A 113996-nucleotide genomic window follows, 5' to 3' on the forward strand; every position below is an offset into this window, starting at 1 on the left:
CGCAGATCACACCGCTGACTCCGCGTCATCACCGAGGGCCGAACTCCACGGGCAGTGCACGCAGGCCGCGCATGATGAGGCCACCGCGCCACCGCAACTCCCCCGGGTCCGCGGCCAGTCGGATATCGGGCAGGCGGCCGAGCAGCGTGGCGAGCGCCGTCCGCGCCTCGGCCCGCGCCAGCGGCGCGCCCAGACAGTAGTGAATGCCGTGCCCGTATCCCAGATGCGGGTTGTCCGCCCGCCCGAGGTCCAGCGTGTCCGGTGCCGCGAACCGCTCCGGGTCCCGGTCCGCCGCCGCCAGCACCACGAGCACCGGATCGCCCGTGGCCACCCGCTCCCCGCCGAGCGTCAGCGGCTCGGTCGCGAAACGCCACGTCGCCAACTCCACCGGCCCGTCGAACCGCAGCAGTTCCTCGGCCGCGGACGCGAGCAGCGCCTCGTCGCCCGCCGCGACCGCCCCGCGCAGCCGCGCCAGCTCCGCCGGGTTGCGCAGCAGGGACAGCATGCCGTTGCCGATGAGGTTGACCGTCGTCTCGAAGCCCGCGAACAGCAGGATGAACGCCATCGCCGCGGCCTCCTCCTCCGACAGCTGCTCGCCGTCGTCGGAGGCCCGGATCAGGCCCGAGATCAGGTCGTCGCCCAGATCCTCGCGCTTGCGGTGGATCAACTCCCCCAGATAAGCGCGCATCCGCTTCACCGCGCGCCCCACCCCGCCGCGCTTTCCCGCGGTGTGCAGCATCATCCCGGCCCAGTGCCGGAAGTCGTCCTGGTCCTCCGCGGGAACGCCGAGCATGTCGCAGATCGCGTAGATCGGCAGCGGGAACGCGAACTCGTCGATCAGATCGGCGCTGCCCCGTTCCGCGAAGCCGTCCACCAGTCGGTCCGCCAGCTCCCGCACCCGCGGCTCGAACGCGGCGACCCGCCGCGGGGTGAACGCCTGGGACACCAGCCGCCGCAGCCGCGTGTGGTCGGGCGGGTCGATGTTCAGCAGGTGCGTCATCACATTGGCGCGGCGCTCACCCGGGATGCCCACCCGGCCCGAGGCGTGCTCCGCCGCCCGGTGCCGCCGCGGGTCCTTGCTCAGCCGCGGATCGGCCAGCGCCCGCCGCGCGTCGGCGTACCGCGTCACGAGCCAGGCCGACACCCCGCTGGGCAGCACCGTCTTGTGCACCGGCGCGTTGGTGCGCAGCCACGCGTACGCCGGGTACGGATCGGCCGTGAACGCGGTGCCGAACAGTCCGGGGGCGGCCTCATCCATGGGCGGACCGCTGCTCCGGGACCGTTCCGCCCGGCACCGCCCTGTCCCGGGCCGCCCTGTCCCGGGCCGCCCGGTCCGCCGCCGTCCCGTCCGCAGCCGCCCCGTCGGCCGCCGCCCGGTCCGGGATCACCGCGGAGACCCGGAAGCCGCCCGCGTCCGTCGGGCCCGACACGAAGCCGCCGCCGAGCGCCGCCACCCGCTCCCGCATCCCGACCAGGCCGTTGCCCCCGCTCGGCAGGCTCGCCCCGCCGCCGCCCCGTGGCGCCTCGTTCTGCACCAGCACCGCGACCTCGCCCTCCCGGTACGCGAGCCGTACCCGCGCCGCCGCACCGGCCGCGTGCTTGTGCACGTTGGTCAGCGCCTCCTGCACCACCCGGTACGCCGTCGACTCCACCTGCTCCGCGTAGCCCCGCGGCTCGCCCTCCACCGCGAGGTCCACCGTCATGCCCGCGGCGCGCGACTGGTCGACCAGGGCGGCCAGCTCCGTCAGCGAAGGGCCCTGCTCCTCCGCCTCCTGCTGCCGCGTCTTCGCCGAGCCCGCGATCTCGGCCAGGCGGGCGGAGGCGTCCGGCCGCACCGCCGGCTCCCCGGCGCGCAGCACGCCCAGCATCGTGCGCAGCTCGGTCAGCGCCTGCCGTCCCATGTCACCGATGAGGGTGGCGTTGCGCGCGGCCTTGTCCGGGTCCTTGGCCGCCACCGCCTGGAGCGCCGCCGCGTGAACCACCATCAGGCTGACCCGGTGCGCGACGACGTCGTGCATCTCGCGCGCGATGCGCCGCCGTTCCTCCTCGCGCGCCCACTCCGCGCGCTCCTCGGCGCGGTCGGCGAGGAGCGACAGTTCGGCTTCCAGCCCCTGGGCGCGGTCGCGCAGCGTTTCGACCAGCCGCCGTCTGGCCCGCACGTACATGCCGAGCAGCACCGGGGGCAGCACGGCGGCCACCCCGAAGAGAACGGAGACGAGCGGCTGGAACCACGCGGGCAGCGCCTGTTCCCGCAGGGCGGGGTCCTGGTCGAGCAGCAGGTAGCTCACGATGACCACGCCACCGCCCTCCATGCAGGCGAGCGCGGCGATGATCCGCCGCGGCGCCTCGGTGGTGGCGAGGGTGTAGAGGCCGACCAGGGCCAGCATGCCGCCCATGTTCGCGGGCAGGACGGCGACCGAGACGAGGATCACGGCCAGCGGCCAGCGGCGCCGGACGATCAGCACCAGGCCGGCCATGGCTCCGGAGATCACCACGAGCCAGACGGGCAGTCCGGTGCGCTCGGCGAAGCCGATCCCGTGGACCGCGCACTCGGCCGCGGACGCCAGGGCGAGCGCGCCGTCGAGCGCGACGCTGCGCCGGCGCGTCCACCATCCCAGCTCGAAGCTCCCCTCCGCCGTGGCCGCCCCCGTAGCTGTCATGACGACCAGACTACGGGCGGAAGCCACCGCTTTTCCGGTCGGGGAAGCGGCCACGCACCGTGGCTCCGGCGGGCACGGACCGCCACCGCGGCGGCGCTTGGGCCGTTGCCGTGCCCATGACGCCCAGGGTGATGCCGTCGCACCGGGCCCCGGCGTGCTGGCATAGTGTGTCCTGTCGGGCGGGCAGTCCGATCAATGGGAACGACCGGCCCAATTCACCATCCCCTGTGGTGTAATCGGCAGCACTGCGGTTTTTGGTACCGTATGTCCAGGTTCGAGTCCTGGCGGGGGAGCCTGAATCACGGCGCGTGGCCGAGCTGTTGCAGGCACAGCTGTTCATCGGCCCGCAGTTGCCGCACCACCGCGTCGTGGGGCCCGTTCTCCAGCGTGAACTCGTGGGCGAGCCGCTGGATCTCGGGCAGCGCCTCCGCGTAGCGCCCGATGTCGAGCAGCGTCGCGGCGTACTGCTTGCGCAGGCTGCGCACCACCGCGGACCCCTCCCCGTACCGGCCCACCGCGACCGGCAGCGTACGGCTGAGCAGGCCGGCGACCTGCGGGTACTGGCCGAGGGCGAGCAGGTGCTTGATCTCCTCCAGCGCGGTGGACAGGTCCGGTTCACGGGGCCGCGGCGCGGGCCAGGGCGCCATCGGGTGGCGGAACGGGCGGGTCGGATCGAGCGGCGCGCCCCCCGCACCACCCCCCGCACCACCGTCCGCGCCCGGCGCGTGCCCCGCGGGCGGGGGCAGCAGCGGGGCGAGGACGGCGAACACCTGGTGCGCGTCGGCGGGGCGGTCCTGCGGGGCCCTGGCCAGCAGGTGGTGGATCAGCGCCGCGAGCTGCGGCGGGGCGTCCGGCCGCAGGCGGGCCACGGGCACCGGCTCCTCGTGCAGCTTCTTGTACAGCAGCCCGGCCGCGTTCGGGGCGGTGAACGGCACCCGGCCGGTCAGCAGCTCGTAGCCGATGGCGCCCAGCGCGTACAGGTCGGCGCCTGGGCCGACCGGAACGTCCCCCACGGCCTGCTCCGGCGCCATGTAGACGGGCGTGCCGAGCAGCGTTCCGGTGCGCGTCAGGCGGGTGTCCTCGCCGTCGCCGCGCACGGCGGCGATGCCGAGGTCGAGCACGGTGGCCCGGCCGTCCGGGCGGATCATGACGTTCCCCGGCTTGAGGTCGCGGTGAACGATCCGCACCGTGTGCACGGCGGCGAGCGCCGAGCAGAGCTGGGCCAGCACGGCCGCGGCCCACGGCCACGGGTAGGGATCGTGCTCGGCGAGGTGGTCGCCGAGTCCGCAGCCGTCGACGAGCTGCATGACGAGGAACAGCACCTCGCCCTCCTGCCCCGCGTCGTGCACCGCCACCAGGCCCGGGTGGTCGATGCGCGCGGTGACGCGGGCCTCGCGCAGGAAGCGGCGGCGCAGCTCCTCGGGGTCGCTGGTGCCGGACAGGGAGGCGAGCCGGTCGGCGTTCAGGAGCTTCACCGCGACGCGGCGCCCGCCGAGGGAACGGTCGTGCCCGGACCACACCTCCCCCATGCCGCCCTTGCCCAGCGGCTCGGCCAGCTCGTAGCGCCCGGCCAGCAGCCGGCCGGTCACCTGCCCTCCTGCCCGCGCAGCAGCGCGCCCAGTTCGTCCAGCTCCGAGGCGACCTGGCGCATGCGCGGGGACGTCGCCCGCGGCGCGGCGACGGCCCCCGGGTGCGGCCGCGGCGCGACCGGCCGGTGCGCGGGCGGCGGCGGAACGTGGCCGGGCGGAACGTGGCCGGGCGGAACGGCGGCCCGCCGCGGGAAGCGGTCGGCGCGCACGGCGTGGACGGTGGCCCCGACGAGGTAGGCGAGCGCGTAGAAACCGGCGAACGCGCTGAGGTTGCTCTCGTCGTCGGGAACGGCGCTGATCAGCACCACCTCGGCGACGGTGAGCGAGCAGAAGAGGCTGAAGACCGCCCAGTCGGTGCCGCGCCCGCGGAGCACGGCGAACCGGAGCGAGGGCACCCAGGCGAGCAGCCCGAGCGAGCCGATGGGGAAGAGGGCGAAAAGCCAGCGCACGACGAGGGCCCTGGCGCCGGTCCTGGGCCGCACGGGCGGCGGGCCGTACATCAGCAGACTCCCCCTCGGGCCCGTGTCGGTGCCCGTTCGATCCTCGGGTCGGGGTGCAGATGATATCCCCGCCGCGCGGCGGCGGTTCAGTCCCCGGGCGGCAGCGTTCCCCCGGTCAGGCCGTCCACGGTGCCCTGGATCAGCCGGCGGCCGAGGTCCGCCGCGTGGTCGAGGGCCGCCTCGAACGCGGCGAGGTCGCGGAACCGGCGGCCGTAGCGGCGCTGGGCGGCGAGCGGCAGCCGCGGCACCTTGAGCCGGCGCACGTCGACGCGGGTGGAGCTGGAGGCGTAGCTGCCGGCCTGCCGCGTGTTGGCGGTGGCGCGCAGGAAGCCGGCGAGGAACCACGGGTCCAGCGCCCCCGGATCGGGCCGCAGCAGGCAGGTGTGCCGGTCGGGCGCCGCGGGCGCCGGCTCCTCCGCGCCGATGACGCGGGTCGTGGCGCCCTGGAGCAGCAGCGGAACGAGCACGTCCCCCGCCGCGGGCGCGGGCGCGCCGGGCGGGGGGTGGATCTCCAGGGCGCCGGTGCGGGCGAGTTCGCCGATGGTGACGGTGGACCAGTGGGCCCCCTCGGCCGGGTCGGCGCGGCCCGGCCCGGGGGCCAGGTCGTGGGTGCGGCGCAGCGTGTCCCGCAGGTCCTCGCGCACGGCGGCGAGCCCCGCGGCGCCGGTGGCGGACGCGGGCGGCGGCAGGTGGCGGCCCGGGGCGAGATCGACCTCGTCGTCGAGCAGGTCGATCACGGGCAGGGCGCGGTGGATGCCGGGACGTTCCGCGACGTCGCCGTCCCGGTCGAACGCGAGCCAGGCGTCGAGCACGGTGCGGTGCAGCGCCGGCCAGTCGAGCGGGGCGCGGCCCGCCGCGCGGTGGGCCGTCGCCGTGTCGACCACCAGCAGCCGCGGATCGGCGGCCGGCTCGGCGCCGGGTCTGCGCAGCACCCAGAGGTGGAGCGCGAGGCTGTGCGGGGGCGCGGCCCCCGCGGGCAGCGCGACGACGGCGCGCAGCGCGCCGCGGCGCAGCAGTGCGGCGCGGACGCGCCGCCCGGTGCGCCGGGAGGCGGCGGCCGGGGGCATGAGCACGACGGCGGTGCCGCCGGGGCGGAGCCGCGCCAGGGCGTGCTGGACCCAGGCCAGCTCCGACTCGGTGCGGGCGGGCAGGCCGTACTCCCAGCGCGGGTCGTAGGTGAGCTGGTCGTGGCCCCAGTTGCGTTCGTTGAACGGGGGGTGGCAGAGCACGGCGTCGACGGCCAGGCCGGGGAAGGCGTCCGCGAGGAGCGTGTCGCCGCCGCGGACCTGGACGGTGGTCGTGCCGCGCAGGGCGAGCCGCAGGCTGCCGAGGCGGGCGAGGACGGGATCGGTCTCCTGGCCGTACAGCTCGCCGGGCGGCGCGCCCGCGGCGGTGCGCGCGGCGGCCAGCAGGGTGCAGGGGCCGCAGGCCGGGTCGAGCACCGACTCGGCGGGGCCGGCGAGCGCGGCCATCAGGGCGGCGGTCTCCGGCGGGGTCAGGGTGAGCTGGCGGGCGCCTGCGTCGAGGTGGCGGGCGAGGAGGAACTCGTACGCGGGGGCGGGGCCCTCCTCGGCCGCGAGGGCCGCCGCGGCGCGGGCGAGCGCGGGTCCCTCGGTCGCGGCGCTCTGGGCCAGGTACTGCTCGCCGGTGCGCGCCAGCGCGGCGGCGGCTCCGGCCGGGTCGTCGCCGACCAGCTGCCAGAGCCGCTCCCGCAGCGGCACTTCGGCGAGTTTGCCCTGCTCGCGCAGCCACTGCTCGACCTCGGGGAGCGAGAAGGTGGGGCTGGTCGCAGTGCCGCCGATGGGGCGGGGGAAGTGGTCGTAGCGCCTGCGCCAGTTGCTGACGGCGGCGCGGCCGACCCCGGCGAGACGGGCGATTCCGGCGGCGGTGACCTCGCTGTGCTGCCCGGGCACGTGGCGGCCTCCGTTCGTCGGGGTGTCCTCAAGCTGTGGCGATCTTCCGACCCTACCCGTGCCGGTGTCCACACCGATACACGGGAAGCACAACGGCACTCACCGAAGTGCGCGTTGACTCAATTCACAGCCTGTGCTCTGATTGACCGCGCCAGCCCAAAGGGGGCCGGTTGATTAAGAGTTGCTTTCAGGAGAGGGAATCCTCGTGTCCAAGACCGCCGCACCCCGTTTCGCCAGGCAGCGCATGCTCGCCCTCGCCGGCGCCGCCGCCGCGACGCTCGCCCTGGGCGGGCTCACCGCCTGTTCGAGCGAGGACGACCCGGAGAGCGCCACGGGCTCGGGCGGCGCGGAGGGCGAACAGGCCGAGGAGAACACCGAGGAGGACGGCGGGGAGAACGGCGGCACCGCCGAGGAAGAAGCGACGGAGGAAGGAACGGACGACGGCCTGTTCGCGGCCGAGGAGACCGCCGTCTACGACAGCGGCTTCGAGATCACCGTCTCGGCGGCCGAGCCCTACACGCCCACCGACTGGGCCGTCGGCCACACCGAGGGCAACGCGGCGTACTCGGTCACCGTCTCGCTGGCCAACAACGGCGAGGAATCCGTGGACACCACCTTCGTTCTGGCCAGCGCGCGGGCCGGGGCGGACGGCGTGACGGCCGAGACGATCTACGACGACACCGTCGGCACCGGCTTCAACGGCGAGCTGCTGCCCGGCAGGACGGCGAGCGCCGAATACGCCTTCGACGCCCCGCCGGACGCCGCCGCGCTCGAAGTCCAGATCGAGCAGGCCCTGGAGCTCGACTCCACCCCGGCCATCTGGGAGATCCCGCTCTGAGCCTCGGACGCCCCTCCCTCGGCTCCGTCCCGGCGGCCCGCGCCCCCGCCGGGACGGGACGCCCCTACGAGCCCGGAATCGTGGTCAGGAACTCGCCGGTCCAGGCGAGCAGGTCGCGGCCGGCCAGCGGCTTGCCGCCGATCCTGGCCGTGGCCGGGCGCGGCACCAGCACCTGCTTGGTGGCACGTTTGATCACCGAGCCCGGGTACACCCGGTTCAGCCGCAGCTCCTGCGACTCCCGCAGCTCCACCGGCGAGAACCTGATCCGGCTGCCCTGGAGCGTGACGTCCGTGACGCCGCAGGACCGGGCCAGCATCCGCAGGCCCGCGACGAGCAGCAGATTCTCCACCGGCTCGGGCAGCGGGCCGTAACGGTCGGCCAGCTCCTCGCGGACCGCGCGGATGTCGTCCTCCGTGTTCGCCGCAGCGATCGACCGGTACGCCTGGAGCCGCAGCCGCTCCCCCGGCGCGTAGTCGTGCGGCACGTGGGCATCGACCGGCAGCTCGATCTTCACCTCGAGCAGCGACTCCTCCGGCTCGCCGCCGCCCGCCTCCAGCGTGGCCCGGTAGTCCGCCACCGCCTCGCCGACCATCCGCACATACAGGTCGAACCCGACGCCCGCGATGTGCCCCGACTGCTCCCCGCCCAGCAGGTTCCCCGCGCCGCGGATCTCCAGGTCCTTCATCGCCACGTACATGCCCGCGCCCATCTCGGTGTGCTGAGCGATCGTGGCGAGCCGCTCGTGCGCGGTCTCCGTCAGCGGCTTCTCCGGCGGGTACAGGAAGTACGCGTACCCGCGCTCCCTGCCGCGCCCGACCCGCCCCCGCAGCTGGTGCAGCTGGGAGAGGCCGAACGTGTCGCCGCGCTCCACGATGAGGGTGTTCGCGTTCGAGATGTCGATGCCGGACTCCACGATCGTGGTGGAGACCAGCACGTCGGAACGCTTCTCCCAGAAGTCGACCACGACCCGTTCGAGCGCCGACTCGCCCATCTGCCCATGCGCCGTCGCGATCCGCGCCTCGGGCACGATCTGCCGCAGCCGCGCGGCGACCCGGTCGATCGACTCGACCCGGTTGTGGATGTAGAAGACCTGCCCCTCGCGCAGCAGCTCCCGCCGGATCGCCGCGCCGATCTGCCGCTCCTCGTACGGGCCGACGAACGTCAGCACCGGGTGCCGCTCCTCCGGCGGGGTGGTGATCGTCGACATCTCCCTGATGCCGGTCACGGCCATCTCCAGCGTGCGCGGGATCGGCGTGGCCGACATCGTCAGCACGTCGACGTTGGCCCGCAGCTTCTTCAGCTGCTCCTTGTGCTCGACGCCGAACCGCTGCTCCTCGTCGACGATGACCAGGCCGAGGTCCTTGAACTTCACCTCCGAGGAGAACAGCCGGTGGGTGCCGATCACGATGTCCACCGCACCGTCCCGCAGCCCCTCGGTCACCGCCCGCGCGTCGGCCTCCGACTGGAAGCGCGACAGCGGCCGCACGTTCACGGGGAACTGCGCGTACCGCTCGGAGAACGTCCCGTAGTGCTGCTGCACCAGCAGCGTCGTCGGCACGAGCACCGCGACCTGCTTGCCGTCCTGCACCGCCTTGAACGCGGCGCGCACCGCGATCTCCGTCTTGCCGTAGCCGACGTCACCGCAGACCAGCCGGTCCATCGGCACCGACTTCTCCATGTCCTCCTTGACCTCGCCGATGGTCGTCAGCTGGTCCGGCGTCTCCACATAGGGGAACGCGTCCTCCAGCTCCCGCTGCCACGGCGTGTCCGCCCCGAACGCGTGCCCGGGGGCCGCCATCCGCGCCGAGTACAGCTTGATCAGGTCCGCGGCGATCTCCTTGACCGCCTTCTTGGCGCGGGCCTTCGTCTTCGTCCAGTCCGCCCCGCCGAGCCGGTGCAGCGAGGGCGCCTCGCCGCCGACGTACTTGGTGACCAGGTCCAGCTGGTCGGTCGGCACGAACAGCCGGTCCCCCGGCTGCCCGCGCTTGGCCGGCGCGTACTCGACCAGCAGGTACTCGCGGGTGGCGCCCTGCACCGTGCGCTGCACCATCTCGACGTAGCGGCCCACCCCGTGCTGCTCGTGCACGATGTAGTCGCCCGGCTCCAGCGTGAGCGGGTCGAGCGTCTTGCGGCGCCGCGCGGGCATCCGCGCGCCCTCGCGGCCCGCCGCCTTCTGGCCGGTCAGGTCGGTCTCGGTGAGCACCGCGAGCTTCAGGCCCTGCGCGACGAAGCCGTGCTCGACCGCGCCGCACGCCACGTGCACGACCGACGGCGCGATCTCCCCGTTCAGCGGCGTGGTGAGCCGGGCCGCGATGCCCTCCCCGCCCAGCACCTCGGCGGTGCGGGCGGCCGGTCCCTGCCCCTCGGTGAGGTACACCACGCGCCAGCCCTCGGCCAGCCAGCCCTTCGTGTCGGCGAGGGCCCGGGCCGTATCGCCGCGGTAGGTCTCCGGCGCCCGCATGCCGAGCCGCAGGCTGTCCTCCTCCGACTCCTCCGCCAGATCGGGCGAGAACGGCGACACCGACCACCACGGCATCCCGAGCGCGGCGGCCCGCTCCCGCACCTCGGCCAGGCCGCGCAGCGAGGCCGCGCCGACGTCGATCGGCGCCTCGCCGGTGTCGGACATGGCGGCGGCGGCCCACGACGCCCGGAGGAACTCCTGGCTGGTGGCCACCAGGTCCGCGGCCCGGCCGCGCACCCGCTCCGGATCGCAGACGACCGCCATGCTGCCCGCCGGGAGCACGTCGAGCAGCAGCTCCATATCGTCGACGAGCGCGGGCGCCAGCGACTCCATGCCGTCCACCGCGATGCCCTCGGCGATCTTGCCGAGCAGCTCGTCCAGCTCCGGGTGGCTCTTGGCCAGCTCCGCGGCGCGCGCCCTGACCTCCTGCGTCAGCAGCAGCTCACGGCAGGGCGGCGCCCACAGACCGTGCTCCGCGACTTCCAGGGAACGCTGGTCGGCGACCTTGAAGTAACGGATCTCCTCGATGTCGTCGCCCCAGAACTCCACGCGCAGCGGATGCTCCTCGGTCGGCGGGAAGACATCGAGGATGCCGCCGCGGACGGCGAACTCACCGCGCTTCTCCACCAGTTCGACGCGCGTGTAGGCGGCGGCCGCCAGCCGTTCCGTCACGTCGGCCAGGTCGGCGCTCCCGCCGCCGCGCAGGCTGACGGGCTCCAGGTCGCCGAGCCCCGCCACCTGCGGCTGGAGCACGGACCTGACCGGCGCGACCACGACCGACACGGGCCCCGCGCCCGGATCGTCGGCGCTCGGGTGCGCCAGCCGCCGCAGCACGGCCAGCCGCCGGCCGACGGTGTCGGCACGCGGCGAGAGCCGCTCGTGGGGCAGCGTCTCCCACGCCGGGTACTCCGCGACGCCGTCCGGCGGCAGCAGCGAACGCAGCGCCGCCGCCAGATCCTCGGCCTCCCGCCCGGTCGCGGTGACGGCGAGGACCGGCCGCCCGGCCGAGCGCGCCAGCGCGGCCACCGCGAAGGGGCGGGCGGCGGGCGGGCCGACGAGATCGACATGGCGCCGGACGCCCTCGGCGGCGGCGCCGACCGCCTCGGCGAGTGCGGACTCTTCGGATACGGCGTCGAGCAGGCCGTACAGGCTCATGGGGTCATTCCATCCGGTGGCTTGCGGATTCTCGGCAACGGGTAACGGGCAACGGCGGAGGCGGGATGGGCGGGCCGCGGAGGGCCGCCGGGCAACCCGAAACACCCGGCACGCGCCGCAGGCCGGGGGTTTCAAGGGTACGCGCCCGCGCCCCGCGGCCGGGCCGTCACCCCGGGTGGCCGCCCGCCGCACCCGGCATCGGCCCGAGCCCGCCGAGTACCAGGGCGAGGCGCCTTCACACGTTCACACGCTCACACGCGGCGCGGCGAACGCCCCGTCCCGCGGGCCGGACGACTCAACCGCGGATCTCGCCCGCCTCGCCCGCCTCGCCCGCCTCGCCGATGAGGGCGTACCGCTCATCGCTCACCGCACCACCCCACAGGTCCTGGACATCGCTCAGTGGCTCGATCCGCAGCCCGGCCACCAAGGGGCGGACACAGGCCGCGAGGTCCGCCGCACCGACCCCGCCCTGCCAGGGCAGCCCGCCGGCACCGTCCGCATACGGCACCGAGCCCTCCCCGCTCCGGCCCCAGCGGCCCTCGACGAGCACCAGGCGGCCGCCCGGCCGCAGCCGTGCGACCCACTCCCGCAGCGCGGCCACCGGATCGGGCAGGGTCCATATCAGATGACGGCACAGCACCGCGTCGAACGACGTGCCGTCCGTCGGCGGCACGGCAGCGTCGCCCACCAGGAAGCGACCCTCGACAGAGCGGCCCTCGACCTGCGCGGCGGCGAACTTGGCACGGGCCCGCTCGATCATCTTCCGCGACAGATCGACCCCGACGACGCGGTGCCCGTCCTCGGCGAGCAGCAAGGACAGCGATCCCGTGCCACAGCCCGCGTCGAGCACCTCGGCGGGCGGAGCGGGCAGCCAGGAACGCAGCAGGGCCGCCCACGCCGCCCGGGTGGCATCCGCGCGCAGGCCGTGATCAGGCTCTTCGTCGAACGACGCGGCAGCGGCGTCCCAGTAGCCGGCGATCGCCGCGGAGTGGTCCCTCATGGCGGCGATCCTGCCAGCCGCCACTGACAAACCGGCTCAGCCGCCGGCGACGACGATCCGCGGGGCGTGGCGTACCGGGAAGTTGACCGAGTTGGCGATGAAGCAGATGCGGTGGGCGTCCTCGTGGAGGGCCGTCGCGGCCTCCACCATCGACTCCTCGGCGACCGTCACCACCGGGTTGAGCACGACTTCGGTGAAACGGCCGCCGCCGCCCGCCGTTTCCGACATCGCGCCGCGGGCCACGTCCTCGTAGGCCGTGACGACGACCTTCTTGAGCGAGCACACCGCGAGGTACGACAGCATGTGGCACTGCGAGAGCGAGGCGACCAGCAGCTCCTCGGGGTTCCACCGCTCCGGGTCGCCGACGAACGCCGGGTCCGCGCTCCCGGTCAACCGGGTCGCCTTGTCCGGCGCGGTCACGTCGTGGTCACGCGTGTATGCGCGGTAACCGGCCGTCCCTTCACCGGTGTTGCCCGTCCAGGTGACGGTGACGTCGTACGCGTGCTCACGGCTTCTCGGCATGGTGCCCCTCCTTCGGGTCGGCCGGCCCACGTTACCCGCCGTTCCCGCCCGCAACGGTCCGGCGCCGCCCGGAAATTCGGCGGTGACGTGGGCATGCCGCCAATCCGTTACCTGACGCACGCCTAGCAGAAACGTTTTTCCACGATGATGGCCAACGCACGACCACGCGGCTCTGCCGAGCCGAATCCACCCCCACCTCAAGGGAGTTCGCGTGATCCGCCTCCGCCGTACCCGCGCAACGCGCGGGATCTACGCGCGTCGACGCCTTGGTGTGCTCGCCGCCCTCACCGGTCTCATATCCCTGGCCGCGCTGTTCACCGGCCCCGCGGCCCAGGCCGCACTGCCCACCCCCGTCAGCGCGGCCACCGCCCGCTCCTACCTCGCCTCCCTCACGGTCACCTCCGAGGACCGCACCGGCTACGACCGCGACCTCTTCCCCCACTGGAGTTCCCAGGGCAGCAACTGCAACACCCGCGAGGTCGTGCTCCAGCGCGACGGCAGCAACGTCGAGACCGACTCCAGCTGCGCGGCCGTCAGCGGCAGTTGGTACTCCGTGTACGACGGCGCGACCTGGTCGGCCGCCTCGGACGTCGACATCGACCACCTCGTCCCGCTCGCCGAGGCGTGGGACTCCGGCGCCGACTCGTGGACCACCTCACGGCGCGAGGCGTTCGCCAACGACCTCTCCCGCCCGCAGCTGATCGCCGTCACCGACAACGTCAACCAGTCCAAGGGCGACCAGGACCCGGCCGAATGGCTGCCCCCGCGGGGCGGCTACCACTGCATCTACGCGCGCGCCTGGGTCCACGTGAAGCACCACTACGGCCTGTCCGTCGACTCCGCCGAGAAGAGCGCACTGACCGGCATCCTCAACGGCTGCTGAAACTGCTGCTGAAGCGGCTGCTGATCCCCCGGGGAATCACGCCCCGGCATCAGAACCCCCCTCCCCCGCCGCCCGTGTCGTGCTCACAACCCGACCGGCCGCGGGGGAGGGGCACGGCGGGCCCCCTGCGGGCCGGCGGCCGGTGGCCGGCGGCAGCCCTCGGGGAGCTTGCCGACGTACGTCGCTCTCCCGGAAAATGGCTACATGAACGATGAGGAAGGCACCGCGGGAGTGACCTCCGCCTGGTCCCACGCGGTCGAAGAGGCGCGTCAGCAGCTGGGCTTCCCCGATCCGGGCGTCACCCGCAGTGTGGCCGGGGTCGCTGCCGCGCTCCGCCCGGAACGGCGGACGGAGTTCAGGGCGGAGCTTGAGGCGCTCTCCGAGGGAGTCGCCTTCGAGGTCTTCCTCGACCACTGGTGGACGCAAGCGCTCGCCGACGCGGCTCCCGGCGAGGAGGCCCGGGAGGAGACACTGGCCTTCGCCGATCTGGCAGTGTCGCTGCGCATCGCCCGCGGCGACAGCACCTCCGCACCCGCGGCCCGGGGCGAGGAGCTGCTCGACACGGGTACCGGAGGCTCCCGTTGACGTACACCGTCATCTGGGAACGCGCCGCGGCCGAGGGGTTGAAGAGACCGCGCCGCCGGGACGGCGACCGGGTCCGGCCACTCGTCCAGGCGGTGAACGCGCTGGCGGCGCACCCGGAGCCGCCGCACAGCAGCAAGCTCGGCAGCACGCACATCAGGCGCTTGCGGGTCGGCCCCTACCGGGCGACGTATGAGATCGACGGGGACACCATCGCGATCAAGGTCCTCATGGTCGGCAGCACGCCCGTTCGCTGATCCCGGCCGTCACCCGAAGTGGTCGCGCTGGTCCGCCGGCAGGGACTCGCGGATCGAACGGATCGTCCGCGGTGGACGGGGCTCCCGCCCACTCGTGCCGGCGGGCGGGACGGCGTCCGGGCTCCTGGGCATCGGCATCCCCTTTTTCACCTGCCGGGGGCGGGACGGCGCCCCGCCCCCGGCAGACGCAGGTTGATCACCAGTCGTGGACCGTTCCGTCGGTCAGGCGGTTCACGGGGAGGTAGGCGGGCTCGTACGGGTGGGCCGCCGCCGCTTCGTCGTCGAGGTGGACCCCGAGGCCGGGGGTGTCGGACGGATGCAGCAGTCCGTTCTCGAAGGTGTAGCTGGTGCGGAAGACCTCCAGGGTGCGCGGGGAGTGGCGCATGTACTCCTGGATGCCGAAGTTGTGGATGGCCAGGTCCAGGTGCAGGGCGGCGGCCATGCCCACCGGCGAGATGTCGGTCGGCCCGTGCATGCCGGACTTCGCGCCGTAGTGGGCGGCCAGGTCCAGCAGCTTGCGCATCGCCGTGACGCCGCCGGTGTGGGTGACGGCCGAGCGCACGTAGTCGATCAGCCGCTCCCGCAGCAGCACCGTGTAGTCGTGCGCCGAGTTGAAGACCTCGCCGATCGCCAGCGGCGTCGTCGTGTGCTGCCGTATCAGCCGCAGCGCCGCCTGGTCCTCGCCCGGGGTGGCGTCCTCCAGCCAGAACAGGTCGTACGGTTCGAGCGCCTTGCCCAGCTTCGCCGCCTGGATCGGCGTCATCCGGTGGTGCCCGTCGTGCAGCAGCGGCAGTTCGGGCCCGAACTCGTTGCGCACCGCCTCGAACACGCCGGGGATGTGCCGCAGGTAGGCGCGGGTGTCCCAGGTTTCCTCGACCGGCAGCGCCGTGCGCCGCGCCGGCTCGTAGTCGTAGCGCTCCCCGCCCCCGGCGGCGGAGGCGGCCACGCCGTAGACGGAGTCGAGGCCGGGAACGCCGGTCTGGACCCGGATCGCGCGGTACCCGTCGGCCAGGTGCGCGCGGATGGAGTCGAGCAGCTCGGGAACGTCCCGGCCCGACGCGTGGCCGTAGGCGAGCGCGCCGGTGCGCGAGGCGCCGCCGAGCAGCTCGTACAGCGGCATGCCCGCGGCCTTGGCCTTGATGTCCCACAGCGCCATGTCGACGGCGGCTATCGCGGCCATCGTCACCGGGCCGCGCCGCCAGTACGCGCCGCGGTACAGGTACTGCCAGGTGTCCTCGATCCGCCCGGCGTCGCGGCCGGTGAGCAGCGGCGCCACGTGCTCGGTCAGGTAGGAGGCGGCGGCCAGTTCGCGGCCGTTCAGCGTGGCGTCGCCCAGGCCGGTGAGGCCGTCGGCGGTGGTGATCCGCAGGGTCACGAAATTGCGCCCGGGACTGGTGACGATCACCTCGGCTGACGCGATCTTCATGGCCTCGGTCTTCATCTTGGGTACCTCAGTCTCGGGTGAGTTCGGTGACTACGACACCGTAGGCGAACAGTTCGACGGCGGGGAACTGCTGTCCGGTCAGGTCCCTGAGGGTGCCGGCGGCGACCCGCGGCTTGACGGTCAGCGGCTCCGGGTGCTGGCTGACGAACCAGACGAACGTGCGCCCGTCCTCGTGCTCCATGCGCCCCACCAGCACGCGCGGGTCGTCCACGGTGACGTCGGGGGTGACGCCGGCCTCCGCCGCGAGCGCCGCGTACAGCCGCCAGGTCGGCTCGGGGTTGACGCGCGGGGTGACGGCGGCCATGTGCTCGACCGGGTAGGTGCACAGCACCAGCCGCCCCGCGCCGTACGTACGGGACAGCAGAACGGGCCGCCCGTGCGCGTCGGTGGCGATCACCTCGGCGCCGTTCGGCTCGACGGGCAGGTAGGTGCGTGAGTGCTCGTTGCCCGCGACGGGGAACACCAGCTCCTCGCCCGCGCGGATGTCGCCGAAGTCGCGCCGGAACGTCACGCGCAGCTCGTCGTCCTCGATCGGGTCGGTGAGCCCGTAGCGCAGCCGCTTCACCACGCCGAACGTCTCGTCCAGCTTCGGCCACCACGAGCCGCGCTGCACGTGGTGCTCGCCGACGTAGTACGACGCGTACACGGTCGCCCCGGCCTCGGCCCGCCCGAGCAGGTGGCGCCAGCCGGGCGCGGTGAGCTGCTTGGCGGAGGGCAGCAGGTACAGCGCGCAGTCGTCGGGCAGCCCGTCGGCCTCGCGGGCCACGCCCACCGGCAGATCGGCCTCGCGGGCCGCCACATACGCCTGCCGGGTGTGGGCGAAGACGCTGGTGTGGTCCTCGGGCTGGGTGAACGGGTAGGGCTTCTCCAGGAACGAGGAGACCACGAGGGCGACCTCGGTGTCCGCGCGGCGCAGCCGCGGCGCGTCGACGGCGCGCAGCACCTCGGTGAACCGCTTGACCTCGCGCAGCTGCTCCTTCGGCCGGCCCTTGTCGTCGGTGAGGCCGAAGTGCATTTCGAACGGGTGATGGCTGTAGGGCTCCTGCGCCCACAGCTCGTCGTAGTCGGTGTTGTTCCAGGGAATCCAGCCGGTGGCCCCGGCGAGCAGCGTGTTGTGCAGGATCTGCCGGTAGTAGTGGGCGGCGTTCTCCTCGGAGACGTAGTCAGAGGTGAGGCCGAACTCCTCCATGATCACCGGCTTCCCGCCGATGGGTCCGAGCAGCTCGCAGATGAACGCGGCGCCGAGGTGCTGGCGGACCTCGTCCGTCTCCATCCGGTAGACGTGCGGGCCGTGGAAGTCGATCAGGGGTTCGAGGTCGCGGATGCGGAAGCCGTTGTCCGCGCCGGTGATCTCGACGCCCCAGGCGCCGTCGCCGACCGAGACGGGCTGGTGGGCGCCCACCGCGCGCAGGGCGTCGATCAGGGTCTTCGCCCAGGTGGTGACGGCGTCGGCGTCGATGGTGCCGATGCCGCGGGACTGCCAGTGGCCGTAGATCGGGATCTCGTTGGTGAGCAGCCAGCCGGCGATGGCCGGGTGGTCCTTCCAGCGGGCGCCGAGCGTGCGGACGTACCACTCCTGCTGGGCGACGAACGACGGGTCGGCGAAGATGTCGCGCCCGTCGCGCCAGGCCGGGTCCCAGTTCTGCCCTGACATGTGGCCGACGATGAACGTCGGGATGGTGGTCATGCCGAGGGCCTGGTGGCGGTCGAGGAAGTCGTCGTAGTGGGCGACGAGTTGGGGATCGAGGGTGTTCTCGGCCGGCATGAAGTCCGGCCAGTAGAAGAACGAGCGGGTGAGCGTGATCCCGTGGTCACGCATGGTGCGCAGTTCCTCGTCGATGACGTCGGTCCGGTAGTCGCGCCACATCAGCGGGCCGCCGGTGCGGGACCAGTAGTTCACCCCCACCCAGAGCGTTCCGTCGCCGAGCTTCGCCGCGTTGCGCCTCATCGATTGGGTCCGTTCCCTTTCCGGCCGATGTCCGAGTCCCGCCGCCGTCCGTGCCGGGCGTTCCCTCCCGGACTCCCACGGACGCCCCGCACAGATATATCGTTTTACCTATCCCCTGTCGACCCGTTGATCCGACCGTTTCAGTGCGCTACCGTCCCTCCTCGTTCGGAGCGGTGCAACGTTTTACCTCAGAGGGTGCCGACGCGGACGCGGACGCGCACGGGTGCGGCACGGACCAACTCCCGCGCTCCCCGCCGCTGGTACGGTGGTGCCCCTCATTCCCGCCCATGTCGCACACGCGTTCCTCCGGCTCCGCAGGGAAGAAACCAAGGTCTGAGGGAGTGCTCACGTGACGGGACGGACGGGACGGACGGACCGGCGGCGTTCCGCCAAGCCCACCATCGCCGACGTGGCCGCGCTGGCCGGCGTATCGGTCTCCGCGGTGTCCAAGGTCATGAACGGACGCGACGGCATATCCGCGCCCACCCGGCAGCGCGTGCTCGAAGCCGCGGCCAAGCTGAGGTGGTCGCCCTCGGCCACGGCCGTCGCCCTGCGCGGGGCGCGCACGCGGGCGGTCGGCATGGTCGCCGCGCGCTCCCCCGACGTCCTGGCCACCGACCCGCACTTCACGCTGCTGATCTCCGGTATAGAGCGCGAACTCGCACCCGCCGACTACGGTCTGCTGCTGCACATCGTCGGCGAGGAGCCGGGGGCGGAGGAACGGGCCTACCGGCGGCTGGCCGAGGAGCGGCGCGTGGACGGCGTCATCCTCACCGAGAGCCGCATCGGCGACGCGCGCTTCGAGCTGCTGCGCCACCTGCGGCTGCCCGCGGTGCTGGTCGGCACGCCCTGGCAGGACGACCCGATCCCGGCCGTTCAGGCCGGCGGCCAGGACGCGGGCGTGCGCGCCGCGGTGGACCACCTCCTCGGCTTCGGCCACCGGCGGATCGCGTACGTGTCGGGGCCGCAGGACCGGGTGCACACCGTCTTCAGGCGGCAGGTCTTCGAAACCGCCCTGGCCGAACGCGGCCTGCGGCCCGGCCGCACCCTGAGTTCCGACTTCACCGCGCAGGGCGCGGTCGCCGCCATGGGCGAACTGCTCGCGGCGGACGCCGCGGAACGCCCGACGGCGGTCCTGTTCGCCAACGACACGATGGCGGTGGCCGGGATGAACGCCGCCCGCCGCCTCGGCTTCGACGTCCCGCGCGACCTGTCGGTGGTCGGCTACGACAACCTGCCGCTGGGCGAGCTGGTCTACCCGCGGCTGACGACGATCGCCCAGGACCTCGTCCAGCTGGGCCGCGCCGCGGCAGCCGCCATGTTCGGCCTGCTGAACATCCCCCACGCCCAGGCCCCCCCGACGATCCACCCCCCGCACCTGGTCCCCCGCGAATCCACCGGCCCGGTCCTCACCGGCCCGGCCCTCACCGGCGCGGGGTGAGCACGTCGACCTCGCCTTTGAGGAACGTGTCCCGGCACAGTTCGAAGTGGTCCACGCGCCGCAGGTCGAATACGCCGCGGATACCTTCCCGCCGGGCCAGCGCGACGACCTCGTTGAAATGCTCCTCGAAATGGGTGGAAAAGCGGACCTGCACCGTTCCGCACGCCGCCTGGAGCCGCTCGAAACGCTGGAAGAACAGGTCGTACTGTCCGGCGGGCTCCCAGTAGTTCCACAGATCGTGTGCGTAGCGCTGGACCTGGCGGAGGTCCTTACCGGTGATCTTGTGCAGGTATTCACAGACGTTCTGGAACTCGATGGTGGAGCGGGGTATTTCGGCGATGCGTTTCAGTTCGGCGAGCGGTTCGTCGGGATTGAGGTGCGCCACACTGCCCGTGATGATCATCGTGGAGTGATTGATGTTGGGATCGAGGAGTAGAGCGGAGGAAACATCCGGCTTCCGGCCGGGATGATCCGCCCAGAGTTCGGCGAGCCGGAACAGCATGTCGGCACCGACGGAAAATCCCACCAGCGTGAGCTTCTTGTGCGGGTACTGTCGGCACAGCTTGGTGATGGCACCGTTGATGAGAGCGGCATGGGTGGCCAGCCCGATGGCACGGTAACGGCCGTCCCTGGCCTCGTCGGTGTTGTGCCCGAACGCGGTGACGGCCACGGTGTGCTGGGACGCGACGTTCATGAAAGGGCGGAAGTCGCCCGAGTCGAGCCCGAGACCGTGGAGCAGGACGACCAGGTGCGGCGACGGGGTACGGCGTTCGATGTACCGCAATTCCCTGCCGATGACCGCGTGGTCGGACGGCAGCCCTTCGTCGAAGTCATCCGCATGGATGTCGAAGGACCTCGCCACCGTTTCCCGCTCGGATTCCCAGCGGCGCTCTATTTTCCCACGCCCCCACCACGCCGCCGAGAACACGCCCACGGCGGCAAGGCCGATCAGAGCGCCACCCGTCTTCATGTGGTCCCACATCCACTGGATCACGTTGCGGGCCTCGTCGCTGTAGATGCCTATGAGAATGCCGGCCAGGCCGCCGGCTCCGGCGATGAGGACCCGGTGCCGGGAAAAGAAGGAGACGAGCCGCCGGGTTCCGGTGAACGTCAGCAGCATCACGGAGCCCAATCCGCACCGGTCAGCTCCGCGAATCCCGGCCCGGTCGTCACGCGCCCGACGAAATGCGCGTCGGAGACGTCGGCGACGTGCAGCGCGTCGGCCCTGCCCGGCAGGTAGGCGCGCACGCGGGCGCCCATGCGCCGCAGCTCGTGGCCCGGCTCCATGCTGAGCAGGAGTCCGGGCCGTGCCAGGTTCCTCGTGATCGCGGCGATGACCTGCTCCCTGGTCGACCCGTCGTACTGGTAGAGCACGAAATTGCAGGTGGCCACGTTGATGTGGTGCGTGCGCAGGAACTGGCCGAGCGCCGGAAGGTTGAGGATGTCGAGCGGCAGGATGCGCAGATCGGCGGCGGTGGCTTCCGTCTGCGCCAGGGACCATTCGACTTCGGAAAGGCGTTCGTCGTAGTACGTGGACGGCCCGTGACAGCCGCGCACCCACTCCAGGGTCGGCAGCGGAGGGGCGTCGACGCCGAACCGTGCGGCCAGCGGAATGTTCCGGAAGGACGGCGCCCGCGGGTACCACTCCAGGTCGGGCGCGAACCGTTCGAATACCGTGCGGTTGTTCAGCTGGCGGGGCAGCAGTCCGATGCTGGTCCCGATGTCGAGCAGGCGCACGCTGCCGATCCGCTGATGCGCCGCGTAGGCCCCCAGGACGAGCTGCGGCACGAGAAAGCGGCGAGCTCCCGTGAAGGAGTTGGAGCGTTCGGCAATGACGGCGGTGATCTCCTCGCCATGACTCTCCAGGACCTCCGCGAGCAGGCGGGCGCGCTCCGCGGCCGGCCGTTCCGGTCGGAAGAGCGCCGCGGCCCGGGGCTGCTGTTCGGCGACGGTGCGCAGGGCAATGCCCAGGAGAGTGATCAGATGTGTCTCGCTCATCCGCGGCCTCGACTGCCATACGGAGCCGAGCACCGCGTCCATGGGCGAGCCGGAGCCCGCACCGGCCAGCAGTGCCATCGACTCGTGGAGCACCGCCCAGCCGTGATTGCCCTGCTGGTGGCGCTGCATATCGGTCAACGTCCGCAGCAGCACGTCCCTGCGGTCGAGCATCATCCGGTGCCCCTTTCGCGTGCGCGTGCTCGTGCTCGTGCCGTACCAGTCCCGTGCTCGTGCCGTGCTCGCGCCGTGCTCGTTCAAGCGGCGGAGGCGTCAGGCGACCGCCGCCGACCCGGCCGGGCGGCGGTCGGCGGGCGAGAGTCCACGCAAGGTGTAGTCGTCCGCGTAACGCTCGACGGCGTCCAGGGCCCAGGAGGGAACGCCGAGCCGCGGCAGTCCTTCCAGGGCGACGTGCATGACCGTTCTTGCCGCCATGGCCAGTGCGGGGTCGGACAGCCCGGTTTCCGCCGCCCGCCTCCAGCCCGTGCGCCCGGACGCCACCGTGGACGCACCCAGCAGGCGCCAGACGGCATCCGAGGACTGCGCGTCGTCGAGCAGCACGGCGACCACGGCGAGCGGCACGACCCAGTCGTCACCCCCCTGGGCGTCGATCATCCGCAGTTCGAGATGCCCGCAGGCACGGACCGGCGTGACCAGCGACTTGAGGTGGGCCCGCACATCGGACGCGTGAACGGGCCGCGGCCCGCCACCCCGCAGCCAGCGCCGCAGGGTGAGCCGGCCGCACGGCACCTCCCAGACTCCGTTCTCCGGCGACCGCACCGCGACCACACGGGTGCCGAGTGCGTGCTCCGCCCACAGGGACCTCGGGTCGTCACTCGGCGGCAAGGGGCCGCTGCGGGCCGGGTCGGTGGCGAGCCTCAGCACTTGCCGACCGGAACGGACCTGCCTGCCCCGGACGTTGGTGGGCGAGTTGGCGAACATCGCCATGAACACCGGGCCGAGGACGTTGACCAGGGCCCAGCGGCGGTTGCGGCCCCGCCAGCCGGACGAGTGGTCGCCCGCGTCCACATTGATCTGCACCGACGCCGTACTGCACAGCAAGGCGCGGCCCTGGCCGCCGACTTGACGGTAGTACTGGTCGAGCGCCAGGTACCGGGGGTGCGCGATCCGCAGACGCGGGGGCCGGTCGTCCAGGCCCGCTCCCCGCAGGACCAGTCCCTGTGCGGTGGCGAGCGCGCGCAGCGTCGCGAGGTCCGTGGCCGCCCGCTCGACGCACGCGCTCAGCGATCCGGCCGGCCGGGTACTCAGCTCCAACTGCCCACCGGGCTCCAGGGAGACGAGGCTGTCACCGGGCAGCCGCGCTCCGGCGCGGCGCGCCAGCAGCGACACCGACTCCGTCAGCCCCGCCCCTGAACGCTCTCCGGTGCCGCCGCCGTCCACATCGACCAGCCACTCGAGTTCCACCCCGACTCTTCCGGCGCAGTCGCGTGAGAAGGCGTGGGAAAAGATCAGGTCCCTGGCTTCCGACTCGTTCAAGGTGCTACCCAAGAAACACGCTCCCCCGCCCAGTCTCCCCGGTGTGGCCGGTGTGGCCGGAACCGAATGCTTCTGTTTCGACAAGGAGCTGATCGAACAGCTATCATCCGATTACAGCAGAAGATTCGCAGCGATGTCCAGTGCGGTCGTACGCCTCCGCGTTCGGCGACGTCTGATCGTGCCGATTCTGTTCTCTCCAGCGCATGCCGGGCGGCATTGCTCTAGAGTCGTTGGCCCACCTGCCGCACGCGTCTGCCGAGGGATGGCCTTGATGACTTCCGCGTTGGGCTCCGATCATGTGATCGACGAGCGAACGTTGCACGGGTTGAGCTGCCTGGAAAGAAAAGCCGACTCCGGAACGGTGACAATCTTCCTGCACGGTCTCGGACTCGACGCCACGGACTACCTCGATTATCTCAGGCGACACGACAGCCACAGCATCGCGCTCACCCTGCGCGGCTACGAGCCGGACGGCGTGCGCGGCCTCCCACCGGTGCCGCTCTCCTCGCACATCCGGATGGTCGCGGGCACCGTGGCGGAGATCCACCGGGAGAACGCCCGCAAACGGATCGTCATCGCCGGTTTCTCCCTCGGCGCCGACCTCGTCCTGCAACTGGCCGAGCACTGGCGGAGCGAACAGCGCACGGCACCGCCGGTCCACGCGGCTGTGCTGCTCGACCCCAACGTCAACCAGTCGACGATGAGCATTTCCCGCCTCTTCGCGGACGCGGACCCCCGCCACCCGCTCCCGGTTTTCAAGCAACTCATCGCCTCCGCGGCGGACGAGGGCGAGTTCCGCGCCCTATGCCGCTATCTGCCGAAACTCGCACCCAAGGATTTCGGCCAGATTTCCCAGTTGTCCCGGGACGTGCTCTCCTACTGGAATCCGTCCGGATACGAGCAGTTCACGGAACGCCTGGGCCACGTGGCCCGGGTGGCCGACCATGTGCGGATCGTTCTTTCCGCACCGTACGACGAACACCTGCCCGCCATCGAGGCGGCCATGCGGCAATACGGCGGCACGGACCGCATCTCGGCCGAACTCACCAAACTCGACCACTTCGGCCTGATCGGCGAAGAATCACTCGCCCGCACCCTGGCACCGTTCGCCGGCTGAGGGCTCCGTCCAACGGCCTTCGTATCTTCGCGTCTTCGCGTCTTCGCGTCTTCGCGTCTTCGCGTCTTCGCGTCTTCGCGTCTGATGGTGAGAGCGAGGCGCCACATCCGTGTCGACGGGTTCGTCAGATGCTCCGTCCCCTCCTCCGCAAGCGAACGGGCACGCCGGGCGGCAGCCCGCCACCGGTCACCGCCGTGGTCGCGCGCGACGGAGGACCCCGGCTTCCTGGTGACCTGGGCCAGCGAGAGCACGCCGCCCGAGATGAGCCGAGCGGTGAGGAGGGAGTGGAGGCCGGTGTCGTTCTCGTCCACGGCGTACGTACCGCCGCTTCGCAGCACTTCGAGATATTCGGTCGCGCGCCGCGGGGGGAGCCGTTAGCTTCCAGCGGAGCGATGAAGGGGGACGGACATGGAGACCGTAGATATAAGGACCGACCGTTTGGGCCTGCTGCTCGATCAGTTCGACAAGGCCAGGGAGATGGCCGAGGTGCGGCTGGCGGGGCTCGGGGACGAGGAGTACCTGTGGGAGCCGGTGCCCGGTTGCTGGTCGATCCGGCGCCGGGGCGAGGCGACGACGCCCAGGGCGTTCGGGCCCGGCGAGTGGGTGCTCGACCTCGGCGCACCCGACATCCCGTCGAACGAGTACGCGGAGGTCGCCCGGCAGGCCGCCGGTGGCATGAGCATCGCCAAGATCGCCGACGACTGGAGCGTGAGTGAGGAACGGGTCGAGGAGGTCCTCGCCCACACCGGTGAGCCGGAGCCTGACCAAACGGCGGTCACGACGATCGCGTGGCGGCTGGCGCACCTGCATTTCCACTTCGCGGGCGACTGGGAATGGACCTTCGGTGAACGGCGGCGGGAGCCGAAGCAGTTGGTCGACTTCACCCCCACCGCCGCCTTGGCACTCGAACGGTTCTGGCCGCTGATCGACCGCTGGCGCGACAGCGTCGGGGCGGTCACCGAGGAGCAGCTGGACACGGTCGGCTTCTCGCAGTACCCGTACAGCTCGGCCCCCGACGAACCGTTCATCAGCGTGGTGTGGGGAGCCAACCTCGAATTCATCCACCACATGGCCGAGATCGCGCTGCTCCGCGATCTGTGGCGGGCCCGGTAGCCGAGAGGGCCTGTAACTACAGACGCCGGGCGGCCCTGCGCGGGTCGGTGCGGCGGGCGGCCCACAGGACCGTGGCGGGATGGAGGGTGAAGGTCTCACCGGAGGTGAAGTGCAGGCGCTTCACGCCGCGCTGCATGCTGGTGAGATCACTGATGGTGTAGACCTGCCCGCCGATCATGAGCTGATCGCCACGGCGCACGGTGGCGGCGTTGACCTCCACTGCCACCTGCACGCCCGTGCCGCGTGTCATTTGGTCAATTTTGCTGTACATCTGCCTATCACCCTTTCAGGTGTTCGCGAATGGCCGCGGCAAGAGCCTCGGCTTCCCGGAGCAGCTCCGCGGTCCGCAGCGCCAGTTCATCGGGCGGCGGCGCAGGCAACTCCCCTGCGGGTACGGGCTCTTGCTCCACGCCGGGCTCGGGCTGGGTATCGGTCATGGGGTGCCACCTGCCGTTCGAAAGCCGTGAGTTATCCCCCTCCGGGCAGGCACCCCCTCCGTGCACTGTCCGCTACCAGGCAACACCGTTCAGCTATGGTGAGGCACCGTTGAGCAGGTAATGCTCAAGCTGAGTACCGGACAGGGAGGGCGATGTGGCAGGTGAAGGCGCAGACAAGGTAACCCCCGACCAGCAATTGAGCGCTTGCTCTTACTTCGGAGTCGAGGTCAGGGCTGCGCGGGAAGGGCGCAAGCTGGGCCAGCGACGACTCGCGGAGGGCACTGGATACTCCGTGGCCTACGTCAGCAAGGTCGAAAACGGTGTGCTGATGCCCTCGGAACGCTTCGCCGAGCGCTGCGACGTCGTGTTCGGCACAGGCGGGCTCTTCGCCCGCCTACGTCGCAGGATCAACGAGACTGAAGCACCGTCTTGGGCCGTCAATTACTTCAAGCTGGAGAAGAAGGCCGACCGTATCCTCGACTGGTCAGTGCATTGCCTCAACGGTCTCGTGCAGACCGCGGATTACGCGCGCGAGATTATTCGCGCAGGGAATCCACATGACGCCAACGAGACGATCGAAAGAATGACGAAGGGCAGAACGAACAGGCCAGAGTACGCCTTCAGCCGGGACCCCCAGCCCTGTTTCTGGACGGTGATTTACGAAGCGTGTCTCAGATCGTGCGTGGGCGGGCCTCGGGTGATGAAGAGCCAGCTCGACCATCTGGTCGAGCTGGCGCAGAGACCAAAAATCGACATTCAGGTGATGCCGTTCAGCACAGGATCGGCGGCAGCTCACTCGCCCGCGTTCACGCTGATGAGCTTTGCGGACGGAAGTCCGGGTGCCCTGTGGGCGGATGGCCCGACAGGTGGCCGTCTGTACCAGAACGCAGAGACAGTGAGCAGCGTGACCGACATGCATGAGCGGCTGCGTGCGCATGCATTATCTCCGGAAGATTCAACGGAATTCATCCGCACCGTGTCGAAGGAGCTTTGATGCGCCCTAACAGCCCCTTCGTCGTGTGGAGGGCGAGTTCCCACAGCGTCAACGGCGGGGCGTGCGTCGAGTGGGCACCCGAGGAGGCGGCGACCACCGGAACCGTCCCGGTGCGGGACAGTAAGAACCCCGACGGGCCCGTGCTGGCGTTCCCCGCCGCCGGCTGGCAAGCCTTCGTCGCGACACTTCACAAGCACGCCACACGATGAACGAGGACGGAGCACAGCCACATGCCCTGGACGAACAACGGAGAGAGCACTCCGCAGAAGTACCACCTGCTGGAAGGCACTACCCGCGGGCCCACAGCCTGGATCGCGAGTTCGTACAGCGGCAGCGGCGGGCAGTGCGTTGAATGGGCCCCCGCGGGCGCGGTCGTCGCCGGTGCTGTTCCGGTGCGGGACAGCAAGGACCCTGACGGGGCCGTGCTGGTGTTCCCCGCCGCGGGCTGGCAAGCCTTCGTCGCCGCGGTGGGGACTCGCGAACGCGCCCGGTGAGCGGGGCTGTTACACGTCCGGAGACGGCCGTTCTTGATCCGTTCGCCGTGGGCCCCCAGGATCGGGGGTTTGCACCGCAGAACGGAAGGTCGTTCCATGTCCCCGAGCGAGAAGGCGGGCGCGGGCCCGCTCGCCCCTGACGATCCCGAACGGGTCGGTCCCTACCGGCTGCTGGGGAGACTGGGCGCGGGCAGCGGCCTGGGGCAGGTGTACCTGGGGCGTTCCGGGGAGCGCGCCGCGGCCGTCCGGGTCGTGCCCGAACGGCTCGCCGGGGACGCCGCGTTCCTCGGTCGGCTCCGTGACGAGGTGGCGGTGACGCGCCGCCTGCGCGGTGATCTCGTCGTTCCGCTCGTCGACGCGGACCTCGACGCGTCGGTTCCGTGGCTCGCCACCGAGTATCTCGACGTTCCCTCGCTGGCGGAACGGGTCGCCGCCCAGGGCCCGTTGGCGCCCGGTGCGGTACGGGAGCTGGCGGCCGGGCTGCTGGCGGCGCTGGCGGCGGTGCACGCCGCGGGCGTGGTGCACGGGGCGCTGGAGCCGTCGGGGGTACTGCTGACCGCGGAGGGGCCGCGGCTGACCGATGCCGGACTCGTCCGCGCGCTGCGGCCGGTCGCGTCCGAACCGGATGACACGGTGCTGGGCGACCCGGACTACCTCTGCCCCGAGCGGCTTCTCGGCGAGGAGCCGGGCGAGGCGTCGGACGTCTACGCGCTGGGCGCGGTGCTGCACTTCGCGGCGAGCGGCCGGGCGCCGTTCGGCTTCGGCGGGGCCCAGGCGCGTGCCACGGCCTACCAGCGCGCCACGGCCTACCACCGCATCGTCCACGAACAGCCGGTCCTGGCGGACCTGCCGGAACCCGCGCTGCGCGCGCTGATCGCCGACTGCCTCGCCAAGAGTCCCGCGGCCCGGCCCACCCCCGAACAGCTGCTGCACCGCCTCGGCCAGCCGGCCCCGCCGCCGACCCCGCCGCCGGTGGCTCCGCCGGCTCCCGCCATGCCACCGCCGCCACCGCAGGCCGCCCCGCCCATATGGGCGCCGCCGCCGGGGAAGCCACCGAAGGGTGCGCGGGGCCGGCGGGCGTGGGTGGCCGCGGTGGCCGGCGTCGTCTGTGCCGCGGTCGTCGCCGCACTCGTCCTGGTGTCCCAGGACTCGGACGACTCCCCGTCCGAGGCGAACGCACCGGCGGGCACCGGCGAGGCGGACGACGCCGTTCCCAATGGGCAGCTCGGCTTCCACTGGGCTCTGACCGTCGCCGACGCCGTCGGAGAGCCGGAGGGGTTCGGCGGCCTGGTGGGCCTGTGGCAGGAGGGTTCCAGCGTGGTGCTTGGCACCTCCCACGGCGGCCTGACCGCGTACAACGCGGCGACCGGCGGGCAGTTGTGGTCCTGGCAGCCGCCGGACGGCGGCATGCTGTGCAACATGAGCCACACCACATCCGAAGGCGTCGGGGCGTTCACCTTCGGGCAGTACAACTCGGAGGCCGGCGGCATCGAGCAGTGTGACCGGCTCCAGACCATGTCCCTGTCCTCCGGCGAGACCGGCTGGGAGCAGCCGGTGAGTCTGACGGCCGAGGGGGCGACCGGCTTTCCGAACCTCCTCGGCGGCCAGTCCCTGTCCATCGGCGAGGGCGTGGTCACCGCCGCCTTCGCCGGAACGCGTACCGAGACGGAGCACGGCACCACGGACCTGCTCGCGGCCGACGTGGCCACCGGCGAGGTCCGCTGGACGACCGACTACGGCGGGGCGCAGATGGAGAACCGGTGCCGGCTCACCGGCATGGCGAAGGCGCTGGGGGAAACGGTCTACGCCATCGCCGATTGCGAGGGCAACCCCATCCCGGCGCTCGTCGCCTTCGAGGCCGTACTCGACTCGCCCTCGCCGCGGTGGGTGGGCTCGCTGGACGACTGCGGCCCGATCGAATACGAGTGGGTCACCGGAACGCTGACCGAGAGCGCCGACCACTTGCTGATCGCCTGCCAGCAATCCGTGGGCCTGGAAGCCGGGCTCTTCGCGCTCTCCGCCGAGTCGGAGGATCTGGTCCCGATGGACTTGACCGGAGTCGCGGACCGCACGCTGCGCGACGAGTTCAACGGGGCAACCGCCCCGCCGAACATCGTGACGCACGGCGACACCCTGTACCTCGTCAAAGGGGAGAACGGTGCCGGCGGTGCCGACGACGGCGTTGTCGCGCTGAATCTGAACGACGGCACCCAGCTGTGGAGCGCCGGCGTCCAGGGGGCCACCTCGGTGACGCTCCTCGCGCCGACCGACAGCGGGGTCGAGGTCCTGACGAGCAGCGAGGGCCAGCCGCCAGCGATACACAGCATGAGCGGGCCCGGGGCGCCCGCGGCCGGGCCCGCGCTCAGCGGGGGACAGCTCGGCGTTCTGGAGGACTGGGGCCACAGCCTGCTGGCCGTGCGCGCCGAAGGCCATCTCGCCCTGGGCATCACCGACTCGTTCCGCGCGGAGGAGCCGATCCTGGCCGTGCTGCCCGCGGCCGCGGGCGGCTGACGGCTGACGGCTGACGGCTGCCTCAGGGTTCGCAGGCGGCGAAGATCGTGTCGGAGACGGGCGGGCCCTCCGGGGCCACGCCCCACACCTCCATGCGGTAGGTGCCCCGGCAGCTGTCGGCCTGCGGGTAGTGGACGAAAAGCACGGAAGTCTCCCTGGCGGCGAGGGTGAACTCGTCGAAGTGCCAGTCCGTCACGCCGGGGCTCGGGGAGTCCTCCAGGGTGAATTCGCCGTCGAGGGTGACGGGCAGGTCGCCGTTGTTCACCACCCGAGCGGTGACGGACCAGCAGCCGCAGCCCTCGCCGTCTTTCTCCTCCACAGCCTCGAAGTCGACGGCCAGCTCGATGACCTCGTAGGCGGGCGGCAGGGTCTCCTCCGGCGAGGGCTCCTCCGGCGAGGGCTCCTCCGGCGGCGGTTCGGGGGTCTCCTCGGGGGTCTGCTCGGCGGACGGGGAGGGGTCGGTGGCGGCCCCGTTCCCTTCGTCGCCGTCTCCGGCGAGGAGCCAGGCGACGAGGGCGACGACCGTCACGGTGGCGAGGCCCGCGCCGAGCGCGATGGCCGCGGCCGGGCGCCGGGCGGGCGGCGGTGGCGGTGGCGGTGGCGGGGGCGGCAGCGGAGGCGAGGCCGCCGGGATGGTCGCCGACCGCGTCGGACTGTAGGGGGGCGGGGCGGCGGTGACGGCCGGGGGCAGCCAGCCGGCGCCGGGGAACGGGCCCGGCAGGCCGAGCCCGGCGCCGGCCTGCCGGCACAGCTCCACCACCTCGGCGGGAGTGGGCCGGGCCGCGGGGTCCTTCGCCAGGCAGCGTGCGATGACCGGCCGCAGGCTGTCCGGGCAGGCGGTGAGGTCGGGTTCCTCGCCGTCGATGCGGTAGAGAACGGCCGGGGCCGGCCCTTCGCCGAAAGGGTGGACTCCGGTGGCGGCGACGTGCACGGTCAGGCCGAGCGCGAAGATGTCGATGGCCGGGGTGGCGGGGGCGTGGCCCCTGATCTGCTCGGGGGCCATGAACGCGGGGGTGCCGATACGCGTGTCCGTACCGGTCAGCGGGGTGGCCTCGGCGGCCCGCGCAATACCGAAGTCGATGACGGCGGGGCCGTCCGTGGTCAGGAGGATGTTGGACGGTTTGAGGTCCCGGTGGACGATCTGCGCCGCGTGGATGTCGCCGAGCGCGTCCGCCACGCCCGCCATCAGCAGCAGGGACGTGCTGGGCAGGAGCGGTCCGTGCCGGGCCAGGGCCCGCGCGAGCGAGGGCCCTGGAACGTATTCGGTGGCCAGCCACGGCAGCGGGCCCTCGGTGTTGCTGTCCAGCACCGGCACGATGTACCGGCCCCGCACGCGCCGTGCGGCGCGCACCTCCTGCTGGAACCGCCGCCGGAACTTCGGGTCCTCGGCCAGCTCGTGGTGGATCGCCTTGACGGCGACCGGCTGCCCGCCGCGGGTCGCGGAGAGGTACACCGTTCCCATGCCACCCGCGCCCAGCCGCCCGTGCAGCACGTAGCCCGCGATCTCGCGCGGGTCTCCGGGTCCTAAGGGACGAACCTCCGCCATGTCGGCCTCTCCCCTTCGTGAATGCGTCCGCGACGCGATCTCCCGCGAACCAGCCTGCTGACCAACTGCCGATTAAACAAGTACGGTTCATCGGGCGCCGGGGGTGGCGCGGACGTTCGTCGCGACACTTCGCACCGGCTGACGCGGCCGGAGGCGTCGTGGGAGTGGTCGCCCTCCGTCCCGGTCGACATGATGGAGCGGATGCACTGCACCGCGCCGAGGTCAGCACCGCGTCAGGCACCGTTCGGCTGGGACAGCGACTACTCGCCTGGCTGACGGGCAATCGGCCCGACGGCACCGACGGGCTGGCGCGGGCCGTGACCGACCTGGCCGACGGTGGTGGTGAGGACGAGCAGGCGGCGCTGCGCCTTGAGCTGCGCAAGCTGCTGCGGGACGACGAGGATCTGCGGCGCGAGTTCGCCGCCCTGCTGCCGGAGCGCCAAGAGCGAGTTGGGCACGGCGCTGGTGGTCGCGCGTGATCTCGACGCAGGAATACGGGTGCTGGAAGAGGCCGTGACCGAGCAGACAGCGGCCCTGGGAGCCGAGGACGCGGACACCCTGGAGACCCGCGAGATGCTCGTCATGGCCCTTTCGCTGGCCTCCCGCACCGGCCCGGCGCGGGAGGCGGCCGCGTCTCTGGCCGCCGACTGCCTCCGGATTCTGGGGCCCGAGCATGAACGAACCCGCCGCGTGCGGGAGATGCTCGACCGGGCCCGCGCCGGCGGGTAAGCGCCCCGGACCCGTCCGCGGCTGCCGTTCCGCCCGTGCGCGGTCACGCCCGGGGGCCGTTCTCCTGCTGCGACAGCTGATGACGAGAGGCGAGCACTTCGTCGACCTGGCTGCGGATCTTTTCGTTCCCGATGGACTTCAGGTACTCGCCGAAGACCTGCCCCTGGAGTCCTTTCGCGCGATAGACGATCGAGACGGCATGATTCAGGGTGCGATAGTGTGAGTGGGTTTCTTCGGCGATTACCCGGGTGGCGAGATCAACAGCGGTCGGCCCGTCGACGGTCGCCACGGCAGCCGCGAGGTCCACGAGTTGAGTAGGCAGGTCAAAGCCGGGTCGCTCGCCTTCCGCGGACGATTGGATTCCTCGTTCCACCACTGACTTGATATCCTCGATGACCGATTCAGCAGTCGTCTCGTCAAGAACGTATTCGAGCTTCCCGTCGAAGTATTCGGTGTCCGCGATGCCGACCAGCGCACGCACTGCTTCAGTCCGCTTCGACTCCGTTTCCTTGCCCCTGGCAAGGTGCTCGCCATCGGAGATGGCCATGGCCAGATGGGCAAAGGTGCTGTCCACCGAGTACGTGCGATCGATCAACGTGTCGTACCACGACGTCTGCTTGCCGGCGGCCGCCGCGTCGATCACCTCGGAGTAGCCACCGGCTTCGGCCCACGCCGTCAGTGCGTAGCAGGCGAGGAAGCGATCCGTTGCCGGCGCGGTGCCGTCGGCCAGCAGTGCTGTCAGACCTGGCACACGCTCCCGGTGCCTGCGGTCCTCGATTCCCGCCTCGATCAGGTCATACGGGCTGGACAGCCGATCGCCGTCGAAACCGGTGCGAAGCAGTTCATCAGCGCCCACGAGGATTCTCCTCCCACAGGTCAATTGCCGAACGGCCCATCAACGTACTCGTTCGGTACGGTACCCCTGATGAGCCACTCTTCGTCTCGTTGTGTGTTCTTCATGTCGATGATGCGCTGCCGGATCTGACTGGTGGCATCTTCGCTCAAGCCGTAGGACCGGGCAAGCTCGTCGATCTCCGCTCGGGACGCGTGCGGAGACACGGTCACGTCCACAGGTCGCCCGGCGATGCTGTCGGCGCTCGCCTGAATCTCTGCCTGCACTTCTTCGGGCGAGTAGATTTCCACACCCTGCACTCGCCCGGCTGCGATGTCTTGTTCAAGCGCGGGCAGGTCCACCCTGATATAGCTGTTCCCGAAGTCTTTTGCGGCGGCGCCTTCTCTGCTGAGGGATGTGAAAGGGCTGTCCGACTTGATCGGGCCCTTGCCGACGACGTGATCGACGATTCCTGCCGCGCCGGTCGGATTGGCCGGAACGAGGTCTCCGTCGGCGTTCAGGTGGGACTTGCGCTGGCCCTTATGGTTTTGCTGGGCGTAGAAGTCGTTGTCCTGGCGGGTGAGGTCGGTGCGGCCTTCCCCGGGGCTGTTCCACAGCCCAAGCGGGCCTGCCGACACGTCGTGTCCGAGACGGCCGAGTTCGTCCGCCCGCTCCGTCAGACGCCGGCGGTACCTTTCGATCTCGGCCTCGATATCGTCCGCGGTGGCGGCGGCGTCGGTCGCCGCGAGCCGGAGATACTTGTCCCGGATCTGCCCGGCCAGGTCCTGAGGAAGCTCCCAGCCCGCCGAAGTCAGCGTCGCCAGCCTCGTCTCGTGGGTGACGGGATGAGTGAGGCTCAGCGGGACCGGCTCTCCGGTGAGCCAGATCCCGAACCCCTCCATCACGTCACTCTGCGCCGCTTGCGCTTCGTTCAGCGCCTGTACCCAGCCGTTCCACTCATCGGTCGCCGCCCTGAGGTGGTCCCCGTACCTGGTGTCGAGACCCTGGGGGTTGTGGATCAGCCCGCGGACGTCGTCCTCGGTCGCGAGCGCCAGGTTCATGGCGTAGACGAGGTGTCCGACCACGGCGTCGATGTCTGCGCCGCCGTCCTGCAGGCCGCCACGCGTCGCGTCGATGCGCGCCTCGCCGTCCACCAGCGCGGTCCCGTCCAGTTCCCCGCCCCGCGCGGCGAGTTCGGTGGCCCGCACCGCCAGATCCTGCGCCCCGCGGGCCTCCGCCGCCGCACGGCCGTAGGCGGCGGCCGCGGCGGCTATGTCCTCGGCGTTTATCTCGTTGGCGAACTCGGTCTGCCGAGTCCACGGCTTCTTGCCGCCCTCGGTCGCCGCCTCCACGTCGTCCCTGGTGAAATGCAGCAGTTCCGCTGGTTCCGGTGGCATGAGCGAACCCCCTCCCTTGAAGCCGGGTGACGAAGTCGCGGCCGAGGACCCGCGAGGCCGTCTTCCGGCGCCACTCTGTCCGATCGGCGCCGGGAGGGGTGCCGGGTCGGGACCGATGCCGGTGCCGGTGCCGTGCCCAACGGCATCAAGATCCACAAAAACCGAAAAGATTATCGCTCAACTACTTCTTGTTCAGGGGGTGTTGGGAGGGCGACACTCGTGAGCGGCCTCCCGGTCAGAGGAGTTGGCCCGAAGCCACCTGGCGCTCCCCACGCGTTCCCCACAGGAGGAATCGATGAACGCAACCCGTCGTGCGGCCGGAATACTCTCCGGCCTGCTCGCGGCATCCATGCTGACCCTGGTCGGCGCGACACCGGCCTCGGCGGCCGCCACCTGGACCCTGGTGGACTACCCGGGCCATCCGCAGCGGATATGCGTCCACCCGGAGCGCGGGTGGCCCCGCACCTACGTCGGCCTCCCGATATCCGGATACTGGGACACCAGGATTGACGGCGAGGTCCGGAACCTGCCGCCCGGCTCCTACAGCAACGGCGGCGCGGTGCACCCAGGGGACTGGGACGAGGACCGCCAGAAGTTCATCGGACTGGTCCACGTGTCGATCGCGCCGACGCCGGTCGGCGAATACGTCGCCGAACTGTGGGCCTCCGACGGCACGGACACCCAGACCGCTCCGGTAGTGATCTCGGTCAAAGAGGACTGCCTGGGCGACTGAACAACAGCGGCGGCAGCGCGTACCCCCGTCGCCGGCCTGGCCGGCGACGGGGGTACGCGCGGGGGTACCGCGTCACCGCCCGCCGCTCCCCGCCCGGCGGCCGAGGGCGACCGCGGACCGGGCCGGGAGAACGCACGCCGCCAGCCCCAGCAGGAGGCAGGCCGCCACCGCGCCCGCCACCCACGGCCACGCCACCGCCAGTTCCACCGGAAGTCCCAGGCCGTGGCGCAGCCCGTGGACCATGCCGAGCAGCGCGGGCGCGGCGACCGCGAGACCCAAGGCCGTGCCGAAAGCGACGACACAACACGTCTCGCCGGCGACGGCGAGCAGCACCTGGCGGGCCGTCGCGCCGGACAGGCGCAGGGTACGGAGGTCCCCGGCCCGGTCGGCGGTGGCCATGAGCAGGGTGGCGGCGACGGCGATCGCCGTGTAGCCCGCGGTCATCGCGACGAGGATCAGGGTGAAGATCCAGACCAGCCGGTCCTCCTCCGCGTCGGCCGCACGCACGTAGTCCGCCACCGGGACCTCCCGAGCGCCCAGTTCGGGGGCCGGCCGGTGCGGCGCCCCGCCGGTGCGGTAGGCGACGTCGGCCAGCGCGGACGGGTCGTGCGCGCGCACCAGGTCCCGCGGGAGGAGCACCTGGTACGGCAGGGAGTCGTCCACCACGGCCGCCACCCGCAACCGTTCCGTGCGGCCGTCCTCCAAGGTCAGAACGGCAGTGCCACCCGCCGACCAGCCGTGCGCGGCGGCGACGGCGGCCGTGCTGACCACCGTTCCCGCACCGGGCGCCGGTTCGTCGTACACCGCCTCGAAGTCCGGCGACACCCCGGCCGCGGACAGCGCCGTCCGGCCCTCGCCGCCGTACACGGTCGTCGACAGCGGCGCGGTGCCCGCCACTTCGGCGACGGCGGCCTCGGAGAGCCCCGGCGTGTCCCGGGGCACGACGGCCGCCTCGGCCCGCACGGCCGCCGTCCGTTCGGCGGTGCCGGCGTTCGCGGTCGTCTGCACGGTGCTCGTGATCAGCACGGTGAACGCCACGGTGGCCAGCACCGGCGCGACGGTGGCGGAGGTGCGCCGCACGGCGGTGAGCATGCTCTCGCGGACCAGCATCGCGGTGGCGCCCCGGCCGCGCGCCATCGGCCTGGTCAGCGCCCCGGCGACGGGCCGCAGCAGCGCCGGAACGAGGAGGGTGAGGCCGACGGTCAGGCCCATCGCCGTGCCAAGACCCAGCAGCACCATGCTGTCGGCCGACGCCCAGGCCGTCCCCACCGCACAGGCCAGGCCCGCCGCCGACGCCGAAAGACCGACGAGCCACCGGCGTCGCGTCACGGCAGGGCTGTCCACCACCGCCTCGCGCATCGCCTCAAGCGGCGCCACCCGCGCCGCCCGCCGGGACGCCGACCAGGCGCCGGCGAACGCCACGACCAGGCCGAGACCGAACGCCGCGGCCGGCACCCACGGACGCGGGTGCAGTTCGAATTCCGGCGGCTGGAAGCCCACCTCGATCAGCACTCCGGCCATCGCGGGCGCCAGCCCGATGCCGAGCAGCGCACCCGCCGCCGCGCCGACCGCGCCCACCGCCAGCGCCTCGCCGTGAACCATCCGGCGCACCTGCCGCGGCGTGGCGCCGATCATCCGCAGCAGACCGAACTCCCGTCGCCGCCGCGCCACGGTGAAGGCGAAGGTCGAGGACACGATGAAGACGGCGACGAACGCGGAGAGCGCCGTCATGGCGGTGAGCACCTGGCTGCCGATCCACCGGGTCATCGCGTCCGCCTTCGGGGTCAGCGCGTCGCGTGCGGCGCCGCTGAGCACCTGGCCTTCGCCGCCGACCACGGACCGCGCGGCGGCGGCCACCTCGGCGGCGTCGGCGCCGGGCCCCGGCACCAGGCCGATGACGCGTACCCCGCCCGCGAGTTCGGCCGCTCGCGCGTCGGTCACGTAGTACCCCGGCCCGTCCAGCAGCCCGGACACCGTGAACCGTTCGGGGCCGAGGGCGGTCAGCACCGTGACCGGCTCGCCCGGCGCGAAGCCGAGCGCCCGGTCCACGACGATGTCGTCCGCGTCCGCCGGGGGCGTTCCCGCGCTGAGCCCGTACGCGGCCAGCTCCGCTCCGGCCCACCCGTGCCCCTGGCGCTCCCCCTTCCGCTGCTCGGTGCCCACCGCCTGCGCGTAGAAGGAACGGTCCGCCACCGCCGCCGCCACCCCGGGCAGTCCGGCCAGTTCCCGCCGCAGCTCCTCGGCCCGCTCCGGCGCCCACGGCGGGTCCTCCCGGAACGTCCCGCCGACCTGCTCGCCGACCGCGCTCCGCACCAGCACCGGCGCCCCCGCCAGCCGTTCCGGCACGCCCGTGCCCCCCGACAGCAGAACCAGGCCACTGACCGTCACCACCGCGACGCCCAGCGCCACGGCCACGAAGGCCCCCAGGAAGGAGACCCAGCGGTCCCGCACCGCGGCCACGCCGATCACGACGCCGCCTCAAGCGCGGCCATCCGCCGCGCGATCGCCTCGGCGCCGTCGCCGCCCGGCAGTTCGTCCACGAGCCGCCCGTCGTTGAGCAGCACCACCCGGTCCGCGTGCGCCGCGGCGGCCGGCGCGTGCGTGACCATCACCACGGTCTGGCCGTTCCGGTCCACCAGCTCCCGCAGGAGCCGCAGCACCTCGCGGGAGGCGCCGGTGTCCAGCGCCCCGGTCGGCTCGTCCGCGAACAGGACGGCGGGCCGCGAGATCAGCGCCCGGGCGATCGCCACCCGCTGCTGCTGCCCGCCGGACAGCTGGCTCGGCCGGTGGCCGGCCCGGTCCGCGAGCCCCACCCGGTGCAGGGCCGCCGACACCTCGTCCGGCGCCGGTCCGCGGCCGGCCAGCCGCAGCGGCAGCTCGACGTTCTGCGCGGCGGTCAGCGCCGAGACGAGGTTGAACGCCTGGAAGACGAAGCCCATGCGCTCGCGGCGCAGCAGGGTGAGCGCATGCTCGTCCAGTCCGTCCAGCGCCGTCCCGCCGATCAGCACCTGCCCCGCCGTCGGGCGGTCGATGCCCGCCGCGCAGTGCAGCAGCGTCGACTTGCCGGAGCCCGACGGCCCCATGACGGCGGTCATCGTTCCGGCGTCGAAGCCGGTGGTCACGCCGTCCAGGGCGGTAACGGTCTGGCCGCCCACGGCATAGCGTCTGGTCACCGCGCGCAACTCGACGGGCCTGACCGCCCCGGCCGCTTCCGCGTTCCGTGTCGTTGTCATGCGGGAAATACAACGGGCCCCGTGCCGCCCGGCACACGGGCGCCGGCGCGAGAGTCGATACTCCACCTGGCACTACCGACGCCCCGCCGCGCGGCCGGATACGGTCGGCGGCGTGATCCCGCGTACCGTCCTGGAGGCCCTCGGCCGCAGCCCGCTGGGCTACCTCCGCACCGCGTGGCCGTGGCGAGCGGTGGCCTACCTCCTGTCCGGCGGAACGTTCGCCGCCGCGGTCGGCCTCGGCGTCGGCGGGCTGGTCGCGGCGCCGTTCGGCCGCGCCACAGTGGTGCTCTGCGGGCTCCTCGTCGTCGCCTTCGCCGTGGCCCTCGCCGGCCCTCTCGAACGCCGCCGACTCGCCCTCGTCGATCGCGACCGGGTGCCGCCCACGAGCCCCTGGCGGGCGGCCGGCTACGGCGCCGTCTCGGTCCTGGCCGTCGGCTGGGCGGATCTCGCCGTGGTCCTCGTCTCCCTCGGCATCCCCGGTTTCCTCCTGCTCGCCCCGCTCCAGCCCACCGCCGGCACCTGGCACGCGGTCGCGGGCCCGGTCGCGGGCGCCCTGCTCCTTCCCGTGGCCGCCTACCCCATCGGTGCCTGGGCCGGCGCACGGGGCGCCGTCGCCCGCGCCGTCCTCGTGCCACGGGACCGCGAACTGCGCGAGGTCACGCGCTCACGGGCGCGCCTCGTGGACGCGTTCGAGACCGAACGTCGCCGCATCGAGCACGACCTCCACGACGGGGCGCAACAGCGGCTCGTCGCGCTCCACATGAAACTCGGGCTCGCCGCCCTCGACCTGCCGCCCGGCAGCGCCGCGGCCAAGGAGGTCGGGGAGGCGCACACCCTCGCCAAGGAGGCGCTGGCCGAACTGCGGGAGCTGATCCGCGGCGTTCACCCGCAGGTGCTCACCGAACGCGGGCTGCCCGCCGCCCTGCGGGACATCGCCGGCCGCTCGCCGGTTCCGGCCGACCTGGACATCGATCTGCCGGACCGCCTGCCGCCCGCGGTGGAGTCGACGGCCTACTTCGTCGCCGCCGAGGCCCTGACCAACGTCGCCAAGCACAGCGGCGCCGAGCACTGCCGTGTCACCGCCCGCCGCCGCGGCGACCTGCTCCACCTGGAGATCGAGGACAACGGCACGGGCGGTGCCGACCCGGCGCGCGGCACGGGGCTCACCGGTCTCGCCGACCGGATCGCGGCGGCGGACGGCATGATGTTCCTGTCCAGCCCGCCCGGCGGGCGCACCCTCCTGAGAGCGGAGATCCCGTGCGACGGCCCTTGCGCATCGTGATCGCCGAGGACGCGGTCCTGCTCCGCGAAGGCATCGCCCAACTCCTTCGGCGCTTCGGCCACGAGGTCCTCGCCGCGGTCGGCGACGGCCCGGCGCTGCTGGCCGCCGCCCAGCAGCACCGGCCCGACCTCGTCATCGCCGATGTCCGGATGCCGCCCGGCCAGACCGACGAGGGGCTGCGGGCGGCCCGCACGCTCCAGTCCGGACAGCCGGACCTGGCCGTCCTCGTCCTCAGCCAGTACGTCGAGCAGACCTTCGCCGAGGAGCTTCTGGAGGACCGGCGCGCCGGCGCGGGACTTGGCTATCTCCTCAAGGAACGTGTCGGCGACGTCGAGGAGTTCAGCGACGCCGTCAGCCGGGTCGCCGCGGGCGCCACCGTCGTCGACCCCGAGGTGGTGCGCCAGCTCCTGGCCCGCCGCCGGGACCCCCTGCGACGCCTCACGCCCCGCGAGCGCGAGGTGCTCGCCGCCATGGCGGAGGGCCGGTCCAACGCCGCCATCGCCCGGCGGCTGGTCGTCACGGAGGCGGCGGTCACCAAGCACATCGCGAACATCCTGCTGAAGCTCGACCTCCCCCCGGCGGCACCCGACGACCACCGCCGCGTCCTCGCGGTGCTCGCGTATCTGCGCGCGTGAGCCCGGGAGCGCGGAACGGCGCGCGCCCCCGCCGCCGGCCTGGCCGGTGGCGGGGGCGCGTCGCGTGGTGCGGGTGCCCGGGTCGGGCTACTCGGTGGCGATGGCGTTCAGGACGTTCATGCGGCCGGCGCGGAATGCCGGGACCAGCGCGGCCAGGAGGCCGACCACCGCGGAGCCGATGAAGACACCGATGATCGTGCCCCACGGGATCTCCAGGACCGGCATGCCCTCCAGGGCCAGCAGCTGCTGGCCCGCCGCGCCCCACGCCATGCCGAGGCCGAGGCCGAGCAGGGCGCCGAACAGGGCGATCACGACCGACTCCAGGCGGATCATGCGCCGCAGCTGCCGCCGCGACAGGCCGATCGCGCGCATCAGGCCGATCTCCCGGGTCCGTTCCACCACGGCGAGCGCCAGGGTGTTCACGACGCCGAGGATGGCCACGATGATCGCCAGGGCCAGCAGGCCGTAGACCATGTTGAGCAGCTGGCCCACCTGGTCCTGGATCATCTCCTTGAACTCGGCCTGGTCACTGACGTCGACCTGCGGGTAGGCCTCCATCGCCGCGTCGAGCGCGACCCGGGCCTGCTCCTCGCCGCCGTCCTCGGCGGAGGCGAACAGCATCCACGGCAGCGGCCGGGCCTCGGCCGGGATGTACGTCTCCATCGTCTCGGTGCCGATGTACCAGGAGCCGACGAACGCGCTGCCCGGGGTGACGATCGCCCGCACTTCGAGCGTCGCGGTCTCGCCGCTCGCGTCGAACGCCACGGGGAGCTGGTCGCCGACGCCGACGCCCTGCTCCTCCGCCCAGTCGCCGTCGATCGCGATGCCGTCCTGTTCGAAGGCGGCGGCGAAGTCGCCCTCGGCAATGTCCATCTGCACTTCGTCGACGTAGCTGGCCGGCGACGCGGAGAGGCCGATCTCCTCGGTCCCCCCGTCCGGAAGGGTGATCTCGGTCTCGACCGGCAGCGACGGGGTGACGCTCGCCAGGCCCTCCGTGTCCTGGACGGCTTCCACGACCGCCGGCTGGAGCTGGGTGAAGTTGCTGGTCTGGACGATGTAGTCGGCGCCGAGGGAGCTGTCGATCTCGTCGGTGGCCGAGGCCACCATCGAGGAACCGACCACGGAAAGACCGGCGACCAGCGCCAGGCCGATCATCAGCGCGGACGCGGTCGCGCCGGTGCGGCGCGGGTTGCGCAGCGCGTTCCGCTCGGCGAGGCGGCCCACGGAGCCGAAGCCGCGCAGCAGCACCGCGCTGAGCGCGCGGACGACAAGGCCGACCAGCGCGGGGCCGACCAGGACCAGGCCGAGCAGGCTCAGCAGCACGCCGATCGCCAGGAAGCCGGCGCCGTCCGACGCCTTGTCGACCGAGGTGGTCGCGGCCAGCGCGCCGAGGCCGGCCACGGTGAGGAGCCCGCCGAGGGCCGCGCGCACCCGGCCCGCCCGGATGTCGCCCGGGGTGCCCGCGTCGCGAAGCGCGGCCATGGGGCTGATCTTTCCGGCCCTGCGGGCGGGTATGTAGGCCGCGAGCAGCGTGACGATGACGCCCAGGACGATGCCGATGACGGGCACGGACCAGCTGACGGTCAGGTCCTCGGTGCTGAGGTTCATCCCCAGCGAGCCCATCAGCCCCATCAGGCCGACCGCGAGGCCGACGCCGAGGCCGAAGCCGACGACGGAGCCGAACACGCCGAGGAGCAGCGCCTCGATCAGCACGGACCGGTTGACCTGGCGGCGGCTCGACCCGATGGCCCGCATCAGGCCGATCTCACGGGTGCGCTGGGCGACCAGCATGGAGAACGTGTTGACGATGAGGAAGATGCCGACCAGCAGCGCGATGCCGGCGAAGCCGAGCAGCACGTACTCCAGGATCGACAGCACCTCGCCGAACTCGTCGCGGTTCTCCTCGATGTACTCGTCGGCGGTCTGCAGTTTGTAGGTGTCGGCACCCAGGACCTGGGCGACGGACTGCTTCAGCGCCTCGTCGGTGACGTCGCCCGTCGAGTCCACGTAGATCTCGGTGAAGTCGTCGGCACCGCCGAGCAGCATCTCCTGCGCGGTGGGCAGGTCGGTGTAGACGATGGCCGCGCCGGGGTTGGTGACCATGAACTCGGCGATGCCGGTGATGCTGGCCGTGTAGTCGCCGAAGACGGTCACCAGGCGGATCTCGTCGCCGATCGCCAGATCGTTCTTGTCGGCGGTGTCGGCGTCGATCATGACCTCGCCGAGGCCGACGGGCTCCTGGCCCTCTGCCAGCTCCATCGTCCGGAGCTCGATCTCGGACCAGTTGGCGACCATGGTCGGCGCGCCCTCGGTCGGGTTGAGATTCTCGTTGTCGGCGTCGATCGCGGTGACATTGCTCGACAGGACGACGCCGGTGGCCTGCTCCACCCCGTCGACCGCGGCGACCTCGTCGACGACGGAGCCGGGCACGGAATCCGGAACACCGTTGGCCGGCCCTGTCCCCTCGAAGGAGGAGCCGCTGTCCTCGTCCTCGGCCGGGGCGATCATGACGTTGGACGCGCTTTCGGCGAACAGCTTGTCGAACGTGGTGTTCATCGTGGCGGTGAACACCAGCGTGCCGCACACGAACGCGACGGAGAGCACCACGGCCATCGCCGAGAGCACCATGCGCCACTTGTGCGCGAAGAAGCTGCGCAGGGAGGTCTTCAGTACGGTCACGACGTGCGCCCCTGGCCATCGAAGCCCCGCATGCGGTCCAGCACGCGGTCGGCGGTCGGGTTGCGCATCTCGTCGACGACGCGGCCGTCGGCGAGGAAGATGATCCGGTCGGCGTAGGCGGCGGCGACGGGGTCGTGGGTGACCATGACGATGGTCTGGCCCAGCTCGTCGACGGAGCGGCGCAGGAAGCCGAGGACTTCCGAGCCGGCGCGGGAGTCGAGGTTACCGGTGGGCTCGTCGCCGAAGATGATGTCGGGGCGGGCGGCGAGGGCGCGGGCGACGGCGACGCGCTGCTGCTGTCCGCCGGACAGCTCGTTCGGCCGGTGCTTGAGGCGCTCGCCGAGGCCGACGGTGGCCACGACGCGCTCCAGCCACTCCTTGTCGGGCTTGCGGCCGGCGATGTCCATGGGGAGCGTGATGTTCTCCAGGGCGCTGAGCGTGGGCAGCAGGTTGAACGCCTGGAAGATGAAGCCGATGTGGTCGCGGCGCAGCTGCGTCAGCTTCTTGTCCTTCAGCCCGGTGACCTCGGTGGGGCCCACCCAGATGCGGCCCGAGGAGACGGTGTCGAGCCCCGCCAGGCAGTGCATCAGCGTCGACTTCCCCGAGCCCGAGGGCCCCATGATCGCCGTGAACGCGCCCCGTTCGATGTCCACACTCACGTTGTCGAGGGCCAGGACCTGTGTCTCGCCCGCCCCGTACGCCTTCACGACGCTCTCGGCCCGCGCGGCAACCGCTGAGTGGCCTCCGCTGCCCCCGGTCGTCGGAACCTCTACAGCCGTTGTCACGTTGATCTCCTTCTGGAGCGTGTCGGAAATTCTGTGGGGATGTGCACGGAAAGCTGTGCACGGAAAAGTCTTGGTGCCAGCAGCCTAGGGACCCCGGGGGGGCCGACTCGTCGCCCCAGGGAAGGAGGCGCGAGTAGGCGCAAAGTCGGACGCCGCCCTTAGGGGACGCACCAAGAGGATGAGGCATGCCCTTGTTGACGCCGGTATCCGGGGTGCGCCCCGGCACCGCCCGAAGGCCGTCCGGCACGACAAACCGCAGGCAGGCGGTACTCTGGCCTCTCCGCGCGGGGCCGCCCCGTTCCCCCGATCAACCCCCAAGCGCAATCCGGGACATGCGGTCCCGTCGAGAGGATGCAGGCGATGGGAAGCGCCGTTCCCCGGGCCCTCGTGCTCGCGGATTCCGACAGCCGGTGGAAGTGGGCCGCCCTCGTCGCCAGGCAGCTCGCGCCCAAGCACGCCCTCGACGCGCGTTTCCTGCACACCTCGACCACGCCGACCGAGCGGCAGATCTCGGAAGTTGGGGTCGTCCCCGACACCAGCAAGGTCGTCACGTACGCGGAGCTGCTCGACGATCCGGCCGTCGCCGAGGCCGACTTGGTGGTCCTCGGGACCATCGGCGGCACCGTGCTCGCCCTTGTCCACAGCCTGGGGATGGCGTGGGACGGCGCGTCCCGCCGCCCCGTCGTCGTCTCCGGCTACGTCGGCGTCGTCTACGAGAACGTGGTGGACGGCCTGCTGCTGCGCGTCGGTTCCGACATCGTGCTGGCCAACAGCCCATACGACGCCAAGCGGTTCCGCGAGGTGTACCGCGGCGTCGGCGCCGACCCGTACAGCGTCGTCGAGGCCGGTCTGCCGTTCCTCGGCGGCGCGCGCCACGACCCGTCCGCCGCCGGCCGCGACCGGCCGTTCACCGTCTGCTTCGCGGTGCAGCCGACCGTGCCCGCCGGCCGCGCCGCCCGCTTCGGCCTGCTCGACAAGCTCCAGCGGCACGCCAGGCGCCACCCCGACCGCGAGGTGCTGCTGAAGCTGCGCGCCCGGGAGGGCGAGACCGCGACCCGCCTGGAACGGCACCCGTACCAGGTGCTGTTCGACGAACTGCCGGACCCGCCGCCCAACCTGAAGGCCGTCCACGGCGACATGGGCGAAGTCCTCGACCGCACCGACCTGCTGGTCACCATCAGCTCGACCGCCGCCATGGAGGCGATCCACCGCGGCATACCCACCGCGATCCTCACCGACTACGGCGTGCGCGAGGCGCACGGCAACCACTTCTTCGTCTCCTCCGGCGCCCTCGCCTCCTTCGCGCAGCTCGACGAGGGCCTGATCCCGCGCGCCGACCACAACTGGGCGGCCGAGCACGGCATCGGCCGCCGCGACCCGTTCGCCGCCGCGAAGACCAGATTCGACCAGCTGCGCGACCGCGTCACGCCGCTGCCGCGCATGCGCCCCTACTACACGCCGCAGAACGCCTCGGACTACCTGGAGGCGCTGCTCGGCCGCCACGGCCTCGGCCTGAGCGGGCGCCCGCTGCCGGCCGGCTCGCCCGCCAACCCCACCGCGGTGCGCAAGCTGATCCAGCGCGGCGCCGGCGGCCTCTACCGGGTGGGGCGCAAGCGCGTGGCCCCCGTCATCCGCCGCCTGGCCCAGGGCTGACAGGGCCGCGTGCGGCTGCATAAGATCGACCGACCTACCGGAACGCCCACGGGAGTGGCCCAGTGAAGCGCCGCCGCACGTCCGCACTGTCCGTCTCCGCCGCCCTCGCCGTGACCGCGGCCGCGCTGCTCACCGGCTGCTCCACCGACGCGCACCCTGGCGCGGCGGCCGTCGTCGGCGGCGAGAAGATCACCGTTTCCACCGTCCAGTCCCAGGTCGAGACCGTCCGCGACGCGCAGCGCGCGCAGCCGGAGGGCGACCAGCTGGTCTCGGCCACGCCGGGGCTCACCCGCGACACCGTCGAGTTCCTCGTCTACGCCCAGGTGCTCGAACACGCGGCGCGCGACGCCGGGGTCGAGGTGACGCGGCGCGACGTGCAGGCCGCGCGCGCCCAGACCGAGCAGAGCATCGGCGGCGCCGACGCGCTCGAACAGGCCGCGCTGATGCCGCAGGGCGGCACGCCGATGGCCGGGGACGAGCAGATCGACCGGATGCTGCGCATCCAGCTGCTGTTCCAGGGCCTGGCGCAGGCGCTCGGCGCCGCGCCGGACGCCTCGGGCGTGCAGCAGGTGGCCGCGACGCTGGCCGAGACCGCCGACGAGGTCGGCGTCGAGATCAACCCGCGGTACGGCACGTGGGACGCGGAGGCCGTCGTGCTGGCCGACGCGCCCGCGCCGTGGCTGAACGCGGGCGGCGAGGAGGCGCAGACGCAGCCGGTTACGCTCGACGGGTGACCGACGGCCGCATCGTTCTGCTGACCACCACCGACCGCGTGGCCCCCGGGCTGCTGTCCTTCGCCGCCTGGGACGCGCTGCGCGGCGCGGACCGCGTGCTGTGCCGCGACGCGGCGCACCCGCAGCTGCCGTATCTCGCCGACGCGGGCGTCTCCGTCGAGACCGGGGCGCCCGAGCTGACCGACGCGCCGGCGCTCGTGGCCGCGTGCGCGGGCGGGCGCACGGTCGTGGTGGTCGCCGCGTCGGACGGCGAGCCGCTGCTGACCGGCGGGCTCGCCGCGCTGGCCGGTTCCGGCCGGGCCGCCGCGCTGCCCGAGCTGGAGCTGCTGCCCGGCTCCTACGACCTGCCAGGCGCGCGGCTGATCGACCTGGTGCAGGTGATGGACCGCATCCGCGCCACCTGCCCGTGGGCCTCCACTCGCACCTCGCGGGACCTGGCGCGCTACGGCCTGGAGGAGATGTACGAGCTGGTCGAGGCCATCGAGGCGGGCGACCGCACGGAGCTGCGGGAGGAGCTGGGCGACGTCCTGCTCCAGGTCGTCTTCCACGCCGCGATCGCGCGGGACGACCCGGAAGCCCCGGACGAGGCGTTCGACATCGACGACGTGGCCGCCGCCATCGTGGCCAAGCTGATCCGCCGCCACCCGCACGTCTTCGGCGGGGAACGGGCCGAGACCGCGGACGACGTGAAGGCGCTGTGGCTGCGCGAGAAGGCGGCGGAGAAGCGGCGTGAGTCGGTGACGGACGGCGTTCCGCTGGGCCAGCCAGGCCTTGCCCTGGCCGCGAAGCTGGCCGCCCGCGCCCGCACCGCGGGCCTGGACGCGGCGCTGCCGGGCCCCGCGGACGGATTCGGCCACCGGCTGCTCGCGCTGGCCGCCGAGGCGGAGGCGGCGGGCGTCGACCCGGAGACCGCCCTGCGCGGCGCGGCCCGCGCCTACCGCGACGCCATCCGCGCCGCGGAGACCCGCACGGCGCCGGGCCGCACGGCCTGACGCGGCACGGCCTGCCGCCGCACGGCCTGCCGCCGCACGGCCTGCCGCCGCACGGCCTGCCGCCCGGGGCGCGTCCGCGCGGCGGACGCGCCCCGGGCAGCAGCGGTCAGATGCCCTCGGGCGGCAGCAGGCGGTGCGGGGCCGCGCCGGTCAGGAGGGTGGCCAGGCCGCTGAACACGTCCTGCCCGAGGTACCAGTCGCCGGTGTGGTCCACGCAGTACAACCGCCCCTCGCGGTCCACCGCGAGCAGCGCCGTGCCGCCGCCCTCCTCGCCCAGCGGGCAGAGCCGGGTGTCGAGCGCGCGGCCGAGGTCCCCGAGCGTTCGCGCCCAGTGCAGTCCTGCCAGCGGGTCGATGACCACCGGGGTGGCGGCGAACTCCCGCCCCGGGCCCACCGGGTGCAGGCGCAGCGCGCCCAGTTCGGCCCACGTCTCGAACGCCGCCGGAAACAGGCTGTGCGGATGGCCCTGCGGGGAACGGTGACCGCTGAGCGCGTCCGCCCAGCTCTCCGCCTGCGCGGTGTGCCGGCGGCCCGGCTCCCAGCCCGCCGCGGCCAGGGCCTGGTCGACGGTGCCGGCCGACCAGGGGCCGCCGGTGGCCAGGGTGTCCGCGCCCGCGGGCGCGCCGGGCACCGCACTGATGCTGCGCACGCCGAGCCGCGCCAGCAGCACGGTGCACGAGCGGCAGTGCGGCGCGTACGCGCCGTGCTGCGGGTCGCCGTCCTCGCGGATGTGCCGCGTGGTGATGCCCGCGTCGTGCAGCGCGGCACGGGCCTGGGGAAGCGTGTGTGCGTCCGCCTCCAGCAGGCAGCGCGAGAGCAGCGCGGGCTCGGGGCAGCGGCCCAGATGGCGTTCGCGCTGCGCGGCGCCGAGATCGCCGAGGATCTCGGCGACCAGCGGGTGCAGGTCGGGGACGGCGGGGGCGCGGCTGGCCGTGCCGGTCAGGGCCTGGGATCTGACCGGCAGGGACAGGGCGGCGGCGGTGGTCGGCAGGATGCCGTCGCGGCGGTGCAGAAGCACGGGGGGCGCCCCGGCGGGGCCCCGCTGCTGGCCGGGATCGCCCGGCGGCTGGCCGTGGGTATCCGATATCACGTGGACGATCGTGCCACCGTCATCCTCAGCCCATAGGCTGTGCGGCAACAGCGTGACGTAACAGCAGGGGGCGTACCGCCATGACGACAGGTCGGCTCGGGCAGCAGGCCGCGCCACCGAACAGGGCCTATGCCGGACAGGTCGTGCAATTCCCCGACCCGGTCCGGGCCGCCCGCTTTCCGCAGGGAATCCGGGTCGACGCGGACGGCTTCCCCGACTTCTCGCCCTACGCGAGAGCGGCGGCCGAGATCGCCGAGCCCCCCGAGGGCTTCGGCGTCGACGAGCTGCGGCTGACGGACTACGTGTCGGCGAACGCCGCGCTGCACGCGTCAGGACACGAGTTGTGGGCGGACCTGCCGCACGTGGCGACGCCGCACGGCTGGACGTGGCACCACGTGGCCAGATCCAGGCGCCTTGAGCTGGTGCCGGTCGAGGTGAAGGCGCTGTTGCGGCACCACGGCGGTCTCGCCACCACGCAGGTCGACCAGACCAAGCGCGGCACCCGGCCGCTGGCCGAGACCAAGCCGGTGCACTTCGCGGTGCCGCACACGGTCGCGGTGCCGGAGGACCGGGTCCTCGCGGCCGAGGAGCGCCTCGGCTGCCGGCTGCCCGAGGCGTACCGCTCGTTCCTCAAGGCGGGCGGCGGCTGCGCCCCGGTGGGCGTGGCGCTCGACGCGGACCTGGGGCTGCTGGTCGACCAGCCGTTCTTCACCCTGCGCGAGGAGGCCGCGGTCAATGACCTCGTCTACATCAACAAGTGCCTGCGCGACCACCTGACGAAGGACTATCTGGCCGTCGCCTTCGTGCAGGGCGGCATCCTGGCGGTGCGGGTGAAGGGCGAGGGGGCCGGCTCGGTGTGGCTGTGCGCCTACGACGACTTCAGGGACCGGGACGGGCTGACCGTCGCCCAGCGGGTCGCGGAGCTGCTGATGCCGTGCGGCGCGGACTTCGACGACTTCCTGCTGCGGCTCGCCGGCAGCCCGCCCGAGCTGACGACCGTGGCCGATCTGATGGTGGACGGCGGGTTCGCGAACGCCGTCCCGGTGGAGGGATGAGCCCGTGGTCACGTTCGCACAGGCACAGGAGCGCGCCGAGCGCTGGGTGAACGGTTCGGCGTCCGCGGAGCCGCGCCACGAGGTGCGCATCCGCGAGTTCGACCTCGGATTCGTCGCCTGGGCCGAGGACCCGGGCGGCGGCACGGCCGGCGGCGGGAAGCTGGTGATCGCCAGGGACAGCGGCGACACCACGCTGTGGCCCGCGCTCGCGGTCGGCGAGGTCATCCGCCGCTACGAGGAGGAGTACGGCTCGGCCGCCGCGGCCGAGCCGCCGCCCGCGCCCGCGCAGTCCGTCGACCTGAACGCCACGTCGTTCCTGCTGACGCCGCCGCAGTGGCTCCAGGAGGCCGCCGACCGGGCGGGCGTGCCCGGCGGCGCCCCGCCGCCCGCGGCGCCCGAGCCCGCGGCTCCCCCGGCCCCCGAGCCCGCCGCGCCTTCGGCTCCCGAGCCCGCGGCCGCCGCGCAGGCGCCGCCCGATGCCTCGCCGTGGGCCGGCAAGGACACCACGCCGCCCGCCAGCAGCCCGTGGGCGGGCAAGGACGTGCGGCCCGAGCCGAGCAGTTCGCCGTGGGCGGGCACCGACACCTCGGGCAGCGACACGGACGCCGAGTCCGTCGCGCCGCCCGCCACCGTCTTCTCGGCGCCCGTGGTGCTCGACGAGGACGAGAGCACGCCGCCGCCGGCCGCGCCCTCGTCGGAGGCGCGGACGGCCGTGATGCCGCAGGGCAGCGCGCTGCCGAGGACCCGCGTGCACGAGCCGACCCCGCCCGCGGCCGGGCCGCCCACGCCGCCGCCGTCACCCCCGCCGCCCTCGGCCCCGCCCGGCACCCCGCCCGGCACCCCGCTGGGCCCGCCGCCCACGCCGGGACCGCCGCCGTTCCCCGGACCGCACGGCGCCGCGGACCTCGCGACCGCCGACACCGACAGGTCGCTGCCCGGCCCGCCGCCGGGCCCCGGCGGCGGGCGCGGCGCGGGCGTGCCGCCGCCGCCCGGCGCCCCTGGCGCCCCCGGCGGGGGCCGCCCGGCGGGCGGCCCGCCGCCGGACGCGGCGGCGACGGACGGCGCGGGCCCCGCGTACGTGCCGACGCAGACCGTCGACCCCGAGGTGGTGGCCGCCCTGCGGAACCCGGGGCAGCAGCCCCCGCCGCCGCCCCCCGCCCCCGGGCCGCCCGCGGCGAGCGCGCCGCCGCCCGGCGGCATGCCGCCCCCGCCGGGGCCCGCGGCGGGGCCCCCGCCGCCGCCCGGCGCCGGGTACGGCTACCCGCAGCCCGGGCAGCCCGCGGTCGGCTCCGGCTACATGGCGGTACTGCGCTACCGCGCCCCCGACGGCTCCGAGCAGCAGCTGATCCGCCGCTCCGCGCCCGGCATGCCGCATCCGGAGTGGCAGATCCTGCACGAGCTGCACAGCATGAACGTGCCGCCGCAGCAGGTCATCGAGCTGCACACCGAGCTGCAGTCCTGCGAGCTGCCCGGCGGCTACTGCGCGCGCATGATCCGCGAGACGTGGCCGCAGGTACGGATCACCCACACCGCCGCGTACGGGCGCGACCTGGCGTCCCGGCAGACGGGGGTGCGGCATCTGGTGGAGCACCAGGACGAGTTGCAGCAGTTCGCCGACGGGCCGCCGCGTTCCGCGCCGGTGCGTGCGCCGCTGCCGCAGCAGCAGCCGGCGCCCGCCGTGGGGCTCGACGTGATCGGCCAGGAGCTGGCGCAGGCGTTCGGCCCGCAGGGCGTCTTCCGGTACACGCCGCAGACGGTGTCGCGGCAGGGCGTTCCCGAGATCGTGGCGCAGACGCTGGTGTGGTCGGGACTGCCGCTGGAGATCGGGCCGTTCTTCTGGGCGCAGGCGCAGGCCGGCCGGCCGGTGCCGACGCTGGGCGAGCTGGCGATGGAACGCGGCATCCAGCCGGCGCCGGACGCGGGCTCCTACCTGGTGATGGGCACCGACTTCGGGCGGCAGTTGTGCGTGCAGTACGGAACGGCCGCGATCGTCGCGGTGCCGCTGGAGGCGGGCCCCGGCGGCCAGGTGGTGCCGCCGCAGTTCGTCAACGCCTCGCTGCCGCAGTTCGCCCGCTGCATGGCGCTGCTGGGGCGGATGTGGCGGCTGCGCCTGGGGCTGAACTCGGAGCAGGCCGGGCGCTGGACGACGGACTTCCAGATGCAGCTGGCCTCGCTCGACCCGATGGCGGTGGCCGATCCGGAGAGCTGGTGGTCCGTCCTTCTGGAACAGATGTGGGACGGTCTGCTTTAGCGGGGACCCTTCCCCCATGACGGATTTCGGCATGGCGCGTGGCCGTGGATACCGGCCGGCGCAAGTGGACCGGGTGCTTGCGCAACTGACGGCGGACCGGGATCTGGCGTGGCGCCGGGTGGCCGAGCTGAGCGCGCGGGTCGAGGAGTTGACCGGCGAGGCCGCGCGGCTGGCGGCCGTGGTGGCGGCGCTGCCGCCGCCCGCGTTCGACACGCTGGGCAAGCGGGCCGCCGAGCTGCTCGCCGAGGTCGAGGCGGAGGCCGCGGAGTTGAGCCGCGCCGCGGACGCGGAGGCGTCGCGGCTGTTCGACGCGGCCGTGGCGACGGCCGCCGCCCTGCGCGACGCGGCGCGGGCCGACGCGGCGCGCCGCCGCGGCGAGGCGGACGCGGCGGCGGACGGCGTGGTGGCCGCGGCGCAGGCGGCGGCGTCACGGCTGGTCGGCGACGCGCGCGCGCAGGCGGACGCGCTGCGGGCGGAGGCCGAGGGCGTGCTCGCCGGGGTGCGGGAGCGCTGCACGCGGCTCGCGGAGCAGCAGCGGCGGGAACAGGCCGCGGCGCAGCGGGCGTTGGACGAACGGCTGGCGGCCGGTGAGCGCGTGGTCGAGGCGCGGGTCTCGGAGCTGACGGCGCGCGCGGAGCGCACGCTCGCCGAGGCGCGCCGCGGTCTTGAGGAGGCGGAGGCGGAGGCCCGCGCGCGGGAGGACGCGGCGGAGGCACGGCGCGCGGAGCTGCTGGCGGACGCCCGCGTGCGCAGGCAGCGCGTGGAGCGGGAGAGCGAACGGCTGGCGGAGGAGCTGGCCGAGGAGTCCGAGCGGGTGCGGGCGCACCTGGACCACATCCGCACCACGCTGGCGGCGCTGACCGGCAGGACCCCGCGCCGCCGCGCGCCGCGGGACCCGGAGTACCCGGAGGCCCCGGAGGACGGGACCTAGCAGGGCCGGCGGGCGGTGCGGTCCAGGTCAGGCGGGTGGGCCCGGGGGCGTCGGTATCCTCGGGAGTCCCGATCCCTGGACCGAAGGACGCGATCTTCGTGAGCTTCATCCGCCCGGCAGCCGTCATCGTTCTCGCAGCGGGTGAGGGGACCCGCATGAAGTCCGCGACGCCCAAGGTGCTGCACGACATCTGTGGCCGTTCGCTGCTGGGGCACGTGGTGGCCGCCTGCCGCGAACTGACGCCCGAGGAGCTGGTCGTGGTGGTGGGCCACGGCCGGGAGCAGGTGACCGCGCACCTGGCCCGGGCGGACCCCGGCGCGCGCGCCGCGGTGCAGCACGAGCAGCGCGGCACGGCGCACGCCGTGCGCGCCGGGCTCGAAGCGCTGAACGGCGCGGACGGCGTCGCCGGGACGGTTCTCGTGACGTGCGGGGACATCCCGATGCAGACCCCGGAGACGCTGCGGGCGCTGGCCGAGGCGCATCAGGCGCAGGGCAACGCGGTCACCGTGCTGACGATGGAGCTGCCCGACGCGGCCGGGTACGGCCGGGTGCTGCGCGGTCCGGACGGTTCGGTCACGGAGATCGTGGAGCACCGGGACGCCTCGGGCGCGCAGCTCGCGGTACGGGAGGTCAACTCGGGGGTCTTCGCGTTCGACGGGCGCCTGCTGGCCGAGGCGCTGGGCCGGGTGGGCACGGACAACAGCCAGGGCGAGGAGTATCTGCCGGACGTGCTGCGGATTCTGCGCGACGAGGGCCACCGGGTGGGCGCCGAACGGGCCGCGGACCACCGGGAGCTGGTGGGCATCAACAACCGGGTGCAGCTGGCGCAGGCCAGGCGGATGCTGAACGACCGGCTGCTTGAGCGGGCCATGCTGGCGGGGGCGACGATCGTCGATCCGGCGACGACGTGGATCGACGCGCAGGTCACGTTCGAGCCGGACGCGCTGGTGCACCCGGGCACGCAGCTGCTCGGCGCCACGCACCTGGCCGCGGGCGCGGAAGTGGGCCCCGGCTGCCGCCTCACGGACACGGTGGTGGGCGCGGGCGCGGTGGTGAGCAACACGGTGGCGGAGAGCGCCGAGATCGGGGCGGCGGCGCACGTCGGCCCCTTCGCCTATCTGCGGCCGGGTACGGTCCTCGGCCCGGCGGCGAAGGCGGGGACTTTCGTGGAGATGAAGAACTCCTCGATCGGCGAGGGCACGAAGGTGCCGCATCTCTCATACGTCGGCGACGCGACGATCGGCGATCACACGAACATCGGTGCGGCAAGCGTGTTCGTCAACTACGACGGCGAGGCGAAGCATCACACGACGATCGGTTCCTACTGCAAGACCGGCTCGGACAATATGTTCGTGGCACCGGTCACGGTTGGGGACGGTTCGTACACCGCGGCGGGCTCCGTGATCACCAAGGACGTGCCGCCGGGGTCACTCGCGGTAGCCAGGGGACAGCAGCGGAACATCGAGGGCTGGGTCGCGCGCAAGCGCCCGGGCACCGCGGCCGCACAGGCGGCCGATGCGGCTCTAGCTGCGACGGAGCACAAGGAGGAGCCGGAGTGAGAGGGGCGTACCGTAGAGGTGCCCCGGTGGGGTGAACGAGCGCGACCGCGGATGCCAAGGAGACGTACTGTGACCGGGATCAAGACGACCGGCGAGAAGAAACTCATGCTCTTTTCCGGCCGCGCCCACCCGGAGCTGGCGCAGGAAGTCGCCGGCGAATTGGGGGTGGGACTGGTCCCCACCAAGGCCCAGGACTTTGCGAACGGCGAGATTTACGTACGCTTTCAGGAGTCGGTGCGCGGTGCCGACTGTTTTCTGATGCAGAGTCACACGGCGCCGATCAATAAGTGGATCATGGAGCAGCTGATCATGATTGATGCGCTGAAGCGGGCGTCCGCGCGCAGCATCTCCGTGATCATTCCCTTCTACGGCTATGCGCGGCAGGACAAGAAACACCGCGGCCGTGAGCCGATTTCCGCGCGGCTGATGGCGGACATGCTGAAGACGGCGGGCGCCGACCGCATCATCACCATGGACCTGCACGCCGACCAGGTGCAGGGCTACTTCGACGGCCCGGTGGACCACCTGTTCGCGCTGCCCCTCCTCACCGAGTACATCGCGGGCCGGGTCGACCGGCAGAAGCTCACGGTGGTCTCGCCCGACGCCGGGCGGGTCCGGGTCGCGGACCGGTGGGCCGACCGGCTCGCGGCGCCGCTGGCGATCGTGCACAAGCGGCGCGACCCGGACGTCGCCAACCAGGTCACGGTGCACGAGGTCGTCGGCGACGTGCGCGGCCGGGTGTGCGTGCTGGTGGACGACATGATCGACACCGGCGGCACCATCTGCGCGGCGGCGGACGCGCTGTTCGCCAACGGCGCGGAGGACGTGATCGTCGCGGCCACGCACGGCGTGCTCTCCGGCCCGGCCGCCGACCGCCTGAAAAACTCGAAGGTGAGCGAGTTCATCTTCACCAATTCCCTGCCCACGCCCCGGCAGGTGGCGCTCGACAAGATCACCGTGCTGTCCATGGCCCCGACGATCGCCAGGGCGGTCCGCGAGGTCTTCGAGGACGGCTCGGTCACCAGCCTCTTCGAGGGCGACGCGTAGGGCCCGCGGCGGGCGGGCCCGCCGGCGCCCGCCGGCGCCCGCCCGCGCCGGCCGGGCCGGCCGGGCCGCCGCCGTTTTCCGTGGCGGCCCGGCCGGCGGGTACACTCGCCGGGTTGCTCGGCGAGGGAGGGCCCCGGTGGCTCATCCGTTATCGACGCGCTCCTTGTGGCAGGTCCTGTCCGGGCCGGGTGACGCTCAGAGCCGTTCCCGGCTTTCCGATCCGGCCCAGTTCCATCCGAGGAGTGCAGCAGCCATGGCTGATGTGAAGATCACCGCCGAGCCCCGCTCGGAGTTCGGCAAGGGCGCGTCGCGCCGTATCCGCGCCGTCGGCAAGGTGCCGGCCGTCGTCTACGGGCACGGCGCCGAGCCCGTGCACGTGACGCTGCCGGGCCACGAGCTGATGATGGCCCTCAAGACGTCGAACGTGCTGATCACCCTGGACGTCGAGGGCCGCCAGGAGCTGGTGATCCCCAAGGCCGTCCAGCGCGAGGCGATCCGCGGCTTCCTCGTCCACGTCGACCTGCTGACCGTCAAGCGCGGCGAGAAGGTCACCGTCGAGGTCCCGGTGCAGACCGAGGGCGAGCTGGCCCCGGGCGGCGGCCTGATCGAGCACGTGCTGAACGCGCTGCCGGTCGAGGCCGAGGCCACCCACATCCCCGAGTCCCTCACCGTGTCCATCCAGGGCCTGGAGACGGGCGCCTCCGTGCTCGCCAAGGACGTTCCGCTGCCGGCCGGCACCACGCTGGCCATCGACGGCGAGGACGTCGTGCTCCAGGTGCTGCAGCCGCAGGCCGAGGAGCCGGCGCCGGAAGGCGCGGCGGAGGGCGAGACGGGCGCCTGAGCCCGGTCCGGCGCAAGGCGGCGTGAGGGAAGGCTGTGATCGTGGACGAACCCTGGCTCATCGTGGGACTCGGCAACCCCGGGCCGCAGTACGCGGGCAACCGGCACAATGTCGGCTTCATGACCGCCGACCTGCTCGCCGACCGCATCGGCGGCACGTTCAAGTCCCACAAGGCGCGCGCGATGGTGCTCGAAGGGCGCCTGGGCGCGCCGGGCGCGGGCGGGCCGCGGGTCGTGGTGGCCAAGCCCCTCTCGTTCATGAACCTTTCCGGCGGCCCCGTCTCGGCGCTGTGCGCCTTCTACCGGGTGCCGCCCGACCGCCTCGTCGTGATCCACGACGAGCTGGACATCGGCTACGGCGTGCTGCGGCTGAAGCGGGGCGGCGGGGACAACGGGCACAACGGCCTGAAGTCCGTGACCGCCTCGCTCGGCCGCGACTACTTCCGCATCCGCTTCGGCGTCGGCCGGCCGCCGGGGCGCATGGACGTGGCGGCGTACGTGCTGCGGGACTTCGGCACGGCCGAGCGCAAGGAGCTGGACTACTTCGTGGACCGCGCGGCGGACGCGACCGAGGCGCTGGTCACCCAGGGGCTCGAACGGGCGCAGAGCACCTACAACAGCTGACGGGGCTTGACCGCGCGTACGCCCGTGGCCAAAGATCTGCGGCATGTCGTCCGCCGTTGCCAAGCGCAGCCGCGTCCGCCGGGCCGGGGAGCGCGCGTTCGGGGCGCTGCTGCTGGCACGGCTGGCCGTCATGTGGCTGCTGGCCCTGCTGCTCGTGGTCGCCGGCGCCTGGGCGTCCTTCGACACCGCGCGCCACTCCGTGGTCACCGACGGGCGGGAGCGCGGCACGATGCTCCTGGCGGACTGTGACCGCCAGGCGTGCCGCGGGCCGTTCGACGGGACCGGCGAGACAGTCGTGCTGGAGCAGACCGTGGCCCGGCAGGAGGGCGAGCACCTGGCGGTGGCGCTGATCCCGGGCGGCGACGAAGTGGTGCGCACCGGCTGGGCCGGTGCGCTGTACGGCAGCCTGCCGCTGTTCGGCGCGCTGCTGCTGGCCTCCCTCGTCATCGGCGGCGGCCTGCGCATGTACCGCACGGCCGTGTCGGCCGCCGCGACCGCACTCGCGCTGATCGCGGCGACGTTCGCCCTGTGGATCTGACCCAGCACACCTACGCGGCGGGGCGCGGGGGGCGGTGGACCGCCATGACCAGGATGGCCGCCGCCGCGCAGAGGCCGCCCGCCGTCGTCCAGGCCAGGTCGTAGGAGCCGGTGGCGTCGCGGACCAGGCCGGCGCCGAACGCAACGAGCGCGGCCCCGAGTTGGTGGGAGGCGAGCACCCAGCCGAAGACGACGCCGCCGTCCGCGCCGAAGTGCTCGCGGCACAGGGCGATGGTCGGCGGCACCGTGGCCACCCAGTCGAGGCCGTAGAAGACGACGAACAGCAGCATCGGCGGGTGCACGTTTCCGGCCATCAGCATCGGCAGGAACAGCAGCGAGAGGCCGCGCAGCCCGTAGTAGACGGCCAGCAGCCGCCGCGCGTCGTACCGGTCGGTCAGCCAGCCGGAGCAGACCGTGCCGACCAGGTCGAAGATCCCGATGAGCGCGAGCAGCGAGGCGGCCACCGGAACGGGCATCCCGTGGTCGTGGGCGCCGGGCACGAAGTGCGTGCCGATCAGCCCGTTGGTGGAGGCGCCGCAGATCGCGAACGAGGCCGCGAGCAGCCAGAACACGCGGGTGCGCGCGGCGCGGGCGAGCGCGCGCAGCGTCCGCCTGGCCGCGCCGGGCGGCGCGGGCGGCGGGGCGGTCCAGTCCGCGCCCGCGCCGTAGGGCCGCAGGCCGACGTCTTCGGGCCGATCGCGCAGCAGCCACACCACCAGCGGCACGACGGCCACCGCGCACGCGGCGATGGTGAGGGAGGCGAACCGCCAGCCGGGGCCTTCGGCGAGGAGGCCGACCAGCGGCAGGAAGACCAGGTTCCCCGCGGCGCCCCCGGCCGTCAGGATGCCCGTGACCAGGCCGCGCCGCGCGACGAACCAGCGCCCGGCGACGGTGCCCGCGAACGCCAGCGCCATGGAGCCGGCGCCGAGCCCGACGAGGACGCCCCAGCACAGCACGAGTTGCCACTGGCTGGTCATGAAGACGGTCAGCCCGCTGCCCGCCGCTATCAGCAGCAACGCGCCCGCGACGACACGGCGGATGCCGTACCGCTCCATCAGCGCGGTGGCGAAGGGCGCGGTGAAGCCGTACAGCAGCAGGTTGACGGAGACGGCGAACGAGATGCTGCCGCGCGACCAGCCGAACTCCTCGTGCAGCGGGTCGATGAGCACGCCGGTCGCGGCGCGGAAGCCGGCCGCGCCGATCAGCACGAGGAACGCGACGGCGGCCACCCACCAGGCCGGGTGCACGCGGGGCGGGGCCGTGCGATGACGTCGCGCGGCGGCGGCAGTGGGTTCTGCGGTCCTGGTCACCCGCCGATCGTGCGGCACGGGCCCGGCCGGAACGAGTGGCCCGATGGCCATCATGTGCAAGGATCGGGCCATGGGCGTTTTCGGGCCGACGGGCCGTCACCGGGTCGCCGTGCTGGTGCGGCACGGGCTGCTGCCGATCGAGCTGGGCATCCCGCACCGCATCATGGGCATGGCGAAGTCGGCCTCGGGCGCCCGGCTGTACGACGTGGTGACCTGCGCGGCCGCCCCGGGCCCCGTGCGCACGGACGCGGACTTCACCGTCGAGGTGCGGCACGGCCCCGAGGCGCTCGCGGAGGCCGACACCGTGATCGTGCCGGCCGCGCACGAGCGGGACGAGACGTACGGCACGGACCGGCTGCCGGCGCCGCTGGCCGCCGCCCTCGGCCGGATACGGCCGGGCGCGCGTATCGCCTCGATCTGCACCGGCGCGTTCGTGCTGGCCGCCGCCGGGCTGCTGGACGGCCGCCGCGCCACGACGCACTGGGCGGCGTGCGACCGGTTCCGCGCGCTGTTCCCGCGGGTGCGGCTGGACCCGGACATCCTCTACGCGGAGGACGGCCACGTCCTGACGTCGGCGGGCGTCGCCTCGGGGATCGACCTGTGCCTGCACATGGTGCGCACGGACTTCGGCGCGGCCGTGGCCAATGCGGTGGCCCGCCGTACCGTGGTCCCGCCGCACCGCGACGGCGGGCAGGCACAGTTCGTCGAACGTCCCGTGCCCGCCCCCCGGGTGCACTCCACCGGCCGGGCCCGCGCCTATGCGCTCGCGCACCTGGACCGGCCGCTGCCGCTGGCCGAGCTGGCCGCCCAGGAGGCGATGAGCGTGCGGACGTTCACCCGCAGGTTCCGCGAGGAGACCGGGGTGTCGCCGCAGCGCTGGCTGACCGGGCAGCGCATCGAACGGGCCAGGCAGCTGCTGGAGGACAGCGACCTGCCGGTGGACCGCATCGCGCACGCCTCTGGCTTCGGCACCGCGGCGTCGCTGCGCCAGCACCTCCAGGCCGTCCTCGGCGTCTCGCCCACCGCCTACCGCCGCACGTTCCGCACGTTCCGCGCGGGCGGCTGACGGCGGGCGAGCCGTGCGCCGGCCGCGGTGTCAGCCGGTGTTGCGCAGCCCGGCGGCGACGCCGTTGACCGTGAGCAGCAGCGCGCGGGACAGCAGCTGGTCGGGCTCCTCGCCGCGCGCGGCGGCCTCCCGCTGCCGGTGCAGCAGCGTCACCTGGAGGTAGGAGATCGGGTCCAGGTAGGCGTCGCGGATGCGCAGGGTGCGCTGGAGCGCGGGGTTGGCGTCCAGCAGCTCCTGTTCGCCGGTGATGCGCAGCACCTCGGCCACGGTCAGCGCGTGCTCGGTCTCGATGGTGTGGAAGACGTGCTTCAGCTCCTCGGGCACCAGCGTCTCCACGTAGTGCCTGGCGATGCGCAGGTCCGTCTTGGCCAGCGTCATCTCCACGTTCGCCAGGAAGTTGCGGAAGAAGTGCCAGTGCTCGAACGCCTCGGCGAGCACGTCGTCGAGCCCGGCCTCCCTGGCGGCCCGCAGCCCGGAGCCCACGCCGAACCAGCCGGGCACGATCTGCCGCGACTGCGTCCAGCCGAAGACCCACGGGATGGCCCGCAGCCCGTCGAGCCCCGCGCCGCTGTCGGGGCGGCGGGAGGGGCGGGAGCCGAGGTGCAGGTCGGCGAGCTGGTCCACGGGGGTGGAGGCGAAGAAGTACGCGGGCAGGTCCCGGTCCTCGACCAGCCCGCGGTAGGCGGTGTGCGCGGCCTCGGACACGGTGTCCATCGCCGCGTCCCAGCGGGCCAGCGCCTCCGTCGACTGGCGGGGCGCGGTGTGCAGCGCGGACGCCTGAAGGGTCGCGGACACCGTCAGCTCCAGATTCTCCCGGGCCAGGGACGGCACGAGGTACTTGTCGGAGATGACCTCGCCCTGCTCGGTGACCTTGATCTCACCCTCCAGGGTGCCCCAGGGCTGCGCGAGGATCGCGTCGTGCGTCGGGCCGCCGCCGCGGCCGACGGTGCCGCCGCGGCCGTGGAAGAGGCGCAGCCGCACCCCGTGCCGGTGCGCGACGTCGCGCAGCCGCCGCTGGGCGCGGTGGATCTCCCACTGCGAGGTCGTGATCCCGCCGAACTTCGATGAGTCGCTGTAGCCGAGCATGACCTCCTGCACGTCGTCGCGCAGGGACACCAGACGGCGGTAGGAGGGGTCGGAGAGCATCGCGTCGAGCAGCTCGTCGGCGATCCGCAGCTCGTCGGTGGTCTCCAGCAGCGGAACGATGCCGATGCGGGCCCAGCCCGCGTGCAGGTCGACGAGGCCGGCCTCGCGGGCCAGCACGGCCGCCGCGAACACGTCGTCCGCGCCCTGGCACATGGAAATGATGTACGACTCGATGACCTCGGGCCCGAAGGTGTCCAGCGCCCGGCGCACCGTCGAGAAGACCCCCAGCGTCTTGGCGCCCGCGGCGTCGAGCGGGGCCGGGGTGGGCGCGAGGGGGCGGCGCGAACGCAGCTCTCTGGCCAGCACCTTGAGGCGGTATTCGCGCGGCATGTCGGCGTACCGCCAGGACTCCTCGCCGAGCCGGTCGAAGAGCTGCCCGAGCGCGTGGTGGTGAGCGTCCGCGTGCTCGCGCACGTCCATCGTGGCCAGCTGGAGCCCGAACGCGGCCAGCGTCCGCATCAGCCGTTCGAGACGCCCGTCCGCGATCAGCCCGCCGCGGTGCTCGCGCAGCGAGGTCTGCACCAGCCGCAGGTCGTCCAGGAGGTCACCGGTGCCGCGGTAGTCGCGGCCCGGCACGTGCGGGCTGTCGTCCTTGAGCCTGGCCCTGGTGTTGACCAGCTTCTGCCGGACGCAGGTGACCTTCAGCCGGTACGGCTCCTCCGCGTTCAGCCGCTTGTACCGCGGGGTGATCTCCGGCAGCGCCGCCAGGTCGCGCTCCAGCGAGTCCAGCAGCTCCTGCCCGGCGCCGCTGTTGCGGATGGAGTTGGACAGCGCGCCGCGCAGCTCGTCGATGTGCGCGAGCGCGCTGGAGATGCCGTGCTCGTGCTGGAGCAGCAGCACATCCCAGGTCACGCCGGGCGTGACGTTCGGATTGCCGTCGCGGTCGCCGCCGATCCACGTGCCGAACGTCAGCGGCCTGCTGCCCGTGGGCAGCGGGGCGCCGGCCCGCTCCAGCTCGGCGCCCAGGTCCTCCAGCACGTCCCCGACGGCGCCGGCGTGCAGCTCGTCCAGGTAGTACACCGCGTTGCGCGCCTCGTCGGCGGGCTCGGGGCGGGCCACGCGCAGCTCGTCCGTCTGCCAGATGAGGTCGATGTTCTCGGCCAGCCGCAGGTCGGTGCGCCGCCGGTCGCCGCCGTGCTCGGACTCGGGGTGGTCGAGCAGCTCGGCGATCTTGCGGAGCTTGGTCAGGACGGACCGGCGGGCCGCCTCGGTGGGGTGCGCGGTGAACACCGGGCGCACGCCCAGGTTGGCCACGGTCTGCCGCAGGTGGCCGGGGTCGGCGTCCTTCAGCATGTCCGCGGTGCGCGACAGCTCCCCGCCCTCGGCGGCCCGCCGCTCCCGCAGCTCGCGGCCGCGGTGCACCTGCTCGGTGACGTTGGCGAGGTGGAAGTAGGTGGAGAACGCGCGGACCAGCTTGGCCGCGGTCGCCAGGTCGGTGTCGCCGAGCAGGGTGGCGGCGGCCTCGCCGTCACTGCGGGTCAGCGCCCTGACCTGCTCGACGAGATCGAGCAGGGCCTGCCCGTCCTGCCGGACCAGCGTTTCGCCGAGCAGGTCGCCGAGGCGGCGGATGTCGGCGCGCAGCGCGCTGCTGCTCTCCGGCGCCCCCTTGGCGTCCGGTACCTCGGCCTTGGTCGGCGGCTGCGGGTGGCTCTGGCTGTCGGGACTGCTCACGGCGGCTCCTCGTGGCGGACTCGGATGGCTGGTCGTTGGCACGTCGCGGACCGCGCTGTCCGACATGCACCATCGTAATGAGGCGGGGCTACGGCAGGGTCACATCGTGTCGCCTGGGAACAAGGACATGGTGACCACGAAGCGAAATGGCGATACTTACGTTGCCGTAGGTTACGGTCCCGTAGGTGGCTGAAGCCTTCCTTGACATGCCCTCCCCCGAGGAACCGCCCATGCCCGCATCCCCAGGTCCCGTACCCACCTCGCGACAGACGACGCCCGCGGCGGACGAGTTGCCGCCCTCCGGAACGCTGGGCGGCGAGCGGCGCCGCTCGGTTGAGCAGATCGCCCTGCTCCTCTTCATCACCGTCCCCTTCCTCGCCCTGATCGCGGCCGTGCCGCTGGCCTGGGGCCGGGGGGTGAGCCTGCTCGATCTCGCGCTGCTCACCGTCTTCTACTTCATCGGCTGCCACGGCATCACGGTCGGCTTCCACCGGTACTTCACGCACGGCGCGTTCAAGGCGAAGCGCCCGCTGAAGATCGCGCTGGCCATCGCCGGGTCGATGGCCGTGGAGGGCCCGCTCGTGCGCTGGGTCGCCGACCACCGCAAGCACCACAAGCACTCGGACGCCGAGGGCGATCCGCATTCGCCGTGGCGGTACGGGGAGACGGTGCCCGCGCTGATGAAGGGCCTGTGGTGGGCCCACATGGGGTGGATGTTCGATACCGAGCAGACCCCGCAGCACCGTTACGCGCCGGACCTGATCAAGGACCGGGATCTGCGGCGGGTCTCGCGGCAGTTCGTGCTGTGGACGACGGTCTCGCTCGGGGCGCCCGCGGTGATCGGCGGGCTTGTCACCTGGTCCTGGCAGGGGGCGGTGAGCGCGTTCTTCTGGGGCTCGCTGGTGCGCGTGGCGCTGCTGCACCACGTCACGTGGTCGATCAACTCCATCTGCCACGCCACCGGCAGGCAGCCGTTCAGGTCGCGCGACCGTTCGGGCAACGTGTGGTGGCTCGCGGTGCTGTCCTGCGGCGAGTCCTGGCACAACCTGCACCACGCCGATCCGACGTGCGCGCGCCACGGCGTGGACCGCGGGCAGCTGGATTCGAGCGCCCGGGTGATCCGCTGGTTCGAGAAGGCCGGCTGGGCCTACGACGTGCGCTGGCCGAAACAGTCACGTATCGATGCCAAGCGGAACACTCCTGACACAAAGCGGGGGGAAAACCGGAAAGAAACGTCGGGTGCCCACGCGGCATGATGGGGATGTGGCGACCGAGAACAGCATCAAGAACAGTGACAAGGAACGGCCGGCGCGCCCCGCGCGGCGGACCCGCCGACGGATGACCGGCACGGAGCGCCGGGAGCAGTTGCTGGACATCGGACGCACGCTGTTCGCCGAGCGCGGCTTCGAGGGCACGTCGGTGGAGGAGATCGCGGCCAAGGCGGGGGTCTCCAAACCCGTGGTCTACGAGCACTTCGGCGGCAAGGAGGGGCTTTACGCGGTCGTCGTGGACCGCGAGATGAGCCGGCTGCTGTCCATGGTGACCGGCGCGCTGACCGCGGGGCATCCGCGCGAGCTGCTCGAACAGGCGGCGTTCGCCCTGCTCGACTACATCGAGCAGTACACCGACGGCTTCCACATCCTGGTGCGGGACTCGCCGGTGGCGCAGTCGACCGGGACGTTCGCCTCGCTCATCGGGGACATCGCCACGCAGGTCGAGGACATCCTGGGGCAGGAGTTCAAGGCCCGCGGCTACGACCAGAAGATGGCGCCCATATACGCGCAGGCGCTGGTCGGGATGGTGGCGCTGACCGGCCAGTGGTGGCTGAGCGTGCGCAAACCGAAGAAGGCCGAGGTGGCGGCGCATCTGGTGAACCTGGCCTGGCACGGGCTCCAGGGGCTCGAACACCGCCCGACGCTGGTCGGCCGCCGCCGGACATGAGGCGACCCCCTCCCCGGCGGTGCCGGGGAAGGGGTCGTCGGGTGCGGACCACCGGTCAGAAGGCCGAAGAACCCGGCGTCCGCGGACCAGTCGGCCTCGCGGCCGGTCAGTGGCTGCTGGCGCCGTTCTCGGACAGGATCGGGATGTCCGACAGGACGTGCGACAGCGGGTCGTCGCCGTCGACCTGCGTCGAGTAGTCCGAGCAGTTCTGCGACGGCTCGCTGTTGAGCAGGTCCTGAACCGCGATGCCGATGATCGGCACCTGGACGTCGATCTGCTGGATCGGGATGCAGAACTTGTTGAACGAGCCGTTGATCAGGCCGATCTGCGGGCTCATGTAGCCACCGGTGGTGGTGTTGCCGTACGCCTGCACCGACCCGTTGCCGTTGGCGGAGTTGGCGGTGCCGTGCTCGTCGTCCCCGCCGACGGCCATGGCGGGGGCGGCGGCGATGCCCGTGGCGCCGAACACCGAGGCGGCGACGGCGACCGTGGCAAGCGACTTCTTGATCACTGGCTTGTCCTTCCGGGTACTTGGGATGCCCTGTTCATTGGAGCGACCTGCACAACGCGTCTGGGCGGATTCGGTTGCCGCCGTTCACCCGAATCGCCCAATCTTGTTGCTCATTCAGCCGGTGTTGACGAATGGGATCAGCGTCGCCCGCGGGCGACGGCGAACACCCGGCGAAAGGGGAAGAGGGTGCCGTGCGGGCCCGCGGGGTAGGCGGCGCGCAGCAGGTGCCGGTACTCGGCCAGGAAGGCGTCGCGCGCCTGGGGGTCGTCGTGCAGGGCGGTCAGCACCGGGCGCAGCCCCGTGCCGCTCATCCAGTCGAGGACCGGGTCCTCGCCCGGCAGCAGTTGCAGGTAGGTCGTCTCCCAGGCGTCGGGCGGGCAGCCGAGGGCGGCCAGCACCTCGAAGTACCCGGCCGGGGTCAGGACGGGCTCGGCGTCGCGGAGCACCCCGGCGAGGCGGGCGCGCCAGCGCGGCCCGGCGGCCAGCTCGCGCAGGAGCACGTGGCTGGGGGCCCCGTGGTTGCCCGGCACCTGGAAGGCGAGCACCCCGCCGGGGGCCAGGGCGTCGAGCCAGCCGGCGAACCGTTCCACATGCCCGGGCACCCACTGGAACGCGGAACTGGACACGATGAGGTCGAACGTTTCACCGGGCCGCCAGTCGGTGAGGTCGGCCCGCTGGAAGGCGAGCGTGCCGGTGCCGCCGGGCACGGGTCCGGCGTGGGCGGCGGCCTCGGCCAGCATGGCGGGCGAGCTGTCGTAGCCGGTGATGCGGGCGGCCGGCCAGCGCTCGGCGAGGAGCAGACTGGGGCGTCCCGGTCCGCAGCCGAGGTCGGCGATGCGCGGCGCCTCGGGCAGCGGGGGGATGCGGGCCATCAGGTCGTGCAGCGGCCGGGCCCGGTGGCCGCTGTGCCGCTCGTACTGGGCAGGGTCCCACGTGGGCGAAGGGGTCGTATGAGGCATGGCGATGATCCTGATACCGGCAATATCTTGATGTCAAGAGGCTCTATATCGTGAGACTTCATGTCGACACAACTACTAGACTGGGCGTATGGAGGACGAGGTTGACCGGCTGGTGGCTGCCTGGCGGCGCGAGCGCCCCGATCTCGACGTGGAGCCGCTGGAAGTGCTCAGCCGGGTCAGCCGGCTGGCCCGCCACCTCGACCGGGCTCGCCGGCTGGCCTTCGCCGAGCACGGGCTCGAGTCGTGGGAGTTCGACGTGCTCACCGCCCTGCGCCGGGCCGGCAGCCCGTACCAGCTGTCCCCCGGGCAGCTCCTCACCCAGACGCTCGTCACCTCCGGCACCATGACCAACCGCATCGACCGGCTGGCCAAGCGCGGCCTGGTCGAGCGGCAGCCCGACCCCAGCGACCGGCGCGGCGTCCTGGTCAGCCTCACCGACTCGGGGCGGCGCCACGCGGACGAGGCCCTGGCCGGGCTGCTGACCCAGGAGCGCGCGCTGCTCGGCGACCTCACCACGGCGCAGCGCCGCGAGCTGGCCGCCCTGCTGCGCGCGCTCACCGCCCCGTTCGACAACACCCCGGCCTGACCGGACATCCCGCGCGAGGCGGCCCGCCGCCGTTCGCTATTCCACGGGGGGAATGCCCGCGCGGCGGGCCAGGGCCACGGCCGCGAGGGTGGAGTGCACGCCGAGCTTGCCCAGCACGTTCTGCATGTGGGTGCGGACGGTGTGCGGGGAGAGGAACAGGCGCTCGGCGACGGCCTTGCGCCCCAGGCCCGCCAGCATGCAGCGCAGCACTTCGAGCTCCCGCGGGGTCAGCGACTCGACGAGGCGCTGGTGCTCGGTGCGGTGGTGGCGGTCGCGGTGCAGTTCGCGCAGGACGCCCGTGAGGAGCGCGGGCGGGACGTGGGTCTCCTCGCGGAGCACGCCGCGGACCACCTGGAGCAGGCGGGCGAGGGAGCTGTCCTTGGCGACCCAGCCGCAGGCGCCCGCGGTGAGGGTGCGAGCCGCCTGCCGGGCGTCATCATCTGCCGCGAGCATGACAGGGTGGAGGCCGGGAAAGCGTTCGCGCGCCGCGGTGAGCAGCGACTCCTCACCCGGCGCCGCACCGTCCAGATCGACGTCGAGCAGCAGCACGTCGAACGCCGGCTCGCCGTTCGGCCTGCCGCGCCCCAGCAGATGCAGGGCCGCGGGCACGCTGCCGACAGCAGTCGCCTCGACGTCCTGCTCCGCGGTGAGCGCGGTGGCGAGCGACTCGGCGAAGATCCGGTGCCCGTCCACGACCAGCACCCGAATACGGTCCACAGCAGCCCCTCGGCTTGGACGACGGGCTCGGCGGGCGCGGCGCCCGGGGCCGCGGCCCCGGGAGGGCCGCACGGCCGCCGCCGCGCGGCACGGTGCCTGGCCGTGGGCGCCGCACCCACCTGTCTCGCCCCCTGAACAGCACCGGCCCCCACCGGTGCTGCCCTTCAGACTACGGCCGAGGGGCTGAGGAGGAAGTGGTTTCGCCGAAGAGCCGATATCGAAGCGATCACAGTGGGAGCCGCTGGGCGCCCGGCGAGGGGATCGCCTCGAAGATGCGCGGGGGGCGGTGCCCCGCGGCGCCGAAGGCGTCCGTGACCGCCGCGCCGATCGCGTCCGCCGCGGCCTCGTCCACCAGCACGATGGCGGAGCCGCCGAACCCGCCGCCCGTCATCCGCGCCCCCAGCGCCCCAGCGGCGCCGGCCGCCGAAACCACCAGGTCCAGCTCGGGGCAGGAGACCTCGAAATCGTCGCGCAGCGAGGCGTGCCCCTCGGTCAGCACCGGGCCGATCTCCCGGGCCAGGCCCGCGTCCAGCAGCTCGATGACGCGCTCCACGCGCCGGTTCTCGGTGACGACGTGCCGAACGCGCCGCCGCACGACCGGGTCCTCGACCCGCTCCAGCGCTCGCCCGAGATCCTCGTGGGGCACGTCGCGCAGGAACGGCACGTCCAGCGCCTTCGCGCCCGCCTCGCACTCCGCGCGCCGCCGCGCGTAGGCGCCGTCGGCGTGCGCGTGCTTCACCCGGGTGTCCACCACCAGCAGGCGCAGCCCCTCAAGCGCCATAGCGAACGGGACCTGGCGGCGCTTCAGGCCGCGGGTGTCCAGGTACAGGACGTGCCCGGCGGAGCAGGAGGCCGAGGCCATCTGGTCGAGAATCCCGCAGGGCATGCCGACGAAGTCGTTCTCCGCCCGCTGCGACAGACGCGCCAGTTCCTCGGGGTCGAGGCCGAGGCCGTTCAGATCGCTCAGCGCCAGCGCCGTGACCACTTCGAGGGCCGCGGAGGACGAAAGGCCCGCGCCGGTCGGCACGTCGGAGTCGAAGAGGATGTCCGCGCCGCCGATCTCGTGCCCCGCCTCCGCCAGCGCCCAGGCGACGCCCGCCGGGTAGGCCGCCCAGCCGGGCACGCCGCCGGGCGCGAGACCGTCGAGGGCCACCTCGACGGTCTCGCCGTCCGTGCCGAGGGAGTGCACCCGCAGCGTGCGGTCCGCGCGGCGGGTCACCGTCGCGCGCGCGGTGTGCGGCAGCGCGAAGGGCATCACGAAGCCGTCGTTGTAGTCCGTGTGCTCGCCGATCAGGTTGACGCGGCCGGGTGCGGCCCACAGGCCGTCCGGCGCGGCGCCGAACAGCTCCTCGTGCGTGGTCATTCGTCGTTCCCTCCGGAGGCGTCGCGCCGGGCGAAGGCCCAGGCGTCGGCCACGATGTCGGCCAGGTCGGTGCGGGTGGGGCGCCAGCCGAGGCGCTCCCTGGCGCGGTCGGCCGAGGCGACGAGCGCGGCGGGGTCGCCCGCGCGGCGCGCGGCGGGCGTCTCGGGCACGGGGTGGCCGGTCACCCGGCGCACGGTCTCGATGACCTCGCGGACGGAGAAGCCGTTGCCGTTGCCGAGGTTGCACACGAGGTGCTCGCCCGGCCTGGCCGCGGTGAGGGCCAGCAGGTGGGCGTCGGCGAGGTCGTCGACGTGGATGTAGTCCCTGATGCAGGTGCCGTCGGGTGTGGGGTAGTCGGTGCCGAAGACGGAGACCGACTCCCTGGTGCCGAGGGCGACTTGGAGCACCAGCGGGATGAGGTGGCTCTCCGGGTCGTGCCGCTCGCCCTGGAAGCCGGCGGCCGAGGAGTGGGCGCCCGCGACGTTGAAGTAGCGCAGCGAGACGGCCGCCAGGCCGTGGGCGGCGCATTCGCCGCCGATCATGTGGTCGACGGCGAGCTTGGAGGCGCCGTACGGGTTGCCCGGCGCGGTCGCGGCGTCCTCGGTGATCGGCACGGCCGTGGGCTCGCCGTAGACGGCCGCGGTGGAGGAGAAGACGAGGGTGCGCACCCCGGCGTCGCGCATGGCCCGCAGCAGCTCGACCGTTCCGCCCACGTTGTTGCGCCAGTACTTCTCCGGGTCGTTAACGGACTCGCCGACCTGCGAGAAGGCGGCGAAGTGCAGCACTCCGTCGTAGGACGCGTCCAGGAGCTTGCCCGCATCCTGAACGCGCCCCTCGACGAACTCCGCGCCGGCCGGGACGCCGGCGCGGAAGCCGGTGGACAGGTCGTCGAGCACGGTCACCGCATGGCCCGCGGCCAGCAGGTGCGCGGCCACCACGCCGCCCACGTATCCCGCGCCGCCCGTCACCAGATACTTGCTCATCGGCTCGCCACCTCTCGCAGCCGGTCGGCCGCCGCCTCCGGCAGAACATCGTTCACGAAGGCACCCATGCCCGACTCGGAACCGGCCAGGTACTTCAGCTTGCCCGGACTGCGCCGGATGGTGAAAAGCTCCAGGTGGAGGGCGAAGTCCTCCCTGGCCTCGATGCCGAACGGGGCCTGGTGCCAGCCGGAAATATAGGGCGTCGGCGGGGCTTCGGGCCCGAAGATGCGGTCGAAGCGCCGCAGCAGCTCCAGATAGACCCCGGGGAACTCCGCCTGCTCCTCGGGCCCGAGCCCGATGAGGTCGGGCACCCGGCGCCGCGGGTACAGGTGGACCTCGTAGGGCCAGCGCGCGGCGTGCGGCACGAAGGCGGTCCAGTGCGCGGTCTCCAGCACGATCCGCCGGCCGTCGGCGCGCTCGGCGGCGAGCCGTTCGTCGTAGAGGTTGGCGCCGGTGCGGGCCTTGTGGTCCGCGACGCTGCGCAGCGCGCGCCGGGTGAACGGCGTCACGAACGGATAGCCGTAGATCTGGCCGTGCGGGTGGCCCAGGGTGACGCCGATCTCGGCGCCGCGGTTCTCGAAGCAGTACACCTGCGTGACGCCTGGCAGCCGGGACAGCTCCGCGGTGCGGTCGGTCCAGGCGTGGAGCACGAGGGCGGCCTGTTCCTCGGTGAGCGAGGCGAACGACGCGTCGTGTTCCGAGGTGAAGCAGACGACCTCGCAGCGCCCGGAGGTGCCGCTGAAGGAGGGGAAACGGTTCTCGAAGACGGCGACCTGGTAGCTGTCGGCGGGTATCTCGCTCAGCTGCTCGCCCCTGGAGGGGCACAGCGGGCACTGGTCGGCCGGCGGGTGGTAGGTGCGGGTCTGGCGGTGGGCCGCGTAGCCGACGCGCTCGTCGAGGAGCGGGTCGTGGCGGATCTCGGCCCCGGCGGCTCGGACGGTCGGGAGCGGGCGGCGGTCGGGGGAATCGCGGACGGCGTGGCCGGCATCGTCCGCGGCGTCGTAGTAGATCAGCTCGCGGCCGTCGGCCAGCCGGGTCGTGGTTCTCTTCATCACCCAATCCAGATCCAGCGCACTCCAACAGAAACCAACATAAGGAAGCATACCGTTGTTGTGCGCGTCAACGTCTTGGAGAGGAGCGGCCGCCCGGCCTCAGGTCCTGCGGGCGGCCGGCAGGTGTTCGATCAGACCCGTGCGGACCGCGAGCGCGGCGGCTTCGAGGCGGGAGGCCGTGCCCAGTTTGGTCAGCAGCCGCTGCACGTGGGTGCGCGCGGTGCTCGGCGCGACGCCGAGCCCGGCCGCGATGCGCCGGGTGTCCTCGCCCTCCACGATCCGCACCAGAACGTCGGCCTCGCGCTCGGTGAGCAGCGCCGCGAGCCGCGCGCCCTCGGCCTGCGCGCCGGAACTGGGGTTCAGCAGTTCGGCGAACGCCTCGCGCAGCAGTTGCGGCGCCACCGCGGCCTCGCCCGCCTTCGCCTTGACCATGGCGCGTTCCACGCCGTCGATGCGCTCGTCGTGCCGCACGTAGCCCCGCGCGCCCGCGGCGAACGCCGCCGCGACGCCGCGCGGGCGCGGCACGGGGCCGAGCACGACGACGGCCACGCGCGGGCACTCGCGCCGGATGCGCAGCACCGGGTCGAGCGCGCCGGGGGCGTCCGGTTCGAGCGAGCCGAGCAGCAGGACGTCCGGCTGCTTGCCCACCACGAGATCGGCCGCCCGGCCGATGGGCGCGCCGGCCCCGAGCACCCGGTGCCCGCGCACCCGCAGGGCCGAGGCGAGTGCCTCGGCGACCAGCCTTCTGTCGTCGACGACCACGACCCGTACGCTCACCACGTCTCCCGCCATCGCAGTCGCCGCCCGGCCTCGTTACCGGTAGACGAGGGCCGAACGGACCTCCGGTGCATCACTGCTGTAGAACGACCGGTTGGCCAACACAAGTGTGTTGTTCTGCCAGAGCAGATGCTGATCGTGCACGAAAATGCCCGCCATGAGCGCGTACTCCTGGGGGCGTGCCGCCCGGTCCAGCGCCATGATGGGCCTCGCCTCCTCCGTCTCCGGATCGATCGCCACCACCATGCCCTCCAGGGCGTCACTGGCTACCTGATACGCCAGGATCTGGCCGTCCTGCACGCCGAACGGCAGGATCTGGCCACCGTTGATGGCCGGCACCTCGTACAGCGGCCGACCCGTGCTCAGGTCGAACGCCTCCACCGCGTTGTCCCCGTAGGGCACGTTGCTGGGCAGGTAGAGGAAGCCCTCGTGCTCGACGCCGAGCCAGCAGTTGTCGAACGTGCCCGTTTCGCACGGTGTCAGGTGCCGGTTCGTGTCGAAATCCAGCTCCGTCACGATCTCCTGGTAGTTCTCGTCGACCACCAGCAGGCGCGTGGTGTCCGGCGCCATCAGGTCCTCGCCCACGGTCGCCTGGACCACGAGCGGATCGACCGAGACGACCGACTCGACCTCGAACGGCTCCTCCTCGTACGTCGCCTCGTACGTCCACTCCCACAGCTCATTACCGTCCGCGTCGGTGGCGCGGATGCTGCCGCCCTCGTCCCCGGCGAAACCGCAGGTGAGCTGCGAGACGAACATCTCGTCGACCACCGTGTACGCCGACTCGCGGCACTCCGCGGACGCCTGCGGCCGCCAGATCATCTTCTCCTGGCTGATGCTGAACCCGAGGCCCGCGACGCCCGTGCCCACCGCCACCGTGTCCCCCAGAATGGCGGGAACGGAGTCCGAGTAGGTCGGCCACTCCGACTCGATCGGGATCGTCATCACCTCGGTGCCCGCCACGATGTCGACGACCGTCAGCACCTCGCAGTCCCGGCCCTGGAGGAGCGCGATGCGGTTCTCCGAGACGTTCCGCGAGGGCAGGCAGTCCCCGCCGGAGAACTCGAACGGCAGGCTCCAGTTCTCCGCGCCCGACTCCAGGTCGTAGGACACCAGCGCGTCCGGCGTGACCCGGACGAACGCGTCATCCGTCAGCCAGGTGCCGCGCGCGTCGATGATGCTCTCCTCCTCGGAGACCTCGGGCGACGGCAGCTCCCAGGCCAGGCCCGCCGCGATCGGCTCGCTTGGCAGCGGCTCGCCGCCCTCCGCCGTATCGCCGCCCTCGCCTTCCTCGGCGTCGCCGCCCTCGCCGTCCCCGCCGTCCCCGCCCGCGTCGTCCTCCGCCGTGGTCTCCTTGTCGTCGCCGGACAGCAGCCAGACGGCGCCACCGCCGCCGACCAGCAGCGCGAACGCCGCGACCGCCGCGATGACGACGAGCCGCCGGTTCCCGCCCCGCCGCCCGCCGGAGCCCTTCGCGGGCCCGGGCGGCGGGGGTGGGCCGCCCGGGGCCCCGCCCTGCGGCGCCCCGGCCCAGCTGCCGGTCGCCGCGCCGTACGGCCCCGGCGGGGTCGGTGCGCCGAAACCGGCGCCTTCGGTGGGCGCCCCGGCCGGCTGGTACGGCGACTGGTAGGGGGAGGCGCCCGTGGGCTGCGGCTGCTGCGGATACCCGTAGCCCGGCTGGCCCGGCGCGCCGCCCGGCACCGCGGGCGGCGCGGACGGCGGCGTGCCGGGCGCCTGCCCGCCACCGGGCGGCGGTATCGGAACGCCGGCGCCGAGCGTCGGACTGTGCGCGCCGGGGGCGGGCGGCCCGGCCGGCGGGCCCGCGGGCGGCGGGCCGAACCCGCCGTTCGTTCCCTCGCCGCCGGGCTCGGGCGGCGGCGCGGAGGGCGGGTTCGGCGGTGGCGGCGGCTGTGACATGAATCCCCCTGGCCCGCCGGCCACGGCAGCAGCACCCCGTGGCCGGTGATCAATGGTCGGTGTTCTGTGGTCGGTGGTCGCGGCCCGCGCGTGTGCGGCCGCTACTCCTTTGGAGCGAAGCTCTTTCTACCATCGGACACCGGTGCGGTTCCTCCGGTTCCGCTTCCGCCCCCGCCGGACGCGGCGCGGAGTAGGCACGGAGTCGGCGCGGAGTAGGCACGGAGTCGGCGCGGAACGGAGGCGCCGCGGCGCCTTCTAGGCGCCGTCCGCCAGCTCCAGCCAGCGGGTCTCCAGGTCGTCCCGCTGCCCCGCCAGCTCGCGGAGCCGGGCGTCGAGATCCGCCATGCGCGTGAAGTCCGTTGCGTGCTCGGCCATTTCGGCGTGCAACTCCGTTTCCTTCGCTCCGATGCGGTCAAGTTGCCGCTCGATGCGCTGAATCTCCTTCTGCGCCGTGCGCGACAGCTGCGCGGGTTTCGCCGCCGGGGGCGCGGCCGACGCGGAACGGGCGGGCGGCGCGGGAGCGGGGGCGGACGCGGCCAGCCGCGCGCTGCGGCGTTCCAGGTACTCGTCGATGCCGCGCGGCAGCATCCGCAGCGTGCCGTCGCCCAGCAGCGCGTACACCTGGTCCGTGGTGCGCTCCAGGAAGTAGCGGTCGTGGCTGATGACGAGGAGCGAACCGGGCCAGCCGTCGAGCAGGTCCTCCAGCTGCGTGAGGGTCTCGATGTCCAGGTCGTTCGTCGGCTCGTCGAGGAACAGCACGTTCGGCTCGTCCATCAGCAGCCGCAGAATCTGAAGCCGCCGCCGCTCGCCGCCGGAGAGGTCACCGATCCTGGTCCACTGCCGCTCCTTGCCGAAGCCGAAGCGCTCGCACAGCTGCGAGGCCGTCATCTCGCGGCCCTTGCCGAGGTCGACGCGGGCCCGGACGCGCTCCACGGCCTCCAGCACGCGCCACTCCGCCTCCAGCTCGTCCACCTCCTGGGAGAGGTGCGCCAGCCGCACCGTCTTGCCGACGGTGATCCGGCCCGCCGCGGCGCTGCCCGCGCGCAACGCGCGCAGCAGCGAGGTCTTGCCCGCGCCGTTGACGCCGACCAGCCCGACGCGGTCGCCAGGACCCAGCTGCCACGTCAGGCCGGTCAGCAGCTCCCGGCCGCCGGCGGCGATCGTGACGTTCTCCAGCTCGTACACCGTCTTGCCGAGCCGCGCGCCCGCGAAGCGCGTCAGCTCCGCTTCGTCGCGCGGCGGCGGCACGTCGGCGATCAGCGCGTTGGCGGCCTCGATGCGGAACCTCGGCTTGCTGGTGCGGGCCGGGGCGCCGCGCCGCAGCCAGGCCAGCTCCTTGCGCATCAGGTTCTGCCGCCTGGCCTCCTCCCCCGCCGCGATGCGCTCGCGCTCGGCGCGCGCGAACACGTAGTCGCTGTAGCCGCCGTCGTACGCGTGCACGACCCCGCGCTGCACGTCCCACATGCGGGTGCAGACCTGGTCGAGGAACCACCGGTCGTGGGTCACGACCACCAGCGCGGAACGGCGGGCCCGCAGGTGGCCGGCCAGCCACGCGATGCCCTCGACGTCGAGATGGTTGGTCGGCTCGTCGAGCACGAGCAGCTCCTGCTCGGCGATGAGCAGCTTGGCCAGCGCGATGCGCCGCCGCTCCCCGCCGGACAGCGGCCCGATGACCGTGTCGAGGCCGTCGGGGAAGCCCGGCAGGTCGAGACCGCCGAACAGGCCGGTCAGCACGGACCTGACGGCGGCGCTGCCCGCCCACTCGTGGTCGGCGAGGTCGCCCATGACCTCCTGCCTGATCGTGGCCGCGGGATCGAGGGTGTCCGACTGGGTGAGGACGCCGGGCCGCAGGCCGCCGGAAAGCGTGACGCGGCCCTCGTCCGGGGGCTCCTGACCGGCGAGGACGCGCACGAGCGTCGACTTGCCGTCGCCGTTGCGGCCCACGACGCCGATGCGGTCGCCCTCGCCGACACCCAGCGAAACGCCGTCGAGGACCGCGCGGGTGCCGTACACCTTCCGGACGGACTCCAGGTTCGCCAGGTTCCTGGCGGGCTTGGCGGGCTTGGCGGGTTCAGGCATGGGACTCGATGGTAGTCGCCCCGGCCACGGGCCCCGTCGTCGCGCGGGCGGTGCGGCAGGTGCCGCTGTCCGCGAGCGACGCGGCGAGCGACGCGGCGGCCGCCGCGTCGGCGGCCAGGAACGCGCAGGTGGGCCCCGAACCGGAGACGAGGCCGGCCAGCGCCCCGGCCTTCTCGCCCGCCGCGAGGGTGTCCGCGAGCGCGGGGCGCAGCGAAAGGGCCGCGGGCTGGAGATCGTTGGTGAGCACGGCGGCCAGGGCGCGCGCGTCGCCCGCGCCCAGCGCGGCCAGCAGCGCCGGGTCGGCGGCGGGCTCGGGCACCGGCTGCGGGCCGCGCAGCCGGTCGCAGGCGCGGTAGACGTCGGGGGTGGCGAGGCCGCCGTCGGCGAGCGCGAACACCCAGTGGAACGTGCCGCCGACCGGCAGCCCGGTCAGCCGCTCGCCGCGGCCGAGGCCCAGCGCGGCGCCGCCGACCAGGGCGAACGGCACGTCGGAGCCCAGCTCGGCGCACAGGGCCAGCAGTTCGGCGCGCGGGGTCGCCGTGCCCCACAGAGCGTCGCAGGCCAGGAGCGCCCCGGCGGCGTCCGCGCTGCCGCCCGCCATGCCGCCCGCCACGGGAATGTCCTTCTCGATGTGCAGGTGCACGTCGGGATCGCGGCCGTGGTGCGCCGCGAGCAGCACGGCGGCGCGCACCGCCAGGTTCCCCGCGTCGAGGGGAACGCGGTCGCTGCCGGGCCCGGTACAGCTGACGCCGGGGGCGCCGGGGGCGCCGGGGGCAGCCGGGGTGCCCGGCGTGGCGGTCACGCGGTCGTGGATGTCGACGGCGAGGAAGACGTTCGCCAGGTCGTGGAACCCGTCGGGCCGCGGCGGGCCCACGGCGAGCTGGACGTTGACCTTGGCAGGGACGCGGACGGTGACGGACCGCTGGGGCTTTGACACCGGACCGATTCTAGGACCCGCCTGCCGAGGGCGCGTTCCGTACCGGCCGGTGCTCCGCGAGGCGCGCGAAGTCCGCCACGCTCAGCGCCTCGCCGCGGGCGCCGGACGGGACGCCGGCCGCGGCGCAGGCCGCCTCCGCGGCGGCGGGCGAACCGGCCCAGCCCGCGAGCGCGGAGCGCAGCGTCTTGCGGCGCTGGGCGAAGGCCGCGTCGACGACGGCGAAGACCTCGGCGCGGGATGCGGTGGTGGGCGGCGGGTCGCGGCGGACGAGGGCGACGAGGCCCGAGTCGACGTTCGGCGCGGGCCAGAAGACGCTGCGGCCGATCGCTCCGGCCCTGCGGGCCTCGGCGTACCAGGCGGTCTTGACCGAGGGCACGCCGTACACCTTCGAGCCGGGGGCGGCGGCGAGCCGGTCGGCGACCTCGGACTGCACCATGATCAGACCGCGCCTGATGCTGGGGAACGTGGCGAGCATGTGCAGCAGCACCGGAACCGCGACGTTGTAGGGAAGGTTGGCGACGAGCGCGTCCGGAGGCGGCCCGGGCAGCGCGGTGACGCGCATCGCGTCCTCGTGGACCAGCGCGAACCGGCCCGCCCGCGCCGGGAGGCGCGCGGCGATGGTCGCGGGCAGGGCGGCGGCCAGCACGTCGTCGATCTCCACGGCGGTGACGTGCCCGGCCCCGTCGAGCAGCGCGAGCGTGAGCGAGCCGAGGCCAGGGCCGACCTCGACGACGGCGTCGTCCTCGCCGATGTCCGCGGCCCGCACGATGCGGCGCACGGTGTTGGCGTCGATCACGAAGTTCTGCCCGCGCTGCTTGGTGGGGCGCAGCCCGAGCGCCGCGGCCAACTCACGCACGTCGGAGGGGCCGAGCAGCGTGCCGGGGCCGGCCGTCACCCGAAGGCCCGCTCGGTGTTGGCGGCGATGTGCCGGGCGAGGTCGTCCTCCGCCATGCCCTTGACCTCGGCCATGGCACGCAGGGTGACCGGGATGAGGTAGGGCGCGTTGGGCCGGCCGCGGAACGGGGCCGGCGTCAGGAACGGCGCGTCGGTCTCGACGAGCAGCAGTTCGGGCGGCGCGACGGCCAGCGCCTCACGCAGCGGCTGGGCGCTTGAGAAGGTCACATTGCCCGCGAACGACATGAAGTACCCCTCGGCGGCGCAGACTTCGGCCATGGCCGCGTCCCCCGAGTAGCAGTGGAAGACGGTACGGCGCGGGGCGCCGTCCGCCGCCAGGATGCGCAGCACGTCCTCGTGCGCGTCGCGGTCGTGGATGACCAGCGCCTTGTCCAGCTCCTTGGCCAGCTCGATGTGCCGCCGGAACGAGCGCTGCTGCGCCCGCACGCCCTCGGGGCCGGTGCGGAAGTAGTCGAGCCCGGTCTCGCCGATCGCGCGGACCTGCGGCAGGGCGGCCAGCTCGGCGATCTCGGCGAGCGCCGCGTCCAGCGCGGCCGGGCCCGCCTCCTGCTCGATGCGCGGCGCCTCGTTCGGGTGGAGGGCGACGGCGGCCCAGATCGCCTCGTGCTCGGCCGCGGTCTTCGCGGCCCAGTGGGCGCGGGCGACGTCGCAGCCGATCTGCACGATGCGGGTGACGCCGGCCGCCGCGGCCTTCTCCAGCGCCTCCTCGACGCCGGTGTCCTGCATGTCGAGGTGGGTGTGGGCATCGGCGACGGGCACGGCGAGCGGCTCGGGAACCGGCGGTGGGACGGTCTCCCGGGCCTTCGCCCTGGCGGACTTGGGCATGCCCCGATCCTAGGTCCTGTCCTGTCCCGTCGGTCTTGTCGGCTCGGTCCGCGGCGTCAGCCGCGGTCCGCGGTCCGCGCCGCCACCACGGCGTCGAAGACCTCGCGCTTGGGGACGCCGGCCGCCCGCGCCACCTCGGCGATGGCCTCCTTGCGGTGCTGCCCGGCCGCCTCGCGCTCCGCGACCAGACGGGCGAGAGCGGCCGGGTCCGCGGGCGCGGCGGCCGGGGCCGCGCCCTCCACCACCACCGTGATCTCGCCGCGGACGCCCTCGTCCGCCCAGACCGCGAGGTCCGCCAGCGGCCCGCGCCGCACTTCCTCGTAGGTCTTCGTCAGCTCCCTGCACACGGCCGCCCGCCGGCCGGGCCCGAACGCGTCCGCCATGGCCGCGAGGGAGGCCGCGAGCCGGTGCGGCGCCTCGAAGTACACCAGCGTGCGCCGCTCGTCCGCCGCCTCCGCGAGCCGGGCCGCCCGCTCCCCCGCCTTGCGGGGCAGGAAGCCCTCGAAGCAGAACCGGTCCACCGGCAGCCCCGAGACCGCGAGCGCCGTCAGGACCGCGGAGGGCCCCGGCACCACCGTCACGCGGGCGCCGCCCGCCACGGCCGCCGCGACCAGCCGGTAGCCGGGGTCGGACACCGACGGCATGCCCGCGTCGGTGACCAGCAGAACGCGGGCCCCCTGCGCGAGTTCGTCCGCAAGCTCCGGCGTGCGCGCCGCCTCGTTCCCCTCGAAGTACGACACCACGCGCCCCGCGACCCGTACGCCAAGACCCTGCGCGAGGCGGCGCAGCCGCCGCGTGTCCTCGGCGGCCACGACGTCCGCCGCGAGAAGCTCCGCGCCCAGGCGCGGCGGGGCGTCCGCGAGGTCGCCGATCGGAGTTCCGGCCAGTACGAGGGTCCCTGTCATGCCCCTCATCCTGTCCCATGCCACCCGGCGCGCCCTGGGCCGGATGCCAAGATGGCCCTGATGAGCCAGAGCAGCCAGACCGTCACCGACGCACCGCAGGAGCAGGCCGCCGGGGAGGCGCCCGCATGGGAGCAGCGCCTGCGGCGCTTCGGCTACGCGCCGCGGCGCGGGGCCGGGGTGCGGGAGCGGCTGGTGCCGCCGCACCCGGAGCCGGGCGCGAAGCTGTGGCAGTACTTCGGCCTGTCCCCCGCCGCCGCCGGGCGGCTGGCCCGCTGGTCCGCGTGGGGCGGGCCGCTGCTGGTCGCGCTGCTCGCCGGGGTGCTGCGCTTCGTCAACCTCGGGTCGCCGGACGCGGTGATATTCGACGAGACGTACTACGCGAAGGACGCCTGGTCGCTGCTGGAACACGGCTACGAGACCGAGTGGCCGGACAACGCGAACGACCGGATCGTCGCGGGCGAGACACCGGAGGCGGAGGGCGCGGCCTACGTCGTCCACCCGCCGGGCGGCAAGTGGGTCATCGCGCTGGGCGAGTGGTTCTTCGGACTGACGCCGTTCGGCTGGCGGTTCATGGTGGCGGTGCTCGGCACGCTCTCCGTGCTGATGCTGTGCCGTATCGGCCGCCGTCTGCTCCGCTCCACGGTCCTCGGCTGCCTCGCCGGGCTGCTGATGGCCGTCGACGGGCTGCACTTCGTCATGAGCAGGACCGCGCTGCTCGACCTGGTGCTGATGTTCTGGCTGCTGGCCGCGTTCGGCTGCCTGCTCATCGACCGCGACGCCGCCAGGGCGCGGCTGGCCGCCGCGCTCCCGGTGGGCCGCGACGGGCTGCTGCGCCCGGACGTCGCCGTCGGCGAACGGCTCGGGCTCGGCCCGCGGCCCTGGCGCATCGCGGCCGGCGTCTGCCTCGGCCTGGCCGCCGCGACGAAGTGGAACGCGCTGTACGTGCTGGCCGCGTTCGGCATCCTCACCGTCCTGTGGGACGCCGCCGCCCGCCGCACCGCGGGGGCGCCCCGCGCCCACGCGGCGATGCTGCGCCGCGACGCGGTGCCCGCGTTCGTCTCGATGGTGCCGGTCGCGCTGGTCGCCTATCTGGCCAGCTGGGGCGGCTGGTTCGCCACCTCGGGCGGCTACTACCGCGACTGGGCCGAGGAGGCGGGCGCGGACAGCTCGTTCTCCTGGCTGCCGGGACCGCTGCGCAGCCTGTGGCACTACACCTCGGAGGTGTACAGCTTCCACGTGGAGCTGACCTCGGAGCACAACTACGAGTCGAATCCGTGGACCTGGCTGGCCACCACGAGGCCCGTCACCTACTTCTACTCCTCGCGCGAGCCGGGCGAGGGCGGCTGCGAGCACGCCAGCGGCTGCGCCCGCGAGGTGCTCGCGCTGGGCACGCCGCTGCTGTGGTGGTCGGCCTGCTTCGCGCTCGTCTACGCGGGCTACCGCTGGCTGTTCCGCAGGGACTGGCGGGCCGGGGCGGTGCTGTGCGCGGTCGCGGCCGGGTACCTGCCCTGGTTCCTGTACCAGGAGCGGACGATCTTCTACTTCTACGCCGTGATCCTGGTGCCGTTCCTGTGCCTCGCGGTGGCCATGATGATCGGCGCCATCCTCGGCCCGCCCGGCTGCTCGGAACGCCGCCGCGTGGCCGGCATCGTCGGCGCGGGCGTACTGGTGCTGCTGATCGCCTGGAACTTCATCTACTTCTACCCCATTTACACCGGCATGGAGATCCCCCTCGACGGCTGGCGCGCCCGCATGTGGCTGGGGACCTGGGTGTAGTCGTGTCACCGTTTCGCTACAGCTGCCTTCGGCCCCACGGGTGACGGCCCGCAGCGGTCGGCCTTACACCGAGTGGCCGGTAGGCTGCGGAAACAGCGGCGCGGTGCAGCGTGTCGCGGGGTCGAAGGGGGGCATGCGCACATGCGGAACGGGCAGCGTATCGCGATCATGGCCGGCGTCAGCGCGGCCGTGGTCTCGGTCGTCGGCTTCGGGGCCTACAGCATGCTGGGCGACGATGAGGACGACGGCCGGGGCACCGCGCCCGCCGCCTCGGACGGCAGGCCGGGCGACACCGAGGAGCCCGCGGGGCCGCCGAGCGAGGAGGAAGTCCGCGCGGCTTCCGAGGCGTTCCTCACCGCGTGGGCGGCCGGCGAGCCGGCGGACGCCGCGCGGCTGACCGACGACCCGGAGGCGGCGGGCGCCGCCCTCGAAGCGCTGTCCGCGGACGCGGCGTTCACCGCCCTCGCCCTGGAGCCCGGCGAACCGGCGGGCGACCAGGTGCCGTTCGCGGTGGAGGCGGTCGTCTCCTACGAGGAGGAGGAGCCCGCCGAGCTGGCCTGGGAGTCGGCGCTGAGCGTCGTCCGCGACGCGGACACCGAGGAGCCCGTCGTGGCCTGGGAGCCGGCCGTCATGCACCCGGACCTCGCGGACGGCCTGCGGATCGAGACGGGGCCGCTCGCCGAGGTGCCCCCGGTGGAGGTGCTCGACCGCAACGGGGCCGAGCTGACCGCGGAGGAGTTCCCCGCCCTCGCCCCGGTGTTCGCGGAGCTGGGCGAACGGTACGGCGAGCAGGCCGGTGGCAGCGCGGGCGCCGAGACCAGGATCGTGGACGCGGAGGGCGGCACCGTCGCCTCGCTGCTCCAGCTGTCCGAGCCCACCGCGGGCCAGGTGCCCACGACGATCGATCCGGAGATCCAGCGCGCCGCCGAGGCGGCCGTCGCGGAGGGCGGCCACTCCGCCGTGGTCGCCGTCCAGCCGAGCACGGGCGCGATCCAGGCCATCGCCAACAACCCGGCGGACGGCTTCGACACCGCCCTTGAGGGCAGCTACGCGCCCGGCTCCACGTTCAAGATCGTCACCGCCTCGCTGCTGATCGACCGCGGCCTTGCCGCGGCCGGCGCCGCGCACCCGTGCCCGCAGTTCTTCGAGCACGGCGGCTGGAAGTTCCAGAACCTCGACGAGTTCGACATCGAGGGCGGCACCTTCGCCGACAGCTTCGCCGCCTCCTGCAACACGGCCTTCATCAGCCAGGCGCCCGAGCTGGGCGACGCGGACCTGGGCAACCACGCCCGCGACGTGTTCGGCCTCGGCCTCGACTGGCAGGTCGGCGTGACCTCCATGGACGGCACGGTGCCCACCCAGTCGGACGCGCAGATGGCGGCCTCGCTGATCGGCCAGGGCGCCGTCCGGATGAACCCGCTGACCATGGCCTCGGTTTCCGCGACCGTGCAGAGCGGCACGTTCCGCCAGCCCTACCTGGTGCCCGCCGACTTCGACGACCGGCAGCTCGCGCAGGCGCCGCGGGGCCTGTCCGCGGACGCCGCGGCCGAGCTGCGCGGCCTGATGAGCCGGACCGCCACCAGCGGCACCGCCGCCGAGGCGATGTCGGGTCTTGGCGGCGACATCGGCGGGAAGACCGGCTCGGCCGAGGTCGACGGGCAGGAGAAGCCGAACGCCTGGTTCACCGGCTACCGCAACGACCTGGCGGTGGCGGCCGTGGTGCCGGAGTCGGGCCACGGCGGCGAGTTCGCCGGTCCCGTGGTTGCCGACGTGCTGCGCGCCGCCCCGTAACGTTGCCCCGGGCGGCCAGGGAGGCGGCCGAGGAGGTAACGGTAATGCGGGAGATCGCCGTCTTCAGCGGCAGCGCACACCCCGAGCTGGCCGCGGAGGTCTGCGCGCACCTCGGTGTGCCGCTGCTGCCCGCGCGGGTCGACAGGTTTGCCAACGACTGCCTTCAGGTGCAGTTGCAGGCCAACTGCCGTGAACGCGACGTCTACCTGATCCAGCCGCTGGTCCGGCCCGTTCAGGAGCACCTGGTCGAGCTGCTGCTGATGCTGGACGCCGCGCGCGGCGCGTCCGCGGGGCGCATCACCGTGGTGATGCCGCACTACTCCTACGCGCGGTCCGACAAGAAGGACGCGCCGCGCATCTCCATCGGCGGGCGGCTGATCGCGGACCTGATGGTGACGGCGGGCGCGAGCCGGGTGCTCGCCATGACGCTGCACTCGCCGCAGGTGCACGGCTTCTTCAGCGTTCCCGTGGACCATCTGCACGCGCTGCGCGAGCTGGCGGCGCACTTCCGCGGCCAGGACCTGAGCAACGCCGTCGTGGTCTCGCCCGATCTGGGAAACGCGAAGGAGGCCGCGGCGTTCGCGCGACTGCTGGGCATACCGGTGGCGGCGGGCGCGAAGCAGCGGTTCGCGGACGACCGGGTGACGATCACCTCGGTGATCGGCGATGTCACGGGCAAGGACGTGATCGTGCTCGACGACGAGATCGCCAAGGGCAGCACCGTTCTCGAACTGATGCGGCGGCTGCGGGAGATGGACGTGACCTCGGTGCGCATCGCCTGTACGCACGGCCTGTTCTCCGGCGACGCGCTGAAGCGGCTGAGCGCGGAGCCGGGGGTGCGGGAGATCGTGTGCACCAACACGGTGCCCATTCCGGCGGACGAACGCACCGGCAAGCTGCGGGTGCTGACCATCGCCCCGGCCCTGGCCGAGGCGGTGCGCCGCATCCACAACGGCGAGTCCGTCAGCGCCCTGTTCGACCAGGCGTGAGGCGCGGCGCCGGGGCGGCGCCGGGGCGGCGGTCAGCAGACGTCCGGCACCTCGGCCGGTTCGCTCAGGGCCAGGGCGCGGTCGGCGGTGTGCGACCAGTCGAACGTCACACCGGCGGCGTCGATGGTGAGGCCGGTGACGCCGGTGTCGTTCCAGGCGTGCGCGAACGCGCCGTGCGCCGTCAGGTCGGTGCAGGTGCCGGTGCCCTCGAAGACCAGCGCCGAACGTCCGGTTGCCACGTTCATGTCGGTGGCGGACTTCTCCGGCGGGAGCAGGAAGCCGACGCCGTGCGGGCCGACGGCGGCGGCGTCCTCGCGGCTGGTATTGGGGAACTCGGCGGTGGCGCCCTGGTAGTGGACGACCTGGAGCACCGGGCTGACCGGGGCGTCGAACCAGGTGGTGACGGCCTGGTCGCCGGTCATCGGGGCGCCGGGCAGGGCCTGCCACTCCCACGCGGTGATCGCGACCCAGCGTTCGCGGCCGTTCACCACGCCGATCGAGTAGACGTCGGGGGCCGCGACGGCGACGTCCTCGGCGGGCGGCAGGCCCGGGTCGTCGGCGCGGGTCAGGCAGGCCCGTTCGGCCAGGGCGGCGTCGACCGCGGCGGGGCTCGCGCCCGCGGTGCGCAGGCCGTCGATCAGCGCGAGCAGGTCGCCCGCGCCGGCCTCGGTGTCCACGGTGATCGCCGGAACGCAGGCGTCGGGGGCCGGGGCGGCGTCCGCGTCCGCGGCGCCGGTCAGGGTCAGGGCGGTCGCCACCACGAGGGCCGCCGTCGTCAGCACTGCTCCGCGTCGCACCGTCGCCTCCCGATTTATCGATATGACCACATGGCGCAAGACGTCGCATTTTAGCCGGAAGACGGCGGTCCGGCCAGGCCGGGCACGGCGGCCCCCGGACGGCCGGAAGCCCGGCGCCAGGCCCCTGTCGGGGTCCGGCGCCGGGCTTCCCTCAACGACACCCGGAGCGGCTCACGGAGCCGGGGGTCAACTCACGGACGCGGGCTCACGCTCCTGCCGAGCGTCTTCCCGGCCCTTCCCGTTGGCCTTGAGGTACCGCTCAAGCGACTCACCCTCGACGTCCACGTTCGGCATGATGCGGTCCAGCCACTTGGGCAGCCACCAGGCCCGTTCGCCGAGGAGGGCCATGACGGCGGGCACGAGGGTCATGCGGACCACGAACGCGTCCAGCAGGACGGCGGCGCCGAGGCCGAAGCCCATCATCTTGACCATGGCCTCGGTGCTGGTGACCGCGAAGCCCGCGAACACGCTGATCATGATGATGGCGGCCGCGGCGACCACCCGGGCGTTCAGGTTGAACCCGGTGATGATCGACTGCTTCGGGTCCTCGCCGTGGACGTGGGCCTCCCGCATGCGGGTCACCAGGAACACCTCGTAGTCCATGGCAAGGCCGAAGATCACGCCGACCATGAAGATCGGCATCAGGCTCATGATCGGCCCGGTCTCCTCGACCCCGATGAGGTTGGCCGCCCAGCCCCACTGGAAGACCGCGACCACGGCGCCGAGCGCGGCGAGCACCGAGAGCAGGAAGCCGAGCGCGGCCTTCAGCGGCACCAGGATCGAACGGAACACGAGGATCAGCAGGATGAACGCGAGCCCGACCACCAGCGTCAGGTAGGGCACCAGCGCGTCGGTCATGACCTGGGAGAAGTCGATGTTCGCCGCGGCCATGCCGGTGACGAGCACGTCGGCGCCGGTCTGGCTCTCCAGCTGCGGGGCGAGATCGTCCCGCAGGTGGTGGACCAGGTCGGCCGTGTCCGCGTCGGAGGGGCCCGTGGTCGGGAAGGCCAGCAGCGTGGCCATGGTGCCGTCCTGGTTGAAGCTGGGCGGCGCCGTGGCGGCGATCCCCTCAAGGGTGCTCAGCTCGTTGGTCACCGTCTCGGCCGCGCCCTGGAGGTCGACGCCGTCGCCGCCGTCGAGCGTCATCATCAGCGGACCGTTGAACCCGGGGCCGAAGCCCTCGCTCAGCAGGTCGTACGTCTGGCGCTGCGTGGTGTCCTCGGGCTGGGTGCCGTCGTCGGGCAGACCCATCTCCATGCTGGCCACCGGCACCGCGAGAATGCCGAGGCCGATGACGGAAGCCCCGAGCACGAGCGCCGGGCGGCGCAGGACCCCGCGGGCCCAGCGGGTGCCGCCGTTCTCCTTGCCCGGCTTGTTGAGCGAGGCGGGAACGCCGGTCTCCGGGTTCTGCTTGCGCAGCCGGCGGCCGAAGATCCGCTTGCCGACCATGCCGAGCGCGGCGGGCACCAGGGTCAGGGCGACGAGCACGGCCACGGCCACGTTGGCGGCGGCGGCGAAGCCCATCTTGGTGAGGATCGGCACGTTGACGACGGCGAGGCCGGCGAGCGCGATGATCACGGTGAGACCGGCGAAGACCACGGCCGAGCCGGCCGTGCCGGTGGCCCGGCCGGCGGCCTCCTCGTGACTGTGGCCGGCGACCAGCTCGGCCCGGTACCTGGAGACGATGAACAGTGCGTAGTCGATGCCGACCGCCAGGCCGATCATCATGGCCAGGATGCCGGTGGTCTCGGACAGCTCCAGCACACCGCTCAGGGCGGTGATGCCCATCATGCCGACCATGACACCGATCAGGGCGGTGAGCAGCGGCAGACCGGCCGCGACCAGCGAGCCGAAGGTGATCACCAGCACGATGGCGGCCACGACGATGCCGATGATCTCGCCGCCGGCCATCTCCATCGGGCCGAGCGCGACCTCGCCGGCGGCCTCGACGGTCAGGCCCGCGTCCCGGCCGGTGTCCAGCGCCGCCATGAGCTGCTCGTGCATCTCATCGGTGGCCTCGCCCATCGTGATGCCGTAGTCGATGGTGGAGTAGGCGATGGACTCGTCGGCGCTGACCTGGCCGACCTCGAACGGGTCGAGCACGGTCAGGACCTCGTCGCCGGTCTCCAGCTCCGCCAGCACCTGCTGGACGGCCTCGAAGTTGGCGCCCGAGGTGAGCTGCTCGCCTTCGGGGGCCTGGAAGACGACGGTGCTCTCGGTCGATTCGGCGTTCGCCTCGGGGAACTCCTCCGACATGAGGTCGAAGGCTTCCTGCGACTCGGTGCCGGGCAGCGCGAAGTCGTCGGGCACCGCCCCGCTGGAGGAGGCCGCGCCGGCGCCTATGCCGAAGAGCAGCGCGACCCAGAGCAGCGCGGCCCACCAGCGGCGCCTGAAGCACAGGCGGCCGAGCTTGTACAGAAACGTAGCCACGGGGCAGGTTCTCCTGTCCGGGTGTCATGGGAGTCGATGAAAAGTGAGGTGTCAGCTCATGCCCCGAGACGCGGCGCGGGCCGAGCAGGATGAGCGCGGAGAGAGGAATGTGGCTCAGATCACACTTCATGCCTCTTTGCGACTGACTTGCCGGTGCATTCCGTGAGCCGAAGCATGGAGACGTGAGCGACGAACCCAACTCATCTGCCGCACCCCCGAGCCAACCCCAGGAGTCTGACGGATATCTGCGATTCCCGCATCTTTACGGTGAACTGCTGTGTTTTGTCGCCGAAGATGATCTCTGGCTGGCGCCCTTGCCCGCCGATGGCCGGCAGACCGGCCGGGCCTGGCGGCTCACTGTCGATCGTACCCGGACAGGACCGCCCCGGTTTTCCCCGGACGGCCGGCACATCGCGTTCACCAGCTGGCGCACGCTGGACCCGGAGATCCACCTCGCGCCCGTGGACGGCGGCGCCGTCCGCCAGCTCAGCCACTGGGGCTCGTACGACACCAGGGTCTGCGGCTGGACCCCGCCGGACGCCTCGGGCGAGAGCCGCATCCTCGCGGTCGGCTCGCACAACCAGCCGTTCCCGCACTACACCTGGGCCTACGGCGTGCCCACCGCCGGCGGCCCGGGCGACCAGCTGCCCTGGGGCCCGGTGGCGGACATCGCGGTCAGCGGCTGCGGCGGGGAGCGCCGCACGCTGCTGCTGAGCGGCAAGGCGCCGCACGAGCCGGCCGCGTGGAAGCGGTACCGGGGCGGCGCCGCGGGGAAGCTGTGGCTGCATGGGAAACGGCTGCTGCCTGACCTGAACGGGCACGTCGACAGCCCGATGTTCGTCGGCGACCGGATCGCCTTCCTCTCCGACCACGAGGGCATCGCGAACCTGTACTCCTGCCGCCCCGACGGCACCGAGCTGTGGCGGCACAGCGACCACGACGCGTTCTACGCCCGCCACGCGGCGACGGACGGCCGGCGGGTGGTCTACCAGTGCGGGGGCGACCTGTGGCTGGCCGAGGACCTGGGCCCCGGCTCGGTGCCGCGCCGCCTGGACGTGCGGCTCGGCGGCCCGCGCACCGGCCGCCGCCCGTACCAGGTGCGGACCGCCGGCCACGTCGACGCGCTCTCGGTGGACACCACCGGCCGCGCGAGCGCGCTGTGCGTGCGCGGGGCGCTGTACTGGCTCACGCACCGCGACGGCCCGGCCCGCGCCCTCGCCGCGACGCCCGGGGTGCGCGTCCGGCTGCCGGAGATGCTGGGCGACACCGGCCGTATCGCCTACATCACGGACGCGGCGGGCGAGGACGCCATCGAGATCGCCTACCTGCCGCGCGCCAGCGGCGGCCGGGACCCGGTGCGCCTCGCGGCGGGCCGGCTGGGGCGCGTACGCGAACTGACCGCGTCCCCCGACGGCCGCACCCTCGCGGTGGCCGCCCACGACGGCCGCCTCCTGGTCCTCGCGGTCCCGCCCTTCGAGGAGCCCGCCGAAGAACCCGCCGAAGAACCCGCCGAGGAGTCCCCCGGAGAGCCCGCCGAGGAGCCTGCCGCGGGCGGGGAGCCCGCCGCGGGGGGCGGCGGCGCGCTTCCGGCCGGGGAGGTCATCGAGCTGATCCGGTCGGTGAACGGGCCGGTGCGCGATCTGGCGTTCTCGCCCGACTCGCAGTGGCTGGCCTGGGCGCATCCCGGGATCGGGCGCTCCCTCAGCCAGATCAGGCTGGTGCGCTTCGGCGCTGCGGAGCGCACGGTCCTCGATGTCACGGACGGCAGGTTCGAGGACGAGGAGCCGGTGTTCACCCAGGACGGCCGCTACCTGGCCTTCCTCTCCTGGCGCGGCTTCGACCCGGTGTACGACGTGCACACCGGCGGCCTGTCCTTCCCGCTCGGCAGCCGCCCCTACCTGGTCCCGCTGTCCTCCGCGACCCGTTCCCCCTTCGCCATCACCCCGGAGGGCCGCCCCGCGGCCGGCGGGCTCGACCCGGACGACACCGGCGGTGAGGACGGAACGGTGCGCGTCGAGGCGGACGGGCTCGGCAGCCGCGTCACGCCGTTCCCGGTGCCCGCCTCCAAGTACTCGTCGCTGTACCCGGTCAGCGGCGGCGGCCTGGTGTGGCTGCGCTGGCCGATCTCGGGCGCGCTGGGCGAGACGTTCGTCAACCCGGACAACATGTCGGGCAAACCGACCCTGGAGCACTTCGACCTGGTGAAGGCCAAGCGCACCGAACTCACCGACGACGTCGACTGGTTCGCGCCGAGCGGCGACGGCACGCGGCTGGTGGTGAGCGAGGGCGACGAGCTGCGGACGGTGCCGGCCACCGAGGGCGGGGACGGTGACGCGCAGGTGCACGTCGACCTGCGGCGCGTCGTGCACGTCGCCGATCCCGGCGCGGAGTGGCGGCAGGCGTTCGAGGAGGCGGGCCGCATCGTCAGGGACTACTTCTGGGAGCCGGGCATGTGCGGCGTGGACTGGCCGGCCGTGCTCGCCCAGTACCGGCCGCTGGTGAGGCGCGTCGCCAGCCCGGACGAGTTCGCCGATCTGCTGCTTGAGACGGTGGGCGAGCTGGGCACCTCGCACGCCTACGTCTCGGCGGCCCGCAGGAACGAGGGGCCGCCGCACTACCAGCGGGCGCAGGGGCTGCTGGGCGCCAACTTCTCGCGAACGAAGGAGGGTTCGTGGCAGCTGGCGCGTATCCTGCCCGGTGACTCCTCCGATTCCAGGGCCCGTTCGCCGCTTGCCGGGTCGGGCGTGCGGGAGGGCGCGGTGCTCACCCACGTGGGCGGCCGGCCGGTGGACCCCGTCGCCGGGCCGTGGCCGCTGCTCGCGGGCACCGGCGGCACCAGCGTGGAGCTGGCCTTCGCCGAGGAGGCGGGCCGCAGCCGCCGCGTGGCGGTCGTGCCGCTGGTCGACGACAGGTCGCTGCGGTACCAGGACTGGGTCGCCAGGCGGCGCGACGTGGTGCGCGAGCTGAGCGGCGGGCGGTGCGGCTACGTGCACATCCCGGACATGGGCGGCTCCGGCTGGGCGCAGTTCAACCGGGACCTGCGGATGGAGTTCTCGCGCGAGGCGCTGATCGTGGACGTGCGCGGCAACGCGGGCGGGCACATCAGCGAGCTGGTGGTCGAGAAGCTGACCCGCACCATCCTGGGCTGGGACCTGACGCGCAACGCGCAGCCGGTCAGCTACGCCTCCAACGCGCCGCGCGGCCCGGTGGTCGCGGTGGCCGACGAGGCGACCTCGTCGGACGGGGACATGATCACGGCGGCGTTCCGGCTGCTCGGCATCGGTCCGGTGGTGGGCTGCCGTACGTGGGGCGGGGTGGTCGGGATCACCGGCCAGCACGAGCTGGGCGACGGCACGCACATCACGGTGCCGATGAACGCGGCCTGGTTCGACGCCTACGGCTGGGACGTCGAGAACCACGGCGTGGTGCCCGACATCGAGGCGCTGCGCACGCCGGTGGACTGGGCCGAGGGCCGCACCGTGCTGTTGCAGACGGCCGTCCGCGTGGCCCTCGACCTGCTGGAACGGCATCCGGCGGGCTCCCCGCCCGGCTACCGGGACCTGCCGGACCGCGGCCGGCCGCCGCTGCCCCCGCGCACGGTCGGTTACAGCCCTTCCGCGAGCTATGGTCCGGAATGCGAAGAAGGTGAGCCCATGTAACGCTGGTCACGCCCCACCGTTCTCATATGTCGAGGAGTGCACATGGGCATGGCAGACCAGTTCAGGGAGAAGGCCCAGGAGCTTCAGGAGCGCGCCAAGGACGCCATGGGCAACAAGGGCGACGGCGAGAAGCACGGCGGCGACGAGCAGGGCAGCCTGAAGGACCGGGCCAAGCGGACCGGCAAGAAGGCGAAGGAAGAGGCGGACGACTACCGCCGGCAGAACCGCGACCGGGACTGAACGGCGCCACAGCCGCACGGCGGCACATCATCACCAGGGGCGCATCCGCGGCGGACACCGCGCGGATGCGCCCTCACGCGTTCCCCGCCACGCCGATGAGTTGGCGCCGCGCCGCGGGTCTGCCCGGCGGAACGACCCATTCCGACCGAGGAGGACCGCATGCCGACCACCGAGCCGGTGACCGAACTCGACACGCGCTACAGCGAGCCGGGCGCCGCCCCCGCCGCCTGGGGCGAAGCCCGCGAGACGCTGGCCGGGGCCGAAGTGTTCTGGCTGACCACGGTGCGCCCCGATGGGCGCCCGCACGTGACGCCCCTGCTGTCCGTGCTGCTGGACGACGTGCCGGTCTTCACCACCGGCGCGCGGGAACGCAAGGCGCGCAACCTGGCGGCCAACCCCCGCGTCGTGCTGACCACCGGGACCAACGCGCTGTCCCACGGGCTCGACATCACCGTCGAGGGCACCGCGCGGCGGGTACAGGATCAGGCGGCGCTCACCCGCATCGCCGAGGCGTACACGGAGAAGTACGGCAGCGACTGGACGTTCACCGCGCGCGACGGCGCGCTGCACCACGCGGACGGCGGCGCGGCCCTGGCGTTCGAGGTGGCGCCCGATACCGCCTTCGGATTCCGCAAGGGCGCCTACAGCCAGACCCGTTGGCGCTTCCGGGCCCGCTGACAGTGCGGGCCGATATGCTCCGATTGCTATGGAGATCCATCAGCTGCTCCGGCTCATCGGCCGGATCGGCGCGGGGGTGGACGAGACCTCCACCGGCCGGGCGGCGGCCGACGCGGCCCGGCACGCCCTGGTGGCCCGCGGCGCGCAGGCCGTCGGGCCGCTGCTGCGCGTCCTGACGGACGAGGACCCGCCGGTGGACTGGACGGAGGCCGCCGCGCTGCTGCGCCGCATCGGCGAGCCCGCGCTCCGGCCGCTCGCGGCGGTCATCGCCGCCGCGCCGACGCCGACCGCGGCGGTCCGCGCCGGCTGGACGTTCTCCGGGCTTGAGCTGCACTCGCCCACGGCCTACGCCCCGGCGCTCGCGCACCCGCACCCGCGGGTGCGCGAGGCCGCGGCGCACGCCCTCCAGCAGCGCGGCCCGGCCGCGCTCCCGGCGGCGCGGCTGCTGCTGCCGCTGCTCGCCGATCCGGTGGCCGAGGTCAGGGCGGGCGCCGGGTGGGCGCTGGCGGACGCGGGCCCCGGGGTCCTGCCGCTGCTGCGGGAGGTGCGGCGCGCCCGCGCCCCGGCCGGGGTGCGCCGCACCGCTCTCGAACTGCTCGCGGCGGTCGGCGGACCGGCCGCGCTCGACGCGCGGGACGCGGCCGCCGTGCGGCGGCTGATCCGGGCCAGGGCGCCGGGCGAGGTGCCGGAGCCGATGCACCTGTGCGGGCCGTGGTTCGCGCTGCCCACCGGGGATCTGCCCGCGGTGCTCGACGCGTTCGGCCTGTCGGGCGCGGAGCGGGTCACCATGCGGCTCGGCGCCTCCGCATGGCGCCACGACCAGCACTCGGGCGCGGCCCACGGGGCGTGTGCCCGGATGTATGTCAGTCCGGTCCTCGACGGCTGGACGCTGGTCTTCGGCACGGCGACGGGCGAGGCGCACCGCCCGGCGGGCGAGCCGCCGGGCGGCGCGGTCCTGCGGCGGTGCACCGCGCTGAGCCGCCGCTTCGGCACCGCCCACTGGTACGGCGCGCGGTGCGCCGACGACTGGTCGGCGTGGTGCTTCGCGGAGCGCGGCGAGGTGGTCAGGTTCTACGACGCGACGTACCCGGAGCAGACGGCCGGCGCCCGGCATCCGGCCGAGCCGGCCGACGCCCTGCCGCACGAGGCGGCGTTCGCCGACGGCGCGTTCGCGGACGTCGACGCGCTGGTGGCGGAGGCGTTCCTCGCCTCGTACGAGGCCGTCACGCGGGATCTGGGCATCGCGGGCCCGCGCACCGCCGCGCTGGTCGCGGGCCGCGCCTCCGTCAACCCGCTGGCCCTCGGCCCCGCCACCCGGGCCGAGGGCGCCGCGGTGCTCGCCCTGACGGCCTGCGGCAGAACGTTCGGCCACCCGCCAGGGGCCCTGCGCGTCTGAGCCGGCTCACGCGCCGGGACGCTCCCGTTCGGCCGCGGCGCCGCCCGCGCCGACCAGGCCGCGGCGGGCGACGCGCGCCAGGCGCGGGGCGGCGCGGCGTATCTCGCGCTGTCCGAGGTGCCCGCCGATGACGGCGGGCAGGAAGCCGCGCAGCGGTACCGCGCCGCGCAGCCACGCCTGCCCGTACACGTGCGCGGCGCGGCGCGCGATGCCGGCCGCGAGGCGTTCGACGGCCGGGTCGAGCGGGTAGGTGCGGCCGGCGGGCCAGGGCAGCCGGCCGCGCAGCTCGGCCAGCACCTCGTCCTCGTCCGCGCCGCGCACCAGGTCGGTGTCGGTCCAGCTGAGGTAGCCGACGCCGACCCGCACGCCGGAGGGCGCGACCTCGGCGCGCAGGCTGTGCGCGAACGCCTCGGCGCCGGACTTGGAGGCGCAGTAGGCGGTCATCAGCGGGGCCGGGGCCATGGCGGCGAAGGACGCGATCTGGAGGTAGTAGCCCCTGCTGTCGACGAGGGCGGGCAGGAACGCGCGGCAGGTGACCGCGGAGCCGATCACGTTCACCTCGATGACGCGCCGCCACGCCGTCTCGTCGGAGGCGGCGAACGGGCCGCCGGTCGCGACGCCCGCGTTGGCGACGACGGTGTCGACCCGGCCGAAGCGCCGGATGACCGCGGCGGCGGCCTCGTGCATCGCCGCCGAGTCGGTGACGTCCGCGTGCCAGTGCGCCGCCTCGCCGGGCAGCGCGTCCGCGACGCGCGCGAGTTCCCCGGGTTCGAGGCCGAGGAGGGCGAGGCGCGCGCCCCTGGCGGAGAGTTTCGCGGCGAGCGCGGCGCCGATGCCGCGGGCGGCGCCGGTGACGACCACGACCTGTCCGGTCAGGTCCGCGCGGTGGGTCCTGGCCATCACAGGTGCTCCTTCGTCAGAACGCGCAGCCGTTCGGCGATCACCTCGGTGGCCTCGTAGGGCGTCATGTGCCCGATGCCGTCGAGGCGGTGGAAGCCCGCGGGGCTCGGCAGCCGGGCGGCGAGCCGGTGGGCGTGCACGAGCGGGGTGAGCCGGTCGGCGGTGCCCTGGACGAGCACGACCGGCAGGGTCAGCGCGTCGATCCGGGCGGACAGGTCGAGCCCCGCCAGGACGCGGCCCCATTCGGCGCGCGCCCCGCGGGGGCAGGCGTGCACCATGCGCGTGATCTCGGAACGCTGCGCCGCGGTGGCGGCCCGGCCCATGGTGATGTAGTGCACGAGCCGTTCGGCGAGGGCGTTGACCGGGCCGTAGGGCAGCCGGGTGGTGAGGAAGAGGTGCTGCCCGCGCAGCCGGAGGCGGCCGGGGCGCAACGGGATGACGGTGGACTCGCCCGCCAGCCGGTCGATGCCGGTGCTGCACAGCAGGGCGGCGGCGGCGCGGTCGCGCAGCGCGGGGCGCCCGGCCGCGGCGACGACGGTCATGGCGCCCATGGAGTGCCCGGCGACCACGGCTCTGGTGCCCGGTTCGACGGTGGCCTCCAGCACGGCGCACAGGTCGTCGGCGAGCGAGTCGGCCGAGCAGCTGCCCGGGGTGGCGGGGGTGCGGCCGTGGCCGCGCTGGTCGTAGGCGACGACGCGGTGGTCCGGTGCCAGGAGGCGGATCAGCGGGCGCCAGAAGGTGACGTTGCAGGTCCAGCCGTGCACGAGGACCACGGTGGGGGCGCCGGCGGGGCCGTGGACCTCGGTGTGCAGGCGGGCGCCGCCGGTGGAAACGACGGTGCGTTCGTCGGGTGCGGTCGTCTCCGGGATCTCCGGGGTTTTCGGGGTTTTCGGGGTCTCCGGGATCTTCGGGGTCTCCGGGGCCTCAGGCACGGGTCATCACCTCGTACTCGGCGGTGTCGACGGCCCGGGTGACGCGGCGGAACTCGCCGGTGGTGCCGGGCCAGACGGTCGTGTTGCGGCCGTTCGCGTCGAGGTACCAGCTGGTGCAGCCGCCGGTGTTCCACACCGAACGCGTCAGGCGCCGCTGCACGCGGTCGTTCCAGGCGGCCACGGCCTCGGGGCGCGGCGCGAGGGCGGCGCGTCCGGCGGGGGCGAGGGCGCCGAGCGTGGTCAGGTAGTCGGCCAGGTAGTCGAGTTGGGCCTCGATCATGAGGATCATCGAGCTGTTGCCGAGTCCGGTGTTGGGGCCGATGATCGTCAGGAAGTTGGGGAATCCGGCCGCGGTGGTGCCGCGCAGGGCGGCCATGCCGCCGCGCCACTCCTCGGCGAGGGTGGTGCCGCGGCTGCCCTTGATGCGGTCGGCGATCGGCAGGTCGGTGACGTGGAAGCCGGTGCCGAAGATGATCGTGTCGGCCTCCGCCTCCCGGCCGTCGGCGGCCACCAGCGTGCTGCCGCGGACCTCGCGCAGCCCGGTGTCGATCAGCCGCACGTGGGGCCGGGTGAGCGCGGGGTACCAGTCGTTGGACAGCAGGATGCGTTTGCAGCCGATCCGGTAGTCGGGGGTGAGGCTGCGCCGCAGCCCGGGGTCCTTGACGGCGTGCCGCAGGTGCAGGCGGGCGACGCGTTCGACGGCCCGCATCCGGCCGGGGTGCCTGGCGAACGCGCCGACCTGCAGTTCCCTGATGCCCCATAGGAGTTGGCGGCGGGCGGCGCGGGTGAACGGCAGCGCGGTGTGCAGCCGGCGTTCGAGCCCGGTGATCGGCCGGTCGGCGCGCGGGATGATCCACGGCGGGGTGCGCTGGAAGACGGTGAGGGCGGTGACCTCGCGTTCGATCCGCGGCACGAACTGGACGGCGGATGCCCCGGTGCCGACGACGGCGACGCGGGTGCCGCGCAGCGGGTGGCCGTGGTCCCAGCGGGCCGAGTGGAAGACGCGCCCGGGGAACCGGTCGAGCCCCGGCAGGTCGGGCAGCCTCGGCTCGGACAGCGGCCCGGTGGCCGAGACGATGACGTCGGCGGTGAGGGGGCCGCCGGTGGTCTCGATGACCCAGTGCAGCTCGTCGTTGTCCCAGCGGGCGGACTCCACCTCGGAGTTGAAGCGGATGTGCGGCCGCAGCCGGAAGGCGTCGGTGACCCGTTCCAGGTAGGCGCGTATGTGCTGCTGCCCGGAGAAGCTGCGCGGCCAGCGGGGGTTGGGGGCGAAGGAGAACGAGTAGAGGTGCGAGGGAACGTCGCAGGCGCAGCCGGGGTAGGTGTTGTCCCGCCAGGCGCCGCCCACCGCGTCCGCCCGTTCCAGCACGGCGAAGTCGGTGATGCCCATGCGGCGCAGGCGCACCGCGGCCCCGAGTCCGCCGAATCCGGCGCCGATCACTGCCACCCGTACATGCATGGCGTTCCGCCTCCCTGAGAACGGCCCCGCCGAGGGCAACCACGCCAGTAATCACTGGCACGGTTGGAGGGTAGGGCAGAACTCTACTGATCGGTAGGGGGTGCGCACTCCTTACACTTCCAGGCGTGGCAGGGCAGCAGCAGGACCGACGGGAGCCGGCGGACCGCGGTGGCGGCGGGGACGGCGGGGACGGCGGGGACGGCGGGGACGGCGAAGGGGGCGGCGACGGCGAGGCGCAGCGCGAGTACCGCGCCGCGGAGCTGGCGGCGGCGGCCGGTATCACCGAGCGGACGCTGCGCTTCTACCGCGAGCGCAAGCTGCTGCCGCCACCCCGCCGCGAAGGCCGCATCGCCTGGTACGGCGAGCACCACCTCGCGCGGCTGCGCACCGTCGCCGCGCTGCTGGCCCGCGGGCACACGCTCGGCGGGATCACCCAGCTGATCGACGCGTTCGCCGAGGGCGCGGACGCCGGGCGCACCGCGGAGCTGCTCGGGCTCGCCGAGCCCTCCCCGTGGGCCGAGGAGGAACGGGTCCGGCTCACCCCGCAGGATCTGGCCGCGTACTACGACGGCGAGACCGACCCAAAGCTGCTGGCCATGGCCCTGCGGACCGGCTGGATCGCGGTGGACGGCGACGACGTGGTGCACCTGAGCCGCGACCTGCTGGACGCCTCCTCGGCGCTGGTCGGCGAGGGCATTCCGCTGGCGGCCCTGCTCGCGGCGGGCCGCGAGCTGCGCGAGCACGCGGATGCGCTGGCCGGGGTGTTCACGGAGCTGCTGCGGCGCCACGTGCTGCCCGAGCTGCTCGGCCCCGGGGGGCCGGCGGGGCCGGTCGGCGAGGACGAGGTGAAACGGCTGACGCAGGCGCTGGAACGGCTGCGCCCGCTGGCGAAGCAGGCCGTGTACGCCGAGGTCTCCCTGGCCCTCGACCGCAGGCTCAGGGCGGAGCTGGACCGGCCGCGCTGACGCGCGCGCCGGCCCGGCGCCGGTCCGCCGTCAGCCGGCCTCGGCCGGCACCGCGGAGTCGCGCGGCGGACCCGCGTCCTCGAACGACATCAGCCCGCGCAGGCCGTCCCTGAGCACATCGAAGTCGAGGGCCCCGAAGAGCGCCCGCTGGACGAGGAAGCCCTGGGCGCAGGCGAGGAGCACGCGCACCACGTGCTCCGGCGGCACGTCCCGCCGCATGAGACCGCGGCGCTGGTAGTCCTCCACGATCCTGGTCCACCTGCCGTGCAGCGTCCCGATGGCGTCGCGTAGCACGGCCGCCAGCTCCTCGCTGCGGAACGTCTCCGCCCAGACCTGCACCACCAGCGGCGGCGGGAACAGCAGCAGGGCGTCCACCCGGCGCAGCACGTCGCCGAGGATCTCGGCGGGCCCGGGCAGCCGCTCCGCGGTCAGCGCGTCGTCGAACGCGTCGCCGATCACGGCGAGCACCTCCTTCGCCAGGGCCACGATGATGGCCTCCTTGCTGGGGAAGTACCGGTACACCGCCCCCGCGGACAGGCCGGTCTCCTTGAACACGTCCTGCATGGACGTGCCGTGGAATCCGTTCCGGGCGAAGCACTGTGCGGCGCCCCGAAGGATTTGCCGTCGGCGGGCTTCGAGGTGCTCCGGGGAAACGCGTGCCATGCACCCAGCGTAAAACGAACATTCCTTCTTGACAAGAACGAGCCGGAGGAGCACGGTGGCCGCAAGGAAAAACGAACGCTCATTCTTGCGACGACCTTCTTTCGACCCCTCTCCGACCTGGAGGTACGGCACCGTGTCCGCCCCGCCAACCGATCCCAAGTCCCCACCGGCGTCCGCCCGTTCGGCGCGCGTCGTGCTGATCATCGTCCTGGCGATCCCGGTGTTCGTCGCGTTCGCGCTGTGGGCGTTCTCCTGGCCCGTCGCGAGAATGGCGCCCAACGAGCTGCCGGTCGGCGTGGCCGGGCCCGAGGCCGCCGCCGGTCCCGTCGCCGAGCAGTTGCGCGCGCAGGACGGCTCGTTCGACGTCCATGTGTACGAGGACGAGGCGCAGGCACGGGCCGCCATCGAGGACCGCGAGGTCTACGGCGCGTTCGTGCTGTCGCCAGAAGCGCCGCCGCAGATGCTGACCGCGACCGCGGGCAGCCCCGCGGTCGCCCAGCTGCTGTCGCAGCTGGCGGCCCAGCAGGCGCCCGAGGGCACCGAGGTGGCCGTCGTCGACGTCGTGCCCGGGCCCCCGGGCGATCCACGGGGCGCCGCGTTCAACACCTCGGTGATGCCTCTCGGCCTCGCCGGCATGGCCACCGGCGCCGCGGTCGGCTTCGCCGGGCTGCGCCGCGGCCACGCCCTGGTGGCCCTGGTCGGCGCCGCCGCCCTGGTGGGCGCCGTCGGGGCGCTCATCGGCCACAGCTGGCTCGAGGCGCTGGACGGCTCCTGGCTCGCGGTGGCCTCGGTGCTCGGACTGATGGTGCTGACCGGTGCCTCGCTGGTCGCCGGCTGCGTCTCCCTGCTCGGCCCGCCGGGGGTCGGCGTCGGCGCGCTGTTCCTCGTGCTGCTCGGCACGCCCTGGTCCGGGGCCGCCTCGGCACCGGAGATGCTGCCGGACCCGATCGGCGTGATCGGGCAGCTGCTGCCCACCGGCTCCGGCGTCACCATGCTGCGCTCGGTCTCCGGTTTCGACGGCGCGGCCATCGGCTTCCCGCTGACCGTACTGCTGGTGTGGATCGCGCTCGGTCTCACCGGGGTGCTCCTCGGCAGGCGCCCAGGGCCCGGCGCGCGGCCCGCGCCCGTGCCCGTGCCCGACGACGACCAGCAGGTGCCGGCCGCGGCCCGGAGCTGACCCGCCCGCCGGCCCGCGGGCCCCGCCGCCGGGGCCCGCGGGCGGTCATTCGGGCAACCGTTCTGGCGGTCGTTCTGGCGGCCGTTCTGGCGGTCGTTCAGAGGGCCTTGAAGAAGCAGCGGCTCTCCGGCGAGTCCCGGTAGGCGCCGAACTTCCCCGCCGCGTCGACCGGCACGTAGCCGCTGCTCTCGTACAGCGCGATGGCCTCCGGCTGCATGGTGCCGGTCTCAAGCACCACACGCGTCCGGCCCGCGAGGCGGGCGGACTCCTCAAGGCGCGCCAGGATGAGACGGGCCAGGCCGCGCCCGCGCGCCTCGCGGACCACGAACATCCGCTTGATCTCGGCGTCGCCGTCCGCATACCCGTCGTCCGCGTCCCTGGCCCGCCAGCCGCCGGTGGCGACGGGCCGCCCGATGCGGTCGTAGGCGAGCAGGTACAGGCCGCGCGGCGGGTCGAACATGGCCGGGTCGAGCGGCGTGACATCGCCGTTTCCGTACCGTTCCGTGTACTCGGCCTGCACGAGGTCGTTCAGCTTCATGGCGTCCGGGTGGTCGAAACGCACAGGCAGAAGGTCCATACCGGTCATCCTAAAACTGGCGGCCACACACACTTTCGACCCCTACCCTCGGCGAATGCACACGACGATCACCTGCACCTGGCGCGGCCCGTTCGGCAACGACGAGGTGGAACGGCTGCACGCCGCGGGCTTCGGACACCCGCCCGCCGACCACGACTGGCGCGGGCAGCTGGAACGGCACAGCCTGGGCTGGGTCTGCGCCCGGCGGCCGGCCGGCGGCGCACTGGCCGGCTTCTGCAACGTCGCCTGGGACGGCGGCGGGCACGCGTTCCTGCTCGACGTCGTCGTCGAGCGGGAGCTGCGCCGGGCGGGCATCGCGACCGCCCTGGTCGCCACGGCCACCGAGGAGGCCAGGGCCGCCGGCTGTACCTGGCTGCACGTCGACTTCGAGGAGCACCTGCGCCCGTTCTACCTGGACGCCTGCGGCTTCCGCCCCGCACCCGCGGGCCTCATCGCCCTGTGACCGCACGGGCGCGGGCGCCCGCCCGACCCGGTGTACGGTCGAACGGTGCTGACCGTGACCAGTGTGAACGTCAACGGCCTGCGGGCCGCCGCGCGCAAGGGCTACCTGCCGTGGCTCGCCGGCTCCGCGGCCGACGCCGTGTGCCTCCAGGAGGTGCGCGCCGAGGAGGACCAGCTGCCCGACGAGGTGCGCGCCCCCGCCGGGTGGCACGCCGTGTACGCACCGGCCGCGGCCCGCGGCCGCGCCGGCGTCGCGCTGCTCACCCGGCAGGAGCCCGAGGCGGTCAGGGTCGGCTTCGGCGAGCCGGAGTTCGAGTCGTCCGGCCGGTACCTGGAGGCCGACCTGCCCGGCGTCACGCTGGCCAGCCTCTACCTGCCGTCCGGCCAGGCGGGCACCCCCAAACAGGACGAGAAGGAGCGCTTCATGGCGGCCTTCCTGCCCTACCTCACCGCCCTGCGCCACCGCGCCGCCGCGGCCGGCCGTGAGGTGCTGATCTGCGGCGACTGGAACATCGCCCACCAGGAGGCCGACCTCAGGAACTGGCGCGCCAACCGCACCAGCTCGGGCTTCCTGCCCGAGGAGCGCGCCTGGCTGACCCGGGTCCTCGCGCCCGCGTGCGGCTACGCCGACGTCGTGCGCGGCCTGCACCCGGACCAGGACGGCCCCTACACCTGGTGGTCCTACCGCGGCCGGGCGTTCGACAACGACACGGGCTGGCGCATCGACTACCACATCGCGACACCGGGACTGGCCGCGCGCGCCCTGAAGGCGGAGGTCGAACGGGCGCCCAGCCACCCGGAGCGCTGGTCCGACCACGCGCCGGTCACCGTCACCTACGCGCCCGCCATCTGACGGGCCCCGGCCGCCGGCCGGACCGCGGGCTCAGCCCGTGTGCGCGGCCCGGCCGCGCCGCGGCACGCCGCCGGGCGTGAGGGCGGCACGGGCGGCGAAGTCGAGGGCGGACTCGACCGCCTGCGGTTTGGGCGGCTCGGTCGGCGTGAACGCGCCGAGCAGCGCCCGGACCGCCGCCCCGTCGACCGTCGCTTCCTCGGCCCGGTCGAGGAACGCCACGAGCGCGCCGCTCACCTGCGCGCCGGCCTCCGCCGCCTCCGCCGTCTCCGCCGCCTCCGCCGCCTCCGCCGCCTCCGCGAGGAGCACGACCAGCTCGGCATCGTCCCCGACCCACGCCGCGGACAGCCCGAGCCCGTCGTCCACCAGGTCCTCCGGGTAGGGGGCGCGCGCCCACGCGCCGTCGTGCCACCAGTAGACGTAGCCGAGCGCGCAGTCGTCCTGCTCCGCGCGCAGCTCACGCCACGGCAGCCAGCCGGGCCCGCCGGCCAGGAAGTCAACGGGCACGCGGCGGAGATGGCCGTGGCTGCCGTCGGCGTCCTGGCCGCAGAACACCGCGCGGCCCGCGCCGTGCAGGCTCATCCGCCACCAGTAGCTGCCGCCCTGGCTGTCGCACCGCAGCCGGCCGGCGGCCAGCCGGTAGTCGTCCCCTTCGAGGCCCGCGGTCGCCAGCATGCCCAGCGCCGTCGCCCGCGCCCACAGCCGCCGCGGATGGTCGAGGTCCTTGGGCACGCTCGGCTTGTGCACCATGGTGCTCCCCCGTTCGGTAACGCGTGGCGGCACCCTAGCCCCTCGCCGGTCCCGCGCCAACCGCCCGCCGGCGCCCGGCCGCGGCCCGACTATCGGCTCGCGTACCGCAGTTGAGTCACCATCAGAAAAGAAACAAAAGGGATGTGCAAGATGTTCGGAGGAAATGGCGCGTAGACGCCGCAAATCCGAGCCGCCGCGGTCGCTACGCCGTGGGCAGTCCGTAGGCGTCGGCGATCAGTTCGTAGCTGCGCAACCGCGCCGCGGGGGTGTGGGCATTGGCCGTGATCATGAGTTCGTCCGCGCCGGTGCGCTTCACCAGGGCGTCGAGCCCCTCGCGTACCACCTCCGGCGTCCCGTACACCACGTTGGCGAGCCAGCCGTCGAGGAAGTCCTGCTCCACCTCGCTGAACGGGTACGCCGCCGCCTCCTCGGGCGACGGCACCAGACCGAGCCGCCCGGTCCGCAGCCGGATCATCGACAGCGCGCCCGTCAGCACCTGCCGGTGCGCCTCCTGCCCGTCCTCGGCGGCCAGCGCGGACACCCCGATCAGCGCGTACGGCGCGTCCAGCACCCCGGAGGGCCGGAAGGTCTGCCGGTACAGCTCCAGCGCGGGAACCGTGTGCGCCGCCGAGAAGTGGTGCGCGAACGCGAACGGCAGGCCCAGCCGCCCCGCCAGCTCCGCGCTGAACCCGGAGGAGCCGAGCAGCCACACCGGCGGACGCGCAGGCGACTGCACCCCGCCCGGCAGGGAGCCCTGCACAGGACCCGGCACGGCGTGAATCCTGGAGTACGGGTGCGCGTCGGGGAAGTCGTCGTCGAGGAACCTGACCAGCTCCGCCACCTGCTGCGGGAACTCGTCCGCGCCGTCCGCCCGCCCGCGCCGCAGCGCGGCGGCGGTCGGGCCGTCCGTCCCGGGCGCCCGCCCGAGGCCCAGGTCGATCCGGCCAGGAGCCAGCGCCTCCAGCGTGCCGAACTGCTCCGCGACGACCAGCGGCGGGTGGTTCGGCAGCATCACACCGCCGGACCCCAGCCGGATGCGCTCCGTCCGCGCCGACAGGTGCCCGAGGATCACGGTGGGCGAGGAACTGGCGACGCCCGGCATCGAGTGGTGCTCGGCCACCCAGAACCGGTGAAAACCGCGCCGCTCGGCCTGCCTCGCGAGATCCGCCGTGGCGCGCAGCGCCTGCGTCGCCGTCAGCCCGGCACCGACCGTAGCCAGGTCCAGCACGGACAGCGGCACAGGCGCCCGCCCGCGCCGCTCGCCCCTGATGCTGTCGTTGCCAGATCGTTCATCGGCCACGGCGGTACGCCTCCCTGATCGTGATTGCCCTTCCCCGGGCCAACCAGGAGGGTCACCGGATCATTCCGGCCACGCCGGGGCCGCCGCCCGACGGGGCGGCGGCGGACTACGGCGGACTACGGCAGATAGCGTTCCGCGGCGGCCGGTCCGTGCTCCTCCAGCAGCCGCCTGGCCTCCTCGACCCGCTCGGGAGTCGGCTCCCTGCCGCTGAGACGGACCAGATCCTCCGGGTCCAGCGGCTTCTCCGCCCCCGTGTGCAGCAGGTGGTCGGGCGTAGGGAGATCGTCGGAACGCTGCTCGTCTGACGCGGATGATTCGGACATGTGCGATAGCACCTCCCTGTACCGCCAGCGTAGGTGCTGCACGTCCGGCTCGCACATGCGGCGGGCGCCGGGCTTCGCACCACCGCCACGAGCTGATCACTACCGAACGTTCCTCGTGCCCCGTGACGCGCGCCGGGCCCCGCCCTCAGCGGCCCTCGGCAGCCTTCAGCAGCTTGCGGCGTGCACCACGTCGACGGCGTCGACCGCGTCGACCGCGTCGAGGAACGCCGACCAGGAACCGGCCGGAAAGCCGAGCAGTGGCCCCGCCGGGTCCTTCGAATCGCGCACGGCGAGCACGTCCCGCGCCGGAAACCTCACCTCCAGACACGCCCCATTGCCTCCCGAATAGGAGGACTTGATCCAGGCCCGCGCCACGCCTTGCTCAATTACCATGTCCGCTCCGGAACTTGACGGTCAGTAGTGATGCCGTGACCGTACTAGTCCGGAAATCCCAATGATGCGCCGCTTCACTCGACTGGATGGTCCGCGCCCAACTTCCGCACGGCGCCTGGCCCGTTGCAGGTATATTCCGCGGGCGCCGAAGGCGTCAGGAGACCGCCGCGCGGAACGTCCCGGCCAGCTCCTCGATGAAGCGGCGCGTCGCCTCGGGACTGAGGGCCTGCGCGCGCAGATGCTCGTACATGACGCTGTAGTGCTGGACGTCGTGCGGCTTCTCCAGATAGAGGTCGCTCGTGCCGCCCTCCAGATAGATCACCGTCGAGTCGGACGCCTCGGGGAACTCGAGGATCGCGTACTGCCCGTTCACCCCCGGGTGCGCGCCCGCCGAGAACGGCAGCACCTGGAGCGTCACGTGCGGCAGCGCGGCGCACTCGGCAAGCCGCTGCATCTGCTCCATCATCACGCGCCGCCCGCCGACCTCGCGGCGCAGCACCGCCTCGTCGACGACGGCCCACAGGCGCAGGGGAATCCTGTCCTCCCAGAGCCGCTGCTGCCGCCGCATCCGCACCTGCACCCGGCTCCCGACCTCGCCAGGACCCACCTCGGGCAGGGCGCCCGCTATGAGCGCGGTGGCGTAGTCGGCGGTCTGGAGCAGCCCGGGAATCACCTGGGGCTCGAAGACGCGTAACGAGGACGCGTCCATCTCCAGGCCGATGTAGACGCTGTAGGTCGGCGACAGCTCCGCGAAGGCGTGCCACCAGCCCTGCTGGCGGGACTCGCGGGCCATCTGCATCAGCGACTCGACGAGCCGCTGGTCGTCCACCCCGTAGACACCGCACAGGTCCCGCACGTCGCGCGGGCTGATACTGCGGCGGCCGTTCTCAAGTCTGCTGATCTTGGACTGGGAGACCAGCAGCCGGTCCGCCACCTCTTCCGCGGTCATGGCGCGCTCTTCGCGGAGCCGTCTCAGCTCCTGGCCGAGCCGACGCCGCCGGACCGTCGGATTGACGTTGCCCACCACGGACTGTGCACCTCCGTCGAAATGATCGGCCCGAGGACCGCGTTACCAAGCAGAGTGCCACCAGACGCGGTGCATCCGCTCGGATTTCGCGACAGAGGGTGGCCGATCACAAGCATGGGGTGCGGCAACGGCCCTCGTCTGTGGCCGCCGCCACACCCCGTGCTCGAAATGCGGCTCCCGGTTAGGTCATCAATGCGGTTGTCCGTGCACGTGTGCGCCTAGTGCGAGAGCGAAGGCCGTACCGCGGCTCGTGTCACTCCTCTCCGCCTCGTCTGCTCACCGCTGATCTGCTGCGACGACTGCCCGACCACAGCCATGGCCGCCGCGGGCGCCGAGGCGCGTCCCGTCGTCTTTCGCGCGGTGCCCTGCTGCGGGCGCCGCGCCGCGGCCGCCTGGCCGGCCACGCCGTTCTGCACGTCCATCACGGCGTGTGCCACCAGGCCGCCCATCGGGTCGTGCCTGATCAGATCCCGCAGCCGGGAACGGGACGAGCGCCCCTCGTTGCCCGGATACAGGTGCTTGCCCAGGCCCACGGCGTGGGCGAGCGCCGCCAGGGCCGCGGTCCGCGCGTCCGGTGGCGTGCCGGTGCGGATCGCGGTGTCCAGCCGCGCCCGGATCTGCCTGCTGACCGCGGTTTCCGTCGCCTGGTACCGGGTCGTCGGCAAGACCCCGCACATCTGGTTCTCCACCGCGTGCACCATGCCGCAGCGTTCCAGGTGCGTGAGATACGTTTGGCGTAGCCCGAGTCTGGGCCCGCCGATCCAGTGGACTGCCCGGACCGGACTGCCGCGCCTGCGCAGCAACTCCAGTGCGGAGTCCAACGTGGGATCTCCGGTCGGCCGTGGCAGCACCACGGCTATTCGGTCCCCATCAGGGGCTATCCGTCCCGCCAGGGCCAGCTCGACGAGCTGTGCTCCGGCGAGGCCGAGGTCGAGCGACTGCGGCTGCGCGGTGGTACCCGTGGCCGGGTCCAGAGCGAGCAGCAGCAGCTCCTCCGGAATGGTTCTACGACTCCTGCCCATCCATGCCTCCCCGCGTGGATGAAAGACAGGGTGACGCCTCTCACATTGTTCTGTCGAGGGTGCGTGGTTGTTTTGTGAGGGAACCCGTAGATATGTCGTTGTCGTCCTTGGGTACAGGCAGCAGGTTTCCGCCACCACCGGCTCGTCGTACCGAGGTGCACAGGACCCGGCAGACTGGTAGAGCCAGCGGCCATTTCTTGATCGACGCGTAGGGAGGCACGGGTGGCGGGCGAGTCCCCGGACAGTTCGGAGCGGGAGCGGGAGCAGGAGTCATCGGAGAAGACGCCTGAGGACCCCGGAAGGGTTCCCCAGGAGGCGAAGGTTCCCGGGGACGAGGAGAAGCCGGCTGCCGACGAGGCCGCCGAGGAGACCGGCGGAGTGCCGGAGCAGGTACGGGAGTTCAGGGGTACGGGAGTGAGTGGGGGCACGGGGTCGCCTGCACGGCAGGCATCCGAGGACGAGGACAGGACACCGGCCACGCCCGGAGACCGGGAGAAGGCCACGAGCGGGACCGAAGAAGCGACGAACGAGGAAAACGAACCCGAAACCAACACAAGCCCCACGAACACCCCACCACCTCCGAACGAGGGCACGGAGGAGCCGCCGAGCGCGGAGGCGGACCAGGGCACGGAGGAGCCATCCGCCGCGGACGCGAAGGCGGACACGGGCACAGACGCGCCCCCCGCCGCGGCAGCGGAGACGGAGGCGGAGAAGCCCGCGGACGCGGAGGAGCCGCCCGCCACGGACGCGAAGGCGGACACGGGCACAGACGCGCCCCCCGCCGCGGCAGCGGAGACGGAGGCGGAGAAGCCCGCGGACGCGGAGGAGCCGCCCGCCACGGACGCGAAGGCGGACACGGGCACAGACGCGCCCCCCGCCGCGGAGGAGCCGTCCGCCGCGGGGTCGGAGGGGGGCGGGGACGCGGACGCGTCGGATCGCACGGCCATGCTGCGGCTGCCCAAGGAGGCGGATGAGGCGGAGCCGGGGGAATCCGTCAAGGGGCCGAAGCCAGCCGCGGATACCGCCACCGCCGACCTCGGGGCCATAGCGGGTCCGGCGAAAACGCCGGAACGCGACGCCGAGCCCACCACCGCCCCCAAGGGCACCGAGTCGGATCGCACGGCCATGCTGCGGCTGCCCGAGCAGGCAGACGCCGCGGAACCGGAGTCGGAACCGGAGTCGGAACCGGAGTCGGACCGTACGGCCATGCTGCGGGTTCCGCCGCCGAAGACCGAGCAGGGCAAGGACCAGGGCAAGGACCAGAAGACCACCACCCTGCGCGCGCCCGACCCACCGCCGGAGGCGCCGGACGCGCCGCGCAACCCGCTGGAGTTGCTCGCCACCCTCACCAACCGGCCCGCGCCGCCGCCCACTCCACTGCGGACCGCGCTGCGGCGGGTGAAGATCTGGACGCCGCTGGCGGTCCTGCTCCTGATCGTCTTCGTCGTGGCCCAGTCGCTGCGCCCGCTGCCCGATCCCGGCCTTGAGCTGACCGCCGCGGACTCGTACACCTTCGAGGGCGAGACCCCGTCCGTGCCGTGGCCTGCCGCCGGGCAGGCGACGCTTTCCGTCGACGGGCTCGGGACGTTCGGCTCGTCGGGCGAGCAGGAGCCCGTGCCGATCGCCTCCGTTGCGAAGGTGATGACGGCTTACGTCATTCTCCGCGACCATCCGATGGCGGAAGGTGAGACGGGCGCCGAGATTCCCGTCGACCAGCGGGCCGAGGACGAAGCCGGGCTGAGCGAGGAGAACGAGTCGACCGTCGAGGTCGAGGAGGGCAGCACGCTGACGCAGGACGAGGCGCTCAAGGCCATCATGATTGCGTCCGCGAACAATGTGGCCCGGCTGCTCGCCCGGTGGGACGCCGGCTCGGAGGAGGCGTTCGTGGAGAAGATGAACGAGGCGGCGGCGGCCCTCGGCATGGACAACACCACGTACACCGACCCGAGCGGGCTGAGCCCGGAGACCGTGTCGACGTCCGAGGACCAGACGAAGCTGGCGCGGGAGGTCATGAAGGACCCGGTCTTCCGCCAGATCGTGATCATGCCGGAGTACACGGACAGCAACGGGGTCCGGCACGGCAACTGGAACGGGCTGGTGCCGGTCGGCGGGGTCGTCGGCATCAAGACCGGCACCACGACCATCGCCGGTGGCAACCTGATGTTCGCCGCCAGGCAGGAGATCGACGGCACCTCCCACCTCATCGTCGGGGCCGTGCTCGACCAGCCGCCGCACCCGGCGGACAACTCGATCCTCAGCCAGGCGCTCGAATCGGGCAGCCAGTTGATGACGTTCGCCCAGGAGCAGTTGCGGGCGGAGACCGTGATAGCCGCGGGTGACGTCGTCGGGTACGTGGACGACGGGCTCGGCGGGCAGACGCCGGTGACCGTCACCGAGGACGTTCCGGCCGTCGGCTGGCCGGGACTTGAGGTGGAGATCGAGGTGACCGGCGGCGAGGACGGCGTTCCCGGCTCCGCGGACGCCGGGACCGAGGTCGGCGTGCTCACGGTCGGCGACGGGGACGGGGGACCGGCCACACCGGTGGCCCTGGCGGAGGACTTGTCCGAGCCCGGGTTCTCCGACCGGCTGACGCGCCTGGGCTGAGCCGCGGCGCCCGCCCGCGGGCGGGCGGGTTCCCGGTGCGCGCCCGTCGCCGCACCGGGGGCTGCGGCCCCTGCGCGCCGCACGCTACAGTCGGTGCCCCACAGCGAGGGATGCGTGAGGGGGCAGCCCTGTGGAATGTCCATCATGCGGGTCGAGGAACGGCCGCAGGCTTAACAACGGCAACTGGGTGTGCGACAACTGTGGCTCGGTCACCGCAGGATGAGGCCGCGTGGCGGGACTTGGACCCGGCCACGCGGGAGCGACTTGATTTTCTCGATCCGGAGGACTTCACGGTGGGGCCCACCGCGGAGGCGGCCGCCCAGTGGGAGCGCTTCACGGCGATCCTGGACAAGGCGGAGAACTACCGCCCGCCGCAGTGATTTCCGCCGCAGTGAGCCCCGCCGCAGTGAGCCCCGCCGGGGTCAGTGCGAGTGGCGGGGGACGGCGTCGCCGGTGCGGCCGACCAGGAAGTCGAGGTCGGCGCCGCGGTCGGCCTGCATGACGTGCTCGGTGTAAAGCTTGGCCCAGCCGCGTTCCGGCTTGGGCTCGGTCGGCGCCTGCGGGGTGCGGGTGGCCAGTTCTTCCGCGGGCACGTCGAGGTGGAGGCGGCGGGCGGCGGCGTCGAGTTCGATCCAGTCGCCGGTGCGGACCAGCGCGAGCGGGCCGCCGACGGCGGCTTCCGGCGCGACGTGCAGCACGCAGGTGCCGTAGCCGGTGCCGCTCATCCGCGCGTCGCTGATGCGGACGATGTCCTCGACGCCCGCGTCGAGCAGGACCTTCGGGACCGGAACGTTGCCGACCTCGGGGAAGCCGGGATAGCCGCGGGGGCCGGCGTTGCGCACCACGAGGATCGTGTCCGCGTCGACCGGCAGGTCGGGGTCGTCGGCCACGGCCGTGTAGTCCTCGACGCGGTCGAAGACCAGCGCCCGCCCGCGGTGTGTGAGCAGGTGCGGTGAGGCGGCGGAGATCTTCAGCACCGCGCCGTCGGGACACAGGCTGCCGCGCAGGACGACGGTGCCCTCGCCGGCCGGGCGGAACGGTTCCCCGGCGGTGCGGATGACCTCGCGGTTCCAGCAGGGGGCGCTTTCCGTCGCGGCGTGCATCGTTCCGCCGCCGACGCTTCGCGCCTCGCGGTGCAGCAGGCCGAGCGTGTCCAGTTCCCGCAGGACGGCGGGCAGCCCGCCGGCGTAGTAGAAGTCCTCCATCAGGAACCGGCCCGAGGGCATCAGGTCGACCAGGACCGGCACTTCGGTGGTCAGCCGGTCGAAGTCGTCGAGGTCGAGCGGCACTCCGGCACGCCCGGCCAGCGCGAGCAGGTGGACGACGGCGTTGGTGGAGCCGCCGAGCGCCGCGTTGGCGCGGATGGCGTTCTCGAACGCCTCGCGGGTCAGGACGTGCGAGGGCCTGACATCCTCCTCGACGAGGGCGACGGCCCGGCGGCCGGCCGCCTGGGCGAGGGCGTAACGGCGGGCGTCCACGGCGGGGATGGCGGCCGAGCCTGGCAGTTGCATGCCGAGGGCCTCGGCGACGCACGCCATGGTGGAGGCGGTGCCCATGGTCATGCAGTGGCCGCGGCTGCGGGACATGCAGCCCTCGGCCTCGCTGAGGTCCGCGGGCGACATGCGGCCGGCCCTGACTTCCTCGCTCAGCCGCCAGACGTCGGTGCCGGAGCCGATGTCGCGGCCCTGGAACTTGCCGCTGAGCATGGGCCCGCCGGTGACCATGACGGCCGGGAGGTCGACGCTGGTGGCGCCCATCAGCAGGGCGGGCGTGGTTTTGTCGCAGCCGGAGAGCAGGACAACGCCGTCGAGCGGGTTGGCGCGGATGGTCTCCTCGGCCTCCATGGCCATCAGGTTGCGGAACAGCATGGTGGTCGGGCGCATGAGGGTCTCGCCGAGTGACATGACGGGGAATTCGAGGGGCAGGCCGCCGGCTTCCCACACGCCGCGCTTGACGGCGTCGGCGACGTCGCGCAGGTGCGCGTTGCAGGGGGTCAGCTCGGACCAGCTGCTGGCGATGCCGATGACGGGGCGGCCGTCGAAGACTTCGGGGCCAAAGCCCTGGTTACGCATCCACGAACGGTGGATGAAACCGTTGCGGCCCTCGGCGGCGAACCACGCGCCACTGCGGCGTTTTCCCCGCGCGCCGGCGGCGCCGTGCCCGGCCGCGGTCTCCCCCGTTCCGGCCACCTGTACTCCCGCCGTGCCCGTTGCCGCCGTGCCCGTTGCCGCCTGCCTGGGTGTTGTTGTCATGCTTGGGTGCCTCCCGCTCGTACCAGAGTCCTTCGCCGTTCCAGCGTCACACGTCCCGCCGGGAGCACGCGGGCGGCCCGCGCTGCCGCGTGCCGCCGTCTGTGCGCCTCCCCTGCCGTACGCGTCCGGCCGATCATCAGTTTCCTTGCGCGGAGACCCCCGCGTTTACACGGGGAAGGAAGTGAACCTCTGCGGTGCAGGACAGAGAGGGGCGCATCGCCACCCGGGTGATGCGCCGCTCCCCCCATCACCCGCAATGGTCACAAGCTGGCACATTAGTGTGTGATCCATGCCGACCGTGCACGTGAAGCGGGCGTTCAAGTACCGCTTCTATCCGACCTCGGAGCAGGCCGCCGAGCTTGCCCGGACGTTCGGGTGCGTGCGGAAGGTCTACAACCTGGCGCTCGCCGCCCGCACGGAGGCGTGGGCCAGGCAGGAGCGGGTCAACTACAACCAGACGTCGGCGATGCTGACGGCGTGGAAGAAGACCGGGGAACTGTCCTACCTCAACGAGGTCTCCTCGGTTCCGCTTCAGCAGGCATTGCGGCACTTGCAGACGGCGTTCAGCAACTTCTTCGCCAAGCGGGCCAGGTACCCGCGCTTCAAGAGCCGCAAGAGGTCCCGCAGGACCGCGGAGTACACCACCAGCGCGTTCCGCTTCCGCGACGGCAGGCTGACGCTCGCCAAGATGGCTCAGGCGCTGGACATCGTGTGTTCCCGCCCCCTGCCCGAGGGCGCGGAACCCTCGACGGTGACCGTCTCGCAGGACGGCGCGGGACGCTGGTTCGTGTCACTGCTGTGCGAGGACCCGGCCGTCAAGCCGCTTCCGGCCGCCGATACGGCGGTCGGGGTGGATGTCGGCCTGGACCACCTGCTGACGCTCTCCACCGGGGAGAAGATCACCAACCCCCGGCACGAGCGGCGTGACCGGGCCCGTCTGGCGAAGGCGCAGCGGGACCTTGCCCGCAAGGCCAGGGGCGAGGGAGCGAACCGGGCCAGGGCCCGCAGGAAGGTCGCCCGCATCCACGCCCGGATCGCCGACCGGCGCCGTGACCTGCTGCACAAGCTGTCCACCCGACTCGTCCGCGAGAACCAAGTGGTCGTGATCGAGGACCTGTCCGTTCGGAACATGGTGAAGAACGGCACGCCGGCCCGCGCCATCTCGGATGCGGCGTGGCGCCAGTTCCGCACGATGCTGAAGTACAAAGCGCAGTGGTACGGCCGTGAGGTGATCGCGGTCGACCGCTTCTTCCCCTCCTCCAATCCTCCAAACCGTGCTCGGCCTGCGGCGCCCTCACCCGGGCGATGCCGCTGAACGTCCGCACCTGGACGTGCGAGACCTGCGGCACGCCCGACGACCGGGACGTGAACGCGGCGAAGAACCTCAAGGCCGCCGGGCTGGCGGCGTCTGTCTGTGGAGCCGGTGTAATACCTCGACGGAGAACTCCGGGCGGGCAGTCGGCAACGAAGCAGAAACCCTCACGGCGCGAGCCATGAGAACCCCTCGTTCACGAGGGGGAGAAGTCAACATGGTTCTGATGCGGACGTGCGGCCGTGACCGGCCGCCACGTCCGCGCCGCACCGAGGGAAGGAAGACCTGCCATGCCCACCACCCACGTCCACGTGGCCGCGCCGCGACCGGAGTGTGCCCGATGAGCGCCGGGGAGGCCGCGCTGCCGCGGCGCCGCCTCGGCGGCACCGGACTGCTGGTGCCGGAGATCTGCTTCGGCACCAGTGGTCTGTCCGGCATGCCCGCGGTGTTCGGCTACGACGTGCCCGAGGACCGCGGCGTGGCGACCGTGCGGGAGGTGCTGAACGGCCCGGCCGGGTTCCTGGACACCGCGGCGGGCTACAACGCCGGCCGCGGTGAACGGCTCATCGGCACCGCCCTGGCCGAACACGGCGGGCTGCCGCCCGGCTTCGTGCTGGCCACCAAGGTGGACCGCGATGAGCGGACCGGTGACTATTCGGCCGCGCAGGTCCGCCGTTCGCTCGAAGGCAGTCTGGAACGGCTCGGTCTCGACCGGTTGCAGCTGCTGTATCTGCACGATCCTGAGCACATGCCGTTCGAGGAGGCCATGGCGCCCGGCGGCCCGGTCGAGGAGCTGGTGCGGATACGGGAGGAGGGTCTCGCCGAGCACATCGGCGTGGCCGGCGGCCCGGTCGGGCTCATGGAGCGCTACGTCGCCACCGGCGCGTTCGAGGTGCTGCTCACCCACAACCGGTGGACGCTCGTCGACCGTTCCGCGGACGCGCTCATCGATGCCGCCCACGCGGCGGGCCTCGGCGTGGTCAACGCGGCCCCGTTCGGCGGCGGCATCCTGGCCAAGGGCCCCGACGAGAACGCCCGTTACTGCTACTCGCCCGCGGACCAGGTGGTCCTGGCGCGGGTGCGCGAGATGGCGGCGGCCTGCGCGCGGTACGACGTGCCCCTGCCCGCCGCCGCGATCCAGTTCGCCGTGCGCGACCCGCGCGTCGCCGCCACCGTCGTCGGCGTGACCCGGCCCGAACGCGTCGCGGAAACCCTGCGCCTGGCCGCCTGGCCGATCCCGGATGATCTGTGGCTTACCCTCGACGGGCTGCATGCGCCCCCATCTCACTGGCAATACTGAAAAACACCGAAACACCGGGAACTTTTTCTCATGACAAACGAACTGAGCCCTGAGCAGTTCCCCGAGGGCTTCGCCTGGGGAACGGCCACCGCCAGCTACCAGATCGAGGGGGCCGTCCACGAGGACGGCCGGCTGCCCTCGGTGTGGGACACCTTCTCCCACACCCCCGGCAAGGTGTTCCGCAACCAGACCGGTGACCTCGCGGACGACCACTACCACCGCTACCCCGAGGACATTTCGCTGCTCGCCGACCTCGGCGTGACGCACTACCGGTTCTCGCTCGCCTGGCCGCGCATCCAGCCCGAGGGGTACGGCCCGGTCAACGGGGCGGGCGTCGACTTCTACAGCCGCCTCGTCGACGGCCTGCTCGACCACGGCATCCAGCCCTGGGTGACGCTCTACCACTGGGACCTGCCGCAGGTGCTCGAAGACGCGGGCGGCTGGCCGCGCCGCGAGACCGCGGAGAAGTTCGCGGAGTACGCGGCGCTGATCCACCAGCGCCTCGGCGACCGGGTGCAGGACTGGACGACGCTGAACGAGCCGTGGTGCGCCGCGTTCCTCGGCTACGCCAGCGGCCACCACGCGCCGGGCCGCACCGACGGCGCCGCCGCGGTGCGCGCCGCGCACCACCTGATGCTCGGGCACGGCCTCGCCGCCGAGGTGCTGCGCGCCCAGGGGGCGCGCAGCGTCGGCGTCACCGTCAACCTGTACCCGGTGGACGCGGTCACCGACAGCGCGGCGGACCGGGACGCGGCCCGCCGCATCGATGGCCTGATGAACCGCTTCTTCCTGGACCCGATGCTGCGCGGCTCCTACCCGGCCGACGTGCTGAAGGACATCGCGGAGGTCACCGGCACCGAGCACGTACGGGACGGCGACCTGGCGACCATCGCCGCGCCGCTCGACTTCCTCGGCGTGAATTACTACTCGCGCCACGTGGTGCGCGCCGGCGTGCCGCGGCCGGGACCCACGCACTGGGTGGGCTCGCAGGACGTGGAGTTCGTCAAGCGCGGGGTGCCCCAGACCGAGATGGGCTGGGAGATCGACCCGGACGGGCTGTACGAGACGCTGACGCGGGTCTCGCGCGAGTACGGTCCGCTGCCGCTGTACGTGACGGAGAACGGCGCGGCGTTCGCGGACGAGGTCACGCGCGAGGGGCGCGTTCACGACGAGGACCGGCGGCGCTACCTGGAGGAGCACTTCAGGGCCGCGCACCGGGCCCTCGCGGAAGGCGTCGACCTGCGCGGCTACTTCGTGTGGTCGCTGCTGGACAACTTCGAGTGGGCGCACGGCTATTCGAAGCGGTTCGGCCTGGTTCACGTGGACTTCGAGACGCAGGTGCGCACGCTGAAGGACAGCGGCCGCTGGTTCTCCGAAATCACCCGCGCGAACGCCCTGTGAGCGCAGGGGGGACCACCACCCGGTGGTCCCCCCGCTCCCTGCGCGCGGGGAGCGCGCGACCGGCGCCCATGCTCGTACCCGCGTGCGGAGATCGCCAACTCCTGCGTTGCCTCCGCCGAATCGGCCACGTACCCGGACTGGCCGGAACGCCGGTCACGCGGGATGCTGGTGACCGTCTCACCACGGAGAGCGCTGGAGAGCGCAGGGGAGCGAGCCTTCATGGCGACGAGCAGTCAGGAACCACAGGCGCGCGAAGAACGCGCACGCTCCGGGCGCGCGGGCCCCGGCATCGAGCTGGGCGCACTCGCGCAGGACACCGAGCTGGGCCGGGCGGGGGTGGTCGTGGGCCACGACGGCGTCACCTACCAACTGAGACCCATCCGCGGCGGGCTGGTC

General features: G+C 73.1%; 100 protein-coding genes, 1 tRNA gene and 2 pseudogenes (1 of these 103 only partly in view). 50 read left to right on the forward strand and 53 right to left on the reverse strand.

The genetic code is table 11. The features are described 5' to 3' along the window. Positions 1-28: 28 nt before the first annotated feature. Both RM779_RS03575 and RM779_RS03580 read right to left on the reverse strand, forming a co-directional pair. Positions 29-1258, reverse strand: coding sequence for a cytochrome P450 family protein (locus tag RM779_RS03575; protein WP_311615682.1), 1230 nt, complete (start codon positions 1256-1258; stop codon positions 29-31). Further along, entirely contained in the window at positions 1251-2660 is a 1410-nt protein-coding gene (locus RM779_RS03580) for a sensor histidine kinase (RefSeq protein WP_311615684.1), read from the reverse strand. The genes RM779_RS03575 and RM779_RS03580 overlap by 8 nt, the downstream gene beginning before the upstream one ends. A 221-nt stretch (positions 2661-2881) precedes the next feature. On the opposite strand from RM779_RS03580, the gene RM779_RS03585 reads away from it, so the two are divergent. After that, positions 2882-2953: transfer RNA gene (locus tag RM779_RS03585), tRNA-Gln, on the forward strand. 6 nt (positions 2954-2959) lie between these two features. Here the strand turns inward: RM779_RS03585 and RM779_RS03590 are convergent. From RM779_RS03590 to RM779_RS03600, 3 genes are all read right to left on the reverse strand, one after another. Then, complete coding sequence (locus RM779_RS03590) at positions 2960-4249, reverse strand: serine/threonine-protein kinase (protein WP_311615686.1); 1290 nt, start codon at positions 4247-4249, stop codon at positions 2960-2962. Further along, on the reverse strand, positions 4246-4749 hold the full coding sequence (locus RM779_RS03595) for a hypothetical protein (protein WP_311615688.1): 504 nt from the start codon (positions 4747-4749) through the stop codon (positions 4246-4248). The genes RM779_RS03590 and RM779_RS03595 overlap by 4 nt, the downstream gene beginning before the upstream one ends. Positions 4750-4835: 86 nt before the next feature. Beyond that, the gene (locus RM779_RS03600; protein ID WP_311615690.1) at positions 4836-6662 is read right to left on the reverse strand and encodes an N-6 DNA methylase; all 1827 of its coding nucleotides are present in this window, start codon (positions 6660-6662) and stop codon (positions 4836-4838) included. A 205-nt stretch (positions 6663-6867) separates the two neighbouring features. Between RM779_RS03600 and RM779_RS03605 the strand changes: the two genes are divergently transcribed. Beyond that, entirely contained in the window at positions 6868-7500 is a 633-nt protein-coding gene (locus RM779_RS03605) for a DUF4352 domain-containing protein (protein WP_311615692.1), read from the forward strand. A 64-nt stretch (positions 7501-7564) separates the two neighbouring features. On the opposite strand, the gene mfd is transcribed toward RM779_RS03605, so the two are convergent. From mfd to RM779_RS03620, 3 genes are all read right to left on the reverse strand, one after another. Continuing rightward, positions 7565-11116 (reverse strand): transcription-repair coupling factor, encoded by a 3552-nt coding sequence (gene mfd, locus RM779_RS03610; protein ID WP_311615695.1) that lies wholly within the window; start codon positions 11114-11116, stop codon positions 7565-7567. Positions 11117-11411: 295 nt separating this feature from the next. Next, on the reverse strand, positions 11412-12116 hold the full coding sequence (locus RM779_RS03615; protein WP_311615697.1) for a class I SAM-dependent methyltransferase: 705 nt from the start codon (positions 12114-12116) through the stop codon (positions 11412-11414). A 36-nt stretch (positions 12117-12152) separates the two neighbouring features. After that, positions 12153-12638 carry an OsmC family protein gene (locus RM779_RS03620; protein ID WP_311615699.1) on the reverse strand — a complete coding sequence of 162 codons (486 nt, stop codon included), beginning with the start codon at positions 12636-12638 and terminating at the stop codon, positions 12153-12155. A gap of 214 nt (positions 12639-12852) precedes the next feature. Between RM779_RS03620 and RM779_RS03625 the strand changes: the two genes are divergently transcribed. The 3 genes from RM779_RS03625 to RM779_RS03635 all read left to right on the forward strand — a co-directional run bounded on the left by RM779_RS03625 (position 12853) and on the right by RM779_RS03635 (position 14360). After that, positions 12853-13521, forward strand: a complete 669-nt coding sequence (locus tag RM779_RS03625; RefSeq protein WP_394813229.1) for an HNH endonuclease family protein — start codon at positions 12853-12855, stop codon at positions 13519-13521. A gap of 204 nt (positions 13522-13725) precedes the next feature. Further along, positions 13726-14106 carry a hypothetical protein gene (locus RM779_RS03630; protein WP_311615704.1) on the forward strand — a complete coding sequence of 127 codons (381 nt, stop codon included), beginning with the start codon at positions 13726-13728 and terminating at the stop codon, positions 14104-14106. After that, positions 14103-14360, forward strand: a complete 258-nt coding sequence (locus RM779_RS03635; RefSeq protein WP_311615706.1) for a type II toxin-antitoxin system RelE family toxin — start codon at positions 14103-14105, stop codon at positions 14358-14360. Before RM779_RS03630 ends, RM779_RS03635 begins: the two co-directional genes overlap by 4 nt. A 196-nt stretch (positions 14361-14556) precedes the next feature. Here the strand turns inward: RM779_RS03635 and manD are convergent, their stop codons facing one another. Then, positions 14557-15786, reverse strand: coding sequence for a D-mannonate dehydratase ManD (gene manD, locus RM779_RS03640; protein WP_311616494.1), 1230 nt, complete (start codon positions 15784-15786; stop codon positions 14557-14559). A gap of 25 nt (positions 15787-15811) precedes the next feature. Continuing rightward, positions 15812-17752, reverse strand: a complete 1941-nt coding sequence (locus RM779_RS03645; RefSeq protein WP_311615708.1) for a cellulase family glycosylhydrolase — start codon at positions 17750-17752, stop codon at positions 15812-15814. A 349-nt stretch (positions 17753-18101) separates the two neighbouring features. On the opposite strand from RM779_RS03645, the gene RM779_RS03650 reads away from it, so the two are divergent. After that, positions 18102-19193, forward strand: coding sequence for a LacI family DNA-binding transcriptional regulator (locus RM779_RS03650; protein WP_311615710.1), 1092 nt, complete (start codon positions 18102-18104; stop codon positions 19191-19193). On the opposite strand, the gene RM779_RS03655 is transcribed toward RM779_RS03650, so the two are convergent. From RM779_RS03655 to RM779_RS03665, 3 genes are all read right to left on the reverse strand, one after another. Next, positions 19177-20313, reverse strand: a complete 1137-nt coding sequence (locus RM779_RS03655) for an alpha/beta fold hydrolase (RefSeq protein ID WP_311616496.1) — start codon at positions 20311-20313, stop codon at positions 19177-19179. The two genes, RM779_RS03650 and RM779_RS03655, sit on opposite strands and share 17 nt — an antisense overlap. Beyond that, a complete protein-coding gene (locus tag RM779_RS03660) occupies positions 20313-21365 on the reverse strand; it encodes a hypothetical protein (protein WP_311615712.1) in 1053 nt (350 codons plus the stop codon). The genes RM779_RS03655 and RM779_RS03660 overlap by 1 nt, the downstream gene beginning before the upstream one ends. A 96-nt stretch (positions 21366-21461) precedes the next feature. Then, positions 21462-22613 carry a glutamate-cysteine ligase family protein gene (locus tag RM779_RS03665; RefSeq protein WP_311615714.1) on the reverse strand — a complete coding sequence of 384 codons (1152 nt, stop codon included), beginning with the start codon at positions 22611-22613 and terminating at the stop codon, positions 21462-21464. A 343-nt stretch (positions 22614-22956) separates the two neighbouring features. On the opposite strand from RM779_RS03665, the gene RM779_RS03670 reads away from it, so the two are divergent. After that, the gene (locus RM779_RS03670) at positions 22957-23802 is read left to right on the forward strand and encodes an alpha/beta hydrolase (RefSeq protein WP_311615715.1); all 846 of its coding nucleotides are present in this window, start codon (positions 22957-22959) and stop codon (positions 23800-23802) included. Between the two features lie 408 nt (positions 23803-24210). Further along, positions 24211-24915, forward strand: a complete 705-nt coding sequence (locus RM779_RS03675; protein WP_311615717.1) for a DinB family protein — start codon at positions 24211-24213, stop codon at positions 24913-24915. A gap of 16 nt (positions 24916-24931) precedes the next feature. On the opposite strand, the gene RM779_RS03680 is transcribed toward RM779_RS03675, so the two are convergent. Then, on the reverse strand, positions 24932-25165 hold the full coding sequence (locus RM779_RS03680) for a hypothetical protein (RefSeq protein WP_311615719.1): 234 nt from the start codon (positions 25163-25165) through the stop codon (positions 24932-24934). Positions 25166-25193: 28 nt separating this feature from the next. Then, positions 25194-25352: a hypothetical protein gene (locus RM779_RS03685; RefSeq protein ID WP_311615721.1), complete on the reverse strand. Its 159-nt coding sequence runs from the start codon at positions 25350-25352 to the stop codon at positions 25194-25196. A gap of 154 nt (positions 25353-25506) precedes the next feature. Here RM779_RS03685 and RM779_RS03690 point away from each other — a divergent pair, with 154 nt between their 5' ends. The 4 genes from RM779_RS03690 (at position 25507) to RM779_RS03705 (ending at position 29351) form a co-directional block, all read left to right on the forward strand. Next, on the forward strand, positions 25507-26346 hold the full coding sequence (locus RM779_RS03690; RefSeq protein WP_311615723.1) for a helix-turn-helix domain-containing protein: 840 nt from the start codon (positions 25507-25509) through the stop codon (positions 26344-26346). Beyond that, positions 26346-26555, forward strand: a complete 210-nt coding sequence (locus RM779_RS03695; protein ID WP_311615725.1) for a DUF397 domain-containing protein — start codon at positions 26346-26348, stop codon at positions 26553-26555. Before RM779_RS03690 ends, RM779_RS03695 begins: the two co-directional genes overlap by 1 nt. Before the next feature lie 21 nt (positions 26556-26576). Further along, positions 26577-26840 carry a DUF397 domain-containing protein gene (locus RM779_RS03700; protein ID WP_311615728.1) on the forward strand — a complete coding sequence of 88 codons (264 nt, stop codon included), beginning with the start codon at positions 26577-26579 and terminating at the stop codon, positions 26838-26840. Positions 26841-26936: 96 nt separating this feature from the next. After that, positions 26937-29351 (forward strand): protein kinase domain-containing protein, encoded by a 2415-nt coding sequence (locus tag RM779_RS03705; protein WP_311615730.1) that lies wholly within the window; start codon positions 26937-26939, stop codon positions 29349-29351. Positions 29352-29373: 22 nt separating this feature from the next. On the opposite strand, the gene RM779_RS03710 is transcribed toward RM779_RS03705, so the two are convergent. Beyond that, positions 29374-30897: a serine/threonine-protein kinase gene (locus RM779_RS03710; protein WP_311615732.1), complete on the reverse strand. Its 1524-nt coding sequence runs from the start codon at positions 30895-30897 to the stop codon at positions 29374-29376. Positions 30898-31055: 158 nt separating this feature from the next. Between RM779_RS03710 and RM779_RS03715 the strand changes: the two genes are divergently transcribed. After that, entirely contained in the window at positions 31056-31376 is a 321-nt protein-coding gene (locus tag RM779_RS03715; protein WP_311615734.1) for a hypothetical protein, read from the forward strand. A 34-nt stretch (positions 31377-31410) separates the two neighbouring features. Next, the gene (locus RM779_RS03720; RefSeq protein ID WP_311615736.1) at positions 31411-31626 is read left to right on the forward strand and encodes a hypothetical protein; all 216 of its coding nucleotides are present in this window, start codon (positions 31411-31413) and stop codon (positions 31624-31626) included. A 43-nt stretch (positions 31627-31669) separates the two neighbouring features. Here RM779_RS03720 and RM779_RS03725 read toward each other — a convergent pair whose 3' ends face one another. Then, a complete protein-coding gene (locus RM779_RS03725) occupies positions 31670-32482 on the reverse strand; it encodes a hypothetical protein (RefSeq protein ID WP_311615738.1) in 813 nt (270 codons plus the stop codon). Between the two features lie 20 nt (positions 32483-32502). Continuing rightward, entirely contained in the window at positions 32503-33855 is a 1353-nt protein-coding gene (locus RM779_RS03730; RefSeq protein WP_311615740.1) for a hypothetical protein, read from the reverse strand. Positions 33856-34150: 295 nt separating this feature from the next. Here RM779_RS03730 and RM779_RS03735 point away from each other — a divergent pair, with 295 nt between their 5' ends. Next, positions 34151-34588: a DUF5980 family protein gene (locus RM779_RS03735; RefSeq protein WP_311615742.1), complete on the forward strand. Its 438-nt coding sequence runs from the start codon at positions 34151-34153 to the stop codon at positions 34586-34588. Positions 34589-34660: 72 nt separating this feature from the next. Here the strand turns inward: RM779_RS03735 and RM779_RS03740 are convergent, their stop codons facing one another. Together RM779_RS03740 and RM779_RS03745 are read right to left on the reverse strand one after the other, a co-directional pair. After that, positions 34661-37057 (reverse strand): ABC transporter permease, encoded by a 2397-nt coding sequence (locus RM779_RS03740; RefSeq protein WP_311615744.1) that lies wholly within the window; start codon positions 37055-37057, stop codon positions 34661-34663. Continuing rightward, a complete protein-coding gene (locus RM779_RS03745; protein ID WP_311615746.1) occupies positions 37054-37821 on the reverse strand; it encodes an ABC transporter ATP-binding protein in 768 nt (255 codons plus the stop codon). The genes RM779_RS03740 and RM779_RS03745 overlap by 4 nt, the downstream gene beginning before the upstream one ends. Before the next feature lie 112 nt (positions 37822-37933). Between RM779_RS03745 and RM779_RS03750 the strand changes: the two genes are divergently transcribed. Both RM779_RS03750 and RM779_RS03755 read left to right on the forward strand, forming a co-directional pair. Beyond that, positions 37934-39103 carry a sensor histidine kinase gene (locus RM779_RS03750; RefSeq protein WP_311615748.1) on the forward strand — a complete coding sequence of 390 codons (1170 nt, stop codon included), beginning with the start codon at positions 37934-37936 and terminating at the stop codon, positions 39101-39103. Further along, positions 39079-39738 (forward strand): response regulator transcription factor, encoded by a 660-nt coding sequence (locus RM779_RS03755; RefSeq protein WP_311615750.1) that lies wholly within the window; start codon positions 39079-39081, stop codon positions 39736-39738. The genes RM779_RS03750 and RM779_RS03755 overlap by 25 nt, the downstream gene beginning before the upstream one ends. 87 nt (positions 39739-39825) lie before the next feature. Here the strand turns inward: RM779_RS03755 and RM779_RS03760 are convergent, their stop codons facing one another. Next, a complete protein-coding gene (locus tag RM779_RS03760; RefSeq protein WP_311615752.1) occupies positions 39826-42417 on the reverse strand; it encodes an ABC transporter permease in 2592 nt (863 codons plus the stop codon). Continuing rightward, positions 42414-43202 carry an ABC transporter ATP-binding protein gene (locus RM779_RS03765; protein WP_311615754.1) on the reverse strand — a complete coding sequence of 263 codons (789 nt, stop codon included), beginning with the start codon at positions 43200-43202 and terminating at the stop codon, positions 42414-42416. The genes RM779_RS03760 and RM779_RS03765 overlap by 4 nt, the downstream gene beginning before the upstream one ends. Before the next feature lie 360 nt (positions 43203-43562). On the opposite strand from RM779_RS03765, the gene RM779_RS03770 reads away from it, so the two are divergent. From RM779_RS03770 to RM779_RS03780, 3 genes are all read left to right on the forward strand, one after another. Then, entirely contained in the window at positions 43563-44855 is a 1293-nt protein-coding gene (locus RM779_RS03770; protein WP_311615756.1) for a DUF6716 putative glycosyltransferase, read from the forward strand. A 62-nt stretch (positions 44856-44917) separates the two neighbouring features. After that, positions 44918-45589, forward strand: coding sequence for a SurA N-terminal domain-containing protein (locus tag RM779_RS03775; RefSeq protein ID WP_311615758.1), 672 nt, complete (start codon positions 44918-44920; stop codon positions 45587-45589). Then, positions 45586-46581 carry a MazG family protein gene (locus tag RM779_RS03780; RefSeq protein ID WP_311615760.1) on the forward strand — a complete coding sequence of 332 codons (996 nt, stop codon included), beginning with the start codon at positions 45586-45588 and terminating at the stop codon, positions 46579-46581. Before RM779_RS03775 ends, RM779_RS03780 begins: the two co-directional genes overlap by 4 nt. Before the next feature lie 106 nt (positions 46582-46687). Here RM779_RS03780 and RM779_RS03785 read toward each other — a convergent pair whose 3' ends face one another. Next, positions 46688-47182 carry an SUKH-3 domain-containing protein gene (locus tag RM779_RS03785; protein ID WP_311616498.1) on the reverse strand — a complete coding sequence of 165 codons (495 nt, stop codon included), beginning with the start codon at positions 47180-47182 and terminating at the stop codon, positions 46688-46690. 60 nt (positions 47183-47242) lie between these two features. Then, positions 47243-47788 (reverse strand): annotated as a pseudogene (locus RM779_RS03790) (YwqJ-related putative deaminase); the annotation flags it as partial. Here RM779_RS03790 and RM779_RS03795 point away from each other — a divergent pair. The 8 genes from RM779_RS03795 (at position 47752) to RM779_RS03830 (ending at position 56516) form a co-directional block, all read left to right on the forward strand. Then, positions 47752-48726 carry an SMI1/KNR4 family protein gene (locus RM779_RS03795; RefSeq protein ID WP_311615762.1) on the forward strand — a complete coding sequence of 325 codons (975 nt, stop codon included), beginning with the start codon at positions 47752-47754 and terminating at the stop codon, positions 48724-48726. The pseudogene RM779_RS03790 and the gene RM779_RS03795 overlap by 37 nt on opposite strands. Positions 48727-48730: 4 nt before the next feature. Further along, on the forward strand, positions 48731-50977 hold the full coding sequence (locus RM779_RS03800; protein WP_311615764.1) for an SUKH-4 family immunity protein: 2247 nt from the start codon (positions 48731-48733) through the stop codon (positions 50975-50977). A gap of 16 nt (positions 50978-50993) precedes the next feature. After that, positions 50994-51908 carry a cellulose-binding protein gene (locus tag RM779_RS03805; protein ID WP_311615766.1) on the forward strand — a complete coding sequence of 305 codons (915 nt, stop codon included), beginning with the start codon at positions 50994-50996 and terminating at the stop codon, positions 51906-51908. A gap of 98 nt (positions 51909-52006) precedes the next feature. Continuing rightward, positions 52007-53467, forward strand: coding sequence for a bifunctional UDP-N-acetylglucosamine diphosphorylase/glucosamine-1-phosphate N-acetyltransferase GlmU (glmU, locus tag RM779_RS03810; protein ID WP_311615767.1), 1461 nt, complete (start codon positions 52007-52009; stop codon positions 53465-53467). A 69-nt stretch (positions 53468-53536) separates the two neighbouring features. Then, positions 53537-54514 carry a ribose-phosphate diphosphokinase gene (locus RM779_RS03815; RefSeq protein WP_311615769.1) on the forward strand — a complete coding sequence of 326 codons (978 nt, stop codon included), beginning with the start codon at positions 53537-53539 and terminating at the stop codon, positions 54512-54514. 253 nt (positions 54515-54767) lie between these two features. After that, positions 54768-55355 carry a 50S ribosomal protein L25/general stress protein Ctc gene (locus RM779_RS03820; RefSeq protein ID WP_311615771.1) on the forward strand — a complete coding sequence of 196 codons (588 nt, stop codon included), beginning with the start codon at positions 54768-54770 and terminating at the stop codon, positions 55353-55355. 35 nt (positions 55356-55390) lie between these two features. Continuing rightward, on the forward strand, positions 55391-55978 hold the full coding sequence (pth, locus tag RM779_RS03825) for an aminoacyl-tRNA hydrolase (RefSeq protein WP_311615773.1): 588 nt from the start codon (positions 55391-55393) through the stop codon (positions 55976-55978). A 43-nt stretch (positions 55979-56021) separates the two neighbouring features. After that, entirely contained in the window at positions 56022-56516 is a 495-nt protein-coding gene (locus tag RM779_RS03830) for a hypothetical protein (protein WP_311615775.1), read from the forward strand. Between the two features lie 10 nt (positions 56517-56526). Here RM779_RS03830 and RM779_RS03835 read toward each other — a convergent pair whose 3' ends face one another. After that, positions 56527-57825 carry an MFS transporter gene (locus RM779_RS03835; protein ID WP_311615777.1) on the reverse strand — a complete coding sequence of 433 codons (1299 nt, stop codon included), beginning with the start codon at positions 57823-57825 and terminating at the stop codon, positions 56527-56529. A gap of 43 nt (positions 57826-57868) precedes the next feature. On the opposite strand from RM779_RS03835, the gene RM779_RS03840 reads away from it, so the two are divergent. Then, complete coding sequence (locus RM779_RS03840) at positions 57869-58891, forward strand: GlxA family transcriptional regulator (protein ID WP_311615779.1); 1023 nt, start codon at positions 57869-57871, stop codon at positions 58889-58891. Positions 58892-58921: 30 nt separating this feature from the next. Here RM779_RS03840 and ppc read toward each other — a convergent pair whose 3' ends face one another. Beyond that, entirely contained in the window at positions 58922-61708 is a 2787-nt protein-coding gene (ppc, locus tag RM779_RS03845) for a phosphoenolpyruvate carboxylase (protein ID WP_394813210.1), read from the reverse strand. A gap of 230 nt (positions 61709-61938) precedes the next feature. Here ppc and RM779_RS03850 point away from each other — a divergent pair, with 230 nt between their 5' ends. Both RM779_RS03850 and RM779_RS03855 read left to right on the forward strand, forming a co-directional pair. Then, positions 61939-62964: an acyl-CoA desaturase gene (locus RM779_RS03850; protein ID WP_311615780.1), complete on the forward strand. Its 1026-nt coding sequence runs from the start codon at positions 61939-61941 to the stop codon at positions 62962-62964. Between the two features lie 7 nt (positions 62965-62971). Continuing rightward, a complete protein-coding gene (locus RM779_RS03855; RefSeq protein ID WP_311615782.1) occupies positions 62972-63649 on the forward strand; it encodes a TetR/AcrR family transcriptional regulator in 678 nt (225 codons plus the stop codon). Positions 63650-63755: 106 nt separating this feature from the next. Here RM779_RS03855 and RM779_RS03860 read toward each other — a convergent pair whose 3' ends face one another. Beyond that, positions 63756-64160, reverse strand: a complete 405-nt coding sequence (locus RM779_RS03860) for a rodlin (protein ID WP_311615784.1) — start codon at positions 64158-64160, stop codon at positions 63756-63758. Between the two features lie 137 nt (positions 64161-64297). After that, positions 64298-65119: a trans-aconitate 2-methyltransferase gene (locus tag RM779_RS03865; RefSeq protein ID WP_311615786.1), complete on the reverse strand. Its 822-nt coding sequence runs from the start codon at positions 65117-65119 to the stop codon at positions 64298-64300. Positions 65120-65207: 88 nt separating this feature from the next. Here RM779_RS03865 and RM779_RS03870 point away from each other — a divergent pair, with 88 nt between their 5' ends. Then, entirely contained in the window at positions 65208-65705 is a 498-nt protein-coding gene (locus tag RM779_RS03870) for a MarR family winged helix-turn-helix transcriptional regulator (RefSeq protein WP_311615788.1), read from the forward strand. 36 nt (positions 65706-65741) lie between these two features. Here the strand turns inward: RM779_RS03870 and RM779_RS03875 are convergent, their stop codons facing one another. The 11 genes from RM779_RS03875 to rsmI form a co-directional block, all read right to left on the reverse strand. Beyond that, the gene (locus RM779_RS03875; protein ID WP_077060944.1) at positions 65742-66422 is read right to left on the reverse strand and encodes a response regulator transcription factor; all 681 of its coding nucleotides are present in this window, start codon (positions 66420-66422) and stop codon (positions 65742-65744) included. 226 nt (positions 66423-66648) lie between these two features. Further along, the gene (gene galK, locus RM779_RS03880; protein WP_311615791.1) at positions 66649-67785 is read right to left on the reverse strand and encodes a galactokinase; all 1137 of its coding nucleotides are present in this window, start codon (positions 67783-67785) and stop codon (positions 66649-66651) included. Next, positions 67782-68768, reverse strand: a complete 987-nt coding sequence (gene galE, locus RM779_RS03885; protein WP_311615793.1) for a UDP-glucose 4-epimerase GalE — start codon at positions 68766-68768, stop codon at positions 67782-67784. The genes galK and galE overlap by 4 nt, the downstream gene beginning before the upstream one ends. Continuing rightward, positions 68765-69820, reverse strand: coding sequence for a galactose-1-phosphate uridylyltransferase (gene galT, locus RM779_RS03890; RefSeq protein WP_311615795.1), 1056 nt, complete (start codon positions 69818-69820; stop codon positions 68765-68767). The genes galE and galT overlap by 4 nt, the downstream gene beginning before the upstream one ends. A 99-nt stretch (positions 69821-69919) precedes the next feature. Then, a complete protein-coding gene (locus tag RM779_RS03895) occupies positions 69920-70597 on the reverse strand; it encodes a response regulator transcription factor (protein WP_311615797.1) in 678 nt (225 codons plus the stop codon). Positions 70598-70633: 36 nt separating this feature from the next. Further along, on the reverse strand, positions 70634-72514 hold the full coding sequence (locus tag RM779_RS03900; protein ID WP_311615799.1) for a PQQ-binding-like beta-propeller repeat protein: 1881 nt from the start codon (positions 72512-72514) through the stop codon (positions 70634-70636). Positions 72515-72769: 255 nt separating this feature from the next. After that, positions 72770-74593, reverse strand: coding sequence for an ABC-F family ATP-binding cassette domain-containing protein (locus RM779_RS03905; protein WP_311615801.1), 1824 nt, complete (start codon positions 74591-74593; stop codon positions 72770-72772). Continuing rightward, entirely contained in the window at positions 74586-75530 is a 945-nt protein-coding gene (locus RM779_RS03910; protein ID WP_311615803.1) for a 4-(cytidine 5'-diphospho)-2-C-methyl-D-erythritol kinase, read from the reverse strand. The genes RM779_RS03905 and RM779_RS03910 overlap by 8 nt, the downstream gene beginning before the upstream one ends. A 10-nt stretch (positions 75531-75540) precedes the next feature. Then, positions 75541-76425 (reverse strand): 16S rRNA (adenine(1518)-N(6)/adenine(1519)-N(6))-dimethyltransferase RsmA, encoded by an 885-nt coding sequence (rsmA, locus tag RM779_RS03915; RefSeq protein WP_311615805.1) that lies wholly within the window; start codon positions 76423-76425, stop codon positions 75541-75543. Continuing rightward, on the reverse strand, positions 76422-77270 hold the full coding sequence (locus RM779_RS03920) for a TatD family hydrolase (protein ID WP_311615807.1): 849 nt from the start codon (positions 77268-77270) through the stop codon (positions 76422-76424). Before RM779_RS03920 ends, rsmA begins: the two co-directional genes overlap by 4 nt. 56 nt (positions 77271-77326) lie before the next feature. Next, the gene (gene rsmI / locus RM779_RS03925) at positions 77327-78175 is read right to left on the reverse strand and encodes a 16S rRNA (cytidine(1402)-2'-O)-methyltransferase (protein WP_311615809.1); all 849 of its coding nucleotides are present in this window, start codon (positions 78173-78175) and stop codon (positions 77327-77329) included. A gap of 51 nt (positions 78176-78226) precedes the next feature. Between rsmI and RM779_RS03930 the strand changes: the two genes are divergently transcribed. From RM779_RS03930 to RM779_RS03940, 3 genes are all read left to right on the forward strand, one after another. Further along, positions 78227-79951: a dolichyl-phosphate-mannose--protein mannosyltransferase gene (locus tag RM779_RS03930; protein WP_311615810.1), complete on the forward strand. Its 1725-nt coding sequence runs from the start codon at positions 78227-78229 to the stop codon at positions 79949-79951. A gap of 141 nt (positions 79952-80092) precedes the next feature. Then, the gene (locus tag RM779_RS03935) at positions 80093-81742 is read left to right on the forward strand and encodes a penicillin-binding transpeptidase domain-containing protein (RefSeq protein ID WP_311615812.1); all 1650 of its coding nucleotides are present in this window, start codon (positions 80093-80095) and stop codon (positions 81740-81742) included. Positions 81743-81786: 44 nt separating this feature from the next. Continuing rightward, positions 81787-82731 carry a ribose-phosphate diphosphokinase gene (locus RM779_RS03940; protein WP_077060933.1) on the forward strand — a complete coding sequence of 315 codons (945 nt, stop codon included), beginning with the start codon at positions 81787-81789 and terminating at the stop codon, positions 82729-82731. A 32-nt stretch (positions 82732-82763) separates the two neighbouring features. Here RM779_RS03940 and RM779_RS03945 read toward each other — a convergent pair whose 3' ends face one another. After that, positions 82764-83528 carry a hypothetical protein gene (locus RM779_RS03945; protein WP_311615815.1) on the reverse strand — a complete coding sequence of 255 codons (765 nt, stop codon included), beginning with the start codon at positions 83526-83528 and terminating at the stop codon, positions 82764-82766. Between the two features lie 186 nt (positions 83529-83714). After that, entirely contained in the window at positions 83715-85958 is a 2244-nt protein-coding gene (locus RM779_RS03950; protein WP_311615817.1) for an MMPL family transporter, read from the reverse strand. Between the two features lie 182 nt (positions 85959-86140). Here RM779_RS03950 and RM779_RS03955 point away from each other — a divergent pair, with 182 nt between their 5' ends. The 4 genes from RM779_RS03955 to RM779_RS03970 all read left to right on the forward strand — a co-directional run bounded on the left by RM779_RS03955 (position 86141) and on the right by RM779_RS03970 (position 91931). Then, positions 86141-89617 (forward strand): S41 family peptidase, encoded by a 3477-nt coding sequence (locus RM779_RS03955; RefSeq protein WP_311615820.1) that lies wholly within the window; start codon positions 86141-86143, stop codon positions 89615-89617. A gap of 48 nt (positions 89618-89665) precedes the next feature. After that, positions 89666-89857: a hypothetical protein gene (locus RM779_RS03960; protein WP_311615822.1), complete on the forward strand. Its 192-nt coding sequence runs from the start codon at positions 89666-89668 to the stop codon at positions 89855-89857. A gap of 159 nt (positions 89858-90016) precedes the next feature. Continuing rightward, a complete protein-coding gene (locus tag RM779_RS03965) occupies positions 90017-90535 on the forward strand; it encodes a pyridoxamine 5'-phosphate oxidase family protein (protein WP_311615824.1) in 519 nt (172 codons plus the stop codon). Positions 90536-90563: 28 nt separating this feature from the next. Beyond that, positions 90564-91931, forward strand: coding sequence for a hypothetical protein (locus RM779_RS03970; protein ID WP_311615826.1), 1368 nt, complete (start codon positions 90564-90566; stop codon positions 91929-91931). Positions 91932-91937: 6 nt separating this feature from the next. On the opposite strand, the gene RM779_RS03975 is transcribed toward RM779_RS03970, so the two are convergent. Genes RM779_RS03975 through RM779_RS03985 form a run of 3 tightly spaced genes read right to left on the reverse strand, consistent with a single transcriptional unit; the run spans position 91938 to position 95222 of the window. Continuing rightward, positions 91938-92831 carry an SDR family oxidoreductase gene (locus RM779_RS03975; protein ID WP_311615828.1) on the reverse strand — a complete coding sequence of 298 codons (894 nt, stop codon included), beginning with the start codon at positions 92829-92831 and terminating at the stop codon, positions 91938-91940. Continuing rightward, positions 92831-93763 (reverse strand): alpha/beta fold hydrolase, encoded by a 933-nt coding sequence (locus RM779_RS03980; protein WP_311615830.1) that lies wholly within the window; start codon positions 93761-93763, stop codon positions 92831-92833. Before RM779_RS03980 ends, RM779_RS03975 begins: the two co-directional genes overlap by 1 nt. Further along, positions 93756-95222 (reverse strand): flavin-containing monooxygenase, encoded by a 1467-nt coding sequence (locus RM779_RS03985; protein WP_311615832.1) that lies wholly within the window; start codon positions 95220-95222, stop codon positions 93756-93758. The genes RM779_RS03980 and RM779_RS03985 overlap by 8 nt, the downstream gene beginning before the upstream one ends. A gap of 125 nt (positions 95223-95347) precedes the next feature. On the opposite strand from RM779_RS03985, the gene RM779_RS03990 reads away from it, so the two are divergent. Then, the gene (locus RM779_RS03990) at positions 95348-96187 is read left to right on the forward strand and encodes a MerR family transcriptional regulator (protein ID WP_311615834.1); all 840 of its coding nucleotides are present in this window, start codon (positions 95348-95350) and stop codon (positions 96185-96187) included. A gap of 30 nt (positions 96188-96217) precedes the next feature. Here RM779_RS03990 and RM779_RS03995 read toward each other — a convergent pair whose 3' ends face one another. Then, a complete protein-coding gene (locus tag RM779_RS03995; RefSeq protein ID WP_311615836.1) occupies positions 96218-96850 on the reverse strand; it encodes a TetR/AcrR family transcriptional regulator in 633 nt (210 codons plus the stop codon). Between the two features lie 133 nt (positions 96851-96983). On the opposite strand from RM779_RS03995, the gene RM779_RS04000 reads away from it, so the two are divergent. After that, a complete protein-coding gene (locus RM779_RS04000; RefSeq protein WP_311615838.1) occupies positions 96984-98027 on the forward strand; it encodes an ABC transporter permease in 1044 nt (347 codons plus the stop codon). 97 nt (positions 98028-98124) lie between these two features. Here the strand turns inward: RM779_RS04000 and RM779_RS04005 are convergent, their stop codons facing one another. Continuing rightward, a complete protein-coding gene (locus RM779_RS04005) occupies positions 98125-98604 on the reverse strand; it encodes a GNAT family N-acetyltransferase (RefSeq protein ID WP_311615840.1) in 480 nt (159 codons plus the stop codon). Between the two features lie 55 nt (positions 98605-98659). Between RM779_RS04005 and RM779_RS04010 the strand changes: the two genes are divergently transcribed. After that, entirely contained in the window at positions 98660-99067 is a 408-nt protein-coding gene (locus RM779_RS04010) for a GNAT family N-acetyltransferase (RefSeq protein WP_311615842.1), read from the forward strand. A gap of 45 nt (positions 99068-99112) precedes the next feature. Then, positions 99113-99919 (forward strand): exodeoxyribonuclease III, encoded by an 807-nt coding sequence (locus RM779_RS04015; protein WP_311615844.1) that lies wholly within the window; start codon positions 99113-99115, stop codon positions 99917-99919. Positions 99920-99949: 30 nt separating this feature from the next. Here RM779_RS04015 and RM779_RS04020 read toward each other — a convergent pair whose 3' ends face one another. The 6 genes from RM779_RS04020 to RM779_RS04045 all read right to left on the reverse strand — a co-directional run bounded on the left by RM779_RS04020 (position 99950) and on the right by RM779_RS04045 (position 104731). Beyond that, positions 99950-100666 carry a hypothetical protein gene (locus RM779_RS04020; protein WP_311615846.1) on the reverse strand — a complete coding sequence of 239 codons (717 nt, stop codon included), beginning with the start codon at positions 100664-100666 and terminating at the stop codon, positions 99950-99952. Between the two features lie 202 nt (positions 100667-100868). Beyond that, a complete protein-coding gene (locus tag RM779_RS04025) occupies positions 100869-101966 on the reverse strand; it encodes an LLM class flavin-dependent oxidoreductase (protein ID WP_311615848.1) in 1098 nt (365 codons plus the stop codon). Positions 101967-102082: 116 nt separating this feature from the next. Next, the gene (locus tag RM779_RS04030; RefSeq protein ID WP_311615850.1) at positions 102083-102289 is read right to left on the reverse strand and encodes a hypothetical protein; all 207 of its coding nucleotides are present in this window, start codon (positions 102287-102289) and stop codon (positions 102083-102085) included. Positions 102290-102454: 165 nt separating this feature from the next. Beyond that, positions 102455-102682, reverse strand: coding sequence for a DUF397 domain-containing protein (locus RM779_RS04035; RefSeq protein WP_311615851.1), 228 nt, complete (start codon positions 102680-102682; stop codon positions 102455-102457). Between the two features lie 154 nt (positions 102683-102836). Then, positions 102837-103709 carry a helix-turn-helix domain-containing protein gene (locus tag RM779_RS04040; RefSeq protein ID WP_311615853.1) on the reverse strand — a complete coding sequence of 291 codons (873 nt, stop codon included), beginning with the start codon at positions 103707-103709 and terminating at the stop codon, positions 102837-102839. Positions 103710-103927: 218 nt separating this feature from the next. After that, complete coding sequence (locus RM779_RS04045) at positions 103928-104731, reverse strand: GOLPH3/VPS74 family protein (RefSeq protein WP_311615855.1); 804 nt, start codon at positions 104729-104731, stop codon at positions 103928-103930. 222 nt (positions 104732-104953) lie between these two features. Here RM779_RS04045 and RM779_RS04050 point away from each other — a divergent pair, with 222 nt between their 5' ends. From RM779_RS04050 to RM779_RS04055, 3 genes are all read left to right on the forward strand, one after another. Continuing rightward, the gene (locus RM779_RS04050; RefSeq protein WP_311615857.1) at positions 104954-107335 is read left to right on the forward strand and encodes a D-alanyl-D-alanine carboxypeptidase; all 2382 of its coding nucleotides are present in this window, start codon (positions 104954-104956) and stop codon (positions 107333-107335) included. A gap of 130 nt (positions 107336-107465) precedes the next feature. After that, positions 107466-107558 (forward strand): zinc ribbon domain-containing protein, encoded by a 93-nt coding sequence (locus RM779_RS33620; protein ID WP_394813211.1) that lies wholly within the window; start codon positions 107466-107468, stop codon positions 107556-107558. After that, positions 107536-107715, forward strand: coding sequence for a hypothetical protein (locus tag RM779_RS04055; protein WP_143659548.1), 180 nt, complete (start codon positions 107536-107538; stop codon positions 107713-107715). The genes RM779_RS33620 and RM779_RS04055 overlap by 23 nt, the downstream gene beginning before the upstream one ends. Positions 107716-107757: 42 nt before the next feature. Here the strand turns inward: RM779_RS04055 and RM779_RS04060 are convergent, their stop codons facing one another. Then, positions 107758-109587 (reverse strand): IlvD/Edd family dehydratase, encoded by a 1830-nt coding sequence (locus RM779_RS04060; protein ID WP_311615860.1) that lies wholly within the window; start codon positions 109585-109587, stop codon positions 107758-107760. A gap of 289 nt (positions 109588-109876) precedes the next feature. Between RM779_RS04060 and RM779_RS04065 the strand changes: the two are divergent. The 4 genes and pseudogenes from RM779_RS04065 to RM779_RS04080 form a co-directional block, all read left to right on the forward strand. Then, positions 109877-111084 (forward strand): annotated as a pseudogene (locus tag RM779_RS04065) (RNA-guided endonuclease InsQ/TnpB family protein). 155 nt (positions 111085-111239) lie between these two features. Further along, positions 111240-112199 (forward strand): aldo/keto reductase, encoded by a 960-nt coding sequence (locus tag RM779_RS04070; RefSeq protein ID WP_311615862.1) that lies wholly within the window; start codon positions 111240-111242, stop codon positions 112197-112199. Between the two features lie 30 nt (positions 112200-112229). Continuing rightward, a complete protein-coding gene (locus RM779_RS04075; protein WP_311615864.1) occupies positions 112230-113600 on the forward strand; it encodes a GH1 family beta-glucosidase in 1371 nt (456 codons plus the stop codon). 219 nt (positions 113601-113819) lie between these two features. Then, positions 113820-113996: the 5' portion of a hypothetical protein gene (locus RM779_RS04080; RefSeq protein ID WP_253194918.1), read on the forward strand. 102 nt of this gene lie beyond the right edge of the window; the window shows 177 of its 279 coding nt (coding positions 1-177); it begins with the start codon at positions 113820-113822; its stop codon lies beyond the right edge, outside the window.

Origin of the sequence: Streptomyces johnsoniae (genome assembly GCF_031845565.1) — a bacterium.
Taxonomy (GTDB): Bacteria; Actinomycetota; Actinomycetes; order Streptomycetales; family Streptomycetaceae; genus Streptomyces; species Streptomyces johnsoniae.

What these genes read in the sequence shown, in the direction of transcription:
- RM779_RS03575 (WP_311615682.1), bottom strand. Translation starts at nt 1,258, where the DNA reads ATGGATGAGGCCGCCCCCGGACTGTTCGGCACCGCGTTCACGGCCGAT.
- RM779_RS03580 (WP_311615684.1), bottom strand. Translation starts at nt 2,660, where the DNA reads ATGACAGCTACGGGGGCGGCCACGGCGGAGGGGAGCTTCGAGCTGGGA.
- RM779_RS03595 (WP_311615688.1), bottom strand. Translation starts at nt 4,749, where the DNA reads ATGTACGGCCCGCCGCCCGTGCGGCCCAGGACCGGCGCCAGGGCCCTC.
- mfd (WP_311615695.1), bottom strand. Translation starts at nt 11,116, where the DNA reads ATGAGCCTGTACGGCCTGCTCGACGCCGTATCCGAAGAGTCCGCACTC.
- RM779_RS03615 (WP_311615697.1), bottom strand. Translation starts at nt 12,116, where the DNA reads ATGAGGGACCACTCCGCGGCGATCGCCGGCTACTGGGACGCCGCTGCC.
- RM779_RS03620 (WP_311615699.1), bottom strand. Translation starts at nt 12,638, where the DNA reads ATGCCGAGAAGCCGTGAGCACGCGTACGACGTCACCGTCACCTGGACG.
- RM779_RS03630 (WP_311615704.1), top strand. Translation starts at nt 13,726, where the DNA reads ATGAACGATGAGGAAGGCACCGCGGGAGTGACCTCCGCCTGGTCCCAC.
- manD (WP_311616494.1), bottom strand. Translation starts at nt 15,786, where the DNA reads ATGAAGATCGCGTCAGCCGAGGTGATCGTCACCAGTCCCGGGCGCAAT.
- RM779_RS03645 (WP_311615708.1), bottom strand. Translation starts at nt 17,752, where the DNA reads ATGAGGCGCAACGCGGCGAAGCTCGGCGACGGAACGCTCTGGGTGGGG.
- RM779_RS03655 (WP_311616496.1), bottom strand. Translation starts at nt 20,313, where the DNA reads ATGCTGCTGACGTTCACCGGAACCCGGCGGCTCGTCTCCTTCTTTTCC.
- RM779_RS03660 (WP_311615712.1), bottom strand. Translation starts at nt 21,365, where the DNA reads ATGATGCTCGACCGCAGGGACGTGCTGCTGCGGACGTTGACCGATATG.
- RM779_RS03670 (WP_311615715.1), top strand. Translation starts at nt 22,957, where the DNA reads ATGACTTCCGCGTTGGGCTCCGATCATGTGATCGACGAGCGAACGTTG.
- RM779_RS03675 (WP_311615717.1), top strand. Translation starts at nt 24,211, where the DNA reads ATGGAGACCGTAGATATAAGGACCGACCGTTTGGGCCTGCTGCTCGAT.
- RM779_RS03680 (WP_311615719.1), bottom strand. Translation starts at nt 25,165, where the DNA reads ATGACACGCGGCACGGGCGTGCAGGTGGCAGTGGAGGTCAACGCCGCC.
- RM779_RS03685 (WP_311615721.1), bottom strand. Translation starts at nt 25,352, where the DNA reads ATGACCGATACCCAGCCCGAGCCCGGCGTGGAGCAAGAGCCCGTACCC.
- RM779_RS03695 (WP_311615725.1), top strand. Translation starts at nt 26,346, where the DNA reads ATGCGCCCTAACAGCCCCTTCGTCGTGTGGAGGGCGAGTTCCCACAGC.
- RM779_RS03700 (WP_311615728.1), top strand. Translation starts at nt 26,577, where the DNA reads ATGCCCTGGACGAACAACGGAGAGAGCACTCCGCAGAAGTACCACCTG.
- RM779_RS03705 (WP_311615730.1), top strand. Translation starts at nt 26,937, where the DNA reads ATGTCCCCGAGCGAGAAGGCGGGCGCGGGCCCGCTCGCCCCTGACGAT.
- RM779_RS03710 (WP_311615732.1), bottom strand. Translation starts at nt 30,897, where the DNA reads ATGGCGGAGGTTCGTCCCTTAGGACCCGGAGACCCGCGCGAGATCGCG.
- RM779_RS03730 (WP_311615740.1), bottom strand. Translation starts at nt 33,855, where the DNA reads ATGCCACCGGAACCAGCGGAACTGCTGCATTTCACCAGGGACGACGTG.
- RM779_RS03735 (WP_311615742.1), top strand. Translation starts at nt 34,151, where the DNA reads ATGAACGCAACCCGTCGTGCGGCCGGAATACTCTCCGGCCTGCTCGCG.
- RM779_RS03745 (WP_311615746.1), bottom strand. Translation starts at nt 37,821, where the DNA reads ATGACAACGACACGGAACGCGGAAGCGGCCGGGGCGGTCAGGCCCGTC.
- RM779_RS03770 (WP_311615756.1), top strand. Translation starts at nt 43,563, where the DNA reads ATGGGAAGCGCCGTTCCCCGGGCCCTCGTGCTCGCGGATTCCGACAGC.
- RM779_RS03795 (WP_311615762.1), top strand. Translation starts at nt 47,752, where the DNA reads ATGACGACAGGTCGGCTCGGGCAGCAGGCCGCGCCACCGAACAGGGCC.
- RM779_RS03805 (WP_311615766.1), top strand. Translation starts at nt 50,994, where the DNA reads ATGACGGATTTCGGCATGGCGCGTGGCCGTGGATACCGGCCGGCGCAA.
- RM779_RS03820 (WP_311615771.1), top strand. Translation starts at nt 54,768, where the DNA reads ATGGCTGATGTGAAGATCACCGCCGAGCCCCGCTCGGAGTTCGGCAAG.
- RM779_RS03830 (WP_311615775.1), top strand. Translation starts at nt 56,022, where the DNA reads ATGTCGTCCGCCGTTGCCAAGCGCAGCCGCGTCCGCCGGGCCGGGGAG.
- RM779_RS03840 (WP_311615779.1), top strand. Translation starts at nt 57,869, where the DNA reads ATGGCCATCATGTGCAAGGATCGGGCCATGGGCGTTTTCGGGCCGACG.
- RM779_RS03850 (WP_311615780.1), top strand. Translation starts at nt 61,939, where the DNA reads ATGCCCGCATCCCCAGGTCCCGTACCCACCTCGCGACAGACGACGCCC.
- RM779_RS03865 (WP_311615786.1), bottom strand. Translation starts at nt 65,119, where the DNA reads ATGCCTCATACGACCCCTTCGCCCACGTGGGACCCTGCCCAGTACGAG.
- RM779_RS03870 (WP_311615788.1), top strand. Translation starts at nt 65,208, where the DNA reads ATGGAGGACGAGGTTGACCGGCTGGTGGCTGCCTGGCGGCGCGAGCGC.
- galK (WP_311615791.1), bottom strand. Translation starts at nt 67,785, where the DNA reads ATGACCACGCACGAGGAGCTGTTCGGCGCCGCGCCGGACGGCCTGTGG.
- galE (WP_311615793.1), bottom strand. Translation starts at nt 68,768, where the DNA reads ATGAGCAAGTATCTGGTGACGGGCGGCGCGGGATACGTGGGCGGCGTG.
- galT (WP_311615795.1), bottom strand. Translation starts at nt 69,820, where the DNA reads ATGAAGAGAACCACGACCCGGCTGGCCGACGGCCGCGAGCTGATCTAC.
- RM779_RS03900 (WP_311615799.1), bottom strand. Translation starts at nt 72,514, where the DNA reads ATGTCACAGCCGCCGCCACCGCCGAACCCGCCCTCCGCGCCGCCGCCC.
- RM779_RS03905 (WP_311615801.1), bottom strand. Translation starts at nt 74,593, where the DNA reads ATGCCTGAACCCGCCAAGCCCGCCAAGCCCGCCAGGAACCTGGCGAAC.
- RM779_RS03920 (WP_311615807.1), bottom strand. Translation starts at nt 77,270, where the DNA reads ATGCCCAAGTCCGCCAGGGCGAAGGCCCGGGAGACCGTCCCACCGCCG.
- rsmI (WP_311615809.1), bottom strand. Translation starts at nt 78,175, where the DNA reads ATGACAGGGACCCTCGTACTGGCCGGAACTCCGATCGGCGACCTCGCG.
- RM779_RS03930 (WP_311615810.1), top strand. Translation starts at nt 78,227, where the DNA reads ATGGCCCTGATGAGCCAGAGCAGCCAGACCGTCACCGACGCACCGCAG.
- RM779_RS03935 (WP_311615812.1), top strand. Translation starts at nt 80,093, where the DNA reads ATGCGGAACGGGCAGCGTATCGCGATCATGGCCGGCGTCAGCGCGGCC.
- RM779_RS03940 (WP_077060933.1), top strand. Translation starts at nt 81,787, where the DNA reads ATGCGGGAGATCGCCGTCTTCAGCGGCAGCGCACACCCCGAGCTGGCC.
- RM779_RS03960 (WP_311615822.1), top strand. Translation starts at nt 89,666, where the DNA reads ATGGCAGACCAGTTCAGGGAGAAGGCCCAGGAGCTTCAGGAGCGCGCC.
- RM779_RS03965 (WP_311615824.1), top strand. Translation starts at nt 90,017, where the DNA reads ATGCCGACCACCGAGCCGGTGACCGAACTCGACACGCGCTACAGCGAG.
- RM779_RS03970 (WP_311615826.1), top strand. Translation starts at nt 90,564, where the DNA reads ATGGAGATCCATCAGCTGCTCCGGCTCATCGGCCGGATCGGCGCGGGG.
- RM779_RS03975 (WP_311615828.1), bottom strand. Translation starts at nt 92,831, where the DNA reads ATGGCCAGGACCCACCGCGCGGACCTGACCGGACAGGTCGTGGTCGTC.
- RM779_RS03985 (WP_311615832.1), bottom strand. Translation starts at nt 95,222, where the DNA reads ATGCATGTACGGGTGGCAGTGATCGGCGCCGGATTCGGCGGACTCGGG.
- RM779_RS03995 (WP_311615836.1), bottom strand. Translation starts at nt 96,850, where the DNA reads ATGGCACGCGTTTCCCCGGAGCACCTCGAAGCCCGCCGACGGCAAATC.
- RM779_RS04005 (WP_311615840.1), bottom strand. Translation starts at nt 98,604, where the DNA reads ATGGACCTTCTGCCTGTGCGTTTCGACCACCCGGACGCCATGAAGCTG.
- RM779_RS04010 (WP_311615842.1), top strand. Translation starts at nt 98,660, where the DNA reads ATGCACACGACGATCACCTGCACCTGGCGCGGCCCGTTCGGCAACGAC.
- RM779_RS04020 (WP_311615846.1), bottom strand. Translation starts at nt 100,666, where the DNA reads ATGGTGCACAAGCCGAGCGTGCCCAAGGACCTCGACCATCCGCGGCGG.
- RM779_RS04030 (WP_311615850.1), bottom strand. Translation starts at nt 102,289, where the DNA reads ATGTCCGAATCATCCGCGTCAGACGAGCAGCGTTCCGACGATCTCCCT.
- RM779_RS04035 (WP_311615851.1), bottom strand. Translation starts at nt 102,682, where the DNA reads ATGGTAATTGAGCAAGGCGTGGCGCGGGCCTGGATCAAGTCCTCCTAT.
- RM779_RS04045 (WP_311615855.1), bottom strand. Translation starts at nt 104,731, where the DNA reads ATGGGCAGGAGTCGTAGAACCATTCCGGAGGAGCTGCTGCTGCTCGCT.
- RM779_RS04060 (WP_311615860.1), bottom strand. Translation starts at nt 109,587, where the DNA reads ATGACAACAACACCCAGGCAGGCGGCAACGGGCACGGCGGCAACGGGC.
- RM779_RS04070 (WP_311615862.1), top strand. Translation starts at nt 111,240, where the DNA reads ATGAGCGCCGGGGAGGCCGCGCTGCCGCGGCGCCGCCTCGGCGGCACC.
- RM779_RS04075 (WP_311615864.1), top strand. Translation starts at nt 112,230, where the DNA reads ATGACAAACGAACTGAGCCCTGAGCAGTTCCCCGAGGGCTTCGCCTGG.